This window comes from Lentzea sp. NPDC055074, assembly GCF_053608005.1.
The window spans coordinates 420,963-532,285 of record NZ_JBSGUQ010000001.1 but is presented as its reverse complement, the minus strand read 5'-3'; the positions used below and the strand labels follow the sequence as shown (position 1 = coordinate 532,285).

116 protein-coding genes (2 of these 116 cut by a window edge) are annotated in these 111,323 nt (G+C 70.0%); 72 read left to right on the top strand and 44 right to left on the bottom strand.

The window, feature by feature from the left end; translation table 11 throughout:
• The 4 genes in view from ACWF7A_RS02640 to ACWF7A_RS02625 are tightly spaced (at most 18 nt apart) and all read right to left on the bottom strand, a layout consistent with a single transcriptional unit that may run on beyond the window.
• Positions 1-383, bottom strand: partial view of a carbohydrate ABC transporter permease gene (locus ACWF7A_RS02640; RefSeq protein WP_452248642.1) — the beginning only. It extends 505 nt beyond the left edge of the window; only the first 383 of its 888 coding nucleotides appear in the window; the start codon lies at positions 381-383; its stop codon lies off the left edge, out of view.
• Entirely contained in the window at positions 380-1,573 is a 1,194-nt protein-coding gene (locus ACWF7A_RS02635) for an ABC transporter substrate-binding protein (protein WP_452248641.1), read from the bottom strand. The genes ACWF7A_RS02640 and ACWF7A_RS02635 overlap by 4 nt, the downstream gene beginning before the upstream one ends.
• Positions 1,574-1,591: 18 nt before the next feature.
• Complete coding sequence (locus ACWF7A_RS02630) at positions 1,592-3,187, bottom strand: FAD-dependent oxidoreductase (protein ID WP_452248640.1); 1,596 nt, start codon at positions 3,185-3,187, stop codon at positions 1,592-1,594.
• A gap of 14 nt (positions 3,188-3,201) precedes the next feature.
• Entirely contained in the window at positions 3,202-4,191 is a 990-nt protein-coding gene (locus ACWF7A_RS02625; RefSeq protein WP_452248639.1) for a LacI family DNA-binding transcriptional regulator, read from the bottom strand.
• Between the two features lie 135 nt (positions 4,192-4,326).
• Between ACWF7A_RS02625 and ACWF7A_RS02620 the strand changes: the two genes are divergently transcribed.
• The 3 genes from ACWF7A_RS02620 to ACWF7A_RS02610 all read left to right on the top strand — a co-directional run bounded on the left by ACWF7A_RS02620 (position 4,327) and on the right by ACWF7A_RS02610 (position 7,305).
• Complete coding sequence (locus tag ACWF7A_RS02620; protein WP_452248638.1) at positions 4,327-6,105, top strand: hypothetical protein; 1,779 nt, start codon at positions 4,327-4,329, stop codon at positions 6,103-6,105.
• 124 nt (positions 6,106-6,229) lie between these two features.
• Positions 6,230-6,406: a hypothetical protein gene (locus tag ACWF7A_RS02615; protein WP_452248637.1), complete on the top strand. Its 177-nt coding sequence runs from the start codon at positions 6,230-6,232 to the stop codon at positions 6,404-6,406.
• Positions 6,407-6,486: 80 nt separating this feature from the next.
• Positions 6,487-7,305 carry a membrane protein gene (locus ACWF7A_RS02610; RefSeq protein WP_452248636.1) on the top strand — a complete coding sequence of 273 codons (819 nt, stop codon included), beginning with the start codon at positions 6,487-6,489 and terminating at the stop codon, positions 7,303-7,305.
• A 47-nt stretch (positions 7,306-7,352) separates the two neighbouring features.
• On the opposite strand, the gene ACWF7A_RS02605 is transcribed toward ACWF7A_RS02610, so the two are convergent.
• Positions 7,353-7,709, bottom strand: a complete 357-nt coding sequence (locus ACWF7A_RS02605) for a DUF6401 family natural product biosynthesis protein (protein ID WP_452248635.1) — start codon at positions 7,707-7,709, stop codon at positions 7,353-7,355.
• A 114-nt stretch (positions 7,710-7,823) separates the two neighbouring features.
• Here ACWF7A_RS02605 and ACWF7A_RS02600 point away from each other — a divergent pair, with 114 nt between their 5' ends.
• Genes ACWF7A_RS02600 through ACWF7A_RS02585 form a run of 4 tightly spaced genes read left to right on the top strand, consistent with a single transcriptional unit; the run spans position 7,824 to position 9,407 of the window.
• Positions 7,824-8,162: a hypothetical protein gene (locus ACWF7A_RS02600; RefSeq protein WP_452248634.1), complete on the top strand. Its 339-nt coding sequence runs from the start codon at positions 7,824-7,826 to the stop codon at positions 8,160-8,162.
• A gap of 58 nt (positions 8,163-8,220) precedes the next feature.
• Positions 8,221-8,409, top strand: coding sequence for a DUF3072 domain-containing protein (locus ACWF7A_RS02595; protein WP_452248633.1), 189 nt, complete (start codon positions 8,221-8,223; stop codon positions 8,407-8,409).
• 55 nt (positions 8,410-8,464) lie between these two features.
• On the top strand, positions 8,465-8,902 hold the full coding sequence (locus tag ACWF7A_RS02590; protein ID WP_452248632.1) for a general stress protein: 438 nt from the start codon (positions 8,465-8,467) through the stop codon (positions 8,900-8,902).
• Positions 8,903-8,906: 4 nt separating this feature from the next.
• Positions 8,907-9,407, top strand: a complete 501-nt coding sequence (locus ACWF7A_RS02585; protein WP_452248631.1) for an MSMEG_6728 family protein — start codon at positions 8,907-8,909, stop codon at positions 9,405-9,407.
• Here the strand turns inward: ACWF7A_RS02585 and ACWF7A_RS02580 are convergent.
• On the bottom strand, positions 9,341-10,258 hold the full coding sequence (locus ACWF7A_RS02580; RefSeq protein ID WP_452248630.1) for an anti-sigma factor RsbA family regulatory protein: 918 nt from the start codon (positions 10,256-10,258) through the stop codon (positions 9,341-9,343). The genes ACWF7A_RS02585 and ACWF7A_RS02580 overlap by 67 nt on opposite strands.
• Positions 10,259-10,419: 161 nt before the next feature.
• Between ACWF7A_RS02580 and ACWF7A_RS02575 the strand changes: the two genes are divergently transcribed.
• Complete coding sequence (locus ACWF7A_RS02575) at positions 10,420-10,794, top strand: STAS domain-containing protein (protein ID WP_452248629.1); 375 nt, start codon at positions 10,420-10,422, stop codon at positions 10,792-10,794.
• Here ACWF7A_RS02575 and ACWF7A_RS02570 read toward each other — a convergent pair.
• From ACWF7A_RS02570 to ACWF7A_RS02555, 4 genes are all read right to left on the bottom strand, one after another.
• Complete coding sequence (locus ACWF7A_RS02570) at positions 10,791-11,162, bottom strand: VOC family protein (RefSeq protein ID WP_452248628.1); 372 nt, start codon at positions 11,160-11,162, stop codon at positions 10,791-10,793. The two genes, ACWF7A_RS02575 and ACWF7A_RS02570, sit on opposite strands and share 4 nt — an antisense overlap.
• 184 nt (positions 11,163-11,346) lie before the next feature.
• Complete coding sequence (locus tag ACWF7A_RS02565; protein WP_452248627.1) at positions 11,347-11,742, bottom strand: PRC-barrel domain containing protein; 396 nt, start codon at positions 11,740-11,742, stop codon at positions 11,347-11,349.
• A gap of 34 nt (positions 11,743-11,776) precedes the next feature.
• Positions 11,777-12,325, bottom strand: a complete 549-nt coding sequence (locus ACWF7A_RS02560; RefSeq protein ID WP_452248626.1) for a DUF305 domain-containing protein — start codon at positions 12,323-12,325, stop codon at positions 11,777-11,779.
• Entirely contained in the window at positions 12,310-13,164 is an 855-nt protein-coding gene (locus ACWF7A_RS02555; protein WP_452248625.1) for a lytic polysaccharide monooxygenase auxiliary activity family 9 protein, read from the bottom strand. The genes ACWF7A_RS02560 and ACWF7A_RS02555 overlap by 16 nt, the downstream gene beginning before the upstream one ends.
• Positions 13,165-13,365: 201 nt before the next feature.
• Between ACWF7A_RS02555 and ACWF7A_RS02550 the strand changes: the two genes are divergently transcribed.
• Both ACWF7A_RS02550 and ACWF7A_RS02545 read left to right on the top strand, forming a co-directional pair.
• A complete protein-coding gene (locus tag ACWF7A_RS02550) occupies positions 13,366-13,722 on the top strand; it encodes a VOC family protein (protein ID WP_452248624.1) in 357 nt (118 codons plus the stop codon).
• Between the two features lie 10 nt (positions 13,723-13,732).
• Positions 13,733-13,978 carry a DUF2630 family protein gene (locus ACWF7A_RS02545; protein WP_452248623.1) on the top strand — a complete coding sequence of 82 codons (246 nt, stop codon included), beginning with the start codon at positions 13,733-13,735 and terminating at the stop codon, positions 13,976-13,978.
• 1 nt (position 13,979) lies between these two features.
• Here ACWF7A_RS02545 and ACWF7A_RS02540 read toward each other — a convergent pair whose 3' ends face one another.
• Together ACWF7A_RS02540 and ACWF7A_RS02535 are read right to left on the bottom strand one after the other, a co-directional pair.
• Entirely contained in the window at positions 13,980-14,465 is a 486-nt protein-coding gene (locus ACWF7A_RS02540; RefSeq protein WP_452248622.1) for a GtrA family protein, read from the bottom strand.
• Between the two features lie 74 nt (positions 14,466-14,539).
• Positions 14,540-15,460: a helix-turn-helix transcriptional regulator gene (locus ACWF7A_RS02535; protein WP_452248621.1), complete on the bottom strand. Its 921-nt coding sequence runs from the start codon at positions 15,458-15,460 to the stop codon at positions 14,540-14,542.
• Between the two features lie 70 nt (positions 15,461-15,530).
• Here ACWF7A_RS02535 and ACWF7A_RS02530 point away from each other — a divergent pair, with 70 nt between their 5' ends.
• Positions 15,531-16,121: a class I SAM-dependent methyltransferase gene (locus ACWF7A_RS02530; RefSeq protein WP_452248620.1), complete on the top strand. Its 591-nt coding sequence runs from the start codon at positions 15,531-15,533 to the stop codon at positions 16,119-16,121.
• 123 nt (positions 16,122-16,244) lie between these two features.
• Entirely contained in the window at positions 16,245-18,212 is a 1,968-nt protein-coding gene (locus tag ACWF7A_RS02525; RefSeq protein ID WP_452248619.1) for a WD40 repeat domain-containing serine/threonine protein kinase, read from the top strand.
• A gap of 72 nt (positions 18,213-18,284) precedes the next feature.
• On the opposite strand, the gene ACWF7A_RS02520 is transcribed toward ACWF7A_RS02525, so the two are convergent.
• Positions 18,285-18,752 (bottom strand): hypothetical protein, encoded by a 468-nt coding sequence (locus ACWF7A_RS02520; RefSeq protein WP_452248618.1) that lies wholly within the window; start codon positions 18,750-18,752, stop codon positions 18,285-18,287.
• Positions 18,753-18,830: 78 nt separating this feature from the next.
• Between ACWF7A_RS02520 and ACWF7A_RS02515 the strand changes: the two genes are divergently transcribed.
• Positions 18,831-20,444, top strand: coding sequence for a purine-cytosine permease family protein (locus ACWF7A_RS02515; RefSeq protein WP_452248617.1), 1,614 nt, complete (start codon positions 18,831-18,833; stop codon positions 20,442-20,444).
• Positions 20,445-20,495: 51 nt separating this feature from the next.
• Entirely contained in the window at positions 20,496-22,193 is a 1,698-nt protein-coding gene (locus tag ACWF7A_RS02510) for a cation:proton antiporter (RefSeq protein ID WP_452248616.1), read from the top strand.
• On the opposite strand, the gene ACWF7A_RS02505 is transcribed toward ACWF7A_RS02510, so the two are convergent.
• On the bottom strand, positions 22,194-22,955 hold the full coding sequence (locus ACWF7A_RS02505; RefSeq protein ID WP_452248615.1) for a GntR family transcriptional regulator: 762 nt from the start codon (positions 22,953-22,955) through the stop codon (positions 22,194-22,196).
• A 178-nt stretch (positions 22,956-23,133) separates the two neighbouring features.
• Between ACWF7A_RS02505 and ACWF7A_RS02500 the strand changes: the two genes are divergently transcribed.
• From ACWF7A_RS02500 to ACWF7A_RS02475, 6 genes are all read left to right on the top strand, one after another.
• Positions 23,134-24,372 carry an extracellular solute-binding protein gene (locus tag ACWF7A_RS02500; RefSeq protein ID WP_452248614.1) on the top strand — a complete coding sequence of 413 codons (1,239 nt, stop codon included), beginning with the start codon at positions 23,134-23,136 and terminating at the stop codon, positions 24,370-24,372.
• Positions 24,369-25,313, top strand: a complete 945-nt coding sequence (locus ACWF7A_RS02495) for a carbohydrate ABC transporter permease (RefSeq protein ID WP_452248613.1) — start codon at positions 24,369-24,371, stop codon at positions 25,311-25,313. Before ACWF7A_RS02500 ends, ACWF7A_RS02495 begins: the two co-directional genes overlap by 4 nt.
• Complete coding sequence (locus tag ACWF7A_RS02490) at positions 25,310-26,131, top strand: carbohydrate ABC transporter permease (RefSeq protein ID WP_452248612.1); 822 nt, start codon at positions 25,310-25,312, stop codon at positions 26,129-26,131. The genes ACWF7A_RS02495 and ACWF7A_RS02490 overlap by 4 nt, the downstream gene beginning before the upstream one ends.
• Positions 26,128-27,531: a beta-N-acetylhexosaminidase gene (locus ACWF7A_RS02485; protein ID WP_452248611.1), complete on the top strand. Its 1,404-nt coding sequence runs from the start codon at positions 26,128-26,130 to the stop codon at positions 27,529-27,531. The genes ACWF7A_RS02490 and ACWF7A_RS02485 overlap by 4 nt, the downstream gene beginning before the upstream one ends.
• On the top strand, positions 27,516-28,883 hold the full coding sequence (locus tag ACWF7A_RS02480; RefSeq protein WP_452248610.1) for a cellulose binding domain-containing protein: 1,368 nt from the start codon (positions 27,516-27,518) through the stop codon (positions 28,881-28,883). The genes ACWF7A_RS02485 and ACWF7A_RS02480 overlap by 16 nt, the downstream gene beginning before the upstream one ends.
• A 187-nt stretch (positions 28,884-29,070) precedes the next feature.
• Positions 29,071-29,250: a hypothetical protein gene (locus ACWF7A_RS02475; protein WP_452248609.1), complete on the top strand. Its 180-nt coding sequence runs from the start codon at positions 29,071-29,073 to the stop codon at positions 29,248-29,250.
• Here ACWF7A_RS02475 and ACWF7A_RS02470 read toward each other — a convergent pair.
• Both ACWF7A_RS02470 and kstR read right to left on the bottom strand, forming a co-directional pair.
• Positions 29,222-29,623 carry a hypothetical protein gene (locus tag ACWF7A_RS02470; RefSeq protein ID WP_452248608.1) on the bottom strand — a complete coding sequence of 134 codons (402 nt, stop codon included), beginning with the start codon at positions 29,621-29,623 and terminating at the stop codon, positions 29,222-29,224. The genes ACWF7A_RS02475 and ACWF7A_RS02470 overlap by 29 nt on opposite strands.
• A 77-nt stretch (positions 29,624-29,700) precedes the next feature.
• Positions 29,701-30,276 carry a cholesterol catabolism transcriptional regulator KstR gene (gene kstR / locus ACWF7A_RS02465; protein WP_452248903.1) on the bottom strand — a complete coding sequence of 192 codons (576 nt, stop codon included), beginning with the start codon at positions 30,274-30,276 and terminating at the stop codon, positions 29,701-29,703.
• 160 nt (positions 30,277-30,436) lie between these two features.
• Between kstR and ACWF7A_RS02460 the strand changes: the two genes are divergently transcribed.
• Genes ACWF7A_RS02460 through ACWF7A_RS02435 form a run of 6 tightly spaced genes read left to right on the top strand, consistent with a single transcriptional unit; the run spans position 30,437 to position 36,813 of the window.
• Positions 30,437-32,338: an acyl-CoA dehydrogenase family protein gene (locus tag ACWF7A_RS02460; protein ID WP_452248607.1), complete on the top strand. Its 1,902-nt coding sequence runs from the start codon at positions 30,437-30,439 to the stop codon at positions 32,336-32,338.
• A gap of 2 nt (positions 32,339-32,340) precedes the next feature.
• Positions 32,341-33,303: an acyl-CoA dehydrogenase family protein gene (locus ACWF7A_RS02455; protein WP_452248606.1), complete on the top strand. Its 963-nt coding sequence runs from the start codon at positions 32,341-32,343 to the stop codon at positions 33,301-33,303.
• Positions 33,293-34,420, top strand: a complete 1,128-nt coding sequence (locus tag ACWF7A_RS02450; RefSeq protein ID WP_452248605.1) for an acyl-CoA dehydrogenase family protein — start codon at positions 33,293-33,295, stop codon at positions 34,418-34,420. The genes ACWF7A_RS02455 and ACWF7A_RS02450 overlap by 11 nt, the downstream gene beginning before the upstream one ends.
• A complete protein-coding gene (locus tag ACWF7A_RS02445) occupies positions 34,417-35,304 on the top strand; it encodes a Zn-ribbon domain-containing OB-fold protein (protein ID WP_452248604.1) in 888 nt (295 codons plus the stop codon). Before ACWF7A_RS02450 ends, ACWF7A_RS02445 begins: the two co-directional genes overlap by 4 nt.
• Positions 35,291-35,674, top strand: a complete 384-nt coding sequence (locus ACWF7A_RS02440) for a MaoC family dehydratase (RefSeq protein WP_452248603.1) — start codon at positions 35,291-35,293, stop codon at positions 35,672-35,674. The genes ACWF7A_RS02445 and ACWF7A_RS02440 overlap by 14 nt, the downstream gene beginning before the upstream one ends.
• A complete protein-coding gene (locus ACWF7A_RS02435) occupies positions 35,671-36,813 on the top strand; it encodes a lipid-transfer protein (RefSeq protein ID WP_452248602.1) in 1,143 nt (380 codons plus the stop codon). Before ACWF7A_RS02440 ends, ACWF7A_RS02435 begins: the two co-directional genes overlap by 4 nt.
• Here ACWF7A_RS02435 and ACWF7A_RS02430 read toward each other — a convergent pair.
• The 5 genes from ACWF7A_RS02430 to ACWF7A_RS02410 are packed head-to-tail and all read right to left on the bottom strand — an operon-like array spanning position 36,793 to position 41,523.
• Positions 36,793-37,626, bottom strand: a complete 834-nt coding sequence (locus tag ACWF7A_RS02430; protein WP_452248601.1) for a MaoC/PaaZ C-terminal domain-containing protein — start codon at positions 37,624-37,626, stop codon at positions 36,793-36,795. The genes ACWF7A_RS02435 and ACWF7A_RS02430 overlap by 21 nt on opposite strands.
• A gap of 10 nt (positions 37,627-37,636) precedes the next feature.
• Complete coding sequence (locus tag ACWF7A_RS02425; RefSeq protein WP_452248600.1) at positions 37,637-38,599, bottom strand: 2Fe-2S iron-sulfur cluster-binding protein; 963 nt, start codon at positions 38,597-38,599, stop codon at positions 37,637-37,639.
• On the bottom strand, positions 38,592-38,831 hold the full coding sequence (locus ACWF7A_RS02420; RefSeq protein WP_452248599.1) for a hypothetical protein: 240 nt from the start codon (positions 38,829-38,831) through the stop codon (positions 38,592-38,594). Before ACWF7A_RS02420 ends, ACWF7A_RS02425 begins: the two co-directional genes overlap by 8 nt.
• Positions 38,828-39,955: a Rieske 2Fe-2S domain-containing protein gene (locus tag ACWF7A_RS02415; RefSeq protein ID WP_452248598.1), complete on the bottom strand. Its 1,128-nt coding sequence runs from the start codon at positions 39,953-39,955 to the stop codon at positions 38,828-38,830. The genes ACWF7A_RS02420 and ACWF7A_RS02415 overlap by 4 nt, the downstream gene beginning before the upstream one ends.
• Positions 39,952-41,523: an FAD-dependent oxidoreductase gene (locus ACWF7A_RS02410; RefSeq protein ID WP_452248597.1), complete on the bottom strand. Its 1,572-nt coding sequence runs from the start codon at positions 41,521-41,523 to the stop codon at positions 39,952-39,954. Before ACWF7A_RS02410 ends, ACWF7A_RS02415 begins: the two co-directional genes overlap by 4 nt.
• A gap of 132 nt (positions 41,524-41,655) precedes the next feature.
• Here ACWF7A_RS02410 and ACWF7A_RS02405 point away from each other — a divergent pair, with 132 nt between their 5' ends.
• The 8 genes from ACWF7A_RS02405 to hsaB are packed head-to-tail and all read left to right on the top strand — an operon-like array spanning position 41,656 to position 49,177.
• Complete coding sequence (locus ACWF7A_RS02405) at positions 41,656-43,113, top strand: FAD-binding protein (protein WP_452248596.1); 1,458 nt, start codon at positions 41,656-41,658, stop codon at positions 43,111-43,113.
• On the top strand, positions 43,107-43,877 hold the full coding sequence (locus ACWF7A_RS02400; protein WP_452248595.1) for a 2-keto-4-pentenoate hydratase: 771 nt from the start codon (positions 43,107-43,109) through the stop codon (positions 43,875-43,877). The genes ACWF7A_RS02405 and ACWF7A_RS02400 overlap by 7 nt, the downstream gene beginning before the upstream one ends.
• 9 nt (positions 43,878-43,886) lie before the next feature.
• Complete coding sequence (locus tag ACWF7A_RS02395) at positions 43,887-44,765, top strand: acetaldehyde dehydrogenase (acetylating) (protein ID WP_452248594.1); 879 nt, start codon at positions 43,887-43,889, stop codon at positions 44,763-44,765.
• Positions 44,731-45,741 (top strand): 4-hydroxy-2-oxovalerate aldolase, encoded by a 1,011-nt coding sequence (gene dmpG / locus ACWF7A_RS02390; protein WP_452248593.1) that lies wholly within the window; start codon positions 44,731-44,733, stop codon positions 45,739-45,741. The genes ACWF7A_RS02395 and dmpG overlap by 35 nt, the downstream gene beginning before the upstream one ends.
• Positions 45,738-46,904: a 3-hydroxy-9,10-secoandrosta-1,3,5(10)-triene-9,17-dione monooxygenase oxygenase subunit gene (gene hsaA / locus ACWF7A_RS02385; protein ID WP_452248592.1), complete on the top strand. Its 1,167-nt coding sequence runs from the start codon at positions 45,738-45,740 to the stop codon at positions 46,902-46,904. Before dmpG ends, hsaA begins: the two co-directional genes overlap by 4 nt.
• A 10-nt stretch (positions 46,905-46,914) precedes the next feature.
• The gene (hsaD, locus tag ACWF7A_RS02380) at positions 46,915-47,727 is read left to right on the top strand and encodes a 4,5:9,10-diseco-3-hydroxy-5,9,17-trioxoandrosta-1(10),2-diene-4-oate hydrolase (protein WP_452248591.1); all 813 of its coding nucleotides are present in this window, start codon (positions 46,915-46,917) and stop codon (positions 47,725-47,727) included.
• Positions 47,724-48,626 carry an iron-dependent extradiol dioxygenase HsaC gene (hsaC, locus tag ACWF7A_RS02375; RefSeq protein WP_452248590.1) on the top strand — a complete coding sequence of 301 codons (903 nt, stop codon included), beginning with the start codon at positions 47,724-47,726 and terminating at the stop codon, positions 48,624-48,626. The genes hsaD and hsaC overlap by 4 nt, the downstream gene beginning before the upstream one ends.
• On the top strand, positions 48,626-49,177 hold the full coding sequence (gene hsaB, locus ACWF7A_RS02370; RefSeq protein ID WP_452248589.1) for a 3-hydroxy-9,10-secoandrosta-1,3,5(10)-triene-9,17-dione monooxygenase reductase subunit: 552 nt from the start codon (positions 48,626-48,628) through the stop codon (positions 49,175-49,177). Before hsaC ends, hsaB begins: the two co-directional genes overlap by 1 nt.
• On the opposite strand, the gene ACWF7A_RS02365 is transcribed toward hsaB, so the two are convergent.
• The gene (locus tag ACWF7A_RS02365) at positions 49,163-49,978 is read right to left on the bottom strand and encodes a class I SAM-dependent methyltransferase (RefSeq protein WP_452248588.1); all 816 of its coding nucleotides are present in this window, start codon (positions 49,976-49,978) and stop codon (positions 49,163-49,165) included. The genes hsaB and ACWF7A_RS02365 overlap by 15 nt on opposite strands.
• 42 nt (positions 49,979-50,020) lie before the next feature.
• Between ACWF7A_RS02365 and ACWF7A_RS02360 the strand changes: the two genes are divergently transcribed.
• The gene (locus ACWF7A_RS02360) at positions 50,021-50,410 is read left to right on the top strand and encodes a helix-turn-helix domain-containing protein (RefSeq protein ID WP_452248587.1); all 390 of its coding nucleotides are present in this window, start codon (positions 50,021-50,023) and stop codon (positions 50,408-50,410) included.
• Here the strand turns inward: ACWF7A_RS02360 and ACWF7A_RS02355 are convergent.
• The 5 genes from ACWF7A_RS02355 to ACWF7A_RS02335 form a co-directional block, all read right to left on the bottom strand.
• Positions 50,407-51,369, bottom strand: coding sequence for an acyl-CoA dehydrogenase family protein (locus ACWF7A_RS02355; protein WP_452248586.1), 963 nt, complete (start codon positions 51,367-51,369; stop codon positions 50,407-50,409). The two genes, ACWF7A_RS02360 and ACWF7A_RS02355, sit on opposite strands and share 4 nt — an antisense overlap.
• A complete protein-coding gene (locus ACWF7A_RS02350) occupies positions 51,366-51,950 on the bottom strand; it encodes an acyl-CoA dehydrogenase family protein (protein ID WP_452248585.1) in 585 nt (194 codons plus the stop codon). Before ACWF7A_RS02350 ends, ACWF7A_RS02355 begins: the two co-directional genes overlap by 4 nt.
• Before the next feature lie 347 nt (positions 51,951-52,297).
• Entirely contained in the window at positions 52,298-53,389 is a 1,092-nt protein-coding gene (locus ACWF7A_RS02345) for an acyl-CoA dehydrogenase family protein (protein WP_452248584.1), read from the bottom strand.
• Positions 53,389-54,219, bottom strand: coding sequence for an enoyl-CoA hydratase (locus ACWF7A_RS02340; RefSeq protein ID WP_452248583.1), 831 nt, complete (start codon positions 54,217-54,219; stop codon positions 53,389-53,391). Before ACWF7A_RS02340 ends, ACWF7A_RS02345 begins: the two co-directional genes overlap by 1 nt.
• Positions 54,216-55,691: a FadD3 family acyl-CoA ligase gene (locus tag ACWF7A_RS02335; RefSeq protein ID WP_452248582.1), complete on the bottom strand. Its 1,476-nt coding sequence runs from the start codon at positions 55,689-55,691 to the stop codon at positions 54,216-54,218. Before ACWF7A_RS02335 ends, ACWF7A_RS02340 begins: the two co-directional genes overlap by 4 nt.
• 43 nt (positions 55,692-55,734) lie before the next feature.
• On the opposite strand from ACWF7A_RS02335, the gene ACWF7A_RS02330 reads away from it, so the two are divergent.
• From ACWF7A_RS02330 to ACWF7A_RS02315, 4 genes are read left to right on the top strand one after another with little or no spacing between them, the layout of a single operon-like run.
• Positions 55,735-56,805, top strand: a complete 1,071-nt coding sequence (locus tag ACWF7A_RS02330) for an acyl-CoA dehydrogenase family protein (RefSeq protein ID WP_452248581.1) — start codon at positions 55,735-55,737, stop codon at positions 56,803-56,805.
• Positions 56,802-57,545, top strand: coding sequence for an SDR family oxidoreductase (locus ACWF7A_RS02325; protein WP_452248580.1), 744 nt, complete (start codon positions 56,802-56,804; stop codon positions 57,543-57,545). The genes ACWF7A_RS02330 and ACWF7A_RS02325 overlap by 4 nt, the downstream gene beginning before the upstream one ends.
• 14 nt (positions 57,546-57,559) lie before the next feature.
• Complete coding sequence (locus tag ACWF7A_RS02320; protein ID WP_452248579.1) at positions 57,560-58,156, top strand: TetR/AcrR family transcriptional regulator; 597 nt, start codon at positions 57,560-57,562, stop codon at positions 58,154-58,156.
• Between the two features lie 24 nt (positions 58,157-58,180).
• On the top strand, positions 58,181-59,311 hold the full coding sequence (locus tag ACWF7A_RS02315) for an acetyl-CoA C-acetyltransferase (RefSeq protein ID WP_452248578.1): 1,131 nt from the start codon (positions 58,181-58,183) through the stop codon (positions 59,309-59,311).
• Here ACWF7A_RS02315 and ACWF7A_RS02310 read toward each other — a convergent pair.
• From ACWF7A_RS02310 to ACWF7A_RS02295, 4 genes are read right to left on the bottom strand one after another with little or no spacing between them, the layout of a single operon-like run.
• Positions 59,295-60,344, bottom strand: a complete 1,050-nt coding sequence (locus ACWF7A_RS02310) for an NAD(P)H-dependent flavin oxidoreductase (protein ID WP_452248577.1) — start codon at positions 60,342-60,344, stop codon at positions 59,295-59,297. The genes ACWF7A_RS02315 and ACWF7A_RS02310 overlap by 17 nt on opposite strands.
• Entirely contained in the window at positions 60,341-61,054 is a 714-nt protein-coding gene (locus tag ACWF7A_RS02305) for a CoA-transferase subunit beta (protein WP_452248576.1), read from the bottom strand. Before ACWF7A_RS02305 ends, ACWF7A_RS02310 begins: the two co-directional genes overlap by 4 nt.
• Positions 61,051-61,848 carry a CoA transferase subunit A gene (locus tag ACWF7A_RS02300; RefSeq protein WP_452248575.1) on the bottom strand — a complete coding sequence of 266 codons (798 nt, stop codon included), beginning with the start codon at positions 61,846-61,848 and terminating at the stop codon, positions 61,051-61,053. The genes ACWF7A_RS02305 and ACWF7A_RS02300 overlap by 4 nt, the downstream gene beginning before the upstream one ends.
• Positions 61,823-62,590 carry an enoyl-CoA hydratase family protein gene (locus tag ACWF7A_RS02295; RefSeq protein ID WP_452248574.1) on the bottom strand — a complete coding sequence of 256 codons (768 nt, stop codon included), beginning with the start codon at positions 62,588-62,590 and terminating at the stop codon, positions 61,823-61,825. Before ACWF7A_RS02295 ends, ACWF7A_RS02300 begins: the two co-directional genes overlap by 26 nt.
• Positions 62,591-62,653: 63 nt before the next feature.
• On the opposite strand from ACWF7A_RS02295, the gene ACWF7A_RS02290 reads away from it, so the two are divergent.
• Genes ACWF7A_RS02290 through ACWF7A_RS02280 form a run of 3 tightly spaced genes read left to right on the top strand, consistent with a single transcriptional unit; the run spans position 62,654 to position 65,218 of the window.
• A complete protein-coding gene (locus ACWF7A_RS02290) occupies positions 62,654-63,415 on the top strand; it encodes an SDR family oxidoreductase (RefSeq protein WP_452248573.1) in 762 nt (253 codons plus the stop codon).
• Positions 63,412-64,266 carry an SDR family oxidoreductase gene (locus ACWF7A_RS02285; protein ID WP_452248572.1) on the top strand — a complete coding sequence of 285 codons (855 nt, stop codon included), beginning with the start codon at positions 63,412-63,414 and terminating at the stop codon, positions 64,264-64,266. The genes ACWF7A_RS02290 and ACWF7A_RS02285 overlap by 4 nt, the downstream gene beginning before the upstream one ends.
• A 10-nt stretch (positions 64,267-64,276) precedes the next feature.
• The gene (locus ACWF7A_RS02280) at positions 64,277-65,218 is read left to right on the top strand and encodes a hypothetical protein (protein WP_452248571.1); all 942 of its coding nucleotides are present in this window, start codon (positions 64,277-64,279) and stop codon (positions 65,216-65,218) included.
• Here the strand turns inward: ACWF7A_RS02280 and ACWF7A_RS02275 are convergent.
• Positions 65,202-66,329: a steroid 3-ketoacyl-CoA thiolase gene (locus ACWF7A_RS02275; RefSeq protein WP_452248570.1), complete on the bottom strand. Its 1,128-nt coding sequence runs from the start codon at positions 66,327-66,329 to the stop codon at positions 65,202-65,204. The genes ACWF7A_RS02280 and ACWF7A_RS02275 overlap by 17 nt on opposite strands.
• Positions 66,330-66,573: 244 nt before the next feature.
• Between ACWF7A_RS02275 and ACWF7A_RS02270 the strand changes: the two genes are divergently transcribed.
• A complete protein-coding gene (locus ACWF7A_RS02270) occupies positions 66,574-67,800 on the top strand; it encodes a cytochrome P450 (RefSeq protein ID WP_452248569.1) in 1,227 nt (408 codons plus the stop codon).
• 55 nt (positions 67,801-67,855) lie between these two features.
• Here ACWF7A_RS02270 and ACWF7A_RS02265 read toward each other — a convergent pair whose 3' ends face one another.
• From ACWF7A_RS02265 to ACWF7A_RS02245, 5 genes are read right to left on the bottom strand one after another with little or no spacing between them, the layout of a single operon-like run.
• Positions 67,856-68,296, bottom strand: coding sequence for a nuclear transport factor 2 family protein (locus ACWF7A_RS02265; protein ID WP_452248568.1), 441 nt, complete (start codon positions 68,294-68,296; stop codon positions 67,856-67,858).
• Positions 68,293-69,153, bottom strand: a complete 861-nt coding sequence (locus ACWF7A_RS02260; protein ID WP_452248567.1) for a TIGR03619 family F420-dependent LLM class oxidoreductase — start codon at positions 69,151-69,153, stop codon at positions 68,293-68,295. The genes ACWF7A_RS02265 and ACWF7A_RS02260 overlap by 4 nt, the downstream gene beginning before the upstream one ends.
• The gene (locus tag ACWF7A_RS02255; RefSeq protein ID WP_452248566.1) at positions 69,150-70,292 is read right to left on the bottom strand and encodes a thiolase domain-containing protein; all 1,143 of its coding nucleotides are present in this window, start codon (positions 70,290-70,292) and stop codon (positions 69,150-69,152) included. Before ACWF7A_RS02255 ends, ACWF7A_RS02260 begins: the two co-directional genes overlap by 4 nt.
• Complete coding sequence (locus ACWF7A_RS02250) at positions 70,292-71,347, bottom strand: thiolase domain-containing protein (RefSeq protein ID WP_452248565.1); 1,056 nt, start codon at positions 71,345-71,347, stop codon at positions 70,292-70,294. Before ACWF7A_RS02250 ends, ACWF7A_RS02255 begins: the two co-directional genes overlap by 1 nt.
• A 7-nt stretch (positions 71,348-71,354) precedes the next feature.
• Complete coding sequence (locus ACWF7A_RS02245) at positions 71,355-72,299, bottom strand: Zn-ribbon domain-containing OB-fold protein (protein ID WP_452248564.1); 945 nt, start codon at positions 72,297-72,299, stop codon at positions 71,355-71,357.
• Positions 72,300-72,345: 46 nt separating this feature from the next.
• Between ACWF7A_RS02245 and ACWF7A_RS02240 the strand changes: the two genes are divergently transcribed.
• Genes ACWF7A_RS02240 through kstD form a run of 4 tightly spaced genes read left to right on the top strand, consistent with a single transcriptional unit; the run spans position 72,346 to position 77,062 of the window.
• Positions 72,346-73,374 carry an LLM class F420-dependent oxidoreductase gene (locus ACWF7A_RS02240; RefSeq protein ID WP_452248563.1) on the top strand — a complete coding sequence of 343 codons (1,029 nt, stop codon included), beginning with the start codon at positions 72,346-72,348 and terminating at the stop codon, positions 73,372-73,374.
• A gap of 25 nt (positions 73,375-73,399) precedes the next feature.
• A complete protein-coding gene (locus ACWF7A_RS02235; RefSeq protein WP_452248562.1) occupies positions 73,400-74,914 on the top strand; it encodes an acyl-CoA synthetase in 1,515 nt (504 codons plus the stop codon).
• The gene (locus ACWF7A_RS02230) at positions 74,907-75,359 is read left to right on the top strand and encodes a pyridoxamine 5'-phosphate oxidase family protein (RefSeq protein WP_452248561.1); all 453 of its coding nucleotides are present in this window, start codon (positions 74,907-74,909) and stop codon (positions 75,357-75,359) included. Before ACWF7A_RS02235 ends, ACWF7A_RS02230 begins: the two co-directional genes overlap by 8 nt.
• Positions 75,356-77,062 (top strand): 3-oxosteroid 1-dehydrogenase, encoded by a 1,707-nt coding sequence (gene kstD, locus ACWF7A_RS02225; protein ID WP_452248560.1) that lies wholly within the window; start codon positions 75,356-75,358, stop codon positions 77,060-77,062. The genes ACWF7A_RS02230 and kstD overlap by 4 nt, the downstream gene beginning before the upstream one ends.
• On the opposite strand, the gene ACWF7A_RS02220 is transcribed toward kstD, so the two are convergent.
• From ACWF7A_RS02220 to ACWF7A_RS02210, 3 genes are all read right to left on the bottom strand, one after another.
• A complete protein-coding gene (locus ACWF7A_RS02220; protein WP_452248559.1) occupies positions 77,059-77,793 on the bottom strand; it encodes an HAD family hydrolase in 735 nt (244 codons plus the stop codon). The genes kstD and ACWF7A_RS02220 overlap by 4 nt on opposite strands.
• A gap of 46 nt (positions 77,794-77,839) precedes the next feature.
• Positions 77,840-78,598, bottom strand: a complete 759-nt coding sequence (locus ACWF7A_RS02215) for a hypothetical protein (RefSeq protein ID WP_452248558.1) — start codon at positions 78,596-78,598, stop codon at positions 77,840-77,842.
• A gap of 96 nt (positions 78,599-78,694) precedes the next feature.
• Positions 78,695-79,489 (bottom strand): crotonase/enoyl-CoA hydratase family protein, encoded by a 795-nt coding sequence (locus tag ACWF7A_RS02210; protein ID WP_452248557.1) that lies wholly within the window; start codon positions 79,487-79,489, stop codon positions 78,695-78,697.
• A 74-nt stretch (positions 79,490-79,563) separates the two neighbouring features.
• Between ACWF7A_RS02210 and ACWF7A_RS02205 the strand changes: the two genes are divergently transcribed.
• Genes ACWF7A_RS02205 through ACWF7A_RS02195 form a run of 3 tightly spaced genes read left to right on the top strand, consistent with a single transcriptional unit; the run spans position 79,564 to position 83,253 of the window.
• The gene (locus tag ACWF7A_RS02205; RefSeq protein ID WP_452248556.1) at positions 79,564-81,150 is read left to right on the top strand and encodes an acyl-CoA synthetase; all 1,587 of its coding nucleotides are present in this window, start codon (positions 79,564-79,566) and stop codon (positions 81,148-81,150) included.
• The gene (locus ACWF7A_RS02200; RefSeq protein ID WP_452248555.1) at positions 81,131-82,222 is read left to right on the top strand and encodes an NAD(P)H-dependent flavin oxidoreductase; all 1,092 of its coding nucleotides are present in this window, start codon (positions 81,131-81,133) and stop codon (positions 82,220-82,222) included. Before ACWF7A_RS02205 ends, ACWF7A_RS02200 begins: the two co-directional genes overlap by 20 nt.
• A gap of 44 nt (positions 82,223-82,266) precedes the next feature.
• Positions 82,267-83,253: a hypothetical protein gene (locus ACWF7A_RS02195; RefSeq protein WP_452248554.1), complete on the top strand. Its 987-nt coding sequence runs from the start codon at positions 82,267-82,269 to the stop codon at positions 83,251-83,253.
• Here ACWF7A_RS02195 and ACWF7A_RS02190 read toward each other — a convergent pair whose 3' ends face one another.
• Together ACWF7A_RS02190 and ACWF7A_RS02185 are read right to left on the bottom strand one after the other, a co-directional pair.
• Positions 83,254-84,165 carry an acyl-CoA dehydrogenase family protein gene (locus ACWF7A_RS02190; protein ID WP_452248553.1) on the bottom strand — a complete coding sequence of 304 codons (912 nt, stop codon included), beginning with the start codon at positions 84,163-84,165 and terminating at the stop codon, positions 83,254-83,256. It lies immediately after the preceding gene.
• A gap of 8 nt (positions 84,166-84,173) precedes the next feature.
• The gene (locus ACWF7A_RS02185; protein WP_452248552.1) at positions 84,174-85,334 is read right to left on the bottom strand and encodes an acyl-CoA dehydrogenase family protein; all 1,161 of its coding nucleotides are present in this window, start codon (positions 85,332-85,334) and stop codon (positions 84,174-84,176) included.
• 45 nt (positions 85,335-85,379) lie between these two features.
• On the opposite strand from ACWF7A_RS02185, the gene ACWF7A_RS02180 reads away from it, so the two are divergent.
• From ACWF7A_RS02180 to ACWF7A_RS02155, 6 genes are all read left to right on the top strand, one after another.
• Positions 85,380-85,571, top strand: coding sequence for a ferredoxin (locus ACWF7A_RS02180; protein ID WP_452248551.1), 192 nt, complete (start codon positions 85,380-85,382; stop codon positions 85,569-85,571).
• A gap of 78 nt (positions 85,572-85,649) precedes the next feature.
• Complete coding sequence (locus tag ACWF7A_RS02175; RefSeq protein ID WP_452248550.1) at positions 85,650-86,735, top strand: Zn-dependent alcohol dehydrogenase; 1,086 nt, start codon at positions 85,650-85,652, stop codon at positions 86,733-86,735.
• A gap of 26 nt (positions 86,736-86,761) precedes the next feature.
• Positions 86,762-87,610 carry an SDR family NAD(P)-dependent oxidoreductase gene (locus ACWF7A_RS02170; RefSeq protein ID WP_452248549.1) on the top strand — a complete coding sequence of 283 codons (849 nt, stop codon included), beginning with the start codon at positions 86,762-86,764 and terminating at the stop codon, positions 87,608-87,610.
• Positions 87,611-87,618: 8 nt separating this feature from the next.
• Positions 87,619-89,124, top strand: coding sequence for an aldehyde dehydrogenase family protein (locus ACWF7A_RS02165; protein ID WP_452248548.1), 1,506 nt, complete (start codon positions 87,619-87,621; stop codon positions 89,122-89,124).
• Positions 89,125-89,874, top strand: a complete 750-nt coding sequence (locus ACWF7A_RS02160; protein ID WP_452248547.1) for a glucose 1-dehydrogenase — start codon at positions 89,125-89,127, stop codon at positions 89,872-89,874.
• A 184-nt stretch (positions 89,875-90,058) separates the two neighbouring features.
• Complete coding sequence (locus ACWF7A_RS02155) at positions 90,059-91,546, top strand: alpha/beta hydrolase (RefSeq protein WP_452248546.1); 1,488 nt, start codon at positions 90,059-90,061, stop codon at positions 91,544-91,546.
• Positions 91,547-91,548: 2 nt separating this feature from the next.
• Here the strand turns inward: ACWF7A_RS02155 and ACWF7A_RS02150 are convergent, their stop codons facing one another.
• Positions 91,549-92,301: a hypothetical protein gene (locus tag ACWF7A_RS02150; RefSeq protein ID WP_452248545.1), complete on the bottom strand. Its 753-nt coding sequence runs from the start codon at positions 92,299-92,301 to the stop codon at positions 91,549-91,551.
• A gap of 151 nt (positions 92,302-92,452) precedes the next feature.
• Here ACWF7A_RS02150 and ACWF7A_RS02145 point away from each other — a divergent pair, with 151 nt between their 5' ends.
• From ACWF7A_RS02145 to ACWF7A_RS02120, 6 genes are all read left to right on the top strand, one after another.
• Positions 92,453-93,541, top strand: a complete 1,089-nt coding sequence (locus ACWF7A_RS02145) for an acyl-CoA dehydrogenase family protein (protein ID WP_452248544.1) — start codon at positions 92,453-92,455, stop codon at positions 93,539-93,541.
• Positions 93,538-94,467 (top strand): LLM class F420-dependent oxidoreductase, encoded by a 930-nt coding sequence (locus tag ACWF7A_RS02140; protein ID WP_452248543.1) that lies wholly within the window; start codon positions 93,538-93,540, stop codon positions 94,465-94,467. The genes ACWF7A_RS02145 and ACWF7A_RS02140 overlap by 4 nt, the downstream gene beginning before the upstream one ends.
• Positions 94,464-94,907 carry a winged helix-turn-helix transcriptional regulator gene (locus ACWF7A_RS02135; RefSeq protein WP_452248542.1) on the top strand — a complete coding sequence of 148 codons (444 nt, stop codon included), beginning with the start codon at positions 94,464-94,466 and terminating at the stop codon, positions 94,905-94,907. Before ACWF7A_RS02140 ends, ACWF7A_RS02135 begins: the two co-directional genes overlap by 4 nt.
• A 69-nt stretch (positions 94,908-94,976) precedes the next feature.
• The gene (locus ACWF7A_RS02130; RefSeq protein WP_452248541.1) at positions 94,977-96,035 is read left to right on the top strand and encodes a MalY/PatB family protein; all 1,059 of its coding nucleotides are present in this window, start codon (positions 94,977-94,979) and stop codon (positions 96,033-96,035) included.
• 66 nt (positions 96,036-96,101) lie between these two features.
• Positions 96,102-97,052, top strand: a complete 951-nt coding sequence (locus ACWF7A_RS02125) for an ATP-binding cassette domain-containing protein (protein ID WP_452248540.1) — start codon at positions 96,102-96,104, stop codon at positions 97,050-97,052.
• Complete coding sequence (locus ACWF7A_RS02120) at positions 97,049-97,822, top strand: ABC transporter permease (protein ID WP_452248539.1); 774 nt, start codon at positions 97,049-97,051, stop codon at positions 97,820-97,822. Before ACWF7A_RS02125 ends, ACWF7A_RS02120 begins: the two co-directional genes overlap by 4 nt.
• Positions 97,823-97,846: 24 nt before the next feature.
• On the opposite strand, the gene ACWF7A_RS02115 is transcribed toward ACWF7A_RS02120, so the two are convergent.
• Complete coding sequence (locus ACWF7A_RS02115; protein ID WP_452248538.1) at positions 97,847-100,873, bottom strand: BTAD domain-containing putative transcriptional regulator; 3,027 nt, start codon at positions 100,871-100,873, stop codon at positions 97,847-97,849.
• Positions 100,874-101,495: 622 nt separating this feature from the next.
• Here ACWF7A_RS02115 and ACWF7A_RS02110 point away from each other — a divergent pair.
• The 10 genes in view from ACWF7A_RS02110 to ACWF7A_RS02065 are tightly spaced (at most 46 nt apart) and all read left to right on the top strand, a layout consistent with a single transcriptional unit that may run on beyond the window.
• Positions 101,496-104,222, top strand: a complete 2,727-nt coding sequence (locus ACWF7A_RS02110; RefSeq protein ID WP_452248537.1) for a hypothetical protein — start codon at positions 101,496-101,498, stop codon at positions 104,220-104,222.
• Between the two features lie 14 nt (positions 104,223-104,236).
• The gene (locus ACWF7A_RS02105) at positions 104,237-104,638 is read left to right on the top strand and encodes a hypothetical protein (protein ID WP_452248536.1); all 402 of its coding nucleotides are present in this window, start codon (positions 104,237-104,239) and stop codon (positions 104,636-104,638) included.
• 13 nt (positions 104,639-104,651) lie between these two features.
• Positions 104,652-105,146 (top strand): hypothetical protein, encoded by a 495-nt coding sequence (locus ACWF7A_RS02100; RefSeq protein WP_452248535.1) that lies wholly within the window; start codon positions 104,652-104,654, stop codon positions 105,144-105,146.
• Positions 105,143-106,852, top strand: a complete 1,710-nt coding sequence (locus ACWF7A_RS02095) for an Hsp70 family protein (protein WP_452248534.1) — start codon at positions 105,143-105,145, stop codon at positions 106,850-106,852. Before ACWF7A_RS02100 ends, ACWF7A_RS02095 begins: the two co-directional genes overlap by 4 nt.
• A 13-nt stretch (positions 106,853-106,865) precedes the next feature.
• Positions 106,866-107,507, top strand: a complete 642-nt coding sequence (locus tag ACWF7A_RS02090; RefSeq protein ID WP_452248533.1) for a vWA domain-containing protein — start codon at positions 106,866-106,868, stop codon at positions 107,505-107,507.
• A complete protein-coding gene (locus ACWF7A_RS02085) occupies positions 107,504-108,397 on the top strand; it encodes a hypothetical protein (protein ID WP_452248532.1) in 894 nt (297 codons plus the stop codon). Before ACWF7A_RS02090 ends, ACWF7A_RS02085 begins: the two co-directional genes overlap by 4 nt.
• A complete protein-coding gene (locus ACWF7A_RS02080; protein ID WP_452248531.1) occupies positions 108,394-109,134 on the top strand; it encodes a vWA domain-containing protein in 741 nt (246 codons plus the stop codon). The genes ACWF7A_RS02085 and ACWF7A_RS02080 overlap by 4 nt, the downstream gene beginning before the upstream one ends.
• A 32-nt stretch (positions 109,135-109,166) precedes the next feature.
• Positions 109,167-110,129 (top strand): protein phosphatase 2C domain-containing protein, encoded by a 963-nt coding sequence (locus ACWF7A_RS02075; RefSeq protein WP_452248530.1) that lies wholly within the window; start codon positions 109,167-109,169, stop codon positions 110,127-110,129.
• Positions 110,126-111,100 carry a hypothetical protein gene (locus tag ACWF7A_RS02070; protein WP_452248529.1) on the top strand — a complete coding sequence of 325 codons (975 nt, stop codon included), beginning with the start codon at positions 110,126-110,128 and terminating at the stop codon, positions 111,098-111,100. Before ACWF7A_RS02075 ends, ACWF7A_RS02070 begins: the two co-directional genes overlap by 4 nt.
• Before the next feature lie 46 nt (positions 111,101-111,146).
• Positions 111,147-111,323: the beginning of a hypothetical protein gene (locus ACWF7A_RS02065; protein ID WP_452248528.1), read on the top strand. It continues 858 nt past the right edge of the window; the window shows 177 of its 1,035 coding nt (coding positions 1-177); the start codon lies at positions 111,147-111,149; the stop codon falls past the right edge of the window.

Below are 111,323 nucleotides of genomic sequence, written 5' to 3'. Positions count from 1 at the left end.
AGCTGCCACACCAGCGTCCACGCCACCAGCGACACCAGCACGGGGGAGAAGAACAGCGTGCGGAACACCGTGGTGCCGCGCAGCTTCTGGTTGAGCAGCACCGCGAGCAGCAACGCCAGCGACAGGTTCAGCACCACCAGCCCGGCGGCGAACCAGGCCGTGGCGACGAGCGAGTCGCGCAGCTTCTCGTCGGCGAGCAGCCTCGCGTAGTTCTCGCCACCGATGAACTCGAACGTCCCGCCGAGCACGTTCCACTCGTTGAGGCTGTACCAGCCGACCATCCCCAACGGAACCAGCACGAACACGAGGCTGCCGAGCAGGGCAGGCGCGACGAACAGGTAGCCGACCAGGTTGTCGCGCCTGCGATACGTCCAGAACGTCACGGGCGCTCCAGCAACGGCTTGATCTTCGCGCACACCCCGTCGAGCACCTGCGACACGTCGGCGTCCGGCTTCCACAACGGGTCGAGCGCCGCGCGGATCGTCTGGTTCAGCTCCTCCTGGCCCTGGTGGCTCGGCTTCACCACACCCTTCGAGATCCCGTCGATCACGACCGACTGCAGCTGCTCCGGCTTGATCAGCGGGTTGCTCTTGGCGAGGGTGTCCGCGTTGAGCAGCGACTGCCGCACCGGCGGGAAGAACCGGGCGAGCTTCGCCGAGTTGGCCGCGTTCGTGAAGAAGCCCAGGAAGTCCGCGGCGGCCTCGGCGTTCTTCGAGCGCTTCAGGACGCCGACACCGGCCTGGCCGATCACCGCGTACTCACCCTTCGGGCCCTGCGGCAGCGGCAGCAGCGTCCAACCGAACTTGGCGTCCTTCAACGCACCCGCTCGCGAGATCTGGCTGACGGCCATGGCCGCGTTGCCCGCGAAGAAGTCCACGGTCGTGCCGGGACCGGGGATCGCCTTGTCCGTGAAGATCGCCTTGTGGACGAACGTCATGGCGTCCTTCATCTCGGGGCTCGCGAACCCGCACTGCCTGCCGTCCTCGCTCCACGCGGTGGCGCCCCAGCCGCGCCAGATGGCCGAGAGCACCGCCCAGTTCTGGTACTTGAAGTCCGGCAGCACGAGGTTCTTGCCCGCCGACGCGGCGACCGCCTGCTCCCAGGTCTTCGGCAGCTCCTTCACCAGGTCGGTGTTGACGAAGAGCCCGAACGGCGAGGTGGAGAACGGGTACGCGTACAGCTCGCCGTCCTTCTCCCACAGCTTGGTGGCGGACGGCACGAGCTCGTCGGCCTTCTCGACCTTCGCCCTGATGGGGGCGAGTGCGCCGGACGAGACGAAGTCCGGTGCCGACTCCTCCAGGATCCACGCCAGGTCGGGTGCGTTGCCGCCGGCGATCTGGGTGGTGAGGGTGGTGGTGTAGCCGTCGGCCGGGATCGTGTCGAACTTGATCTCGGTGACGTCCGGGTGCGCCGCCTTGTACTCGGACGCGATCTCGTTGAGCAGCTCGAGATGCGCCTCGTTCGCGGTCCACACGGTCATGCGCAGCGTCTTGGGACCGGACTGCGCCGAAGAGCCGCTGCACGCCGTGAGGGCGATCAGGGCTGTGCAGATGAGTGCTAGAAGCCTGGACATCGTTGTCTCCCTGGGCAGCTAGTAACCGGACACGTCCGGCCAGCGGAGCTCGACCCCGTCGCGTTCCAGCCGGTGCTGGAAGTCCGCGAGCAGGCCGGGGGTGTTGCGCACCGCGCGAGGGGTGACTCGGTGCGCCAGGCAGAAGTCCGCGAGCGCGCCCGCGACCTCGCCGACGTTCCACTCGACCGGGTGCAGCCGGTGGGAACCGTTGGTGATGTGGGTGGTGCCGATGTTCTTGCCCGCCGGTAGCAGGTTCTCGACGCGCTGGGGGATGAGCGCGCCGAGCGGGATCTCGAACGGGCAGCTGGCGACGTCGAGGTAGTTGTCGCCGCCGGTCGAGGGGTGCAGGTCGATGCGGTACATGCCGACACCCACGGCATCGGCGTGCTGCACCGCGCCCTTGTCGCCGCGCACGGCGAGCGAGAGGTCCTGTTCGACGATCGTGTACTCGGTCCGCATCCGCCGCGACTCGCGGATGTACGGCGCCTGGGCCAGGCCGTCCGCGCTGCCCGTGACGTCGCCGCGCAGCCGCAGGCCGGGGAACCCGGTGCCGCCGTCCTGCCGCGGTGCCTCGGTCTGCAGCCAGTACAGGACCGACCTCGACAGCTCCCGGGCCGCGGCGACGTGCGCGTCCGCGTCCGGGACGTCGATCACCGGCGACTCGAAGTAGTCGATCATCGGCCAGTTGACCAGGCAGATGTCGCTGTCGTAGGCGCCGTCGACGAAGTTGCGGCGGGCGGCGATGCGGCGGAACGTCCACAGGTTGCTGTCGCCGGCGCTCAGCCGCTGGTCGGACAGGACGCTCATCGGGTCGTCGTCCGGGTTCGGGGTGAACGTGCGTTCGGCGATGCTCAGCGTGCGCGGGTCGGGGGAGCGGAACGACAGCATCCGGTCGCCCCAGTAGTCCGGCTGGTAGGTCCGCCAGAACTCGTAGCGCTCGGGCCGGTCGATGGTGTGGTCGCCGTCGACGTGGTCGATCGCGAAGCACACCGACATCGCCTGCATGTTCGCCGGCTGCGCGGTCTCCGGTGCGCTGGGCTCACCGGTGTCCAGTGTGGACTCGAAGCCCGTCACGTACTCGGCGCCGGACAACGGGAGCAGCTCGCCGGTCTCGGTCGCGTCGAGGATGTACGGCGCCGTCAGTTCGATCTCGTCGCCGTGGTGCTCGACGGTGACCGACACGACCCGGTCGCCGTCGGTGCGCGCGGAGACCGGCCGGGCGGGCTGCAGGACGGTGAGCCTGCCGCTGCCCCGGTAGGGCGCCAGCATCTCGTCGATCACGGCGACGGCGACGCGGGGCTCGTGGCAGAGGCGGCTGACGTTGCCCGCGCCGGGGTTGAGCTCGCGCCACGCCCGCGCCTGCGGCGTCAGGGGGTAGTGGCGGCGGTAGTAGTCGCGGATGCCGTCGCGCAACGAGCGGTACGAGGCGGTGACGCCGAAGCGCTCGACCCAGCTGTGCTCGTCCGGCGGCACGGCCTGGCTCGTGAGCTGCCCGCCGAGCCACTCGAACTCCTCGGTGAGCACCACCCGGCGACCGGCGCGCAGCAGCGCGAGAGCGGCGGCGACCCCGCCGAGCCCGCCACCCACGACGACGACATCAGTGTTGTGCTGCAACAGATTCCTCCAGATCAACCGAGCGTGGTGCCTTCGACGAACTCGCAGGCCAGCAGCTCCTGCGGGGTGGTGCCGTGTTCGAGCACCTCGGTCAGCGCCTGCACCGCCCGCCGTCCCATCTCGCGCCGCGGGATGTGGAACCCGGTGAGCGCGACGTCGTCGGGCGCGGGCCGGGTGGCGGCGCCGAGCGTGAGCACCGACAGGTCGCCGGGGACCGACAGGCCGCGCTCGCGGGCGGCGAGCACGAGCGCGGCACCGTCGGAGACCTCCTCGGCGAGCACGCACGTGATCCCCGCGGCGAGAAGCTGGTCGAGCCCGGCGAGCTGGACGTGCGTGCCCTCGACCCCGTGCGCGGCAACGGCTTTCTTGAACCCGCGCAGCCTGTCGGCCGACGACTCCGCACCCGTCCCGGCCCCGACGTACGCGAACTCGCGGTGCCCGAGGGCGACCGCGCGGTCCACCAGGTCTCGCACGGCGGCCGCGTAGTCGGCGCCGACGTGCGGCACCGGCCCGCCCGCGTCGTCGCGCCGGCCGATCGAGACGAACGGGACGGCCTCCGCCACGAGCTGCGCGAGGTCGTCGCGGTCGATCGAACGACCGAGCAGCACGCAGCCGTCCGCGAGCCGGATCCTGCTGTCGTCGCTGAAGATCCGCCGCTTCCCGTCCGTCGCCCTGGCGCTGGTGAACAGCAGCAGGTCGCAGCCCACCTCCTCCGCCTGTTCCTCGATGCCCTCGAGGAACGGCTGGTAGAAGTCCGAGCGGGTGCTCGGGAAGACGGCCTCGTAGGTGAAGACGCCGAGGATGCGGTTGCGCTGGTCGTGCAGCCGGCGCGCGATCGGGTTCGCGACGTAGCCGGTCCGCCGGATCACCTCCAGCACCCGGGCCCGCGTGTCCTCCGCGATCCGGACGCCGCTGTCGGTGCGGTTGTTGAGCACCAGCGACACCGTGGCCTGGCTGACGCCTGCCATCCGGGCGATGTCCTGCTGGGTGAGCCTCTTGGCCATGAGCACCTGCCAATTCGAATTGGCACGGAGTCTGCGTCAGCACCCGCGCCGCCGTCAACCCTGTAATAATTCGAATTAGCATCTTGACGGGCACGACTCGGCCGGGTGAAGGTCCTCGGCCAAGGAGGTAGGCCCGTGAACGCATTCAGCCGTCGCAGCCTGATCACCGGTGCGACCGCCGCCGGACTGCTCGCCGCTCTGCCCGGTCAGGCGCACGCCTTGCCCGCACCCCCGACCGTCACCCCGGACCGTCGTGCCTTCGCGCCGGACGAACAGCGGTTCGCGCCGTACCTGATGGCGGTCTCGCCGATGGTCGCCGACATGAACGCGGCCGGGTTCTTCGGCGGCGGCTGGTGGCGCAGCCCGAACGTTTCGTACAACGCCCGCGTCCAGGAGCACGTCCACACCCTTGCCTGGTTCGCGACGCAGTCCCGTTCGTGGAACCCCTATCGCGGTGACACCCACGTGATCGCGGCTCTGGACGCCGGTCTCGGTCACTACCTCGGGCTCCAGCACGCCGACGGCTCGTGGCCCGAGTACTCGCGCGACCAGCACTCGCTGGCGGCGACCGGGTTCGCCCTGGGCTACCTGAGCAAGACGAACGCGCTGCTCGCCCGCGCCCGGCTGCTGCCGTCCCGGCAGGCCCAGCTCAGCGCGTCCCTGCACCGGGCCATGACCTGGTTCCTCGACCCGTCGAACGACGTCGTCTGGCAGTCGCCGCTCACCTGGGCCAACCAGACGACCTCCGGCCTCGCCGGCTCCGCGCTCGCGTTGAGGCAGAACCCGGACGCCGTGCTGCGGCAGCGGCTCACCGAGGCGTTCCGGCGGCTGCCGTCGGCCGGTCAGAGCCTCGCCGGGTTCTTCTACGAGGAGTCCGGTGCGGACACCAACTACAACTTCGAGGTCATGCTGCCCGAGCTCGCCGACGCGTGGCGGCAGTCCGGCGACCGGAACCTGGTCACGATGACGCGGAAGTACACGGACTGGCTCGGCTACAACCTGCTGCGCGAACCGGACGGGTCCGGCTGGTTCGCGAACATCGCCACGAACTCCCGCACGTCCTCGAGGTTCTACGCCGACGTCCGGCCCGACCCCGAGCGGACCGCGTTGAACGCCCAGTTCGTGCCGGAGGTGCCGGGCCTCGCCGCGTTCGTGTCCAGCCGCGAGGACCTGGCCTCCGCGCGGTCGGCCTGGGCCGCCTCGACGGAGCCGGTGCCCGCGTTGGTCAAGCCGGACACGTCACCGCGCATCCTCACGCACGCGATGTACGACGAGCGCTACCCGAGCCGTGCCCAACGAAGGGCGGCCATCGCCCGCTTGCCCTACCAACGCGCACACTTCACCGAACGGCGCAGCGATCAGGGACAGGACTTCCTGTTCGTGCGACGGCCACAGTGGTACGTCGGCGGGTACTTCGGCACGCGCCGCGCAACGTCGTTGGCGCGCACCGGTTTGACGTTCCTGTGGCATCCCGTCGCCGGCACGCTGGTGCAGTCGATGAACAACAACAACCACGCGTGCTGGGCGACCGTGTTCCCCGGCCAGGTACCGGACTCGAACGGAGTGCAGGAGGCGGAGTTCCTCGGCGGTGTGCCGTACCGGTTCCGCTACCGCACGCCGTCCGGCTCGGTCGTGACCGAGGTGACCGTGGGGGACCGGATCGTGCGCTCGGTGCGGGCCACGAGTGCGGCGAGCGAGCAGATCCCCTTGGTGGTGAAGGACTCCGACACGGTGGCGCTCGACTCGCGCGGCCTCACGCTCACCCGCGGCCGCACGGTGGTCCGGTTCGACTGGGCGCGGAACCTGGAGCCACAGCTGCGCACGGCGTCCACGATCACCTATCCAGACCGGACGATGCGGATCCTCACCGTCCCGCACGACGGCACGTTCTCCCTGACCGTCACGGCGCGTTAGTCCACAGAGGACAGATGCTTTCACTCTTATGTCGCAACGGCGACACGCATGTCCGTGCAGCTCACGGGGTATTCGATGTTCCCAAACCCCCTGGGTCCGCGGTTCACGCGAAGGAGTGGTCGTGATGGCACACGTGCGTCGTCTGGTCGACGTCCACACCGGAGACGAGTTCGATCAACCGGTTCCCTTCGGCCTCATCTACCCGATCTGCACGGCGGACGGCGACGCACCGCCGAGCCAGCGCGGCAGAACGTGGGAACACCTGACCGCCTGCGACCGCGAGCTACGTCAGGTGTCGTGAAGTCCGTGTGAAGTGAGTCCACGCCGGGTACTGCCTGATCGGGTGACCCGGCTCGGGCGCCCGTGCGAAGGGAGCTCGACATGGACTTCGGACAAGGGCTGACCGACGCCTGGCGCGCGGTCGCCACGTTCGTGCCCAAGCTCGCGGCGTTCCTGCTGATCCTGCTGGTCGGCTGGTTCGTCGCGAAGGCGGTGGCGAAGCTCGTCGACAAGGTCCTCGAGCGGGTCGGGTTCGACAAGCTCGTGGAGCGCGGCGGCATCCGCAGGATGCTCGCGAACAGCAAGTACGACGCCTCCGACCTGCTCGCGAAGCTGGTCTACTACGCCCTGCTGCTCATCACGCTGCAGATCGCGTTCGGCGTGTGGGGCCCGAACCCCGTCTCGGAGCTGCTGACCGGCATCGTGTCGTGGCTGCCCAAGGCCGCTGTCGCGATCATCATCGTCGTGGTGGCCGGTGCGGTCGCCAGCGCGGTCAAGGACTTCATCGGCGGTGCGCTCGGCGGCCTGTCCTACGGCCGGGTGCTCGCGAACATCGCGTCGATCTTCATCTGGGCGCTGGGCATCATCGCGGCCCTGAACCAGATCGGCGTCGCCACCACGGTCACCACGCCGGTCCTGATCGCGGTGCTCGCCACCGTCGGCGGCATCCTCGTCGTCGGTGTGGGCGGTGGCCTCGTGCGTCCGATGCAGCAGCGCTGGGAAGGCTGGCTGGGGCGTGCGGAGCAGGAGCTCCCGCAGGCGCAGGCCCAGGCGGAGGCGTACCAGCGCGGACGTGAGGACGCCGTGCGCGCCCCGGCCGCCGCTCCTGCCCCCGCTCCCGCCGAGCCCGGCATCGCGCCGGTCCCCGCCGCCACGCGGCAGGACCCGGCACTCGGCGAGCGGAGGCCGGAAGAACGCTGACCGAGGGATTCACGACGAGGCGCACTCACCTGAGTGCGCCTCGTTCGTCATGAGAGCTTCGGAAGCGCGTGCACGTCGTCGGTCAGCGGCTTCACGTCGTGCAGGTGCGCAAGCTGACAGACGGCCATGAGGCGGACGCCGAGCCACGACGTGTGCGTCCACTCCGATTCCAGCGCGTGGTCCAGCAGCCCGCGCCCGTAGGCGGCGAGGAGCACGACCGCGCCCACCGTGCCGGCGCCCTCGACGCCGAGCAGGAGGATGTCGCGCACGGCGGCACCGTGCTGGTCGACCTCGGCGGCCAGGGCGGGGGTGAGGGCGAGTGCCGTCCACCCGGCCACACCGATCCGGTCGGACAGGCCGCTGATCCACTGTCGCGCGTTCTTCTCGCGCCAGGTCGCACGCATCCCGACACCGTAGCCGCGTTCGCTGAAGAGCTGGTTTGAGGCTGCTCGAACCGGGTACTCACGCGCGGGCGCGTCAAGCAGTCGGCGCGAGGATTCCGACTGTGAAGGCGGGCGATGACCGTGACCACCGAACTCGACCAACCGTCCTCGCGTCAGCAGCGGGCGACCGCGCTGGAGAAGCTGGACAACGCCGTCTGCATCGCGCTGGCCAACGTCGAGGGGGACGACGCCCGCAAAGGGCTCGAGGAAGCACTCACCGTGTGCGCGGAGGCCGGCGCCGCTGTCGCGCCGAGCGTCCTGGGCTGCGTCGAAGCCGCGGGCGAGCACCTGCGCTACCGGGAACGGATGGAGGCGCGGATGCTCCTGACGGTCGCCCACCGGCTCCTCTCCCGCCGGCCGTCGGTGGTCGTGCCCGGACCGTCCGCTCCCGGAGACACGATCATCCGCCGGTGATTGAGCCGCGCCGACCCTGGGTATCTCGAACGCACGTTCGAGCGAAAGGGGAGTGCTGGTGAACCGCACGCCGGAGAAAGACCCTGAGGACTGGACGACCGGAGACGAGCCGATGACCGGCCCGCAGGAGTCGTACCTGCACACACTCGCCCAGGAGGCGGGGGAGGACGTGCCGGCCGAGCTGTCCAAGGTGGAGGCGTCCCAGCTCATCGACCGCCTCCAGGAGAAGACGGGCCGCGGCGCATGATCGTGTGGGACGCGGTGTTCGCGGGTAACCCGCTGAAGTGGACATCAAGCACGAAGTGACGCAGACGGAATCGTCCCTGCTGGCGACCTTCCCGGACTACCTCGACGCACAGCGCCTCGTCGACCGGATGTCCGACGACGGGTTCCCGGTCGAGAGCGTGCGGATCATCGGTGACGGTGTCCGGACGGTCGAGCAGGTCACCGGGCGCATGACGCGGGCCCGCGCCGCGGCGGCGGGCGCGGCCAGCGGTGCCTGGTTCGGTGTGTTCATCGGCCTGTTGTTCGGGCTGTTCACCGCCGGCCAGACCTGGGCGTGGTTCGTGTTCATCAGCCTCGCCGTCGGTGCGTTCTGGGGCGCGGTCTTCGGGTTCGTCGCGCACTGGAGCACGCGTGGCCGTCGCGACTTCGCGAGCGTCATGACGCTGCAGGCACGCCGGTACGAGGTCCACGTCGACAGGGAACGCGCGGCCGAGGCCGCGAAGTACGTGCTCTGAGCTGATGCAAACCTTCTTGCCGTACCCGGACTTCGCCGCCACGGCTCGTGTGCTGGACCGAGCCCGGCTCGGCAAGCAGCGGGTCGAGACGATCCAGGTACACCGCGGACTGGTGGTGCCCGGCTACGGCTGGCGCCACCACCCCGCGGTGAAGATGTGGGCCGGCTACGAGGAAGCACTCGTGCGGTACGGCCTGGACATCTGCGTGGAGTGGCGGGCGCGGGGGTTCCAGGACACGCGCGAGGAGACGTTGAGGTCGGACCTGGTGAACGCCAAGGGCATCATGATCGTGCGCACCCAGGAGGAGCTGGCCGCCGCCGGGGACCTCCCCGCCTGGCTCGGTGACCGCGAGGTGCACCTGAGCCACCAGTCCGCCTTGGTGCGCAAGGACCCCGTCCACTACCGCGGGTACTTCCCGCACGTGCCGGACGACCTGCCCTACGTCTGGCCGCCGATGCTGACCCGCACGGTGAACCCGTCCGCGTCACGGCCCATGGAGACGTAGTCGCACGTGCGGTGCAGGATCCACAGCCCGAGTCCGGCCGACAGCGTCTCGGTCGTCGGCACGAGGCCCGCCATCGGATCGGACGGCCCAGGGCCGTGGTCCGTCACCGCCACCACCACGCGTGACTCGTCCGCCCACAGCCGGAACCGCACGGGTGCGATGCCGTGCGTCAGACCGTTCGTGACGACCTCGCTGGCCGCGTAGACGACGTCGTGCGCCCCGTCCTCGCTCAGGCTGATCCCGCCGATCGCCGTGGACACCACCTCCCGCACGGCGCTCGCGGACGGCGCGACCAGGTCCACCACCGGAACGCCTCGTTCGAGCGCGTCCGGGACCGGCGGCGTCGCGGCGAGTCCTTCGCGGTAGCCGGGGTTCACCTCGTGCGTGCCGGGGGCCGTCGCGATGTTCGGGTGCGTGCGCACCACGTCGGCCAGCACCTCGGCGGGCGTCGTCCTGGTGTCGTACGGGCACAGGCCCCACACCGGGAACTCCGCGTAGGCCAGGTTCGCGGCGGCCTCGTACCGCGCCCACCAGTCCCACGGCGCGCCCATGCCGGGATGCGGCACGTCGCCGACCACGCGCATCTGCCGCGCGCCGTCCGCCGTGTGCTCGCGGAACAGGTCCCGGTAGCTCGAGATGGCCTCGGACGGGCGGGAGTACTGGTCGGCGCCCGGCCGGTAGATCACGCCGGCGCTGCCGAGCGCGGCGCGCACCAGTGCGGTGTTCTGCTCGGAGCACGCCACCACCGACGGCTCGCCCGCGCGCAGACCGTTCTCGAGGAACGGCACGGCGTGCGCGAGGAAGTCGTCGTCAGTGCCGTAGAAGGCGGTCTCGTGGAAGAAACCGGTCACGAGGACCGATGCTACGCCGCCATCCGAGGGAATCAGGCCTCCGACCGGAAGTAAGAGGACCGCCGAACCGCGCCCACACGCCTGCTGCGCTACGGTCATGTCGGGTTGAGCAGCCAGCCCTTGACGCCGGCCGTGCGTGCCGCGTCACTGGAGGTTGCACTGTGCTCACCGACGGTCAAGTCCCCTTCCGCACCGCCCGCGAGAGCGTGGGCGCCGCCGTCCTCGTGCACGTGGCAGGCGAGATCGACTACACCACCGCCCCTGAGCTGGCCGAACGCCTCGCTGAGGCGGTCCGGTCGGTCAACCCGCCTGCTCCCGTCATCGCCGATCTGAGCGGGGTCCGGTTCCTCGGTGCCCAGGGCATCGGCCTGCTGCTCGAACACCAGGACCTCTGCCTGCGCCGGGGCAGCGCGCTCATCGTCGTCGCGAACACCGCGGCCGTGCTGCGGCCGTTGCGGGCGCTGGAGCTGATGAGCGTGCTGGGCGTGCGCACGTCCGTGCTGGACGCGCTGACTCCGCCCGAGGTGCCCGCCTAGGAGCGTTCGGACGCGCCCCGCAGCACGCAGAACTCGTTGCCCTCGGGATCGGCCAGGATCGCCCAGCCGGTCCCGTCGGGGTTGCGGTGGTCGCCGACGAACGACGCGCCGAGCCCTAGCAGCCGCTCGACCTCCTCGTCCCGCGTCGTGTCGGGACGCAGGCACAGGTGCAGGCGGTTCTTGACGACCTTCGGCTCCGGCACCTCGTTGAAGAAGAGCGCCGGGCCCTCGGCCATCAGCACCTCGGTCTCCCGGTCGCCCGGCTTGTCGTCGGGGTGCATCGGGCGACCGGTGACCTTGCTCCAGAACAAAGCCAGCTCATAGGCGTTCGCGCAGTCGATCGCGACGTTCTGCAGCACCGATGCCATGCGCGCCAGCCTAGGACGAACTAGGCGCTGTCCTGCAAGTCTCGTTGGGCGGCAGTAGCGGCCGAGGGACCCGGAGGCGGCACCGCCGCAACGCCCGGATACGTCCGGTATGAGGGCGTCGCGGCGGCACCGCCTCCGGGTCTCTCACCCGCGCCTGTCACCGAACGAACTTGCAGGACAGCGCCTAGAGCATCGGCGGCATCAGCCGATAGCTCTCGGCGTAGTACTCGTCGGTGCGGCGCCGGTAGTCCTCGTGGTCGTCCGCGTCGTACTGCGGCGCGTCCTTGATCTGCTCCTTGGTGCGGTCGACGTGGACCTTGCGCGCCTCGTGGTCCACGTGCCGCACGGTGCCGACCGGGAGCACGACCTTGTGGCCGAAGATCCACGGTCCGGTGTCGACCATCAGGCAGTCGTGCGGCACCTTGGCGTTGTCCTCGTCGATCTTGCCGATGCCGCCGTCGGTGGCCTCGACGTCGTACCCGATCAGGCCGGTGTCGGGGCGGTCCGCGAGGTCCTGCGCCGGCTCACCGGTCCACGACGGGTCGCGCCACGCCCAGGGGAGGAACGGGATGGGTTGCATGTCGGCCTCCTTCAGTCCGACACGGGGTACCCCGCTACACCTTGTCGAGGAACGTCTTCATCATCCCGATCTGCGCGGTGCGGGACCTGTCGATCCGTTCCGCGAGATCCTTCACCTCCCGGTTGGCCCCGCTGCCGGACTCCCACCGCGCCATCTGCACGGCGTCGTCCTGGTGGGCGATCATCACGTTGAGCAGGCGCCGGTCGAACTCGGCACCGCGCAGCGCGGCCAACCTCCCGACCTCCTCGGGATCGGACTCGCGCATGCCGCCGTGGCCCGTGTGCGAGTCCGGCGGTGCCGTCAGCGGTTCACCCCACGACGTCAGCCAGCCCCTCATCGTGTCGGCCTCGGTCGCCTGGGTCTGCTCGATCGCGGCCGCGAGCATGCGCAGGTCCTCGTTCTGCGCCCGCTCCTTCGCGAGGGCGACCATCTCCACTCCCTGCTGGTGATGGGGAAGCATCATCTGCAGGAACATCACGTCCAGCGGATCGCCGCGCAACACGGTGTCCGGCTGCGTGGTCGCGCAGCCGGACACCACGAAGGCGAGCACCAGCAGGAGGAACCGCATCAGAGGCGTCGCCACAGGGCGGGCGTGTTCGGCGGCTCCCAGCCGGCGAGGGCGGTGTGCGCGAGCTGGCACTCGTAGTTCACGCCGCCGTAGGTGACGCGGTTGCCGATCGAGTACGTCGTGCCCGCGGCCCACGTGCCCCCGGCGGGCGGCTGCGTCGTGGTGGTCGTGGTTGTGGGCGGCTGAGTCGTCGTGGTGGTCGTCGGCGGGGTGGTGGTGCCGCCGCCGAAGTCGACGTCCGAGCACGTGTAGAACGCCTCGTTGCTGCCGACCACGCGCTGCCAGATCGAGTAGAGGACGTGGCGGCCGGAGCGGTTGGGCAGGTTCAGCGTCCAGTTCGTGAACGTGCTGGGGTTCTGGCCGTTGAACGTCTGGATGTGCACGAGGTCGGACCAGCGCAGCGGCTGCGTCGGGTTCCAGCCGTCCCTCGTGATGTAGAACTCGAAGTTGCTGTTCGAGTGCGGTGCAGACGCGTGGTAGGTCACGGTCAGCGAGCCGGGGGAGACCCGCTTGGCGGGCCAGTCGGCGCGTTGCAGGTCGAGCCCGCGGTACTTGTCGCGGCCCGCGCTGCAGAGCTTGCCGTCCGGGATGAGCTGGCGGTGGCGCCCGCCGGCCTCGAGCAGCGAGACCTCGTTCCAGTCGTAGTAGGCCTGCGTGCCGCCGGCGGCCACGGCCGCCTTGCACGCGTCGGACTTCGGGGTCTCCGGGCCTTCGTTCTTGCACGTGTAGACGCGGCTGGCCGGATCGGACATCGTGCCGTGGGCGATCGCGGGCGTCGTGGGGACGATGAACGCGAAGACCACCGCGGAAGTGGCGGAGAGGCTCGCCAGAGCAAGCCGAGTGCGTGACTTCACAACGCCTCCTGGCAGGCGGAGGTGGCGAAACACTTCCACGCGGGAGGTGGTTCGCGTGACGGGTCGGCGGCCCTGGTTCACAAGTGTAAACAATTGGTTGAACCAGTTGCTTGGACCGATCAGACGAATCGCCCGTCGAAGCGATGAGTTCCGCTCGTGTCGCCGGTCTGTCCTTCGAGACGGCTGGGAAGGGTGGACGACATGGATCTGCACAGCGTGATGTGCGTGAGCGACCTGGCGAGGTCGCTGGAGTGGTACGGGGTGTTCTTCGGCCGTGCCGCCGACGAGGTCATCGGCGAGGAGCACCTCTGGCAGGTGGGCGAGAACGCCTACGTCGTGCTCGACGCCCGTGACGTGCGGTCCGCGCGCGTGGGCGGCTCGATGGTCACGTTCGGGGTGACGCCGAGCGAGTTCGAAGGGGCCCTGGAACGGGCCGTCGCGCACGGGATCCGGCACGAGCCCGCCGAGACGTACTCCAACGGCGTCCGGCACGTCGAGGTGCTGGACCCGGACGGCAACAGCCTGTCGCTCGCGGCGCTGCCGGACGGTCCGCCGTAGAGTCGGGCAAATGAGCGACGAGAACGTGCTGGGCCGCATCAACGAGCTGGTCGACGAGGAGCACAAGCTGCGGCAGCAGCTCGCCTCCGGTGAGATCTCGACGGACGAGGAGCACGCACGGCTGCGGTCGCTCGAAGAAGCCCTGGACCAGTGCTGGGACCTGCTGCGGCGCCGCCGGTCGGCGCGTGCGCAGGGCGAGAACGCCGAGGACGTCCCCGCCCGTTCGGTCGGCGAGGTCGAGGGCTACCTGCAGTAGGTCAGCCCCTGGTGTCGCGGAAGATCACCCAGCGCATCACGCTGTACATGAACGCGGCCTCGCACGCGCCGGCGACGATCCGCGAGAGGTGGTACTGCAGGCCGAGCTCGGTCAGCGCGCTGCCGACGCCGAGGACGAACGCCAGGTAGTTGATCGCGATCGCGACGGCGTACAGGCCCGCCTGCGGCCCGACCGGCGCGTGCGAGCGGAAGTTCAGCGCCCGGTTGAGCGCGAAGCTCAGGCCGAACGCGAGCACGTAGGCGATCGTGAACGCGAGCGGCACCGGCAGGCCGAGGCCGCTCCGGAACAGTGTGAGCAGCAGCAGGTCGACGCCGAACGTGAACCCGTTGATCAGGGCGAAACCGAGGAAGCTCGGCGCGACGACGCGGGACAGGCCGAACGGCAGCCACCTCACCACGACTGCCATCAGGTCGTGGAACCTCGTGCCGAGGTCTCGGTCGTTCAGGGTGGGCGTCCCGCCGGTCATGGCACGACAGTGCCACGGTCGAGAGGGACGAAAGCGGCGAAACCGTCCTTGATCGACAGGGCGTCCGCAGGTGTTCAGCCGGTGTTCAGGTGGTTGAACCGCCGCCAACGCGTGGGGCTCATCCCGTGCAGCTTGCCGAACGTGCGCGCGAAGTACCCCGCGTCCGGGATGCCCACCTGGCGCCCGATGTCGCCGACCGGCAGGTCGGTGACGGCCAGCAGCCGCCTTGCCTGGACCATGCGGCGTTCGGTGATCCACTCCTGCACCGTGCGGCCGGTCCGCCTGCGCACCGTCGAGGTCAGGTGGCCGGGGGAGATGCTGACCGCGGTGGCGACCTCGCGCAGGGACAGCGGTTCCGGGTAGCGCCGTTCGATCACGTCGAACACCTCGGCCAGCAGCGGTTCGGCGTTCTCGCGGAGGTCGCCGACGACGTCCGCGGCCAGTCTCGACACCCCGACCAGCAGCAGCGTCAGGTGGGCCGGCACGGCCTCGCGGTAGCCGTCGCGGCGCTGATGGAGCTCGTCGTGCAGCGCTTCGACACGAGCGGTCCACTCGGCTCGTTGCCCGTCGGGGACCTTGAGCCGCAACGCGCCGGTCGCGCCGCCGTGGACGAACGGGAACAGCAGCGGGTGCGTGCGCCACGCCAGGTGCGCGCCGGGAGTCTCGGGGCCGAGCGCGTCGGCGGTGAAGAAGACGCCCCAGCCCCGCGCGCCGAGGAGGTCGCCGCTGCGGGCCTGGCCCATGACGTCGCCGGGCGCGATGACGAACAGGTCGCCTGCCTCCACCTCCCGCACGTGCTTGCCGTGGCGGACCACGCCGCCGGAGGTCTCGAAGTAGGCGAGGCCGGGGAAGTCGTGGGAGTGCGCCTCGTGCGCCCCGTCGAAGTCCGCGCCGTGCCCGAGCGGAACGGCCGCCACGGACAGCTCGCCGGGGTCGGGCCGCCACGCGTACCGGGCGGGCTCTTCGCCCTTCAGGGGTGTTCGTCTGGTGCGCACCGTCAAATCATCCCATTCAAACCGTGGATCGGCACAGAAAGCCTGCCCTGTATAGGACCAGAATCAGTGCATGGCCGAAATATCGTCCCAAGAGCGTGACTACCTGCCCGGTGTGGGCAAGCACTACCTGCTGCCGTTCTACGACGTGCTCCACCTGGTGTCCGGGCTGGGCGCGATCCACCGCGAGATGGTCGAGGTGGCCGGGCTGACCGCGGGACACCGCGTGCTCGACGTCGGGTGCGGCACCGGAAACCTGTTGCGTTCCAGCGGAAAGCGCCACCGGGACGTCGAGCTCTTCGGCGTCGACCCCGACCTGAAGATGCTCGCGCGGGCCGAGGGCAAGCTGCGGCGGGCCGGGCTGAAGGCGACGCTGGACCGCGGGTTCGCGCAGGAGCTGGAGTTCCCCGACGCGTCGTTCGACCGCGTCTTCTCCAGCCTGATGCTGCACCACCTCGACGGTCCGTCGAAGGTCGAGATGCTCGCCGAGGTGCGCAGGGTGCTGAAGCCGGGCGGTCTGCTCGTGCTCTCCGACATCGCGCACCACGGTCACGGCCACGCGGCCAAGGGGATCGCCGAGTCCGGGTTCACCGTCGAGCCGACCCGCACGCGGAAGCTGAGGATGTTCGGGGAGATCGGGATCGAGGTCGCGAAGGTCCACTAGGGACAGGTCCATTGTCGACCTATTGAACGTGCACGATGTTGCTTTGCTCCCAACAGATTCAATAGACAGCGAACTTGCCGGTTACCGTCGTGGGAGCGCGATCTCCCATCTAAGCTGCCCGCCGTGACAGATGCGACGGGAAGTCTGGTGGCGCAGCGCTACCGGCTCGTTCAGGTGATCGGCGCCGGCGGCATGGGCCGGGTGTGGCTCGGTCGTGACGAGGTCATCGGCCGTGAGGTGGCCATCAAGGAGCTGCTGCTGCCCGCCGGGCTCGACGCGCAACAGCGGGCGTTGCTGTGCCAGCGCGCCATGCGTGAGGCACAGCTCGCCGGTCAGCTCAACCACCCCGGCATCGTCACCGTGCACGACGTGGTCGAGTACAACGGCACCCCGATGATCGTGATGGAGTTCGTCCGCGGCGGGTCGCTGTCCGACGCCATCAAGACCCAGGGGTCGCTGCCGCCGGACCAGGTCGCCTACATCGCGACGTCGATGCTCAGCGCGTTGCGGGTGGCGCACCAGGCCGGGATCGTGCACCGCGATCTCAAGCCCGCCAACGTGTTGCTGTCGGGCGACCGGATCGTGATCACCGACTTCGGCATCGCCCGGCTCACCGGCGACGTCCCGCTGACCACCGACGGCTCGATCGTCGGCACGCCCGCGTACATGGCACCCGAGCAGGGCACCGGCGCGCCGATCACCCCGGCCACGGACCTGTGGTCGCTCGGCGCCACCCTCTACGCCGCCGTCGAGGGCCGGCCGCCGTACCAGGGCCAGGACTTCATGACGACCCTGTCGATGCTGCTCACCCAGGACCCGCCGCCCCCGCAACGCGCCGGGCACCTCTCGTCACTGCTGGGCGGCCTGCTGCGCAAGAACCCGGCCGAACGCGCCACGGTCGACCAGGCCCTCGCGATGCTGGCCGGTGCGCCCGTCGTGCTGCCGGTGGTCTCGAAGCCCGGTGTCAGCAGGCGCACGGCACTGCTGGCGGGTGTCGGCGCGGTCGTCGCGATCGGCGGCGGCACCGCGTGGTGGCTGAGCTCCCAGGAGAAGAAGGGCGACGCGGCACAGCTGCCGTCCACCGGTGACAACAAGGCGGCCTCCGACAAGGAGGGCGGCTCCGAGCAGACGACGACCTCGCAGAACGCCCAGCCGGGCCGTCCGCAGGAGTTCGCCGAGCACGTCCAGCTGGTCGACCACAAGGCGGCGGTCTCGTCCCTCGCGTGGAGCCCGGACGGCAAGATCCTCGCCAGCGCCGAGGACGGCCTGGGCACCGGCGGCGCCGTCGTCCGCATCTGGGACACCACCACGAACAAGCTGATCGGCACCGTCCAGAACCCGGACGGACCTGGAGGCGCGTCGGCGTGCGCGGTCGCGATCAGCCCGGACGGCACGATCCTCGCGGCGGGCGGCAACCGCACCGGCGACCTCACCACGTACCTGTGGAGGATGTCCGACCGCACGATGATCGGCGGCCTGGCCGAGAGCCGGTCGATCATGAAGACCCTGCGCTTCCACCCCGACGGCAAGACCCTGGTCGGCATCACCCACACCGGCCGCCTGCAGGTCTGGGACGTCGCGACCCGCGCGGTCAAGATCGGCCTGACCGAGGCGCAGGGCAGCAGCGCGCTCTCGTACAGCCCGGACGGCAAGATGCTGTGCTACGCGGGCACCAAGTACCAGGAGATCAAGGTCGTCGACCCGGCCACCGGCAAGACCGTTCAGACCATCACCGACTCGACCGGCCACGGCGGCTCGTTCTCGCCCGACGGCAAGTCGCTGGCCGTCATCGACGCCGACGGCAAGAACAGCATGCAGCTCTGGGACGTGGCGTCGGGCAAGAGCAAGGCGGTGTTCCTGCGCGCCGACGACGACCTCACGCTCTCGGCCGCGCTGTTCCACCCGGACGGCGACACCATCGCGGCCTGGGGGCAGGGCAACTTCATCCAGCTGTGGGACGTGGAGACGAAGAAGATCCGCGCGACCGTGATCGGGTCCGGCGGCGAGATCGAGGCCGTGGCGTTCTCGCCGGACGGCAAGCGGATCGCGGCCGGTGGTGACGACAAGACCGTCCGGATCTGGAACCTCTAGCGTCCGGGGACGAGCTCGTACCCCGGCTCGTGCTCGATCACGAAGTCGGGACAGGACGGCGGCGGTCGCGGGCTAGAGGCCTTCCAGCTCGAACACGTCGATCCCGTGCCGCTCCAACGTGTCCGCGAACGCCTCGATCACGTTGTCGAGGATCCACTCGCAGCGGGCCCGCAACACCGCCCCCTCCGAGGAGCGGAACGCGGGAATCGTCGCGGTCAGGCGCGCGGCCACCGGCCACTCGTTGTCGTACTGCCACAGCTCACCGGCCGGGGTCAGCAGGATCCCGGCCTCCTTGAACACCCCGGGCAGGCTCGTGCTCGGGGTCCTGGTGATCAGCACCAGCCAGCCGGACGCGATCCGCACCTTCTGGTCGCCGACCCTGTCGTGCAGCGTGTGCTCGGCGGGGATCTGGTGGTTCGTCAGCAGGACCACGACCTTGCGCGCCCACTCCGAGATGGTCGCCGCGCGCGTCGCCCACTCCTCGGCGGCCGCCTCGTCGGCGAGCCTGCGCTGCTTCATGAACGTCACGAGATCATCCATGGGCGGTGAACATAGCGTCATCGGCCCGTCACAAATGGTGCGGTCCCAGGAAATGCGGGCTTCCTAGCGTCGAGGTCCATGACCGTTGACGAGGTTGTGGAGCGGGCTCCGGCTCCGGCGGCGTCCAAAGAGACGCTCGAGGACTACACCCTTCGGTTCGCGCCCAGGACGTACCGGCGCTGGACGCCCGCCGTCGTCGGGGCGTCCGCGCTGGGCGGCATCGCCTACATGGCGGACTTCTCGATCGGCGCGGGCATCGGGCTCGCGCACGGCACGGGGAACGCGTTGCTGGCCATCGGGTTCGCGGCGATCGTCATCTTCGTGACCGGCTTCCCGCTCGCGTACTACGCGGCGCGGTACAACATCGACCTCGACCTGGTCACCCGTGGATCGGGCTTCGGCTACTACGGCTCGGTGATCACCAGCGTGATCTTCGCGAGCTTCACGTTCATCTTCTTCGCGCTCGAGGGCTCGATCATGGCGCAGGGCCTGCGGTACGCGCTGGGCCTGCCGTTGTGGCTCGGGTACCTCGTGTCGACACTGGTGATCATCCCGCTGGTGATCTACGGGATGAAGGTGCTCGCGAAGCTGCAGAGCTGGACGAACCCGTTGTGGCTGCTGCTGATGGTGGCGCCGCTGCTCTACCTGGTGATCGCCGATCCGTCGTCGGTGAGCCGCTGGCTCTCCTACGGCGACACCGGCGTGAACACCGCGGCCGTGATGCTCGGCGCCGGCGTGTGCCTGTCGTTGATGGGGCAGATCGGCGAGCAGATCGACTACCTGAGGTTCATGCCGCCGCGCACCGACGCGAACCGCCGCGCGTGGTGGACGGCGGTGGTCATGGCCGGGCCCGGCTGGGTCGTGTTCGGCGCCCTGAAGCAGGCGATCGGCGCGTTCATGGCGATCTACGTGCTGGACGCGGTCGGCAAGGTCGCCGCGGTGGAGCCGATCGAGCAGTTCACCGGCGTGTTCAAGCAGTTCATGCCGCCGTGGCTGGTCGTGCCGCTGGCCCTGGTGCTCGTGGTGCTGAGCCAGGTGAAGATCAACGTCACCAACGCCTACTCGGGATCGCTGGCGTGGACGAACTCCTTCACGCGCGTGACGAAGCGCTATCCGGGGCGGCTGGTGTTCGTGCTGGTCAACCTCGTGATCGCGCTCGTGTTGATGGAGGCGGACATGTTCAGCTTCCTCAACAACCTGCTGAGCTTCTACTCGAACTGCGCGATGGCCTGGGTCGTCACGGTCGCGGCGGACATCGCGATCAACAAGTACCTGCTGAAGCTGTCGCCGAAGCAGCCGGAGTTCCGCCGCGGCATGCTGTTCGCGGTGAACCCGGTGGGTGTCGGCTCGTTCCTGGCGTCGTCCGTCCTGTCCATCTCGGTCTACTTCGGACTGTTCGGCGCGGCGATCCAGCCGTACTCGCCCCTGGTCGCGGTCGGCATCCCGATCGTGCTGACGCCGTTGCTCGCGGTCGTCACGCGCGGCCGCTTCTACCTGCGCCGCACCGACGACGGCATCGCGGAGCCGCTGCTCGACGAGGACGGCAACCCGAGCGGCACGCGGTACGACTGCGTGGTGTGCGGGGAGTCGTACGAGCGGCCGGACATGACGGCCAGCGCGGTGGGAGGTGAGATCTGCTCGCTGTGCCTGAGCACCGACCGTGACGGGCGCCACGTGCTCCCGGCGTCCTGACCGGCGTGGCTCCACGGGCGAGGTCCGTTCCGATCGAGCAAACTGCACGTCATGCAGGAATGGGCCTTGCTCGCCGTCGCGGCCGTGCTGATCATCGTGGCGGTGTCGTACTTCGCGCCGAAGCTCGGCGTGGCGGCACCCGTGCTGCTCGTGCTGGTCGGCATGGCCTGCAGCCAGCTGCCCGGCGCGCCGCACCTGTTCGTGGAACCCGAGTGGATCCTCGTGATCGTGCTGCCGCCGATCCTGTACTCGGCCGCGGTGAACGTGCCGGTCGTGGACTTCCGGCGGAACTTCGCGACCATCGGCTCGCTGTCGGTGCTGCTCGTGGTCGTGTCCGCGTTCGGCACCGGCCTGCTGATCTGGTGGCTGCTTCCGGAGATCGGGTTCGCGGCCGCGCTGGCCCTGGGCGCGGTGATCAGCCCGCCGGACGCGGTCGCCGCCACGTCGATCGGCAAGAAGCTCGGCCTGCCACCTCGCCTGGTCACGATCCTCGAGGGCGAAGGGCTGGTCAACGACGCGACCGCGCTCGTGCTGCTGCGCACGGCCATCGTCGCGATCACGGCCAGCGTGTCGTTCGGCAGCGCGCTGGGCGACTTCGCGTACGCCGTGTCCGTGGGCGTGGCGGTCGGCGCCGCGGTCGGCATCGTGTCGGTGTGGACGCGGTCGAGGATCCAGGGTCAGCCGGTGCTGACGACCGCGATCTCGTACGTGGTGCCGTTCCTGGCGTTCATCCCGGCCGAGGAGGTGCACGCGTCCGGCGTGATCGCCGTCGTCGTCGCCGGCCTGATCACCGGCCACCAGAGCGCGCGCAGGTTCACCGCGCACGACCGCATCTCCGAACGCACCAACTGGCGCACGATCCAGCTGATCCTGGAGAACGGCGTCTTCCTGCTGATGGGCTTCGAGCTCACCTCGGTCGTCGGTGCCGTGGCGGACGACGGGCTGGCGCGCACGCTGGTGATCGGCGTCCTGGCCACGGTGGCACTGGTCGTGCTGCGCGTGGCGTTCATCATCCCGGTGATCGCCCTGCTGCGCCGCCAGCAACGCCGCGCGGACGCGTTCACCGGCAGGCTGGAAGCCTTCGTGGACAGGTTCACCGCGCGCGGCCCGAAGCCGGGCGAGGAGAAGCGCTACGACCGCGGAATCCGGATGCTGCAACGCAAACAGGCCGACGTCGCCTTCTACGCCACCGAGGGCCTGAGCTGGCGGGGCGGCGCGGTGCTCGCGTGGTCGGGAATGCGCGGGGTGGTGACGGTGGCCGCCGCCCAGACGCTGCCCGAGGACCTGCCGTACCGCAACGAGCTGATCCTGATCGCCTTCTCCGTCGCGATCCTCACCCTGGTCGTGCAGGGCGGTTCGCTGCCGCTGGTGATCAGGTGGCTGGGCATCAGGGGCAACGACGACGACCACGAACGCCGGGAGTACGCCAGGCTGGCGGGCGAACTCGTGACGGCGAGCCGGTCGCTGCTGGAGAGCGACACGCTCTGCCGGGAGAACGGGGAGCCGTTCGACGAGCACCTGCTGGAGCAGACGCTGGAACGGACGATCGCGATGAGCGAGGGCATCGAGAAGAAGTTCCTCGAACAGGCCCCGGACAAGTCGGTGCACCAACGCCTCGAGCTGCAACGGATGATGACGGACGCGCAGCAGAACGCCCTGCTGGACGCGCGTGCGGGTGGGACCTACGCCTCGCACACCTTGGAGCGGGCGCAGAGCTTCATCGACGGCCAGAGCACGCGGTTCATGTGATCAGAACGGGTCGCCGCTGACCCGGGCCCGCACATCGACCTCGTTGCGCGGCGAGGCCCCGAGCGTCAACCGCGAGACGATCTTGTACCGGTCCCCGCGGTAGATCGAGTGCACGTACTCGACCTGCCGCCCCTCCGCGTCCGTCGTCAGCCGTTCGAACAGCAGAGCCGGTGCCAGCACGGGAACTTCGAGCAGTGACGCCTCGGAGTCGTTGACGACCGTGGGCTCGATCGACTGCACCGCCTCGGAAACGTGGACCCCGTGCTCGCGCAGCCGCTCGTAGAAGTCGCCGGACTCCATGTCGTGCAACGTGAGCGCGGGCGCCACCGCGGCCGGCACGTGCAGGTGCTCCAGCGCCATCGGCTCGCCGTCGACCAGGCGCAGGCGGGCGATGTAGTGGATCTCGGCCGCGGGGGAGAGGCGCAGCCGGCGACCCACCCGTGCCCCGGCCGGGATGCGGGCGTGCTCGAGAACCCGCGACGACCACGTGCCGCCCGCCTGGGGCAGCGACATGGAACCGGTGTCGGAGACCATCTCCTGGGTGATCTTGGCGCGGGCCACGAACGTGCCGCGGCCGTGCTGGCGGACGAGCAGGCCGGTGTTGACCAGTTCCTCGACCGCCGAGCGGACGGTGGGGCGCGAGACCGAGAGCTGCTGGCACAGAACGCGTTCGGCGGGGATCGGGGCGCCCGCCGGGTGGGTCTCGATGAGTTCGAGCAGGTAGTCGCGGACCTGCTCGCGCTTGAGGATCGCCTCGGCCATGCCCCTCCGCTTCGTCGGCGGCCAGTATGGCATACCACTGGTAAGTAACCAGTCTGTTGACGAGCGGGAGCGATCTCACGCGTCCAAGCAGGGGATTGACCTGAGAAGTGGTCTATGCCACTTTCTACCCACTCCATTGGACCTGACCAATTGGTCACATCCCAGCGAGAGGTGAGTCGTGTCGCGCTCCGCTGCCTTACTCGTCCTGGCGCTCACGCTGTCCGCCTGTGGTTCGACCGCCGGCGGCGGGGGTGAGAAGCAGGAGATCACCGTGTGGCTCATGAAGGACACGGCCACCGAGGAGTTCGTGTCAAAGTTCGAGACCGAGTTCGAACGTGAGCACTCGAACCTCGACCTGAAGATCCAGATTCAGGAGTGGAACGGCATCACGCAGAAGGTGACCAGTGCTCTGGCCAGCACCGATCCGCCCGACGTGATCGAGGTCGGCAACACCCAGGTCGCGCAGTACGTGGCCAGCAAGGGCGTCACCGACCTGTCCGGCCGCAAGTCCGAGCTGCAGGGCGACGACTGGATCCCGGGCCTGAGCGAGCCGGGCGCGGTCGACGGCAAGCAGTTCGGCATCCCGTTCTACGCGGCCAACCGGGTGGTCATCTACCGCAAGGACCTGTTCGAGGCCGCGCAGGTCACGCCGCCCAAGACGCGCGCGGAGTGGCTCACCGCCACCGCCAAGCTCGACCAGGGTGACCAGCAGGGCATCTACCTGCCCGGCCAGAACTGGTACACGCTCTCCGGGTTCGTCTGGGACGAGGGCGGCGACCTCGCCGAGCAGGACGGCGACAAGTGGAAGGGCTCGCTGAACACGCCGGAGGCGTTGGCGGGCATGGACTTCTACAAGCAGCTGCAGGCGCTCGGCGACGGTCCGAAGGACTCCGACGAGGCCAAGCCGCAGCAGACGGACGTCGTCGCGGGCGGCAAGGTCGCGCAGTTCATCGCGGTGCCCGGCGCGGCGAAGCTCGTCGAGAAGGCCAACCCCGCGCTCGCGGGCAAGATCGGCTTCTTCCCGATCCCCGGCAAGACCGCGGACAAGCCCGGCGCCGTGTTCACCGGCGGCTCCGACCTGATCGTCCCGCTGGCCTCCTCGCGCCAGGACGGCGCCTACGAGGTCGTCAAGGCGCTCGCAGGCGAGAAGTGGCAGGTGGAGCTCGCGAAGGCGATGAACTACGTGCCGAACCGCAAGTCGCTCGCGTCCTCGGTGGACGGTGACCCCGGCACGGCGGCGATGGCGGCCGGTGCGGCCAACGGGTTCGCCACCCCGAACTCGCCGAACTGGGCGGCGGTCGAGGCCCGCAACCCGATCAAGGAGTTCCAGACCGCGGTCCTCACGGGTGCCGATCCGAAGTCGGCGGCGGCGAAGGCCGACGAAGTGATCACCACGGCGCTCAACTCCGGCAAATGACCCTCCTCGCCGAGAGGCCGGTGCGGGAGACCGCACCGGCCCCGCCGAAGCGCCGCACACGGTCGATCCTGCCGTACGTCCTGATCGCGCCCACGCTGCTCACCACCGCGTACCTGCTGCTGTATCCGCTGGTGCGCAACGTGATCATCTCGGTGCAGGAGTTCGGGCTGCCGCAGCTCGTGCGCGGCGACGCGAAGTTCGTCGGGCTCGCGAACTACGCGAAGGTGCTGTCCGACCCCGAGTTCTGGGCCGTGGTCCGGCGGACGCTGCTGTTCACCGCGATCAACGTCGTGCTGATCATGGTGCTGTCGACCCTGGTCGCGCTGCTGCTCGTCCGGCTCGGCAAGGGGCTGCGGTTCCTCGTGATGGGCGGGCTCGTGCTCACCTGGGCGACGCCGATCATCGCGGCGACCACCGTGTTCCAGTGGCTCTTCCAGTCCCGGCTCGGCGTCGTGAACTGGGCACTGGTGGCGCTCGGGTTCGAGGAGTACCGCGACTACACGTGGTTCGCGGACGGCGAGGCGACGTTCGGCATCCTCGTGACGCTGATCGTCTGGCAGTCGATCCCGTTCGCCGCGTTGTCGCTGTACGCGGCGATGATCACCGTGCCGCAGGAGCTGTACGAGGCCGCGCGCATCGACGGCGCCGGCGCGTGGCGGGTCTTCACGACCATCACGTTCCCCGTGCTGCGTGCCATGTTCGGGCTCATCACGTGCCTGGAGGTGATCTGGGTCGTCAAGGCGTTCGTGCAGATCTGGGTGATCAGCCAGGGCGGTCCCGGGCAGGCCACGACGACGTTGCCGGTCTACGCCTTCCAGGTCGCGCAGTCGTTGCAGCGCTACGACCTCGGCGCGGCCGTGTCGATGCTCATGGTCGTGCTGCTCGTGCTCGCACTGCTGGCGTACTTCCGCCAGCTCTACCGGCAGGAGCGGGAAGCATGATCGGCCGGATCTCGCGCACCACGGCGGCCCTCGTCGTCTTCGTCCTGTCCGTGTTCCCCGTCTACTGGATGGTGCTCACGGCGTTCAAGCCCACCAAGGACATCCAGAGCGCCACACCGACGTTCCTGCCGATCCCGGTCACGTTCGACCACTTCGGCACGGCGATCGCCGCGAAGGGGTTCTTCTCGTTCTGGCGCAACAGTCTTCTCGTGGCGGGAGGAGCGGTCGTCCTCGCACTGCTCGTCGCGCTGCTCGCGGCGTTCGCGATCGCGCGGCTGCGGTGGAAGGGCCGCAGGGCGTTCGTGCTGATGGTGTTCGTGGCGCAGATGACGCCGTGGGAGGCGTTGCTGATCCCGATCTACGTCATCGCCCGCGACACCGGCATGCTCGACACGCTCTGGATCCTCACGCTGGTCTACTTCATGATGACGCTGCCGTTCACGATCGTGACGCTGCGCGGGTTCCTCGCGGCCATCCCGGTCGACCTGGAGGAGGCGGCGCAGGTCGACGGCTGCACGCGCGGCCAGGCGTTCCGCAAGGTCGTGTTCCCGCTGCTCGCACCGGGCCTGCTGGCGACCTCGCTGTTCGGGTTCATCACCGCGTGGAACGAGTTCGCCTTCGCCAACGTGCTGATCATCAAGGACCAGGACGACCGCACGCTGCCGGTCTGGCTGTCCTCGTTCAACAACACCTTCGGCACCGACTGGGGGGCCACCATGGCCGCGTCGACGCTGTTCATGCTGCCCGTGCTGCTGATCTTCATCGTGCTGCAGGGCCGGGTCACCACCGGCATCGTCGGAGGGGCGGTGAAGGGATGATCGTCCCGCTCCCGACCAGGATCGTCCGGCGCAGCAGGGGGTTCACGCTCGACGCCGGCACGGGCGTCCGGGTCACGCCCGGCGCCGAACCTGCGGCCAGGCTCCTGCGCACGCTGCTGCGGCCGGCCACAGGACTCCCGTTGCCGATCACGGACCACGGCCAGATCCTGCTCGCCCTGGACGCCAAGCTCGTCGGTCTCGGCGAGGAGGGGTACGCGCTGACCGTCAACGAGCACGGCGTGATGTTGCGGGCGGCGACCAAGAACGGTCTCACGCACGGCATCCAGACCATCCGGCAGCTGCTCCCGGCCGAGGCACTGCGGTCCTCACGGGTGTCCGATGTGGACTGGACGCTGCCCGGCGTGGACATCCGCGACCTGCCCAGGCTGCCGTGGCGCGGGTTCATGCTCGACGTCGCCCGGCACTTCCAGCCGGTGCACGTGATCCGCCGGTTCATCGACCTGATGGCGTTCCACAAGCTCAACGTCCTGCACCTGCACCTGACCGACGACCAGGGCTGGCGCATGCCCGTCCCGGCGCACCCGCTGCTGACCTCGGTCGGAGGCTGGCGCGCCGAGACCAACGGTGACGGCGTCCCGCACGGCGGCACCTACACGCGAGGCGAGCTGGAAGGGCTCGTCGCACACGCCGCCGAGCGCGGCGTCCGGATCATGCCGGAGATCGAGATGCCCGGCCACGCCCGCGCCGCGCTCGCCGCGTACCCCGACCTGGGCGTCGCGCCGAAACCGTTGCCCGTCTGGACCCGTTGGGGCATCAGCGACGCCGCGTTCGGCCTGCACGCCATGGGGTTCGTGCGCGAGGTGCTGGACGAGGTGCTGGAGGTGTTCCCCGGCGAGCACGTGCACCTCGGTGGCGACGAATGCCTGCTGCCCGAGGACGTGCACGGCCAGTTCCTCCGCCAGGCGAGCAGGTACCTGCTCGACCACGACCGCGTCCCGGCCGCCTGGGAACCGACCGGAGACACCCGCGCCGTCGTCATGCCGTGGAAGGACGAGACCCAGGCGGCCAAGGCACTCGAGCGCGGTCAGCCGGTCGTGATGACCCCGCACACCTCCACCTACCTCGACTACCCGCAGTCGGACGGCCCGCACGAACCACCCGGCCAGCCCGGGTACGTCGTCACCACCCGCGACGTCTACCACGTGCCGCTGCCCGACGGCGTGCTCGGCGCCCAGTGCCAGCTGTGGACCGAGCACGTCCGTTCGAAGGACCACCTGGAATACCTGGCATTTCCCCGTCTTGCCGCGCTGGCCGACACCCTCTGGTCCCAGCGCCCCGAGTGGGAGGGCTTCACCACCAGGATGCGCCTCCACTCGTCAAGGCTCGCCGCCCTGTCCGTCCCTGCCGAAATGAGGAGAGAACGTTGCGAGCACTCCTAGCCGCGTCCTGCGCGGCCCTGGCGGTGGCCGCACTGGCCGTCGCACCGAACGCGTTCGCCGCCGACGCGATCACCGCCCAGTACCGGACCAGCGCGTCCGGTGCGACCACCGACCAGGCCGAACCGTGGTTCAAGCTGGTCAACTCCGGCACCACCAGCGTGCCGCTGTCCGACCTGAAGATCCGCTACTACTTCAAGAGCGACACACCGGACGTGGGCTACCGGTTCGCCTGCTCGTGGGCCGTGCGCGGCTGCGGCAACGTGACCGGCCAGTTCGGCACCCTCACCGGCGGCCCGGCCGACCGCTACCTGGAGGTCGGTTTCACCTCCGGTGCGGGCACGCTCAACCCCGGCGCGGACTCCGGTGACCTGCAACTCCGCTTCTACCGCACCAACTGGGGCCCCATCACCCAGACCGACGACTACTCGTTCCGCGCCGACAGCAGCTACTCGGCGTCGAACAAGGTGACCGTCCACCGCGGCAGCACGCTGCTGTGGGGCACCCCGCCCGGCGGCACCCCGCCCACCACCACGACGACCAGCTCCACGCCGCCGAACCCCAACGGCCCCAAGCTGTTCGACGACTTCGCCTACACCAGCTCGAGTGACTCGCGCATCAGCCAGCGAGGCTGGACCGTGCGCTCGGGCGCGGGCGGCCCCGGCGTTCCCGGCGCCGAGTGGGACGCGTCGCGCGTGACGTTCCCGACCGTCGACGGCCAGAAGGTCATGCGCCTCGACTCGTGGAACAACGGCAGCGCCGCCAAGCAGACCGAGATGTTCCACCAGCGCAAGTTCTTCGAGGGCACCTACGCCTCCCGGGTGAAGTTCAGCGACGCCCCCGTGTTCGGCCCGGACGGCGACCACGTCGTGCAGACGTTCTTCACCATCACCCCGCTCGACGCCCCGATGGCGCCGAACTACGGCGAGATCGACTTCGAGTACCTCCCGAACGGCGGCTGGGGCGAGCAGGGCAACATCATGTACGAGACCACCTGGGAGACCTACCAGAACGAGCCCTGGGTGGCCGACAACATCCACAACGAGCAGCGCCAGAGCTACAACGGCTGGCACGACCTGGTCTTCCAGGTGGCCAACGGCCGCGTGAAGTACTACATCGACGGTGCACTGGTCGCCGACCACGGCGACAAGTACTACCCGGAGACGCCGATGTCGATCAACTTCAACCTGTGGTTCATCTCGGGCGGCCTGCAGGGCAGCTCGGCCGAGCGCGCGTACCAGCAGGAGGTCGACTACGTGTACTTCGCCAAGGACCAGGTGCTGAGCCCGGCCCAGGTGAAGACGGCGGTGCAGGACTACCGCACCGCGGGAGTGACGCACACCGACAACGTGTGACCTTGCGGGCGCCCCGGATGGTTCGGGGCGCCCGTCTCACTCGACGAGCAGTTCGTCCACCAGCCGAACCGGCCGCGCCGCGGGTCGCAGGCCTGCCGGACGATGTTTGATCTGGGTGCGGCGTGCCGATCCCGAAGCCAGGTCGCCGGGCCGTGGGGGGCCTGGCGCTGGGGGAAGGGCGGGCCTCGTGGGGCGACGCTGGAAGTTCGTGCTGACCGTGTTCGGTCTGGTGCTGCTCGGGTTCGCGGCGGGTGCCGTCGTCGGGGCGCTCGGGATCAACCGGTGGTGGGTCTACCCGATCATCGCGGTCCTGACGATCATCGCGGTCCCGCCGCTGGTCAGGTGGCGGTCACGGTCTCGCAGCTGACCTTCTCACCGGGCTTCCCGGTCGAGGTCGCGAGCTCCTTGACCCCGTCGAGCAGGATGCGGCACCTCAGCACCTCATCGCCCTTGGGCGTGGCGGAGACCTGCGCCTTCTCGCCGGCGTTGACCACGACCTCGATCTGCCACGGCAGCGGCTTCTCCGTGGTGACGGTCTGCGGCGTCTGCTTGCGGTAACGGGTCGGCGAGTCCGCGTACGTCACCTCGACGAGCGACTTGGCGGGCTCGGCCGACACCTCGTAGGTGATGGCCCAGGCCTTGCCGGTCAGCGTCGTCCAGCCGCCGTAGTGGTTCACCAGGGCGACGGTGCCACCGCCCACCACGGCCAGTACGGCGAGGACGACCAGAAGCGTCTTCATAGGACAGACGGTAGGCGTGAACGGCGTGCACCGGCATCGTTCGGCGGTGTGACTCGCGGGTCATCCCGCGGGACCACTCACTTGAGCAGCAGGCGGACCGTCAGTTCGAGGCGGTTCGCGACGTCCGTCGCGGTGGCGCGGCGGGTGACCCAGGCGACCAGGTTCGACAGCCACACGTCGCCGATCACGCGGGCGATGGCCTTCTGCTCCTCGGTCGGCGCGTCGTCGCTCATCGCCTTGGTGAACATGCTCTCCATGAGCAACGAGACTCGGTCGATCTCGGCGCCCGCGGAGGCGTCGGCGAACGTGAACGCGCGCGTCATCGCCTCGGTGAGGTGCGGGTTGCGCTGCAGGCCCCTGGTGATGCGGCCGAGCACGAACAGCACGCGCTCGTAGGCGCTGTCGCCGGGGACGGTGGTGCGGTCCATCTTCTCCTGGGCGCGCTCCAGCTCCACCGCGAGGCTCGACACGAGCAGGTGGACCTTCGAGGGGAAGTAGCGGTACAACGTGCCCAGCGCGACGTCCGCCCTGTCCGCCACCGCGCGCATCTGGACGGCGTCGAACCCGCCCTTGGACGCCAGCGCGATGGTCGCGTCGACGATCCGCTTGCGACGCTCGCGCTGGGCGGCCGAGCTGAGCTCGTCGCCCGCCATGAGCGCGTCCGTGCGGGACTTGGAAGGTGACACGGAGATGATCCTCCTGGAACGTGTTGCAGCTGCCGTCGCATCATACTCGATCGGTTTGGCAGCCATGATCTGTTGTCAGAAATAGAACACGTTCTATAAACTTCTTCACGTCCTGTGAGGAGGCCGCATGCCGATCGCCACGACCGGGGAGCACCGCGCGCTGCGTGACAGCGTGGACGCCGCCAAGGGGGAGTGGGGCGACCTCGTCGAAGTCGGGTTCTTCGAGGTGACGCGGGAGGGCGGCACGGTCGCCGATCTCGCGGTGATGCTGGAGCGGGCGGCTGAGAACCTGGTGCCGGGGCCGTTGCTGCCCACGGCGCTGGTGTCGGTGCTGCGGCCCGGTTTCGACGGGGTCGCCGGGTTCGGGTTCTCGTCCCGGCACGTGGTCGGTGCGGCCGAGGCGACGCACGTGTTGCTCAAGACGGACGGCTGGATGCTCGTGCCGGTCGACCAGGTCTCGGTGGCACCACTGGAATCCGTGGACCACTCACGTTCGCTGGGTGCGGTCGAGGTGACGGCGCCGGGCGAGGCCGTGGACGACCCGACCGACCTCGCGGTGACGCTGATGGCCGCCGAGGCCAGCGGGGTGGCGGCGTGGTGCCTGAACACCGCTGTGGAGTACGCGGGACAGCGTCAGCAGTTCGGGCGCGTCATCGGGTCCTTCCAGGCCGTGAAGCACCTCTGCGTGGAGATGCTGTGCCGCGCGGAGCAGGCGTCGTCGGTCGCGTGGGACGCGGCGCGGACGGTCGGCGAGGACGACCACCCGCTGGCGGCGGCGGTCGCGGCGGCGGTGGCGTTCGACGCGGCCGTGCGCAACGCCAAGGACTGCATCCAGGTGCTCGGCGGCATCGGCTTCACCTGGGAGCACGACGCCCACCGCTATCTGCGCCGGGCGTTGGCGCTGCAGCAGCTCGCGGGCGGTGTCGCGTTCTGGCGCCGGCGGGTCGCCGAACTGGCGCTGGCCGGGGCCCGCCGGTCCTACGACGTCGAGATCGAACGGGACCCCGAGGTGCAGGCGTTCGCGGAGGAGATCGCCGGGCTCGATCCCGCCGATCAGCGGGAACGGCTGGCGCGCAGCGGGTTCCTCGTGCCGCACTGGCCCAAGCCGTACGGGCAGGACGCCGACCAGGCGCGGCAGATGGTCATCGACGGCGAGCTCGCCCGCGCCGGGGTGCGCCGGCCGGATCTGATCATCGGCGGCTGGGCGGGGCCGACGATCCTCCGCCACGGCACGCCGGAGCAGCGGGAACGGTTCGTGCCGCCGACGTTGAGCGGCGAGCTGACCTGGTGCCAGCTGTTCAGCGAACCCGAGGCGGGCTCGGACCTGGCCTCGTTGCGCACCAAAGCGCACAAGGTCGACGGCGGCTGGAGGCTGAGCGGGCAGAAGGTGTGGACGTCGCTCGCGCACCAGGCCGACTGGGCAATCTGCCTGGCCCGCACGGACTCGAGCGTCCCGAAGCACAAGGGCATCACGTACTTCCTGGTCGACATGCGGTCGGCGGGCGTCGAGGTGCGGCCGTTGCGCGAGATCACCGGCGACGCGCGGTTCAACGAGGTCTTCCTCGACGACGTGTTCGTGCCGGACGACTGCGTGGTCGGCGCGGTGAACGACGGCTGGCGCCTGGCTCGCACGACGCTGGCCAACGAACGCGTCGCGATGGGCTCGGCTCTCGGTGAGCCGCTGGAACAGGTCCTGAGGTCTCCTGCCGCCCCCGGCCACGCGGAACGGCTGGGGGCCCTGGTGGCGCAGGGTTTGGCGGTGTCCGTGCTGGACCTGCGGGCGAGCCTGCGGGCGCTCAGCGGGCAGGAGCCGGGTGCGGAGTCCAGCGTGCGCAAGCTCGCCGGGGTGCGGCAGCGGCAGGACGTCGCCGAGTTCGCGGTCGAGCTGCTCGGCCCGGACGCCGCCGTCGAAGGTGAGCTGATCCACGAGTTCCTGCTGACCCGGTGCCTGAGCATCGCGGGCGGCACGACCCAAGTCCTGATGAACCTGGCAGGCGAGCGGATTCTCGGTCTACCGAGGGAGCCCTAGAGATGGATTTCCAGCTCGACGAGACCCAGCGCGAGATCGCCACCCTGGCGGCCGACGTGCTGGGCAGGGAGAGCGACACCCCCTGGAAGGCGTTGGGGGAGGCGGGGTTGCTGGCCCTGGCCGTTCCGGAACGGCTCGGAGGCGACGGGCTCGGCGTGCTGGAGACCGCGGTGCTGCTCACCGAGGTAGGCCGGCGGGCAGTGGACGTCCCGGCGCTGGCCACGCTCGCACTGGGCGTGCTGCCGATCGTTCGCTACGGCACGGACGAGCAGCAGGACGCGCTACTGCCGTTGGTGACCGAGCAGCACGGGGTGTTCACGGCGGCGCTGAGCGAACCATCAAGACCCCTGCCCGCCAAGCCGGTCACCACGGCCGGACCCGACGGCATCTTCGGGGTGAAGATCAACGTGCCGAACGCCGCCGAGGCGCAACGAATCCTCGTCAGCACGAGCGCGGGCGTCTTCGTCGTCGATCCTTCGCAACCCGGTGTGTCCACAACGGACGGAACCGTGACCCTGGAGGGCGCGCGAGGCGAACTGCTGGAGGGCGCCGAGGAGGGCATCCGCCGGTTCGCCCTGGCCGGGGCCTGCGCGGTCGCGGACGGCGTCCTCGCCGGAGCCCTCGACCTCACCGTGAAGCACGTCGGCACCCGACACCAGTTCGGCAAGCCGCTGGCCACGTTCCAAGCGGCGGCATGCCTGGTCGCGGACGTCTACATCGCCTCCCGCACCCTGCACCTGGCCGCGCTCACCGCGGCCTGGAGCCTCGACGACGCCGACCTCGCCACCGCGGCCTACTGGCTCGCGGCGGAGGCCCTGCCTGCCGTGCACACCTGCCACCACCTGCACGGCGGCCTCGGGCTCGACATCACGTACCCCATGCACCGCTACTACGGCATGGCCAAGGAGCTGACGCGGTTCGTCGGCGGAGTGGAGCACCGCTTGGGGGCCATCGATGTTCATTGACCTCACCGCGGAGCAGCTCGAGCTGCGCGACGAGCTCCGCGAGTACTTCGCGACCGTCATGTCCGACGCCGAACGCGAGGCGATGCTCACCGAACGGCACGGCGCCACCTACCGCGAGCTGGTCAGACGGCTCGGCCGTGACGGACGGCTCGGCGTCGGCTGGCCGAAGGAGTACGGCGGGCTCGGGTTCGGGCCGGTCGAGCAGCAGATCTTCGTCAACGAGGCCGCCCGCGCGGACGTCCCGCTGCCGTACGTGACGCTGCAGACCGTCGGCCCGACCCTGCAGACGTACGGGACGCAGGAGCAGAAGGACTTCTTCCTGCCGAAGATCCTCAGCGGCGACCTGCACTTCGCCATCGGCTACACCGAACCCGACGCCGGCACGGACCTGGCCGCGTTGCGCACCAAGGCCGTTCGCGAGGGCGACCACTACGTCGTCAACGGCCAGAAGACGTTCACCACGGGCGGCCACGACGCGGACTACGTGTGGCTCGCCTGCCGCACGGGAGCGCCGGACTCGCGGCACAAGGGAATCACGATCCTGATCGTCGACACCACCGATCCCGGCTACTCGTGGACGCCGATCATCACGTGCGACGGCGCCCACCACGTGAACGCCACGTACTACAACGACGTCCGCGTGCCCGAGGCCCGCCGGGTGGGCGAGGAGAACAAGGGCTGGCGGCTCATCACCACCCAGCTCAACCACGAACGCGTGATGCTCGGCCCGTCCGGCCGGCTCGGCGCCCTGGTCGAACGAGTCCACGGCTGGGCGGCGGAACGGCAGCTCCTCGACGAACCGGACGTGCGCCGGGCGCTGGCTGAGGCACGGGCCGTCCACCGCGTGAACGAGCTGCTGAACTGGCAGGTCGCGAGTGGTGAGGTCGAGGTCGCGGACGCCAGTGCCACCAAGGTGTTCGCCGCCGACCGCACCCAGCACGTCGGCCGGTTGCTGGAGGAGCTGGTGGGACGGCACGGCGCGCCCCAGGAGCTGGTGAAGTGGCTGGACGTGCAGGCGCGTCGCAACCTCGTGCTGACGTTCGGCGGGGGAGTGCAGGAGATCCAGCGCGAGCTGATCGCGAACATCGGGCTCGGCCTGCCGAGGGTGGTGCGATGACCGACATCGAGAAGGAGGCCGCCCGCATCGCCGAGCAGGGCGAGTGCGCACCGCGGCTGGCACGGGACCCGGTCAACCTGCCGATGATCAACAACTGGCTGGAGGCCATCGGCGACGAGCACCCCGGCTACACCGAGGTCGCGCCTCCCGCGATGGTCCAGGTGTGGACGATGGCGGGGCTGCGCGGCCAGCGCACCCTCGACGACCCGCTCGGCCAGATGATGACGGTCCTCGACGAGGCCGGGTACACGTCGGTGGTCGCGACCAACAGCGACCAGACCTACCACCGGTACCTGAAGCTCGGCGAACAGCTCTCGGTGACGACGAGCCTGGAGGACGTCACCGGGCCGAAGAGGACGGGGCTCGGCGAGGGGTGGTTCGTCACGACCCGCAGCACGTGGTGGGTCGGGGACGAGGCCGTCGCCGAGATGCGGTTCCGGGTGCTGAAGTACAAGCCCGCCCAGAAACCCGAACCGCGGGAGGAAGCGCCGAAAGCACAGGCGATCCGGCCGTCCGTCAACCGCGACACCGAGTACTTCTGGGAGGGCACCCGGCAGGGTGAGCTGCGGATCCAGCGCTGCGGCGGCTGCGGTCTGCTCCGGCACCCGCCGGGCCCGATGTGCCCGGAATGCGGTGCCACCACACCGAAGTACCTCGTCTCCGAGGGGTACGGCGTGATCTACAGCTACGTCGTGCACCACCACCCGCAGGTGCCGGGCAAGCAGACCCCGTTCGTCATCGCCCTGGTCGAGCTGGACGAGGGCGTGCGGATGCTGGGCGAGCTCGACGGCGAGCCCTCGGTGGGGCAACGGGTCGAGGTCGTGTTCACCAAGGTCGACGACGAGCTGACGATGCCGAGCTGGAGGCCCCGTGCGGATCGGTGATTCCCTGCCGGAGTGGCACGTGGAGGCCACCCCGACGTTCGTGATCAGCACCGCGCTGGCCACCCGGGACTTCCAGGACGTCCACCACGACCGCGATCTGGCGGTCCAGCGCGGCTCGAAGGACATCTTCGTCAACATCCTCACCACGACCGGCCTGGTGCAGCGCTACGTCACCGACTGGGCGGGCCCGGAGGCGTTGGTGCGGCAGGTGAACATCAAGCTCGGCGCACCCTGCTTCGCCTACGACACGCTGAAGTTCTTCGGCCAGGTCGTCGAACGCGAGGAGCAGGACCTGACGGTCGAGGTCGTCGGACGGACCGCGCACGGGGACCACGTCACCGGCACCGTGAAGATCGAGGTGCCCGCGTGAGCGCCGCGATCGCCGGGATCGGCGCGACCGACTTCTCCAAGGACTCGGGCCGCAGCGAGCTCCAGCTCGCCGCCGAGGCCGTCCGGGCCGCGTTGCAGGACGCCGGCCTCGGACCGTCCGATGTGGACGGCCTCGTCAGCTTCACCATGGACACCAACGCCGAGATCGCGGTCGCCCGTGAGCTGGGCATCCCGGAGCTGACGTTCTTCAGCCGCGTCCACTACGGCGGCGGGGCGGCGTGCGCGACCGTGCAGCAGGCCGCGATGGCCGTCGAGACCGGCGCGGCGAAGGTCGTCGTCTGCTACCGGGCCTTCAACGAACGGTCCGGGCACCGGTTCGGGCAGGTCCAGACGGCTGCCGCGGCCAACATCGACAACAGCTGGTCCTACCCGATGGGCCTCGGCACGCCGGCCGCGATGGTCGCCATGTTCGCCCGCCGGTACATGCACGAGTACGGCGCCACGAGCGAGGACTTCGGCCGGATCGCGGTGATCGACCGCAAGCACGCCGCCACGAACCCGCACGCGTGGTTCCACGACCGGCCGATCACCCTGGACGACCACCAGTCGTCGCGCTGGATCGCCGAACCGCTCCGGCTCCTCGACTGCTGCCAGGAGAGCGACGGCGGTGTCGCGCTCGTGGTCACGTCCGCCGAACGCGCGCGTGACCTGCCGAACAAGCCCGCGCACGTCAAGGCGGCGACCCAGGGCAGCGGCGCCGACCAGTTCACGATGACGAGCTACTACCGCGACGACCTGACCCGCCTCCCCGAGATGGGCGTGGTGGCGCGAGGTCTGTGGGAGAGGTCGGGCATCGGTCCGTCCGATGTGGACGTGGCCGTGCTCTACGACCACTTCACCCCGTTCGTCCTGGTGCAGCTCGAGGAGCTGGGCTTCTGCGGCAGGGGCGAGGCCAAGGACTTCGTCGCGTCCGGCGCGCTCGAACTCGACGGGACGCTCCCGCTCAACCCGCACGGCGGCCAGCTCGGCGAGGCCTACCTGCACGGCATGAACGGCATCGCCGAGGGAGTGCGCCAGGTCCGCGGCACCGCGGTGAACCAGGTCGGCGGCGTCGAGCACGTCCTGGTCACCGCCGGTACCGGCGTGCCGACCAGCGGGCTAGTCCTCGGCCAGGCCTAGGACGGCGTCAGCGAGAACGGGACGGTCCCCGGCGACCGTGGTCAGCACGAGCCGGGGCCCGTCCCGCCACACGCGCGTCGTCAGCGTCTCACCGGGGAACACCACGCCCGCGAACTTCGCCCCGAACGACGCCACCTGCTCCGGCCCGTCGAGCACGGCGTCGATCACCGCCCGGCACACCACCCCGTACGTGCAGAGCCCGTGCAGGATCGGAGCGTCGAACCCGGCACGCTGAGCGAACTCGGGATCGGCGTGCAACGGGTTGCGGTCACCGCAGAGCCGATAGAGATGGGCCTGCTGCGGCAGCGTCGGCGTCTCGATCACGAAGTCCGGCTCCCGTGGCGGCACCTCGACTCTGCCCGAAGGCCCGCGATCACCACCGAACCCGCCCTCGCCACGGGCGAAGATGCTCGACCGGGTCGTGTACAGCGCGGTCCCGTCCGGGGTCACGGCCGTCGACTCCTGCACGATCACCGCGGCCTTGCCCTTGTCCCACACGTCCGCGATCCGCGTCCGCAACACGGCTTCACCCGCGGTCGGCAGAGGCGCGTGCACGGCGATCTCCTGCGTGCCGTGCAGCACCCGCGCCAGGTCGATGTCGACACCGGGGAACGACACGACAGGAGCGGCGGTCTCGTGGAACCGGGGCGCGACGACACCGAACGTCGGCAGCACCCGCAGGCCCTGCTCGTAGACGTACCGGAGCTCGGTCGCCCCCAGCGCCAGGTGGTAGAGCAGCACGTCGGACTCGGTCCAGGAGAACTCGATCTCGGGAAGCTCCGCCCCGACGGCGACGGAAGGATCGATCGGCATCAGGCGCCCCTCACTCGTAGCTGATCTTCACGGTGTCGGTGACCGGAACCGACTGGCACGCCAGCACGATGCCCTCGGCGATGTCCTCGGAGTCGAGCACGTCGTTGTTGAGCATCTTGACCTCGCCCTCGACCAACCGGCACGCGCACGCGCTGCAGGCACCCTCGCGGCACGAGTAGGGCGCGTCGAGTCCTTTCTCCAGCAACAGGTCGAGCAGCTTCGTGCGCGCGGGCCACGGGAACCGGTGCTGTTCCCCGTCCAGCGAGACCTCGACCACCGCGTCCGGCCGGTCGTCGACGACAGGTACCTCAGCGGTGAACGGATCACTCGACAGCGACACGAACTTCTCGACGTGCACGACCGGAACGTCGTGCAAAGCCTTGCGGGCCGCCTCCATGAACGGTGCCGGCCCGCACACGAACGCCTCGTCGCACTCCCGCACGAACGCCCGCAGGCCGTGCGGCAGGCCCTGCACCGACTCCAGCCAGTGCACGACCGTCAGCCGGTCCGGACACGAACGAGCCAGCTGGTCCAGCTCGCGCGCGAAGATCACGGAGGACTCGTCCCGGTTGGCGTAGAAGAGGAACACCTGCCCGGACCCGCCAGACAGCACGGCCCTGATGATCGACATGACCGGCGTGATCCCGCTACCCGCGGCGAAGGCGAGCAGTGATCCGTCCAGCGACGACGGGGTGAAGACCCCGGCCGGTGCCAGCACGTCCAGGTCCATGCCGGCCCGCAGCTCGGAACACATCCACAGCGACCCGTACCCGTCGGGCGTGCGCTTGACGGTGATCTTCAACGGCTCGCCCGGCGCGCTGGACAGCGAGTAGCAGCGGGCCACCTCGCCCGCCCGCACGGTCAGGAACTGGCCCGGCCGTGGCGAGAAGTCCGCCCCCGACAGCACGAACGAGCGCGCGTCGGCGGTCTCCTCGATCACGGCGTCGACCCGCAGCCGGTGCACCTCAGCCATCGGCGACCTCCAGCACTCCCTCGCGCACGGCCTTCTCGATGCTGTCGCGCAACCGCAGGCACGTCGGCACCAGCGCGGCCCGAGCCCCGCACAGCTCAGGGCAGTCGCGGGTGTCCGAGAGCCACTGCACCGAGGTGTGCTGCGGGCTGTTCTTCTTCACCAGCACCCGGTTCCCGCAGTCGCAGCCCACGGGAACCATGCCGCCCACGAGGAACTCGTCGCGCTCGCTCACGTCGCCGACTCCTGACGGGCGAGATTCTCGGCGACCTCCTTCTCCCAGACCTCGATCGCCCGGCTCGTGTCGACCTCGAACTCGAAGCGCCGCACCATGTCGTCGGACACGTCCTCGACGTCCACGTAGAACTGCTCGTACCAGCGCCGCAGCTGGTAGACCGGCCCGTCCTCCTCGCACAGCAACGGGTTGTCGACGCGCGACTTGTTCTGCCAGATCTCCACGTCCTGCAGGAACCCGACGCCGATGCCGCGCGCGAACTTCGCCGCGATCTTGTCGGCGTGGACGTCGTCGACACCGGGCAGCTTCTTCACGATCGCGCCCCACTGGAGCTTGAACGACGTCGGCGAGATCGGGTAGTGGCAGTTGATCAGCACGGTCTCGATCTCGAGGCCCTTGTAGTCGTTCCACAGGTAGTCGATCATGTACGACGGCCCGTAGTACGCGGCCTCGGAACGAACCTCGACGTCACCGGTGTAGTTCGAGCCCATCGCCACGTCCGGGCGGCCGCGCGTCGTCAGGTACTGCGAGGCGACGTGGCCCTCCATCACGTTCTTGAAGTACGTCGGGAACGCGAAGTGGATGTAGAAGAAGTGGGCCATGTCGACGACGTTGTCGATGATCTCGCGGCAGTTCGCGTTGTCGATCACCACCGAGTCCCAGGTCCAGTTGCTCCACTCGTCGCTGAACGCCGACTCGATGCGCGGGATGGTGACGTGCTCGGGCGGCGGGTTGCCCTGGGGGTCGTTCCACACGAAGAGCTGCTTGTTCTCCTCCATCGTGATCCACGACCGGGTGCGCGCCCGCAGCGGGACCCGCTTGGCATAGGGGATGTCGACGCACTTGCCGTTGCCCGCCCAGCGCCAGTCGTGGAACGGGCAGGCGATGGTGTCGCCCTTGATCGTGCCCTGGGTGAGGTCGCCGCCCATGTGCCGGCAGTACCCGTCCAGGACGTTGATCTTGCCGTCCTCCGAGGCGAACACCACGAGCTTCGTGCCGAACGCCTCGATGGCGTGGGGCTTGCCGTCGTGGAAGCTGCTCGCGAGCCCGAGGCAGTGCCAGCCGCGCGCGAACCTCGCTGGAGGCGCGCCGGCGTCGATCGTCCGCACGCTGTCCTGCGTCATCGCTTTCCTCCAGAGATGTCGAGGCCGGCGAGGTATCCGAACGTCATCGCCGGTCCGAGGGTGGCGCCCGCGCCCGCGTAGGTGTGGCCCATGACGGACGCACTGGTGTTGCCCGCCGCGTAGAGGCCCTCGATCACCGAACCGTCCTCGCGCAGCACACGCGCGGCGGTGTCGGTGCGCAGGCCGCCCTTGGTGCCGAGATCGCCGGGCACGATCCTGACCGCGTAGAACGGGCCGGTGGTCAGTGGCGCGAGGTTGGGGTTGGGCTTGGTGCGCGGATCGCCGTAGTAGCGGTCGTAGGCGCTGTCGCCGCGCTGGAAGTCGGTGTCCCTGCCGTCGATCGCGAGCGTGTTGAACCGCCGGACGGTGTCGACCAGCTCCGGCAGGTCGGCCTCCTGGGCGAGCTCCTCCAGGCTGGGTGCGGTGAGGATCGAGTCCTTCCAGCGCCGGGGGAGCGGGCGGCGCGGCGGGATGCCGCAGAACGGGTAGCGGCCGCGATAGGAGTGGTCGAAGACGAGCCAGGTGTCGCCGGTCATCGCGTTGACCACGTCGATGTAGGGCGCGGCCTCGTTCACGAACCGGCGCCCGGTCTTGTCGACCAGCACGCAGCCGGGCAGTGACCGTTCGGCGAGCAGGAAGAACGGTCCGCGCGGCAGCGGGACCGAGGGGCCCCACCAGGCGTCGTCCATCAGCCCGACCGCGGCGCCGGCCCGTTGGCCGGCCTCGATGCCGTCACCGGTGTTGGCCTTCGCGCCGACTGTCCACTCCGTACCGATGTTCTGGTGTTGCTTGCGCATCTGCTCGTTGTTCTCGAACCCGCCGGACGCCAGCACGACGTGCTTCGCCAGGATGAGCTTCTCTCCGACGAGCACCCCGGCGACGCGGCCGTTCTCGTGGTGCAGGTCGGTCATCGCGGTGTTGAGCCTGATCTCGACGTTCAGCGCTTTGAGGCCTGCTCGGAGCCCGGCGGTCAGGGCCTGGCCCATGGTCAGGCGGCGGCCCGGCAGGAACCGGCGGGCGAAGACCTTGGCGGCGGTGACGATGCCGCGCGGGTGGCGTCCGATCAGCGTCAGCCACCTGTAGTCGGTCTGGGTGATCACGATGCCCGCGGGCGTCGGCACGTACGGCGGTTCGAGGTCCACGACCTCCTCGCCGAGCAGCTTCGTGTTGAACGGCAACGGCTCGACCGAGCGGCCGCGCGGCTGCCCGCCGGGCGCCTCCGGGTAGTAGTCGGAGTAGTCGCGGACCCAGCGGAACCTCAGCGGCGTGTGCGCGACCACGAACGCCAGCATCGCCGGTCCTGCGTCGAGGAACGCCTCCCGCAGCTCGGCCGGGACCTCCGGCGCGATGTGCGCGAGGTACTCGCTGGCGCGGTCCGGCGAGTCGGCCACGCCGCTGGCCGCGACGACGGCGTTGTTCGGCACCCAGATGCCGCCGCCCGACCGCGCGGTGGAGCCGCCGTAGTGCGCGGCCTTCTCGATGATCAGGGTCCGCAGGCCGTTTTGAGCGGTGCAGAGCGCGGCTGTCATACCCGCCGCACCGCTGCCGACGACGATCACGTCGTACATCGCACCTCCCCGGAGCTAAGACTAGAACAGGTTATAGTTCTGAGGCGGTTTGGCGCTATGGTGTAGGAGTTCCAGGCAAGTCGACTCACCAAGAACCTGTTTCTGGCCAAGAACGTGTTCCAGGAGGGTTGCGTGGAAGTCACCGCTGACGTGGTCGTCATCGGCTTCGGCGCGGCCGGCGCGTGCGCCGCCGTCGAGGCCGCGACGGCCGGTGCGTCCGTGGTGGTGCTGGACCGGTTCACCGGCGGTGGCGCGACCGCGTTGTCCGGCGGCGTCGTCTACGCGGGCGGCGGGACGAGGCAGCAGGCCGAGGCCGGTGTGTCCGACTCCGTCGACGCGATGTACTCCTACCTGCGGCACGAGGTGCGCGACGCGGTGTCGCCCGCGACCCTGCGGCGGTTCTGCGAGGACAGCGCCGGGATGCTGGCGTGGCTGGAGGACCAGGGCGTCCCGTTCGACGCCCGCGTGTCGCCGTTCAAGACCTCGTACCCGACCGACGACTACTACCTGTACCTGTCCGGCAGCGAGGACGCCTGGCCCGACCCGGCCCCGCGCGGGCACCGGACCAGGGCGAAAGGCACGTCGGGCAAGGCTTTCTTCACTCGTCTGGCCGAGGCCGCCCGGCGCGCGGGCGTGCGGGTCATGCCGCAGACCCGCGCGGTGGAGCTGGTGAGGGAGAACGGCAGGGTCACCGGCGTGCGGTGCCAGACGCTCACCGGGCTCCCGAGGGTGCTGCACGCGGCGTTGACCAAGGCGGGCGCCAAACCGTGGCTCTACTACCCGCCGCTGGGGAAGAGGCTGTTCGGGATGGCGGCGCGGCTCGAACGGTTCGGCCGGCCGCTGGTGGTCACCGCCGGGCAGGGCGTGATCATCGCGGCCGGCGGCTTCATCGCCGACCGGGCGCTGGTCCACGAGCACGCGCCGGCCCACCGCGGCGGCCTCGCGCTGGGCACCCCCGGCGACGACGGCGGCGGGATCAGGCTCGGCGTCGCCGCGGGCGGCAAGACCGCGCGGATGGACAGGATCTCGGTGTGGCGGTTCGTCACGCCGCCCAGCGCGTTGCAACGCGGGGTGCTGGTCGACTCGGCCGGGCAGCGGTTCGGCGACGCGACGCTGTACGGCGCGGCCAACGGCAGCGAGATCGTCCAGCGCGGCGGCAAGGCCTGGCTGCTGATCGACGACGAGATCCTCCGGCTCGCGCGTGCCCAGGTGAAGACGCAGACCGCGCCGTTCCAGCGCTGGCAGGTCCGCTACCTGCTCGGCCGCGGCCTGGTCACGGCCCCGACGATCGAGGAAGTGGCTGCCAAGGCGGGAATTCAGGCTCCCGAACCGTTCGGGACGCCGCCCTACTCGTTGATCAACGTGTCGGTGCGCGCGGGGTTCGGCTACCCGTGCCCGATGCTCACGCTCGGCGGACTCGTCGTGGACGAGGACACCGGTCAGGTGCAAGGAGTTCCCGGCCTGTACGCGGCCGGCCGGTCGGCGGTCGGGGTGTGCTCGGAGTCCTACGTCAGCGGCCTCGCGCTCGCCGACTGCGTCTTCTCGGGCCGTCGCGCGGGGCACCACGTCGTGAAGGAGGCCAGGTGCTGACGATCCAGAACAGGGAGGCGGCCGCCGCGCTGCTGCGCACGGCGGAACACGACCGCGTGCCGATCAAACCGCTGGTGGAGCTGTATCCCGAGATCGACGTGGTCGACGCCTACGAGATCCAGCTGCTCAACATCCGTCACCGCAACCGGGACGTCATCGGCCACAAGGTCGGGCTCTCGTCGCTCGCGATGCAGCAGATGATGGGCGTCGACGAACCCGACTACGGCCACCTGCTCGACGACATGCAGCTGGCCGGGACCGCGGACGCGTCGGCCTACCTGTACCCGCGCGTCGAGGTGGAGATCGCGTTCCTGCTGGCCCACGACCTGCCCGGCGAGGGCTGCACGGTCGAGGACGTGCTGGAGGCCACCGAGTTCGTCGCGCCCGCCATCGAGCTGATCGACAGCCGGATCGAGAACTGGCGGATCGGCCTGCAGGACACCATCGCGGACAACGCGTCGTCGGCCGGGTTCATGCTCGGCTCCGAGCGCGTGCGTCCGTCCGAACTGGACATCGGCGCCGTCGCGGCCACGTTGCGGCGCAACGGTGAGCTGGTCGCCGAAGGACGCGGTGACGCCGTGCTGGGTGATCCGGCGATCGCCGTGGCGTGGCTCGCGGCCAAGGTCGCGGGCTTCGGCGTGCGGCTGCTGGCGGGCGACATCGTGCTGCCCGGGTCGTGCACGCGCGCCATCGACGCCAGGCCTGGCGACGAGTTCCACGCCGAGTTCGCCGGACTCGGCTCCGTTGACCTGAAATTCGAATGAGGTGACTGGGTGAAGGCGGCCATTGTCGGCTCCGGCAACATCGGCACCGACCTGCTCTACAAGCTCCTGCGCTCGCAGGCGCTCGAACCGCGCTGGATGGTGGGCATCGACCCGGCCAGCGAGGGGCTGAAGCGCGCGGCCTCGCTGGGCCTGGAGGTCTCGGTCGACGGCGCGGAGTGGTTGCTGCGTCAGGACGAGCTGCCGGACATCGTCTTCGAGGCGACGTCCGCGGCGGTGCACCGGGCCAACGCCCCGCGCTACGCCGAGGCGGGGATCCGGGCGATCGACCTGACACCGGCCGCGGTCGGCCCGTACGTCGTGCCGCCGGTGAACCTCGGTGAGCACGCCGACGCGCCCAACATCAACCTGATCACGTGCGGCGGCCAGGCCACGATCCCCGTGGTGCACGCGGTGTCCCGGATCGTGCCGGTGTCGTACGCGGAGATCGTCGCGAGTGTCGCGTCGGTGTCGGCGGGACCGGGCACGCGCGCCAACATCGACGAGTTCACCCGCACGACCAGCCGTGGCATCGAGGAGATCGGGGGAGCCTCGAAGGGCAAGGCGATCATCGTGCTGAACCCGGCGGACCCGCCGATGATCATGCGCGACACGATCTTCTGCGCGATCCCCGAGGACGTCGACCCCGACCCGATCACCGACTCGATCGCCCGGATGGAGACCGACATCCGTTCGTACGTCCCGGGGTTCCGGCTGCTGCGCGAGCCGCAGTACGACGCCGGCCGGGTGGCGATCTTCGTGGAGGTCGCGGGCGCGGGCGACTTCCTGCCGGAGTACGCGGGGAACCTCGACATCATGACGGCCGCCGCGACCAAGGTGGGGGAGGAGATCGCTCATGCAGCTGCGGCTCACCGACACGTCACTGCGTGACGGCTCGCATCACAAGCGGCACCAGTTCACGACCGAGGACGTCCGCTCGATCGTCGCGGCACTCGATGGCGCCGGGGTGCCGGTGATCGAGGTGACGCACGGCGACGGGCTGGGCGGGTCGTCGTTCAACTACGGCTTCAGCCACACCCCTGAGCAGGAGCTGATCAAGGTCGCGGTGGAGACGGCGACACGGGCGAAGATCGCCGTGCTGATGCTGCCGGGCGTCGGGGTGAAGGACGACATCCTCGTGTCGCAGGACAACGGCGCCTCGATCGTCCGGATCGCCACGCACTGCACCGAGGCCGACGTCTCCGTGCAGCACTTCCAGCTGGCTCGCGAACGCGGGCTGGAGACCGTCGGGTTCCTGATGATGGCCCACTCGCAGCCGCCGGAGGCGTTGGCGAAGCAGGCCCGCATCATGGCGGACGCCGGGTGCCAGTGCGTCTACGTGGTCGACTCGGCCGGAGCCCTTGTCCTGGAACAGGTGTCCGAACGCGTCGAGGCGCTGGTCGCCGAGCTCGGGGACGATGCCCAGGTCGGCTTCCACGGGCACGAGAACCTCGGGCTGAGCGTCGCGAACTCCGTCGCCGCGGCACGGGCCGGGGCGAGGCAGATCGACGGCAGCGTGCGCGGATTCGGTGCGGGCGCGGGGAACACGCCGCTCGAAGCGTTCGTCGGTGTCTGCGACAAGCTCGGCTTCTCCACCGGCGTCGACTTCTTCAAGATCGTGGACGCGGCCGAGGACGTCGTCCGGCCCGTCATGCCCGACGAGTGCCTGCTCGACCGGATGGCGCTGATGATGGGGTACGCGGGCGTCTACTCCAGCTTCCTCAAACACGCGTACACGCAGGCCGAGCGCTACGGCGTGTCCGGCGCGCGGATCCTCGTCCGGGCGGGCGAACGCAAGCTCGTCGGCGGGCAAGAGGACCAGCTGATCGACATCGCACTGGAGCTGAGCAGGGAGGAAGTCCGATGAGCGAGGAGATCCTCGGCAAGGTGCGCGAACTGCTGCCGTCGCTCGCCGAACGCGCGGCCGAGGCGGAGGAGCTGCGCAGGGTGCCGCCGGAGTCGGTGAAGGCGTTGCAGGAGGCCGGGTTCTTCCGGATGTTGCAACCCGCGCGGTACGGCGGCTTCGAGTCGCACCCGCTCGACTTCTACAGCGCGGTGCGGATGATCGGCAGCGCCTGCGGCTCCACGGGCTGGGTCGCGTCCGTGCTGGGCGTGCACCCGTGGCACGTCGGGCTCTTCGACGACCGGGCGCAGCAGGAGGTGTTCGGCGAGGACCAGGACACCCGGATCTCGTCCTCCTACGCGCCGACGGGCCGGGCGACGGCGGTCGAGGGCGGGTTCCGGTTCAGCGGCAAGTGGAGCTTCTCGTCCGGCTGCGACCACGCGACGTGGGTATTGCTCGGTGGCCTCGTGATGAACGACGAGGGCAAGCCGATCGACTTCCGCACGTTCCTGCTGCCGATCGCGGACTACACGATCAACGACGTGTGGGACACGGTCGGCCTGCGCGGCACGGGCAGCAACGACATCGTGGTGAACGACGTGTTCGTGCCGGAGTACCGGGCGCTGAGCATGGCGAACACGGCGCGCTGCAAGTGCCCCGGGCAGGAGGTCAACCCCGGACCGCTGTTCCGCATGCCGTACGGGACGATCCACCCGTACGCGGTGACGGCGCCGATCATCGGCATGGCGACCGGGGCGTACGCGCTGCACGTCGACGCGACCCGGGAACGCGTCCGGGCGGCGTACCTGGGCGAGAAGTCGGTCGACGACCCGTTCGCGCAGGTCAGGATCGCGACCGCGGCGGCGGACGTCGACATCGCGTGGTGGACGCTGGAGAAGGACATCAACGACGAGTGGGCGCACGCCGTCGCCGACACGAAGATCCCGATCGACCTTCGCCTGAGGGCCCGGCGCGACCAGGTGCTCGGCAGCGGGCGGGCGCTCTCCGCGATCGACCTGCTCTTCGAGAGCGCGGGCGGCAAGGCGATCAACGCCGGTTTGCCGTTGCCCCGCTTCTGGCGCGACGCGCACGCCGCACGGGTGCACGCGGGCAACGACCCGGAACGTGTGCTCGTGCTGTACGGCAAGAACGAGCTCGGCATCCAGGTCCGCGACGGGCTGTTCTGAGGGGGCGTTGATGAGCGTGCGGTTGCACTACCACGAGGCGGGGGCGGACAACGCCGAGACGCTGGTCCTGCTGCACGGCGGCGGGCCCGGCGCGTCGGCGCTGTCGAACTTCCGCGCGAACATCCCGGTGTTCGCGAAGTCGTTCCGGGTGTTGGCCGTCGACATGCCGGGCTACGGCCAGTCGGACAAGCCCGCCGAGCACGACCAGTACTTCACCTTCGCCGCCAGGGCGCTGAAGGACCTGCTGGACGACCTGGGGGTCGCGCGGGCGCACATCCTCGGCAACTCGCTCGGCGGCGGCACGGCGGTCCGGTTCGCCCTGGAGTACGGGAAGCGCGCCGGGCGGCTCGTGCTGATGGGGCCGGGCGGGTTGTCGCTCAACGTCTTCTCGCCCGACCCGACCGAGGGCGTGCGCAAGCTCAGCGCGTTCGCCAGGACGCCGACGCGGGAGAAGATCGAGGAGTTCCTGCGGATCATGGTGTTCGACCAGTCGCTGATCACCGAGGAGCTGATCGACGAACGGTTCGAGGCCGCGTCGAACCCGGAGTCGTTGCGCGCCATGGCCGCGCTGGGCCGGTCGTTCTCCGGCCCGGACTTCGAACAGGGCATGCTCTGGCGCGAGGCCTACAAGCTGCGCCAGCGAGTTCTGCTCGTCTGGGGCCGGGAGGACCGGGTCAACCCGCTGGACGGCGCGTTGCTCGCGACGAAGCTCATCCCGCGCGCGCAGCTGCACGTGTTCGGCGGGTGCGGGCACTGGGCACAGCTCGAGAAGTTCGACGAGTTCAACAGGCTCGCCCTCGACTTCCTTACGGAGGCGTCATGAGCATCCGGTCGCTGGGCTATCTCCGCATCGAGGCCACCGACATGGGCCGGTGGCGGGAGTTCGCGCTCAAGGTCCTCGGCATGGTCGAGGGCAAGGGTTCGACGCCCGGTGCTCTCTACCTGCGGATGGACGACTTCCCGGCGCGGCTCGTCATCGTGCCGGGGGAGAAGGACCGCCTGCAGGCCTCCGGCTGGGAGGCCGCCACCGAGGCCGAGCTCGACGAGGTCGCGAAACGCCTGGCGTCGGCCGGTGTCGCGTACGTCGAGGGCTCAGCCGAGGACCTGGCGGAACGGCGGGTCACCGGGCTGATCAGGTTCGAGGACCCGTCCGGGAACACGTTGGAGGTCTTCCACGGCGCGGCCTTGGAACACCGGCGGGTGGTCTCGCCCTACGGGCACCGGTTCGTGACGGAGGAGCAGGGGCTCGGGCACGTCGTGCTGTCCACATCGGACGACGAGGCCGCGCTGCACTTCTACCGCGACGTGCTGGGGTTCCGGCTGCGCGACTCGATGCGCCTGCCACCGCAGTTCGTCGGCAGGCCGGAGGACGGGCCTCCCGCGTGGCTGCGGTTCTTCGGCTGCAACCCGCGCCACCACAGCCTCGCGTTCCTGCCGATGCCGACGCCGAGCGGGATCGTGCACCTGATGGTCGAGGTCGAGAACACCGACGACGTCGGCCTGACGCTGGACCGGGCGTTGCGGCGCAAGGTGCCGATGTCGGCGACGCTGGGCCGGCACGTCAACGACCTGATGCTGTCGTTCTACATGAAGACACCCGGCGGGTTCGACGTCGAGTTCGGCTGCGAGGGACGGCAGGTGTCCGATGAGGACTGGATCGCACGCGAGAGCACGGCGGTGAGCCTGTGGGGACACGACTTCAGCGTTGGCCACCAGAAGTAATGCGGTCAGAAGTAGCTGCCCGCTACCGATCCGTTCTCGGCCACTTCTGCACCGGGGTGACCGTGGTGACCGGCATGTCCGCCGACGGCCCGGTCGGGTTCGCCTGCCAGGCGTTCGCGGCCCTGTCGCTGGACCCTCCGCTGGTCGTGTTCTGTCCACAACGGACCTCGCGCAGCTGGGCCGCGATGGCGTCCGCCGGCTCGTTCTGCGTGAACGTGCTGGCGGAGGACCAGCGGGAGATCTCCACGGTGTTCGGGAGGGCGGGCGCGGACAAGTTCTCCGGGATCTCGTGGACGCCCTCCCCGACCGGTTCCCCGGTGCTCGACGGCGCGCTGACGTGGGTCGACTGCCAGGTCTCCGTCGTGCACGACGCCGGCGACCACCACATGGTCGTCGGCGCCGTCGTCGAGCTCGGCCCGGTGCGCGAGGCGCAGCCGCTGCTGTTCTACCGCGGCCGCTACGCCTCGCACGCCGAGCTGGACAGCCGCGGCTGGTCCGGTGAGGTCCTCGACACCCTGCTGACCTGGCAGCGCCAGTCAGAGTGGAGCTGACGCGGTGACGAGCCAGCAGCCTGCCGGAGCCCGCACCTCGTCCCCGTGCACGAAACCGTCGAACGCGCTCCGGACCTGGTGGAGCATTCCTTCCCGGTCCTGCTCCGGTGCCTCGTTCAGCGCGCGGGCGACCGGGCCGAGGTTGCTCAGGTACGGGACGAGCAGGGACTCGGGGATGGTGCAGGTCCGGTCGAGCGGCGTGATGCCGATCCCCGTCCAGCCGGCCCGGCCGAGCATCGCGCGGGTCTCGTCCGGGTCCGCGAGCGCGTGCGGCCCCGGCCCGTTCGGATCAGGGCCGGGCGCGTCCGGTGCCAGCTTCGCGGCGACCGCGGACGCCGTGGTCATGAACGGGTTCTCGTCCCTGGTCCGCCAGGTGACGAAGCAGAGCTCACCGCCCTCGACCGTGGCGTCGAGCAGGTTCCGGAACGCGGCGGTCGTGTCGTCGAAGAACATGACCCCGAACCGGCTCACCACCAGGTCGAAGGCCTTGTCGAACTCGTGCACCTGCGCGTCGGCCCTCAGGAACTCCGCCTGGCCGCGTGCGCGTGCCGCCTCGAGCATCGACTCGGCGATGTCGACGCCGACGCAGTCCGCGCCGGTGGCCTCCGCGATCGCCCTGGTGACCGCGCCCGTGCCGCAGCCGACGTCGAGAACCCTGGTGCGCGGCCGTTCCCGGGCGGCCTCCACCAGCACGTCCTGGAAGGGCTCGAGCATCAGGCCCACGATGTCCTGCGCCTGCGCCCAGCCCTGCCCGGCGGAGTTCCACCAGGCGGCCTGCGCGCTGTTCGCCTCAGATGTCATGCTCCTACCGTCCTACTTCAAGTCGGCTTGAGGTCAAGTGTCGTGGACTCTCCCGAGATCGGCATCGGCGAGGTGGTCCGCCGTTCGGGCGTACCCGCCTCCACCCTGCGCTACTACGAGGAGCGCGGCCTGATCGCGTCCGTGCGGCGGCAGGGCCTGACCCGCGTGTTCTCCCCGGCAGTGCTGGAACAGCTGGCGTTGATCGCCGTCTGCCGCACGGCCGGGTTCTCCCTCGACGAGATCACGCTGATGTTCTCGCCGGACGGCCGCCCGTCGCCGAACCGCGAGATGCTCGCCGCCAAGGCCGACGAGCTGGACGTGACGATCCGCAAGCTCGCCGTGATGCGCGACGACCTGCGGCACGCGGCGGCGTGCCCGGCGCCGACGCACCTGGAGTGCCCGACGTTCCGCCGCGTGCTGGGGCAGGCCTAGGCGATCTTGGCTCGCAGCCGTTCGAGGTGCACGGCCGGACTGCCGAACAGCTGCCCGCTGCCGTGCGCCCGCTTGAGGTACAGATGTGCGTCGTGCTCCCAGGTGATCGCGATGCCGCCGTGCAGCTGGACCATCTCGGCGGCGACCTTGAAGAGCGCCTCCGAGCAGTAGACCTTCGCCACCGCCGCCGAGATCTCGTCGGTGACGGCTCCTGCCGCCGACCTGGCCGTCTCGACGAGCACGTGCAGGTCGGCCATGCGGTGCTTCAGGGCCTGGAACGAGCCGATGGGCTTGCCGAACTGGACCCTGGTCTTCGTGTGCTCCACGGTGAGTTCGAGGGCTCGCGCGGCGGTGCCGACCTGTTCCGCCGCCAGCGCGGCCAGCGCGACGTCACGCACCTCCGGCGCCCAACGGCCCAGACGGGTGACTTCCGCTCGGCCGAGGTCGATCGTGGCGAGACGGCGGGTCTGATCCATCGTCGGGGTGTGCTCGCGGGGCACGCCCGGCCCGACCTCGTACAGGTCGTTGCCGTCGGAAGCCAGGAGGATCTCGGCGTGGTCGCCGTCGAGGACGTACCGCGCTGGAGCGTCGAGGCTGGTCCGGCCGTTGTCCCACGGCCAGATCAGCGTGGCGACGGTTCCTTCCGCGATCCGCGGTAGCAACCGCTCGCACGCCTCCTCGTTCCCCGTGGCCAGGAGCGCTTGGGCTGCCAGCGTCGAGGCCAGCAGCGGTGACGGGGTGAGGCTGCGGCCGAGTTCTTCCAGCGCGATGTGGGTTTCCGCGAGGGTCGCGCCCGATCCGCCGTACTGCTCGGGGATCGGGAGCACGCCGATGTCGGTGAGGCGGGCCCACACGTCCTTGTCGTAGCCGTGCGGGGTCTCGATGGCCGCGCGGACGTCCGAGTGCCTGTCGAGCAGGCTGCGGACGGCGTCCCTGAGCGCGAGTCGTTCCGGTGTCACAACGCCTCCAGCACACGTGCGCGGTGCATCGACGGACTGCCCCACGCCGTGCGCAGGGCTCGGGTCTGCAACAGGAACCGGCCTAGCTCGTGCTCGGCGGTATAACCGATGGCGCCGTGCACCTGCAACGCGGCACGCGCGGCCTGCCAGGCGGCGTCCGAGGTGGCGACCTTGGCGGCCGAGACGTCCCTCGGGCTCATCGTGACCGCCGCGCCGAAGACCAGCGGGCGGGCGAGTTCGAGTCCTATCAGGACGTTCGCGAGGTGGTGCTTGACCGCCTGGAACTGGCCGACGGGCTGGCCGAACTGGGCGCGGGCCTTGGCGTGGGCGGTGGTCAGTTCGAGCATCGCCCGGCCCAGGCCGAGGAGTTGGGCCGAGCAGGTGAGGACGCCGAGGTCGAACGCTCGGGCGGCCGGGACGCCGGTGGCGATGACCTGGCCGGCGGAGAGGTCGACGAGGCGGCGGGACGGGTCCACGGACTCGAGCTCGGTGGTGGGAGTGGCCTCGCGGAGGATGTCGCCCTCGACGAGGAGGTAGCGGTCGGCCGCGGCGGCGTGGGGGACGAGGGGTGGGAAGGCCACGGAGCAGGTCGCCCCGCCAGCCCCAGCCCCAGCTCCGGTCCCAGCTCCGGTCCCAGCCCCAGCTCCGGCCCCAGCTCCCGTCCCAGCTCCGGCTCTAACTCCGGCTCCAGCTCCGGTCCCAGCTCCGGCCCCAACTCCCGCTCCACCCATCAGCGCCGGCACCACAGCCAGCGACTCGATCAGCGGTCCCGCCACCGCGTGGTGCCCCACCTCCTCGAACACCACCACGAGGTCGACGGGGTCCGTCACCTCGTCCACCCCGAGCGAGGCCAGGTCCGTCTTCCCCGCCCCCAGGAAGTCGTGCAGCACCGAGGCGAAGTCCGTCTGCTCCGACGACAGCGTGAACATCATCGCGGCAGCCCCAGGAGTCGTTCGGCGATCACGTTGCGCTGGATCTCGTTGGTACCGGCGTAGATCGGCCCGGACAGCGAGAACAGGAACCCGTCCCGCCACCTCGGCGCGACCTCGCCGAGCAGGTCCAGTGCGGTCTCGTGGATCGCGACGTCCAGCTCGGACCAGAACACCTTCGTGACGCTGGCGGCAGGCCCGCTCAACGGCTGCGCGAGCGCGCCGAACGTGTGCAGCCGATAGGCCTGCGCGCCGATCCACGCGTCCACGACGCGGTCGCGCAGCGCCGGGTCCGGGTTCTTGCGGTACAGCTCGACCAGCCGGGCCGCCGCGGCGGTGAAACGGCCTGGGCTGCGCAGGGTCAGGCCGCGCTCGTTGCCCGCCGTGCTCATGGCCACTCGCCAGCCGTCGCCCACCTCGCCCACGACGTCGTGGTCCGGCACGAAAACGTCGTCGAGGAAGATCTCCGCGAAGCCCGGTTCGCCGTCGAGCTGGTCGATCGGGCGGACGGTGACCCCGTCGGCCCGCAGGTCGAAGAGCAGGTAGGTCAGGCCCTTGTGGCGTTCGCCGGGGCCGGTGCGGAACAGGCCGAACGCCCGGTCCGCGAACGTCGCGCGCGAGCTCCAGGTCTTCTGGCCGCGCAGCAGCCAGCCGCCGTCGCACCGGACCGCCGTGCTGCGCAACGAGGCGAGGTCGGAGCCGGCCTCCGGTTCGGACCAGGCCTGGGCCCACACCACGTCGGCGCGCGCCATCGAGGGCAGGATGCGGGCGCGTTGCTCGTCGGTGCCGTGCGCGAACAACGTCGGTGCCAGCAGGAAGATGCCGTTCTGCGAGACGCGGCCGGGTGCGCCCGAGGCGTGGTACTCCTCCTCGAACACCAGCCACTGCAGCAACGAGGCCTCCCGGCCGCCGAAAGCGCTGGGCCAGGAGACCACCGACAGTCGTTCGGCGGCCAGCAGCCGTTCCCACTCCCGGTGCTCCGCGAAACCCTCGGCGGTGTCCATCGAGGACAGCGGACGGACGTGCGCGGCCAGCCAGTCCCGCACCTCGGCCTGGAACTCCAGCGTCGGGGCGTCCAGCGCGAGGTCCATCAGCCGGAGGCCTTCTTCATCGCACGGGCGTCCATGCCGGCCAGCGCGTCGGAGCTCACCTCGGCGTTGTGCGCGTGCGCGAAGTGGTGCAGTCCGAACACCGAGTCCATCCCGGCGCGCATGCCCATCAGGTCCTCGGACTGGTTGACCGCCTTCTTCGCCAGCGCCAGGCCGAACCGCGGCATCGCCGTGATGCGCGAGGCCAACTGGAAGGTGGACTCCTCCAGCTCCGGCCGCGGCACGACGCGCGAGACCATGCCCCACTCGTACGCGCGCTGCGCCGAGAACCGGTCGCCGGTGAACAACACCTCCTTGGCGGCACGGGGACCCAGCATCCACGGGTGCGCGAAGTACTCGACGCCGGGAATCCCCATGCGCACAACGGGATCGGCGAAGAACGCGTCCTCGGCGGCCACGATCAGGTCGCACACCCAGGCGAGCATCAGGCCACCGGCGACGCACGCGCCCTGCACCATCGCGATCGTCGGCTTCGGGATCTCCCGCCACCGCCGGCACATGCCGAGGTAGACCTCCATCTCGCGGGCGAACCGGAGGTCACCGCCCTCGCGGCCGACGTGGTCCCACCACATCACGGCCCTGCGCTCGAAGGACCTGTCGACGTCACGCCCGGGAGAGCCGATGTCGTGGCCCGCGGAGAAGTGGTCGCCGGCGCCCGCCAGGACGATCACCTTGACCTCGTCGTCGTCCACCGCGCGGGTGAAGGCCTCGTCCAACGCGTAGGTCATCGCCGAGTTCTGCGCGTTGCGGTACTCCGGGCGGTTCATGGTCACGACGGCGACCGCGTCCCGCCGCTCATACGAGACTGTCACGCGTTCTCCTTGCGCAGTTGGATTTTGAGGACCTTGCCCATGGCGTTGCGGGGGAGCGCGGGATGGAACTCGACGGCGCGCGGCACCTTGTAGTTCGCGAGCCGCTCCTTGCAGAACGCGATCACCTCGTCCGCCGACAGCGAGGAGCCGGGCGCCGTGACGACGTGCGCCACCCCGACCTCGCCGAGCCGTGCGTCGGCCGTCCCGACGACGGCCGACTCCGCGACTCCCGGCAGCCGGGCCAGCGCCTGCTCGATCTCGGCGGGGTAGACGTTGAACCCGCCGCAGATGTACATGTCCTTGAGCCGGTCGGTGATCGAGAGGTAGCCGCGTTCGTCGATCCTCCCGACGTCCCCGGTGTGCAGCCAGTCGTCGGCGTCGATCGCGGCGGCGGTGGCCTCCGGGTCGTCGAGGTAGCCGAGCATCACGTTCGGGCCGCGCAACAGCACCTCGTCCTGCACGCCCAGCCTCAGTTCGAACCCGGCCATCGGCGCGCCGCACGTGTGCGCGACGGTCTCCGGTGAGTCACCGGGCCGGCACATGGTGGCGACGACGGCCTCGGTCAGCCCGTACGCGGTCAGCACGGTCAGCGAGAGCTCCGCCCGCATCCGTTCGATCAGCACCACGGGCACGACCGCCGCGCCGGTGACCGCCAGCCGCAGGCTCGACAGGTCGAACGAGGCGCGCTCGGGGTGGTCGAGCAGCGCCTGGAAGATCGTCGGCGGCCCGGGCAGCACGGTGATCCGTTCCCGTTCGATCAGCCGCATGGTCTCGACGACGTCGAACACCGGCTGCGGCACGATCGCCGCGCCCGTCAGCAGGCAGGCCAAGATGCCTGCCTTGTAACCGAAGGTGTGGAAGAAGGGGTTGACGATCAGGTAGCGGTCCGCGGCCGTCAGCTCACCGCAGGACGCCCAGGCCTCGGCGACCCCGAGCGACTGCCTGTGCGCGCTCATCGCGCCCTTGCTGCGTCCGGTGGTGCCCGACGTGTACATGACGTCGCACAGCTGATCCTCCGACAGCGCGGGAAGATCGACCTCGGACGCGACCCACGACGCCGGTAACCGCACCACGGCCGGGAGGTCCGGCGACAACGCCCGCAGCTCATCCTCGCGGTCACGCCCGAGGAACTCGCCCTCCACGACCAGCACGCGCGCGGCACTGCGCCGCACCACGTCCAGCGTCTCGGTCGCGGTGAACCGCGTGTTGATCGGCACCAGCGCGGCGCCCGCGTGCAACGCACCGAGCGCCGCGACCACCCACTGCGCCGAGTTGGGCGCGCACAACGCCACCCGGTCGCCGGGCCGCACGCCCATCCCCGCGAGCGCGCGGGCGGCGTCCCGCACCGCCGAGCGCAGCTCCAGCCAGCTGAGGCGAACCTCCCCGTCCACCAACGCCTCCGCGTCGATGTACGAAGCAGCGGCGCGGTCGAGCGCGGCTGAAACCGTTTGCCTGCTTGGAACGTTCGACACGACGCCCTCCAAAGCAAGTGCTTGGTAGGTTAGAGTATGGCCCATGGAGTCCTTCCGGCGCGAGGTGCGGGAATGGTTGTCCGCCAACCTCGTCGGTGAGTTCGCTGAGCTGCGCGGCCTGGGTGGACCGGGGCGCGAGCACGAGGCGTTCGAGGGGCGGCTGCGGTGGCACCGGCATCTCGCACGGAGCGGGTGGACGTGCCTCGGCTGGCCCGGCGAGCGCAGCGTGGAGGAGCAGGTCGTCTTCCACGAGGAGTACGCGGAGGCCGACGCCCCGGCGAAGGTCGACATCGTCGGCGAGGGTCTGCTCGGGCCGACGCTCGTCGCGTTCGGCACGCCGGAGCAGAAGGCGCGCTTCCTGCCGAAGATCCGCTCGCTCGACGAGCTGTGGTGCCAGGGCTACTCGGAACCGGGCGCGGGCTCAGACCTCGCGTCGGTGCGGACGAGAGCCACCCTCGAAGGCGACCGGTGGGTGATCAACGGTCAGAAGATCTGGACGTCGAACGCGCACTACTCCGACTGGATCTTCGTGCTGTGCCGCACCGAACCGGGCTCCCAGCGGCACAAGGGCCTGTCGTACCTGTTGGTGCCCATGGACCAGCCGGGCGTCGAGGTGCGGCCGATCCGCCAGCTCACCGGCACGTCCGAGTTCAACGAGGTCTTCTTCGACGGCGCCGTGACGGCACGCGAGAACGTCGTCGGCGAGCCCGGCGAGGGCTGGAAGATCGCCATGGCCACCCTGGGCTTCGAACGCGGCACCGCGATGCTCGGCCACCAGGTGAGCTTCCGCCGCCAGCTCGACGCGATCATGGCGAACAGCGACGACGAGCGGCTCACCAGGGCGTGGCTCGAACTGCACGTCATGCGCTCGCACACGATGAGGACCCTGAACGACGAACCGGGCCCGGAGGCGTCCGTGCTGAAGCTGTTCTGGGGGAGCTGGCACCGCAGGCTCGGCGAGCTCGCGATGGACTCCCTCGGCCCCGAGTCGATGATCGACGACAACGAGTGGCAGCGGCTGTTCCTGTTCAGCCGCGCGGAGACGATCTACGGCGGCTCCGACGAGATCCAGCGCGAGATCATCGCCCACCGCGTCCTGGGCCTGCCCCGATGACCGGCCACGACCTGCTCCGGGACAAGATCGTGGTGGTCACGGCCGCGGCGGGCACCGGCATCGGGAGCGCGACCGCGAAGCGCTGCCTCGAAGAGGGCGCCACCGTGATCATCAGCGACTGGCACGAGCGCCGCCTCGAGGAGACCCACGAGGCCCTCGGCACCGCGCACGCCATCCCGTGCGACGTCACGAACGAAGAGCAGGTGCAGCGGCTCGTCGACGAGACGGTCGAGCGCTACGGCCGCATCGACGTGATGGTCAACAACGCCGGCCTCGGCGGCGAGAAGTCCGTGCTGGACATGGCCGACGACGAGTGGGCGCGCGTCCTCGACGTCACGTTGAACGGCACGTTCCGCTGCACCAGGGCCGCACTACGCCAAATGGTCGTCCAACGAAGCGGTGTCGTCGTTAACAACTCCAGTGTGATCGGCTGGCGCGCTCAGAGGGGTCAAGCCCATTACGCCGCAGCGAAAGCGGGAGTCATGGCGCTGACCAGGTGCGCGGCGATGGACGTCGCCGAGCACGGCATCCGGGTGAACGCGGTCGCCCCGAGCTTGGCGGCGCACCCGTTCCTGGCCAAGGTCACCAGTGAGGAGTTGCTGACGGAACTGGCGTCCCGAGAGGCTTTCGGGCGCGCCGCCGAGCCCTGGGAGGTCGCGAATGTGATCGTGTTCCTCGCCAGCGACTACTCGTCCTACCTGACGGGCGAGGTCGTCTCGGTGAGCAGTCAGCACCCGTGAGGAAAGTAGGACCGGTGAGCACGAGAAGGCAGGAACTGCTCGCGTTGGCGGCGAAGATGTTCGCCGAACGCGGGTACGGGCAGACGACCGTGCGCGACATCGCGGACGCGGCGGGCATCCTGTCCGGCAGCCTGTACCACCACTTCGACTCGAAGGAGTCGATGGTGGACGAGATCCTGCGGACCTTCCTGGACGAGCTGTTCACGCGGTACCGCGAGGTCGTCGAGGCGGGCGTGGGCCCGAAGCAGACGCTGAAAGCGCTGGTGGTGGCGTCGTTCGAGGCGATCGACACCCGCCACGCCGCCGTCGCGATCTACCAGAACGAGGCCAAGCACCTCACCGGGCTGGAGCGGTTCTCCTACATCGACGACCGCAGCGTGGAGTTCCGCAAGCTGTGGACGGTGCTGCTGGAGGAGGGCATGAGCGCGGGCGTGTTCCGCGCCGACCTCGACGTCGACGTGGCGTACCGGTTCATCCGCGACACGGTGTGGGTGGCCGTGCGGTGGTACCGGCCGGACGGCGGGCTGTCGGCGGAGGCGGTCGCCGACCAGTACCTCGCGATCCTGCTCGACGGCATCGCCACGGGCCGCCGGAAGAACTCCAAGACGTAGCAAGGACGTAGAAGGAGGGCCCTCGTGGCCGAGGCGTACATCATCGAGGCTGTGCGGACCCCGGCGGGCAGGCGTGGTGGCGAGCTGAGCCACGTGCACCCCGCGGATCTCGGCGCGCACGTGATCACGGCGCTGCTCAACCGTGTCGACGTCGATCCCACCGACGTGGACGACGTGATCTTCGGCTGCGTGGACACGGTCGGCCCGCAGGCCGGCGACATCGCGCGCACGTCCTGGCTGGCCGCGGGGTTCCCGGAGCAGGTGCCGGGCGTGACGGTCGACCGGCAGTGCGGGTCGAGCCAGCAGGCGCTGCACTTCGCGGCGCAGGCGGTGATGAGCGGCACGGCCGACGTCGTCGTCGCGGGCGGCGTGCAGAACATGTCGCAGGTGCCGATCGGCTCGGCCATGACCGTGAGCCCGTTCGAGGGCTGCGAGGGCTGGCAGCACCGCTACGGCGACGAGGAGGTCAGCCAGTTCCGCGCGGCCGACCTGATCGCCGTGCGGTGGGACCTGTCGCGCCGGGAGATGGAGGAGTTCGCGCTGCAGAGCCATCTGCGGGCGATCACCGCTATCAAGGAGGGCCGGTTCGACCGCGAGATCGCGCCGGTGAACGGGGTCGCGGCCGACGAGTGCCCGCGCCCGGACACCAGCGCGGAGAAGATGGCGAAGCTCCAGCCGTTGCGGCCCGGCGGACGGACGACGGCGGCGTTGTCGTCGCAGATCTCCGACGGCGCCTCGGCGGTGCTGGTGGTGTCGGAACAGGCGGTGCGCGAGCACAAGCTCACCCCGCGGGCCCGTGTGCACCACATGTCCGCCCGCGGCTCCGACCCGATCTACATGCTGACCGCGCCGATCCGGGCGACGAAGTACGCGCTGGAACGGGCCGGTATGTCCATTGCGGACATCGACCTGTTCGAGATCAACGAGGCGTTCGCGTCGGTGGCGCTGGCGTGGGCCAAGGAGCTGAAGATCGACCTGGGCCGCGTGAACGTCAACGGGGGAGCGCTCGCCCTGGGGCACCCGATCGGCGCGACCGGTACGAAGCTCTTCACGACGTTGCTGCACGAGCTGGAGCGGACGGGCGGCCGGTACGGGCTGCAGACCATGTGCGAGGGCGGCGGTCAGGCGAACGTGACGATCATCGAACGTCTCTGAGCCGGTCGATCGCCGCCTCGGCGTCCTTCACGATCGTCTCGATCAGGTCCGCGCACGTCGGCAGGTCGCCGAGCAGTCCGGCGACCTGGCCCGACGCGAGCACACCCGCGTCGGTGCGGCCCTCGACCAGGCCGGCGCGCAGCAGCATCGGCGTGTTCGCGGCCATGATCACCTGCGACCACGTGAGGTCCTTGCCGTGCTTCATCGCGAGGCCCTCGCGGATCATCGCGCGCCAGCTCAGCCCGGTGTGCTGCCGGAACCTGGCCGCGTTCGTCACGGCCCGCGCGAGGCCGCTGACGCGTCCGGACTGCTCGAGGTGCTCGACCAGATCGCTGCGCAGGACCCGGTGCGGCAGGCCGTCGACGCGCGTGGTGACGACCGTGCCGTTCAGATCCCTTTGCAGGTAAGCCTGTTTCACCGCGTCCGGGACCGTGCTCTCCTGGGTGAGCAGGAACCGGGTGCCCATCGCGATGCCCGCCGCGCCGTACGCCAGCGCGGCGGCCAGGCCCCGTCCGTCGAAGAAGCCCCCTGCCGCGACCACCGGGATGTCCACGGCGTCCAGCACGCTCGGGAGCAGCAGGGTCGTCGCGACGCCGCCCGTGTGACCGCCGCCCTCACCGCCCTGGACGATCACCGCGTGGGCGCCCCACTTCGCGACCTTCTCGGCGTGCCGGGCCGCGCCGATCGACGGGATGACGACCACCCCGGCGTCGTCGAGCTTCGCGATCATGTCCGGTTTCGGGGCCAGCGCGAAGGAAGCGACCTTCACCTGTTCGCGGATCAGCAGGTCGATGCGCTCCGGTGCGTCGTGCGCGTCGGCCCTGAGGTTCACGCCGAACGGCGCGGTCGTGCGGGAGCGGGTCTCCTTGATCGCGGCTTCCAGCTCCGGGTAGGTCATGGTGGCCGAGGCGAGGATGCCGAGCCCGCCCGCCTCGGCGGTCGCGGACACCAGCCGTGGCCCCGCGACCCAGCCCATCCCGGTCTGCACGACCGGGTGCCGCACGCCGACCAGATCCGTCAGCGCGGTCCTCACGACGGAACCTCCTTGTCCCGCTTGCCACCCGGATCGAGCTTCGTCCTGATCAGCTCGAGCTCCTCGTCGGTCGGGAGCCGGGTCTCGACCACGTCCTCGGCCACGAGCGGGAACGACGTCTGCTTCCGCACCTCGTCGACCGACACCCCGGGGTGCACGGAGAGGATGCGCATCGAGTGGTCCGGGGTGTCGAAGCCGAGCACGGCCAGGTTCGTGACGACGCGGTGGACGTCGTGGAACGGCCCGGCGGCCCTGTCGTAGCCGACGCCGGACACCACGTCCACGGCCTCGACGAGAACGCGCGTGCTGTGCCGCGGCACCCAGTAGCTGGTGCGGTGGTTGACGGTGTTGCCCGGCGCGCCCCGGAAGCCGAGGAGCTGGCGGGTGGGCCGCGCGTGGTCGCCGATCGCGGAGATGTTCTGGTTGCCGAACCTGTCGACCTGGTTCGCGCCCATCACCACGTGCCGGCGGCCGTGCGCGACGACGTCGAACACCTTCCGGTACGGCAGCCAGCCCTCGACGGCGGACTCGGGCGTGAGCAGGAACGCCTCGCCGTCGCTCAGCAGCAGGTCCGGTTCGGTGGTGAGGCGGGCGAGTTTGGCGCCTAGTGATGGGATGAGGCCCATCGGGCTGGCGAGCGTCTCCCCGGCACCGAGGAACAGGTCGGCGCAGGCCGCGACGCAGACTTCGGCTCGCGTGATGTCGCTCATCCCAGGAACCTCTCGTAGAACTCCGGCCAGGCCTCCAGGTCGGACGCGGCGGTGGCGTACTCGCGTTGGAGGGCCTCGTCACGGCCGTAGTCGGGCACGCAACTCGTGAACCCCGCACCGCCCGGCGCCTCCACCACGCCGTCGACCATCATCCGGTTGAGCAGCAACGTCTGCGGCGGTCCGTCGAACGTCTCCACGATCTGCTCGCACGAGACGTAACGCCGGTCCGCGGCCAGGCAGAACAGGTCGTCGAAGTACGGGTCGGGCCCGAGGTACTGGGCGTTGCCGTGCTTGTCCGCGCGGTTGAGGTGCACCAACGCGACGTCGAGCTTCAACGCCGGCATGGCGACGAGCTCCTCACCGTCGTCGTACGGCGATCGCACTGTCTTGAGCTCCGGCGCGTACTTCAGCACGTCCGACCCGAGTCCCGCCCTGATCGGCAGGAACGGCAGCCGGTGGCCCGCCGCCCGCAACCCGGTCTGGAACATGCCCTCGTCCAGCTCCAGCACCTCGATCGCGCCGGTCTCGCGCGCCCGTTTGAACCACGGGTCGTACGGGATCGAGTCGAGTGAGACGAAGCCGTAGACGAGCTTGCGGACCTTGCCCGCCGCGCACAGCAGACCGGCGTCCGCGCCGCCGTACGTGACGACCGTCAGGTCCTTCACCGGCGACCGCAGCAGGGCTTTGACCAGGGTCATCGGCTTGCGCCGCGAGCCCCAACCGCCGATGCCGACGGTCATCCCGTCCTTGATGCCGCCGACGACCTCGTCAGCTGTCATTCGCTTGTCGCGCATGGTTTCCGTCCAGGAAGGTCTGCCGGGCGTGGTCCGACACACCGGTGAGGTTCAGCTCGAAGGTGAAGCCCTGCTCGAAGCGGTAGCTCTGGTGCACGCGCTGCGGGTCGATGCCGTTGATGGCCTCCTTGGCCGCGCGGATCACCGACGTGTCCTTCTTCGCGATCTCCTCGGCGATCTCGCGGGCCGCGTCGTCGAGCCGCGCGCGGGGCACGACCTCGACCACACTGCCGTGGTGGTGCAGGGTTTGCGCGCTGACGTTGCGCGCCGTGTAGTACAGGGTCCGCATGAGGTGTTGCGGGACGAGCCGGGTGAGGTGCGTGGCCGCGCCCAACGCCCCTCGGTCGACCTCGGGCAGCCCGAACGTGGCGTCGTCGGACGCGACGATGATGTCCGCGTTGCCCACCAGTCCCACGCCGCCACCGAGGCAGAAGCCGTTCACCGCGGCGATCACAGGGACCTCGCAGTCGTACACGGCCGCGAAAGCCTTGGCGCACCCCCGATTGGCCGCCACGAGCGCGTTGTAGCCCTCGGCGCGCTGGATCTCCTTGAGGTCGACGCCCGCGCAGAAGCCGCGGTTCTCGGCCCTCAGGATCACCACCCGCGCCTCCGGGTCCTCACCCGCGGCCGTGACGGCCTTGGCCAGCTCGAACCAGCCCTGCGACGGGATGGCGTTGACCGGGGGATAGTCGACGGTGACCTCGATGATGCCGTTTTCGGTGTGGCTGCTGGAGATTCCCATGGAGCCGCCTTCCGAACCAAGCGATTGCTTGGTAACTTAGCAGTGCCGGAGCGACCGGGGTAGGTGCTTGTGGAACTGGACCTCGACGGAGCAGTGGTCCTCGTGACGGGCGGCGTTCGGGGTGTCGGTCTCGGCATCACCCGTGCGTTCCTCGCCGCCGGGGCGGTCGTCGTGACGTGTGCGCGCCGGCCCGCTGAGGTCGAGGGCGCGTCGTTCGTGCCGTGTGACGTGCGGGACACCGAGCAGGTGGACGCGCTGGTGTCCGGGATCGTCGCCTCTCACGGCCGTCTCGACGTCGTGGTGAACAACGCGGGTGGAGCGCCGTTCGCGTTGGCGGACAAGGCTTCGCCGCGGTTCCACTCCAAGATCGTCGAGCTGAACCTGCTGGCGCCGTTGCTGGTGTCCCAGGCGGCGAACGCCGTGATGCAGGCGCAGGCGTCCGGCGGGTCGATCGTGAACGTGAGCAGCGTGAGCGGACGCCGTCCGTCGCCCGGGACCGCCGCTTACGGTGCCGCCAAGGCCGGTCTCGACAACCTGACGTCGTCGCTGGCCGTGGAGTGGGCGCCGAAGGTGCGGGTCAACGCACTGGCCGTGGGCATGGTGCGGACCGAACAGTCGCATCTGCACTACGGCTCCGAAGCCGGGATCGAGGCCGTGGCGAAGACGGTGCCCTTGGGGCGTCTCGCGTCACCGGACGAGGTCGGCGCGTGTGCCGTGTTCCTGGCTTCACCGCTGGCGTCCTACGTGAGCGGCGCGACCTTGGTCGTCCATGGCGGGGGAGAGAAGCCCGCGTTCCTGACCGCAGCCGATGGGGGATCTTCATGAGCCGGGTCGTGATCGTGACGGGGGCGGGGCGGGGGATCGGCCGGGCCCACGCGCTGGCGTTCGGCGCTACCGGGGCGAGGGTCGTGGTGAACGACCTGTCGGCGGCGGTCGCGGGCGAGGTCGCGGAGCTGATCGGGCCGCGGGCCGTCGTCAACACCGACGACGTCGGCACCTGGGCGGGCGCGCGACGGCTGGTCGAGACCGCCGTGTCGGAGTTCGGCGGGCTGGACGTGCTCGTCAACAACGCCGGCATCGTGCGGGACCGCATGGTCGTCGGGTGCAGCGAGGACGAGTGGGACGAGGTCGTCCGCGTCCACCTCAAAGGCCACTTCGCGACGCTGCACCACGCAGCCGCGCACTGGCGGTCCGTGCACAAGGCCGGGGGTGCCGTCAGCGGCCGGGTGATCAACACGTCGTCCGGCGCGGGGCTCTTCGGCAGCGTCGGGCAGGCGAACTACTCGGCGGCCAAGGCGGGCATCGCGTCGCTGACGCTGGTCGCGGCCGCCGAACTGGCCCGGTACGGGGTCACCGTCAACGCGATCGCCCCCGCCGCGCGCACCCGGATGACCGAGGCGACGTTCGCGGACATGATGGCGGTGCCGGAGGACGGCTTCGACGCGATGGCCCCGGAGAACGTCTCGCCGCTGGTCGTGTGGCTCGGCAGCGAGGAGGCCGGGGACGTGACCGGCCGGATGTTCGAGGTCGACGGCGGGCGCGTCTGCGTCGTGCACGGGTGGCGGCGCGGGCCGGAGGTCGACAAGGGTGCGCGGTGGTCGCCTGAAGAGCTGGGCGATGTCGTGCGCAAGCTGGTGGCGGACGACCACCCGACGCCGGTCTACGGAGCAGAGTAACTTCGATCATGTGACCCGTCTGGACTCCCACAGGACCGTCTCGGCCGCGTTGTCGCTGCTCAGCGACCGCGAACTCGCCGAGCTGGTGGACCGTGCCGAGCCGAGAGGGTCGGGAATCGGAGGGCCGACGGCGTTGGCGGACGTCGGCGGGATCCCGGTCTTCGTGAAGCGGCTGCCGCTGACCGACCTGGAGCTGCGGCACGCCGGATCGACGGCGAACCTCTACGACCTGCCCGTGCACGCCCACTACGGCGTCGGGCTGGTCGGGTCGGCGGGCTTCGGCGCCTGGCGTGAGCTGGCCGTGCACACCATGACGACGGACTGGGTGCTGACGGGTGAGCACGAGGGCTTTCCGCTGACGTACCACTGGCGGGTCCTGCCCTCAGCCCAGGAGCTGCCCGAGGAACTGGACAGGGCTGTCGGCTACTGGGGACCGGAGGTGCGGCCCCGCATCGAGGCGTTGCGGGAGTCCACCGCGAGCATCGCTCTGTTCCTGGAGTGCTTCCCGCACAACCTGCACGACTGGCTGAACAGCCATGACGACCTCGAAAGCGCTTGCGAGATGGTCGAACGCGAGATGGCGGCCGGGGTGGAGTTCATGAACTCCCGCGGCCTGCTGCACTTCGACGGCCACTTCCAGAACATCCTGACCGACGGCGAGCGCCTGTACTTCGCGGACTACGGCCTCGCGATCTCCTCCCGGTTCGACCTGTCCGAGGAGGAGATCGCGTTCCTCGCCGAGAACCAGGACTACGACCGCTACTACACCGTCACGCACCTGGTGATGTGGTTCGCGTACCAACTGCGCCGGCAGGGAGTTCCACCACGGGTCGCCGCGATCCTGAACCGCCACAACGACGTCGCCGCGATCATGAAGGACTTCTACCGCCGGTTCCAGCACGAGAGCAGGCGGACCCCGTACCCGGCGGCGGACCTCAGATCCGTTCGATGATCGTGCCGGTGGCCATGGCCCCGCCCGCGCACATGGTGATCAACGCCGTGGACGCGTCCCGCCGCTCCAACTCGTGCAGCGCGGTCGTGATCAACCGTGTGCCGCTGCTGCCCACGGGGTGACCGATCGCGATGGCGCCGCCGTTGACGTTGACCCGGTCCAGGTTGGGCCGGTGCACCGCCGCCCACGACAGCACGACGGACGCGAACGCCTCGTTGACCTCGAACAGGTCGATGTCGGCCATCTTCATTCCGCTGCGCTGCAACAACCGCGCGGTGGCGTCGACCGGCCCGTCCAGGTGGTAGTACGGGTCCGACCCGACGAGGCACTGCGTGACGATCCGGGCCCGTGGTGTCAGCCCGTGCGCCCGCGCGAACTCCTCGTCGACGACCATCACGGCCGACGCGCCGTCCGAGATCTGCGACGACGTCCCGGCGGTGTGCACGCCGTCCGGCACGACGGGCTTCAACGCCGCCAACGCCTCCAGTGACGTCTCCCGCAGCCCCTGGTCGGTGTCCACCAGATCCTCGCCGACCTTCACCGGCACGACCTCGGTGGTGAACCGCCCCGCCGCCCACGCGGCCCGCGCCCGGTTCTGCGACTGGACTCCGAACCGGTCGACCTCCTCGCGCCCGATCCCGCGCCGGGCCGCGACCCGTTCCGCCGCCACGAACTGGTTGGGCAGGTCGATCGCCCACGAGTCGGGGCGCGGCATCCCGGTCTCGCCGATGTTGCTGCGCAACGGCACCCGGCTCATGGCCTCGACCCCGCACGCGATGCCGGCGTCGATGGCGCCCGCCGCGATGAGCCCGGCGATGAGGTGCGTGGACTGCTGGGCCGAGCCGCACTGGGCGTCGACCGTGGTGCAGCCGGTGGTCTGCGGCAGGCCCGCGTGCAGCCAGGCGGTCCTGGTGATGTTGTTCGACTGCTCGCCCGCCTGCGTGACGGTGCCGCCGATGACCTGTTCGACGGTGGACGGATCGAGCCCGGTCCTGTCAAGAAGACCTCGTTGTGCCGCACCGAGGAGCTCGGCCGCGTGCAGGCCGGACAACCAGCCGTTCCGCCTGCCGATGGGCGTGCGCACCGCTCCCACGATCACCGGACTGCCCACGCGAGCCTCCTTGGCTTGGAAACCAGTGGTGTGACGCGGAACGCGGGCGGCGTGTCCGCGCTCGGCAGGCCGGCTCGCGGCACCGCCCCGATCCGCCCGTCTGACCCCGAACACACCGGCCACGTTCCGCGCCACACCACTAGAACACGTTCCTGTAAGACTCCAGATTGGCCGTGTGGGGGCTTCAACACAAGCCGCAACCGTGTTTGAATCGGATAGAACGCGTTCCACCTAGGAGGTGCCTGTGAGCAAGCCGCGCATCCCGGAAGGCTTCGACTTCACCGACCCCGACATGTACGCGAGCCGGCTGCCGTTCGAGGAGTTCGCCGAACTGCGCCAGACCGCGCCGATCTGGTGGAACTCGATCCCGCAGGGATCGGCCGGGTTCCCCGACGACGGCTTCTGGGTGGTGACGAAGCACCACGACGTCAAGGAGGTCTCGCGCAACAGCGATCTGTTCTCCAGTCGCGAGAACACGGCGATCATCCGGTTCAAGGAGGACATGCCGCGCGACAACATCGAGATGCAGCGGCTGTTGTTGCTGAACATGGACCCGCCGACGCACACCAAACAGCGCGCGATCGTCTCGCGCGGCTTCACGCCCCGCGCGGTGAACAGCCTGCGGGAGGCGCTCGCCTCCCGTGCCGAACGGATCGTGGCCGAGGCGCTGGAGAAGGGCAGCGGCGACTTCGTCTCCGACGTCGCGTGCGAGCTGCCGTTGCAGGCCATCGCGGAGCTGATCGGCATCCCGCAGGACGACCGCCGCAAGATCTTCGACTGGTCGAACCAGATGATCGCCTACGACGACCCCGAGTTCGAGATCGAACCGCTGACCGCCGCCACGGAGCTGCTCGGCTACTCGTGGACGATGGCCGAGGACCGCCGCAAGTGCCCGCGCCAGGACATCGTCACCAAGCTCGTCCAGGCCGACGTGGACGGCGCCGGGCTCGCGTCGGAGGAGTTCGGGTTCTTCGTGCTGCTGCTCGCCGTAGCGGGCAACGAGACCACGCGCAACGCCATCACGCACGGCATGAAGGCGTTCTTCGACCACCCCGAGCAGTGGGAACTCTACAAGGACCAGCGCCCCACCACGACCGGTGACGAGATCGTCCGGTGGGCCACGCCGGTCGTGTCGTTCCAGCGCACCGCGATGGCCGACACCGAACTGAGCGGCGTCGAGATCAAGCAGGGGCAACGGGTCGGGATGTTCTACTCGTCGGCGAACTTCGACGAGGAGGTCTTCGAGGCGCCGGAGACCTTCGACATCACCCGCGACCCCAACCCGCACCTCGGGTTCGGCGGCAGCGGCGCGCACTTCTGCATCGGCGCGAACCTCGCCCGCCTGGAGATCGACCTGATCTTCAACGCGATCGCGGACGCCATGCCGAACATCAAGCAGGTCGCGGAACCGCGGCGGCTGCGGTCCGGCTGGCTCAACGGCATCAAGGAGTTCCGCGTCCAGTACTCCTAGAAGACGACTGAGGCCCCTCCACCTGCGGATGGAGGGGCCTCATGCTGTGTGCGGGTCAGGCCTCGACGCGCAAGGTCGCCAGCGCGCGTTCGGTCTCCCAGAACGCCCGCATCGACTTGATCAGGCCGTCCTCGCCGACGTTGTAGACGAACACGCCCTCGGTGTCCACACGCGCGCCACCGGGCAGGAACGCGCTGATCGTGCCGACGTTCGCGCACTCCGAGCCCGCCGCGAACGAGTCGTGCATCGCGAACTCGAAGCGCTCCACGTTCGCGATCGCCAGGTCCCAGAACGCGGCGATCGCCTCCTTGCCGTGGTGGCCCTTGCCCTCGCTGTCGAACATCGACGGGCCCACCGGGTCCTCGACCACCGCGTCCTCGGCGAACAGGGCGAGCCACTCGTCCTTCCTGCCGCCCGACACGGCCTCCATGGAGCGCCAGGACGCCACGCGGGCCGGGGTCTCGGTCTTGGACGCCGTCCAGGTCACTGCTGTCACGCGAACTCTCCGATCACCTCGTCGGCGAAGCGCCGAAGTCCGTCCTTCTTGGCCTGCAGGCTGCCGTCGAACCCGACGCCGTAGAACAGCCACGGCACCACGATCGTGTCCGTCACGCCGGCCTCGGCCAGCTGCTTGTACCCGTCGAGACCGAACCGGTCGATGCACACGGCCTGGATCTCGAACGGCCGCTCGAACGCGCCCAGGTCGTCGAGCGTCGCGACGACGGACTTCAGCTCGTCGAACTTGATCATCGCCGACGTCCACCCGTCCCCGACGCGGGCGGCGCGCTTCAACGCCGCGGGGGAGTGGCCACCGACGTAGAACGGCACCGGCGACGTGGGCGCCGGCGACATCTGCAGCCGGTCGAAGTCGAAGTAGTCGCCGTGGTACTCGACCATCCCGCCGCCCAGCACCAGCTTCAGCACGTCGATCATCTCGTCCACGCGCGCGCCGCGGTTCTTGAACGGCACACCGCACCACTCGAACTCCTCCGGCGACCAGCCGAGGCCGACGCCGAAGCCGAACCGGTTGCCGGTCATGTGCGCGACCGACCCGACCTGGCGGGCGAGCAGCAACGGGTTGCGGGAGCCCAGTTTCAGCACCTGCGTGTAGAAGTTGATCCTCGACGTCACCGCGCCCATCGCGGCGGCGGCGACGAACGGGTCCACCCACGGCGTCTCGGCGTTCCACATCCGGGAGCCGTCGGGGGTGTACGGGTAGTCGGCGGAGACCTTCTCCGAGAAGAAGAGGGAGTCCGGCAGCGCGATCGAGGCGTAGCCGCACTCCTCGGCGCACTTCGCCAGCTCGGTCAGCTGGTCGAGCGGGCTCATGGCGATGCCCACGGTGAACTTCACGGCTTCTCCGATCCGACGACCCACATGGCGAAGAACTGCGACCCACCGCCGTACGCGTGACCCAGCGCCACCCGCGCGCCGTCCACCTGGTGCTCTCCCGCGGTCCCCATGACCTGCATCGCTGCTTCGGCGAAGCGCAGCAGACCGGAGGCGCCGATCGGGTTGGACGACAGCACGCCGCCGCTCGGGTTCACCGGGAGACGGCCGCCGATCTCGGTCTCGCCCGCCTCGGTGAGCTTCCAGCCCTGGCCGATGTCGGTGAACCCCAGGTTCTCGAGCCACATCGGCTCGAACCACGAGAACGGCACGTAGATCTCGGCGGCGTCCACTTCGGACAGCGGGTCGGTGATGCCCGCCTGCCTCCACAACGCCCTGGCGGCGTCCTGGCCCGCCTGCGGGTTGACCTGGTCGCGTCCGGCGAACGTCGTCGGCTCGGTGCGCATCGCGGTCGCGCGGATCCAGGCGGCCTGGCCCGACGTGGGTTCCGCACTGATCACCACCGCACAGGCGCCGTCCGAGGAGGGACACGTCTCGTCGTACCGGATCGGGTCCCACAGCATCGTGGAGGCCTGCACCGACTCGACGGTGATGTCCGGCTGCTTGAGATGCGCGTAGGGATTGCGAGCGCCGTTGCGGCGGTCCTTGGCGGCGACCATCGCGCCGATGTGCTCGGGAGCGCTCGCCCGGCGGATGTAGGACCGCACGTGCGGCGCGAAGTAGCCGCCCGCGCCCGCGTGCACCGGCATGGTGAACGGGGTCGGCACGGACAGCGCCCACATCGCGTTCGACTCGGACTGCTTCTCGAACGCCACGGCCAGCACGCGGTCGTGGACGCCGGACTGGACGAGCGACGCGGCCACGTTGCCCGTGCTGCCGCCGACCGAACCGGCTGTGTGCACGCGCAGCAACGGTTTCCCGACCGCGCCCAGGGCGTCGGCCAGGAACAGCTCGGGCATCATCACGCCCTCGAACAGGTCCGGTGCCTTGCCGAGGACGACGGCGTCGATGTCGGACCAGTCCACGCCGGCGTCAGCCATCGCGCGGTCGATCGCCTCGCGGCACAGGCCCGCCATCGAGACGTCGAGCCGTTTCGCGGCGTGGTGCGTCTGGCCGGTGCCGACCACTGCTGCCGGTCGCATCACTCACGCCCTTCCATGACGCAGACGAGGTTCTGCTGGAGCAAGGGCCCGCTGGTGGCGTGCCCGAGGACCTTCTGAGCCGAGCCGTCGTGGATCCTGCGGGCCGCCTCACCGATGCGCGCCAGACCCGCGGCGAACATCGGGTTGCCGGCCAGCACTCCGCCGGACGGGTTGACGGTCACGTCGTCGCCGAGTCCGAGCGCCTGGCGCAGCAGGAGTTCCTGGTGGGTGAACGGCGCGTGCAACTCGGCCACCTGGACGCCGTCCGCGCCCGCCGCCTTGCCCGCGGCCACGGCCGACGGCGAGGTCGTCAGGTCGCGCGTGCCGAACGACGGCGAGTCGGTGCGGTGCTCGAAGCCGGTGATCCACGCCGGACGTTCGCACAGCTCGCGCGCACGATCCCCGGCGGCGAGCACGATCGTGGCCGCGCCGTCCGTGATCGGGGCGCAGTCGTGGCGCCGCAACGGGTCCGCGACGTACGGCAAGGACAACAGGTCGTCCGCGTCGACCTCACCGGAGAGCTGGGCGAGGGGGTTCGACAGCGCGTGGGAACGGCTCTGCGCGGCCACGGCGGCCATCGCGCGTTCGTCCCACAGGCCGTTCTCGATGCCCATCCGCGCCTGGATCCCGGCGAGGCCGAGCGAGTCCGGCCACAGTGGAGTGACGAGGTAGGGGTCGAGCTGCATCGCCATGACCCGGCGCAGCTGGCCGGCGGACGACTTGCCGAAGCCGTAGACGAGCGCGGTGTCGATCTCGCCGCAGAGCAGCTTCACCCACGCCTCGTAGAGCGCCCACGCGGCGTCCATCTCGACGTGCGACTCGACGATCGGCGGGAAGGCGCCGATCGCGTCGACCGCCGAGACGAACGAGAACGCGCGTCCCGCCAGGTAGTCCGAGGAGCCCGAGCACCAGAAACCGATGTCGGTCTTGGTGAGCCCGAGGCCGCCGAGCACCTCGTGGAAGATCGGCACCAGCATCTCGACACCGTTGGTGGTGCCGTCGGTCTCGCGCACGCAGGGCGTCTGCGCGAAGCCGACTACCGCAATGTCACGCACGCGAGCCTCACAGGTGCTGGGAGTAGGAGTCGAACGGCGCGTCCGGCTCGTCGGACGGCCTGAAGTGGTCGATGTTCTGCATCGTCGGGCCCCACTCCTCGCGCGGCTTCCAGACCGCCTCCACGCGCATGCCCATCCGGACGTCCTCGGGCGCCACGCCGAGCAGCAGGTGCAGGAACGGGATGTCCGCGCCGTCCAGCAGGACGTACGCCGAGACGTACGGCGGTGGGATGCGCTGGCCGAGGAACGGCACGTTGACCACGCAGTACGTCGTGATCGTGCCGCGGTCGCCGAGCTCGATCTGCTCTGTTGTCGGCACACCGTCCACAGGGCACGCCGGGCGTGGCGGGAAGTAGACCTTCTCGCACACCGGGCAACGCTGGCCGAGCAGCCTGCCCTCCATGAGACCGCGGAGGAACGGGTCCTCCGTCGGCGACGCCGAGTGCGTGTAGTGCAGGTTCACCGGCGTCGTCACCATCGTGACGGCCTCCGCGTCGACCGGGTCGTCGGCGGGCTCGTCGGAGATCTCGAAGCACTCGATGTCGGTGATGGCCCCGACCCGTTCGCCGCGCCATCGCACCCGCACGCGCGCGCCGGTCGAGATCTGGTCCGGCGACCCGGCGTCGACGGCGTGCAGCAGCGAGGTGTCCGCGCCGTCGAGCTGGATCAGCGCCCACGCGAACGGCCGGTCGAGCGGCTGTCCCTCGAGGGGCTCGGGAATCCACGACCACCCGCGCACGACACCGGTGGCCGTCACGTCCACGAACTCGTGGAGCCGTTCGGCGGTCACGGGGTCGTACTCGAGCGGCGGCACGTGCACGCGCCCGTCGCTGCCGCGGATCCCGGTCACCTTGCGGCGGCGGAGATCCGAGAGGAACCGGCCCAGCGTCGGGCCGAGGGAGCGCGTGTAGTCGAAGCCAACGTCGAGCGGAGCACTCAGCGGCCGAGTCACAGATCAAAGTGAAACAGGTTCTCGAAATGGTGGCAAGATGAGGGGCATGAAGCTCGGTCTGCAGCTCGGGTACTGGGGTGCTCAGCCGCCCCTGAACGCCGCCGAACTCGTGGCGGCGGCGGAGGAGTTCGGCTTCGACGCGGTGTTCGCCGCGGAGGCGTGGGGATCGGACGCGTTCACCCCGTTGGCGTGGTGGGGATCCGAGACCTCGAGGGTGCGGCTCGGCACGTCCGTCGTGCAGATGTCGGCGCGGACGCCGGCCGCCTGCGCGATGCACGCGCTGACACTGGACCACCTCTCCGGCGGGCGGTTCGTCCTCGGGCTCGGGGTGTCCGGACCGCAGGTCGTGGAGGGCTGGTACGGGCGGCCGTTCGCGAAACCCCTGGCCAGGACCAGGGAGTACGTGTCGATCCTGCGTCAGGTGATGGCCCGCGAGGCGCCGGTGCGCAACGACGGCCCGCACTACCCGTTGCCGTATCAGGGGCCCGGTGCGCTGGGGCTCGGCAAACCGTTGAGGCCCATCACCCATCCGTTGCGCGCTGACCTGCCCATCTGGCTCGGCGCGGAGGGTCCGAAGAACGTCGCGCTGACGTCGGAGATCGCGGACGGGTGGCTCGCGATCTACTACGCGCCGCGGCTCGCGGACATGTACAACGAGTGGCTTGACCAGGGTTTCGCGAAGTCGGGCCGCAGCAGGGAGAACTTCGAGGTCGCGGCCACCTGCCAGGTCGTCGTCACGGACGATCCGGCGTCGGTGCGGGCCATGCTGAAGCCGTTCGTCGCTTTGTACATCGGCGGAATGGGCGCGCCCGGCATGAACTTCCACGCCGAGGTGTTCACGCGCATGGGCTACGGCGAGGTCGTCGAGGACATCGGCAGGCTCTTCCAGGCCGGGCGCAAGGACGAGGCGGCGCAGGTGGTCCCGGACGAGCTCGTGGCCGAGATCAGCATCGTCGGGAACGCCGAGCACGTGCGCGAGGAGGTCCGCCGGTGGGAGAAGGCGGGCGTCACGACGCTGCTCGTGGGGTGCCGCGACGTTGCCTCGATCAAGGCCTTGTCGGAGGCTTGTCAGTAGGTGAAACGCGTTCTACTTTGGGGGTGTGGTCACAGGACTCTGGAACATCGCTGCCGATCAGCCGGACCTGACCGCGCTGGTCGATCCGAGTGGTCGCGAGATCACCTACGCCGGGCTCGCGGCCGACGCGAACCGCTACGGACGCGGGTTCCGGGCCTTGGGCCTGAAACCCGGTGACAGCATCGTGCTGATGCTGCCCAACAGCGCCGACCTGGTGGCGGTGTACTTCGCCGCCTACCAGACCGGCCTCTACGTCGTGATGGCCAACTGGCACCTGACCGGCGCCGAGGTCGGGTACCTCGTGCAGGACAGCGGTGCCAAGGCTTTCGTCGCCCACGAACGGTTCGCGGCCGCCGCTGCCGAGGCCGCGGCGAGCCTGCCGGCCGACGCTCGGTTCGCGGTCGGCGAGATCCCGGAGTTCGTGCCGCTGGCGAAGCTCGGCGAGGGCGAGGAGGGCAGGCCCGACGGCCGCACCACCGGCTCGCCGATGCTGTACACCTCCGGCACGACCGGACGTCCCAAGGGCGTGCGCCGGCCGTTGACCGGCGCCGACCCCGACGCCGTGCCACCGAGCGCCGCCTGGTTCTTCGGCATCTTCGGCATCAAGCCGCACGACGGTCACGTGCACCTGTGCGGGTCTCCGCTCTACCACACGGCCGTGCTGAACTTCGTGACCATCTCGATCCAGCTGGGCCACACCGCGGTGCTCATGGACCACTGGGCACCGGAGGAGATGTTGCGGCTGATCGAGCGGTACAAGGTCACCCACAGCCACATGGTGCCGACCCAGTTCCACCGGTTGCTGGCGCTGCCGGACGAGGTGAAGGCCAAGTACGACATGGGTTCGCTGCGGTCGATGATCCACGGTGCCGCGCCCTGCCCGCTCGAGGTCAAGCGCCGCATGCTCGACTGGTGGGGACCGGTCGTGATCGAGTACTACGCGGCCACCGAGGGCGGTGGCACGGCGATCAGCGCCACCGAATGGCTGCGGAAGCCGGGTTCGGTCGGGCTGCCGTGGCCGACGTCCGAGATCAAGATCCTGGGCGAGGACGGGACCGAGCTTCCCGTGGGCGAGCAGGGCCTGGTCTACATGCGGATGGGCGACTCGACGTTCGAGTACCACAAGGACTCCGAGAAGACCCGGGCCGCGCGGGTGGGCAAGCTGTTCACGTTGCAGGACATCGGGTACCTGGACGACGACGGCTACCTGTTCCTGTGCGACCGCAAGAACGACATGATCATCTCGGGCGGCGTGAACATCTACCCGGCGGAGATCGAGGGTGAGCTGATCTGCCATCCGAAGGTCGCGGACGTGGCCGTGTTCGGTGTGCCGCACGAGGACTGGGGCGAGGCGATCAAGGCCGTCGTGCAGCCCGTGGACGGTGTCGAGGCTTCCGAGGCCCTGACCGAGGAACTGCTGGAGTTCGCGCGCACGCGGCTCGCGAAGTTCAAGCTGCCGCGCACCGTCGAGTACGTGGCCGAGCTACCGCGCGACCCGAACGGCAAGCTCTACAAGCGAAAGCTGCGCGACCGTGCGTGACGCCATCAAGATGACGGCCGAGGAGATCGAGGCGTTCCTGGCCGGGCAGAAGACGTTGATCGTGGCCACCATCGGCCGCAACGGGCTGCCGCACCTCGCGCCGATGTGGTTCGCGTGGGTGGACGGCGACCTGGTCTTCTGCACCGACCGCAAGTCGCAGAAGATCGTGAACCTGCAACGCGATCCGCGCTGCAGCGTGCTGGCTGAGGCGGGGGAGTCCTACGACCAGCTCCGGGGCGTGCACATGGAGGGCGTCACCGAGTTCACGGACCTCGGCCCGGTCGTGGACGCCGTGGTGGAGCGCAACTTCGGCGAGGTCGGCGACGACCCCCAGGCCCGTGAGGCCCTGCGCAAGGCGATGACGAGGCGCGTCGCCGTGATCTTCCGTCCGACCAAGACCGCCAGCTGGGACCACCGGAAGACGATGTCTGGAGCGAACCCGTGAACCTGAACCGCCGTCAGGTGCTCGCCGGAGCCGGTCTCGCGCTGGCCTCCGGACTGGTCGAACCCGCTTCCGCCGCAGCCGACCTCGGCGAGTTCGACGTGGTGGTCGTCGGTGCCGGCGCCGCCGGCATGACCGCCGCGCTCACCGCCGCCAAACGCGGCCTGAGCTGCGTGGTCGTGGAGAAGGCGCCGACGTACGGCGGTTCGGCCGCCCGGTCCGGTGCCGGGATCTGGATCCCCAACAACGAGATCATCCTCGCCGCGGGCGTGCCGGACACGCCCGCGAAGGCCGCGCAGTACATGGCGGCGGTCGTCGGCGACATCCCGCTGGTGCGGCAGCGGGCCTACCTGACGTACGGGCCGCAGATGATCTCGTTCGTCATGCGCAACAGCCCGTTGCGCTTCCGGCACATGGACGGCTACAGCGACTACTACCCGGAGTACCCCGGCGGCATCGCGAAGGGGCGTTCGATCGAGCCCGAGGTGCTCGACGGCCGCGTCCTCGGAGCGGAGTTGGCCAACCTCAACGCGCCCTATCTGACCCCGCCCGCCGGCATGGTCATCTACGGCGCGGACTACAAGTGGCTCGCGCTGGCCCTGGTCAACGCGAAGGGCGCGGCCACCGCGGCGGCCGCTCTGGCGCGAGGCACGGCCGCCGCTCTGGCGGGCCAGAAGCCGTTGACGATGGGCCAGGCGCTCGCGGGCGGACTCCGTGCGGGCCTGCTGCAGTCGGGCGTCCCGGTCTGGCTGAACACCGGGCTGCAGGACCTGATCATCGAGAACGGCGCGGTCAAGGGAGTGCTGACCTCCCGGGGTGCCGTGCGCGCCCGCCGCGGCGTGATCATGGGCTCCGGTGGCTTCGAGCACAACGCGGCCATGCGCGCCCAGTACCAGCGCCAGCCGATCGGTACTCAGTGGACGGTCGGCGCGAAGGAGAACACCGGCGAAGGCCACCGGGCGGGCCTGCGCGCGGGCGCCGCTGTCGACCTGATGGACGACGCCTGGTGGGGTCCCGCGATCCCGGTGCCCGGCACGCCGTACTTCTGCCTCGCCGAACGCACGCTCCCCGGCGGCCTGATGATCAACGCCGCCGGGCGCCGGTTCGTCAACGAGGCCGCGCCCTACAGCGACGTCGTGCACGTCATGTACGACAAGAACCCGACCGACCCGTGCATCCCGGCGTGGCTCGTCGTCGACCAGAACTACCGCAACAGGTACCTGTTCGCCGACGTGGCGCCGACGCTGCCGCTGCCCGACGGCTGGTACTCCTCCGGCGCGGTCGTGAAGAACTGGTCGCTCGACGGCCTCGCCTCGGCCATCGGCGTGCCGGGCGCGAACCTGAAGGCGACCGTCAGCCGGTTCAACGGTCAGGCCATGACCGGACGGGACTCCGACTTCCAGCGCGGCGACAGCGCCTACGACCACTACTACACCGACCCGGCGGTCTTCCCGAACTCGTGCCTCGCACCGCTGTGGGCGCCGCCGTTCTACGCGTTCAAGATCGTGCCCGGCGACCTCGGCACCAAGGGCGGCCTGGTCACCGACGCACGGGCCCGCGTGCTGCGCCCGGACGGCTCGGTGATCCCCGGCCTGTACGCGGCGGGCAACGTGAGCTCGGCCGTGATGGGCAACAGCTACGCCGGGGCGGGGTCGACGATCGGGCCCGCCATGACGTTCGGGTACATCGCGGCCAACGACGTCTAGGACAGGGCCTGGGAGCAGCGGCAGAGCGCCGGCACGTCGACGAACCTGAGCTCGTCGGTGATCCGGACGAACGGCCAGCCACCGGTCTCCGCGAGCAGGAGATCGGTGGTCGTGCTGTCGCCGGCGACGAGACACACCGTGCGGCCGTCGGTCAGGGCTTCGCGGACCGCCGCGGTGAACCCGGCGGTGCCCTTGGGATGCCCGACCTCGCCCGACACGAACACCCGCTCGAACCGGTCGGCGAGGCCGGACAGCCGGATCTTCGCGCGCTGCAACGACCGGCACCCGTCCGTCGCCAGCCACAGTTCGTGACGTTCCCGCAGTGAGTCCAAAGCGGACTCCACTCCGGGGAACGGCCGCACCAAGGCTTGGCGGGCGACCCGGAACGCCAGGGCGGCCGCTTCGGCGTCGGCGGTGCTGCCCAGATCGGTCAGGGCCAGCCGCCACGCCCGCACGTCGTTGCCGACCAACGCCTTCACGGTCTCGGGAGGCATCGGGAGCTCGTGGAAGTCGGCCCAGAGCGCCTCCCACGACGCGACGCGCTCGACCTCCCTGTGCGTGACGAGCCTGTTCTCGCGCCACTCGCGGCGGGCGGCGGCCAGCACGGTGTCGACGGCCTGGTCGTCCGGCGGCAGCGAGAGTCCGGCCAGCACGACGGCGATCGCGGCACGGGCCGCGCTGCCGTCCGGGATCAGGCAGTCGTCGAGATCGATGATGACAACAGGGCTCACGGACCGATGCTAGCGATCAGGCCGCCTCCCGGACCGATGCTCACGATCAGGCCGCCTCCCAGACCGTGACCTGGCCGGTGATCGCGCCGCCGTCCAGCGCGGTCACGTCGATGCGGAAGATCCGGCTCTCCGGCGTTCTCCCGCAGACCCGGCTGCCCACGACGACGTTGTCGGCGTCGAGCGTCGCGTTCGTGGCGAGGTGTGCCTGGCAGTCGTCCCGTCCCGGCACGCCCTCGGTGAACCACTCGGCCAGCCAGTAGCCGGGATCGCCGTGCAGGCGCGTCGGGGTGAGCGCCCAGACGTTCGACTCCGGCACGTCGCGCGGAGGGACGGGATCCAGGTGGAAGCTCGCGAACCGCAGCGCGCCGCTGAACCGCACGCCGTCGCCCGCTGGTGCCAGTGCGGACGGCTTGGGGACAGTGGTGGTGGCGAGCGGGATGGTGGTGGTCGTGGCGCCCGCGGGTGCGCGCGGCACCGCAGCCGCCTGCGTCGGACGTGCGGCTTGAGCGTGGGGAACCGGGACGGGCGCAGGGGGTGCACTGGTGGTGGTCCCGGCCGGGACCGAGCTGGTCGCGGCGATCGGCGCCTCCTCCACGGGGTCGCTCGGGGACGCCGACCTGACGGCCGTGACCGTGACGGCGGTGACGGCGACGGCGACCGGAACCGCCGCGTACTGCAACACCTTGAGCCACCGGGGCTTGGCCGACTCTCCCATGTAGACGTTGTTCACCGACGTGGCCTGCAGCGACGTGCCGACGACATCGCAGCTGATGTCGTTGTCGGACGACTGGTCGGAGTATGTCAAGACTGGCCCCTGCCCCCGGACTGCGGATGTTTGATACGCAGATCGGGGCGCCGTCACGAAGTGTTACGGGCACGAACGAATTCGTTCGGCAGCTATCTACCGGCCCTTGAACTCCGGCTTGCGCTTCTCCGCGAACGCCCGGGGGCCCTCCTTGGCGTCTTCGCTGGAGAACACCTCCATGCCCAGGCGAGCGTCCACTGTGAACGCCTCGTTCTCGTGCATCACCTCGGTCTCCCGCATGGTCTGCAGGATCTTCCGCACCGCGATGGGCCCGTTGGCCGTGATCAGCGCGGCGAGTTCGAGGGCCTTGTCCAGCGCCTGGCCGTCCGGCACCACGTGTCCGATCAGCCCGATCTCCTTGGCCTCCGCGGCCCGGATGTGCCGCCCGGTCAGCAGGAGGTCGGCCGCGACCGTGTAGGCGATCTGGCGCGGCAGCCTCACCGCCGAGCCGCCCATCGGGAACAGGCCCCACCGGGCCTCGGAGACGCCGAACCGTGCGCTCTCGCCGGCCACCCGGATGTCCGTCGCCTGCAGGATCTCCGTGCCGCCCGCGACCGCGGGTCCTTCCACCGCGGCGATGAGCGGTTTCGTCAATCGACGACCTTTGAGGAGTGATTCGATGACGGAGAAGTCGAACCTGCCGGCGTTCTCGCTGGGGTGGTGGGACGTCATGGCCTTCAGGTCCGCGCCCGCGCAGAACGAGCCGCCCGCTCCGGTGAGGACGCAGACGCGGACGTCCGGATCGGAGTCCACCCGGTCCCACGCGTCCTTCATGATGGCCAGCATGGGGCCGGACAAGGCGTTGCGGACCTCTGGGCGGTTCATCGTGACGACCAGGACGTTGTTGTCCACCAAGTCCACCAACGCGTGTGGTTCTGTCGTGGTCGTCATTCGCGCGCCTCCTGGATCGAGTCTGACCGCACGGGGGATTGTCGAGAACAGTAACACGTTCTACTTTGCCTACCATGGCCCTCAACGTCGCAGACCTCGTTGAACACGCCGCCGACACCGTGCCCGACAGGACCGCGCTCATCTGCGGCCCCAAGCGGGTCACCTACGCCGAGCTGGAGTCGCGAGCCAACAAACTGGCTCACCACCTGGCAAAGAACGGCGTGACGCAAGGTGCGCACGTGGGGCTCTACGCGCGCAACTCGATCGAGTTGGTCGAGGCCATGCTCGCGGTCTACAAGCTGCGTGCCGTGGCGATCAACGTGAACTACCGCTACACCAAGAACGAGTTGCAATACCTCTTCGGTGAAGCGGACCTGACCGCTCTCGTACACGAACGGCGGTACGCGCCGTTGGTCGCGGAGGTCGGCGCGCCCGGTCACACGGTCGTCATCGACGACGAGACCGAGGAACCTTTCGAGGGCGCGGACTACGAGACGGCGCTGGCGGAGGAGTCCGGCGAACGGGACTTCGGGCCGCGCAGCCCCGACGACCTCTACATCCTGTTCACCGGCGGCACGACCGGCATGCCCAAGGGCGTGATGTGGCGGCACGAGGACGTCTGGCGCACGCTCGGCGGCGGCATTGACTTCGTCACCGGCGAACGGCTGACCGACGAGTGGCACCAGGCCAACTCCGGCAAGGACTACGGGCTCATCAGGCTGTGCCTGCCGCCGCTGATCCACGGCGCGGCGCAGTGGGCGGTGCTCGGCGCGTTGTTCAGCGGCAGCACGGTGGTGCTGGTGCCCAAGTTCGACCCCGCCGAGATCTGGCAGGTGATCGAAAGGGAAAAGGTCCAGGTCGCCGTCATCACCGGTGACGCCATGGGCCGGCCGCTGATCGAGGAGTTCCAGCGCGGCACGTACGACGCCTCGTCGCTCTACATCCTCAACAGCAGCGCGGCGTTGTTCTCGTTCACGGTGAAGAAGCAGTACCACGAGCACCTGCCGCACACGACGCTGCTGGAGTCGATCGGGTCGAGCGAGACCGGGTCCACGGGCATCGGCGCGGTGCCCAAGGAGATGGTGAAGACCGACGGCACCAAGGTGAAGCTCAACGAGGACACCATCGTCATCGACGAGGACGGCAACAAGCTCGAGCCGTCGCCCGGGGTGATCGGCAAGCTGGCGCGCGGCGGGCACATCCCGCTCGGCTACTACAAGGACCCCGAGAAGACCGCGCGGATGTTCGTCGAGGTCGACGGCAAGCGCTTCACCGTGCCCGGCGACTTCGCCCGGTTCGAGGAGGACGGCGACATCACGTTGCTGGGGCGGGGCAACACCTGCGTCAACACCGGCGGCGAGAAGGTCTTCCCGGAGGAGGTCGAAGGGGTGCTGAAGTCGCACCCGGACGTCTTCGACGCGCTCGTGATCGGCATTGCCGACGACCTGCTCGGCCAGCGCGTCGGCGCGATCGTCCAGCCGCGCGACGGTGCCACGCCGACACTGTCCGAACTGGACGCTCATGTCCGCGAGTCGCTCGCGGGCTACAAGGTGCCGCGGTCGTTGTGGCTCGTCGGCGAGATCGGCCGCACCCCCAGCGGCAAACCCGACTACCAGTGGGCGAAGCGCCACGTGGAGGACCATGCGCACCAGCCTGTGTGACGAGCTCGGCATCGAGCACCCCGTCTTCGGCTTCACGCCGTCCGAGCACGTGGCGGCGGCGATCAGCAGAGCGGGCGGACTCGGTGTCCTCGGGTGCGTGCGGTTCAACGACGCGGAGGACCTCGACCGCGCGTTGACGTGGATGGACGAGAACACCGACGGCAAGCCGTACGGCGTCGACATCGTCATGCCCGCCACCGTGCCGAAGGAAGGCACGCAGATCGACCTGGCCGGGCTCATCCCGCAGAGCCACAAGGAGTTCGTGCAGCAGACGTTGCTGAAGCTCGGCGTGCCACCGCTGCCGGACGGCGAGGGCGGCGAGGGCGTGCTCGGCTGGCTGCACTCCGTCGCGCGCTCGCACGTCGACGTGGCGCTGGAACACCCGATCCGCCTGATCGCGAACGCACTGGGCTCACCGCCCGCGGACATCATCGAACGCGTGCACGCCGCCGGAGTCCCGGTGGCGGCATTGGCGGGCAAGGCCGAACACGCGCGACGGCACGTGGCCAACGGCGTCGACATCGTGGTGGCACAGGGCTACGAGGCCGGTGGTCACACCGGCGAGGTCGCGACCATGGTGCTCGTGCCGGAGATCGTCGACTCGGTGGACGTCCCGGTGCTCGCCGCCGGCGGCATCGGCTCGGGACGCCAGGCCGCCGCGGCGATGGCGCTGGGCGCGTCCGGCGTGTGGATGGGCTCGTACTGGCTCACCACCGCCGAGTACGCCCTGGGCAACTCGAGCACGCAGCAGGCGTTGCTGGCGGCGGGTTCCAGCGACACCGTGCGCACCCGCATCTACACGGGCAAACCCGCGCGGCTGCTGAAGACGCGGTGGACCGAGGCGTGGACGTCCGCGGAGGCGCCGGAGCCGTTGCCGATGCCGTTGCAGAACCTGCTGGTCAGCGAGGCGCACCAGCGCATAGCCCGGTCGGACGACCCGTCCGTGGTCTCGATGCCGGTCGGGCAGATCGTCGGGAGGATGAACGAGGTGCGGCCTGTGGCGGAGGTGATGGCCGATCTGCTCGCGGAGTTCGACGAGACGGTGAAGAGGCTGGCGTCGCTGGGCCGCTGAGGTGTGGGTTAGGGTGTGCGGAGATCCGTTCTGGGGGGAACACCTTGAAGCGCACCCGTGCTCTTTTGTCGTGCCTGCTCGTCGTCGCGTCGGGGCTCGCCACGCCGCAGACCGCGGCGGCGGCCGTGTGCCAGTACGAGCGGCGTGACCTGCCTGTTCCGGCTGAGTCGGGGAGCGTCGTCACCCTGGGCGGCAGCGCCGACGACAGCCGAGTCGTCGGCCTCGTCGACAAGCAGGGGTACGGCCGCGGAGCGCTGTGGGTGAACGGTGCCCTGAGCGAGTTGCCGCCGCCCGCGTCACCCGTCGACCACATCATTCCGCAGAGCGTCAACAACTCCGGCGTCGTCGTCGGATTCGAACAGCGCGACAACGGCCTGGACGGCGTCGAGTACCGCGCTTTCCGGTACGAGAACGGCGCCTACACCTTCCTGCCGGGTCCGCGGTCGAAGGCGATCTCCGTCAACGCCGCGGGCGACGTCCTGGTCGCCATGTGGGAACGGGGCGACTCGTCGGACAGTGCCAGCGTCGTGCTGTGGCAGGCCGACGGAACCACCACCAGGTCCCTCGGCCGGGGCAAGGCCATCGGGGTCAACGACCAGCGCAAGGTCGTGATCCAGGGGATCTGGGAGACGTCGCTGATCGACGCGACCACCGGGACGACCAGGACGATCCCCGGCCAGCCCGCGCACGTGCGGCTCGACGGCGACCGCGTGTTCCTCGGTGAGGTCGGCCCGGACTGGAAGAGCACCATCACCGAGTGGACTCTCAGGGGCGTGAAGGTCGCCACTTACCCCGGCGGCACTGTTCCGTTCGGCCGCAACAGTCACGGCATCTTCTTCGGCACCTACCGCCCGAACAGCTCCTCCACCGAGATGCCCAGCGTGTGGAGCGGCGCCGAGCGCACCGAGGTGGCGGCTGACCAGCTGCCGTTCTCGACCGCCTACGGAGATGTCATGGACGACGGCACCTTGATCGGCACCTACGGCGGCGCGGACTCCAACGGCCGCCCCGCCCTGTGGGTCTGCGGCTGATCACAGCACGGCGCTGAGCTTCAGCAGCTGGGCGGTCGCCCCGCCCAGCTCGAACTCGTTGCGCTTCGCCGCCGTGAAGTAGCGGTGCACCCCGTGGCTCATGTCGATGCCGGTACCGCCGTGGACGTGCACGGCGGTGTGCGCGACGCGGTGGCCGGCGTCGGCGGCCCAGAACTTCGCCGTGGCGACCTCGGCCGCCGCGTCCAGGCCTTCGGAGAGGCGCCAGGCGGCCTGCCAGAGGGTCAGGCGGATGGCCGCGACGTCGATGTACGCATCTGCCAGACGTTGTGCCACGGCCTGGAAGCTGCCGATGGGCCGGTCGAACTGCACACGCGTGCGGGCGTACTCGGCCGTCAGTTCCAGGGCGCGTTCGGTCACGCCGAGCTGCAGCGCGCACAGGCCCAGCGTGTACCGGGTGACGAGCCAGTCGGGGGAGAGGCCGGGCACGAGGTCGCCACCGGAGAACTCGAAGCATCCCGCGTCGGTGCCGTCGACGAGCTCCTGCGGGGTGATCTCCACCTGGCCGGCGTCGACGACGAACACCTCGTCACCCTGCGCCACCAGAAAAGCGGCGGCGGTGCGCGCGAACGGCACCGCGGTCTTCACGCCGTCGGCCTCGGAGAGCGCCACGGACAGCACGGTTCCCGGCGTCAGCCAGCGGGCACGCTGCTCAGGCGTGCCGAACTCGGCGAGCGCGGTCGCCGCGACCGTCGTGGCCAGGTAGGGCACGTCGGCGACCGCGCGGCCCAGTTCCACGAGCACCGCGCACTGTTCCAGGACGCCGAACTCGTCCGGCTGCTCCGGCACCACGCCGGACTTGACCAGGTCGAGCCACGGCGAGTCCGACGAGTCGAGGATCTTGCGGGTCAGCGCCGCGAGCTCGCGTTGCGCCTCGGTCAGCGTGAAGTCCATGGCATCTCCTACCGAGGTACGGCGGGCAACCCGAGGCCCACGCGCGCGATGATGTCCCGCTGGATCTCGTTGGTGCCGCCGCCGAACGTCAGGATCAACGACGACCGGTGCATCCGTTCCACCCGGCCCTGCAGCAACGCTCCGGGGGAGCCCGCGCGCACGATCCCGTTGGCGCCCAGCACCTCCATCAGCAGCCGGTAGCCCTCGGTCGCGAACTCGGTGCCGAACACCTTGGTCGCGGAGGCCTCGGCCGGGGAGGGGGCCTCGTCGGCACCGGAGGCGATGCGCCAGTTCACGAGCTTGAGGAACTCGGTCTTCGCGTGCACGCGGGCGAGGTGCAGGCGCACCCACTCGTGTTCCGCGGCACCGGTTTCGTCCGCCCATCGACGAACTTCGCGCAACGCGGTCTGCAGCGGCGCGGCCGAGCACAGGGCGACGCGTTCGTGGTTGAGCTGGTTGGTGATGAGCTTCCAGCCCTTGTGCTCCTCGCCGATGAGGTTCGCGGCGGGCACCCGCACGTTGTCGTAGAAGGTGGCGCTGGTCGTGGGACCGGACATGGTCGGCACGGGCGTCCAGGAGAAGCCGGGGTCGGTGGTCGGCACCATGAGGATGCTCAGCCCCCTGTGCCGCTGCGACTCCTGGTCGGTGCGGCACGCGAGCCACACGTAGTCGGCGTACTGGACGAGGCTGGTCCACATCTTCTGGCCGTTGATCACGTACTCGTCGCCGTCGCGGACCGCGCGCGTGCGCAGGGCGGCGAGGTCGGTGCCCGCCTCCGGTTCGGAGTAGCCGATGGCGAAGTGCAGCTCACCGGACGCGATCCTCGGCAGGTAGAAGGCCTTCTGCTCGGGCGTTCCCAGCGACATGATCGTCGGCCCGATGGAGTTCAGCGTCAGGAACGGCACCGGCGCGCCCGCGGCGGACGCCTCGTCCAGGAAGATCAGCTGCTCGATCATCGGACGGTTCCGGCCGCCGTACTCCTCGGGCCAGCCGATGGTCAGCCAGCCGTCGCGGCCCATCTGGCGGACGGTGTCCTTGTAGACGTCGGCGTCCCCGTAGTCACTTCCCCCGGCGAGCCCGGCCCGCCGTTCGGGCGTCATGAGCGCGGCGAAGTACGCCCGCAACTCCTGGCGCAGCCGCTCCTGTTCGGGCGTGAAACCGATGCGCATGACCGCTACTCTAGAACAAGTTCTACTTGATGTCAGGAGGCCGCGATGAAGGTCGGAGTCGACCCTTCGCTGTGCGAGGCGCACGGGGAGTGCATGTCAATCCTGCCCGAGGTGTTTGACCTTGACGACGATGAGGTTCTGCAGATCCGGGACGGTGAGCTGGCCTCCGGTGAGGAAGCGCCGGCGGAACGCGCCGTGGCGGCGTGCCCGAAGGGCGCACTGCGGCTCTCACGCTGATGGGCCTTGTCATGAACAAGAACAGATTCTAGTGTGCGACGGGTACTTCGACCGTGAGCTCAGCGAGGAGTGATACCGGTGAAGGCTGCCGTGCTCAACCAGGTAGGCGACGACAAGCTCGAGCTCCGGGACGACGTGACCACCACTCCGGTGGGTCCGCAGGAGATCCGCATCAGGATCAAGGCGTGCGGGGTGTGCCACAGCGATCTGTCCGCAATGGACGGAACGCTGCCCGCCCTGGCGCCGGGCGTCGTCGGTCACGAGGGCGCCGGTGAGGTCGCCGAGATCGGGAGCGCCGTGACGTCGCTCGCGGTCGGCGACCACGTGGCGATCACCTTCGTGCCGCCGTGCGGGAAGTGCGCCCAATGCGTGACGGGCCAGTCACATCTGTGCCTCGTGCACACCATCTCCGCGTTCACGTCGCCGAGGTTCCTCGTCGACGGCAACCCGGCCTTCGGGTACGCCGGGCTCGGCGCGTTCGCCGAGGAGATGGTGGTGCCGGCCGACGCCGCGGTGAAGATCGACGACGACGTGCCGTGGGACGTCGCCGCGCTGCTGTCGTGCGGCATCCTGACCGGCGTCGGGGCGGTGCTCAACACCGCGAAGGTCGAAGCGGGCTCCAGCGTCGCCGTGATCGGCTGCGGTGGCGTCGGTGTCGCGGTGATCCAGGGAGCCCGGCTCGCCGCCGCGGCGCGGATCGTCGCGGTCGACCCGGTGCTCGAGAAGCACGAGGTGGCGCAGAAGTTCGGCGCGACGCACGCCACGACACCCGACGGCATCGTGGATCTCAACAACCAGCTGAACTCCGGCATGGGCTTCGACTACGTGTTCGACGTCGTCGGACTGCCCGCCACGATCCGCCAGGCGTGGGACCTCACCCGCCGCGGTGGCCACACGGTCGTCGTCGGCGCGGGCCGGGCGGACGCGATGGTGTCGTTCAGCGCCCAGGAACTCTTCCTGCACGACAAGACGTTGCACGGCTCGTTCTACGGGACGGCGAACTTCCGCCGCGACATCCCGCGCATGATCGCGCTCTGGCGGCAGGGCCGTCTCGACCTCGAGGGCATGATCAGCAAGCGGATCAGGCTGGAGGACGTGAACGAGGGACTGCAGGCGCTCAAGGGCGGTGGATCGCTGATCCGCCAGGTCATTCTGTTCGACTGACACATCTCTTCTTGGGAGAGTCTCCTGTGGACCTTGCGGGGAAGGTCGCCGTGGTCACCGGCGCCGGTGCCGGGCTCGGCCGCGCGGAAGCGCTCGAGCTCGCACGGGCCGGTGCGTCGATCGTGCTCAACGACCTGCCGGGATCGGCCGACGCCGCCGCGGCCGAGATCGAGCAGCTGGGCGCGAAGTGCGTCGTGGTCGAGGGTGACGTGGGCGAGCGGGCCACCGCCGACGCCCTCGTCACCGCCGCGATGGAGCAGTTCGGCGGGCTGCACGTCCTCGTGAACAACGCGGGCGTGCTGCGCGACCGGATGCTGTTCAACATGACCGACGAGGAGTGGGACCTGGTCGTGCGGGTGCACCTGCGCGGCCACTTCCTGTTGTCGCGCAACGCCGTCGCGCTGTGGAAGCAGCAGTCGAAGGCCGCGGGCGAACCGGTCTACGCGCGGATCGTGAACACCTCTTCGGAGGCGTTCCTGCTCGGTTCGGAAGGCCAGGCCAACTACGCGGCGGCCAAGGCGGGCATCGCCGCGCTCACCGTGGCGACCGCGAGGGGCACGAGCCGGTACGGCGTGCGTGCCAACGCGATCTGCCCGCGCGCCCGCACCCAGATGACGGCGCACGTGTTCGGCGACGCTCCCGAGGGCGACGACTCGCTGGCGCCCGAGCACGTCGCGAAGTTCGTGGCGCACCTGGCCGGGCCGTCCGGGGAGAAGATCAACGGACAGGTCTTCGTCGTCCACGGCGGCATGGTCGCGTTGATGGCACCACCGACGGTCGAGCGGAAGTTCGCCGCGTTCACCGATCTCGACGGCCACTTCGCCGACCGGGATCCACAAAGGACCTTCGCCTGTACGGAAACGATTTCTCTGTAGGAGGAGCTGTGACGCTCACCGTCCAACCGCACCGCGAGACGCTGGGCCTCAAGGACGGCCGGCTCCTCATCGGGGGCGAGTTCCGCGAGGCGGACGAGACCTGGACCCACCACCACCCCGCGACCGGCGAGGAGATCGGCAGCTTCGCCGTCGCGTCGGCCAAGGACGTGGACGCGGCGGTCCTGGCCGCCCGCAAGGCCTTCGACGAGGGCACCTGGCCCCGCAGCCGGGCGGGCGAGCGCATCAAGGTCCTGCGCAGGTACGGCGACCTGCTGCGCGAGCACTCCGACGAGCTGCGCGGCCTGCAGGCGCTGGACAACGGCGTGCCGCTGTCGTTCGGCCAGATCTACGCCACCTCGGTCGGCATCGCGGCGGACATCTTCGACCACCACGCGGGCTGGATCGACAAGGTCGGCGGCCAGACCCTGCCGCCGTACCAGGGCGGTGACCACCTCGCGATGACGTTCCGCGAACCCGTCGGCGTCGTCGCGGCGATCCTGCCGTGGAACGCGCCGTTCGTGCTGTTCGCCCAGAAACTCGCGCCCGCACTGGCCGCGGGCTGCACGGTCGTGGTGAAGCCGTCGGAGTACGCGTCGTTCTGCGTGATCCGCATGGTCGAGCTGCTGATCGAGGCGGGTCTGCCCGAGGGCGTCGTCAACCTCGTCACCGGCCCCGGGAACCCGACCGGCGAGGCGCTGATCACGCACCCCGGCATCGACAAGATCAGCTTCACCGGCAGCCGCACCGTCGGCCGCCGGATCGTGGAGGCCTCGGCCGGGACGATGAAGCGCGTCTCCCTGGAGCTGGGCGGGAAGTCGCCCGCGATCGTGTTCGCGGACGCCCCGAACGTCGGCCTCGCCGCGATGACCTGCATGGGCATGGTCACGATGGGGCTGTCCGGGCAGGCGTGCGTCGCGCACACCAGGGCGTTGGTGCAGCGGGAGGCGCAGGAGGAGTTCCTCTCGATGGCGCAGATGCTCGCGACCGCGGTGACGTTCGGCGACCCGTTCGACCCGGCCGTGCTCGCCAGCCCGCTGATCAACGCGAAGCAGCTCGACCGCGTGCTCGGCTACATCGAACGAGGCCAGCAGGACGGCGCGCGTCTCGTCACCGGCGGCACGCGGCTCGACGGCGACTACTCGTCCGGGAACTTCGTCGCGCCGACGATCTTCGCGGACGCCACCAACGACATGGAGATCGCCCGTGACGAGATCTTCGGCCCCGTGCTGACGGTCGTGCCGTTCGACACCGAGGAAGAGGCCGTCCGCATCGCGAACGACACCGAGTACGGACTGGGAGCGGGCGTCTACACCAACGACGTGCGCCGCGCGTTCCGCGTCTCGAAGGCGTTGCGCGTCGGGATGGTCGGCATCAACGGCTTCCAGCTCGAACCGCACATCCCGTTCGGCGGCTACAAGCAGTCGGGCCTCGGCCGCGAGGGCGGGCAGAGCGCCTACGAGGCCTACACCGAGCTCAAGACCGTGATGATGCCGCTGACCGACGAGATGATGTAGATGCGGCTGGACGGAAAGGTCGCCCTGATCACCGGCGCCGCCCGGGGTCAGGGCGCGGCCGCGGCACGCCGGTTCGTCGCCGAGGGCGCGCGGGTGATGATCACCGACGTCCTCGACGACCAGGGCAAGGACCTCGCGGCCGAGATCGGTGCGGAGTACTGCCACCTCGACGTGTCGTCGGAGGACGAGTGGGCCGAGGCCGTCGCGTTCACCGTGCAGACGTTCGGTGACATAACGGTTCTCGTGAACAACGCGGGCATCCTGCACTTCTCCGCGCTGGCCGACACGAAGCTCGCCGACTACCAGCGGGTGATCGGCATCAACCAGGTCGGCACGTTCCTCGGCATGCGGTCGGTGGTCGAGACGATGACGCGGGCGGGCGTCGGGTCGATCGTGAACGTGTCGTCCGTCGAGGGCCTGGGCGGCATGCCGTACCTGACGGCGTACACGGCGTCGAAGTTCGCGATCCGCGGCATGACCAAGGTCGCCGCGATGGAGCTGGGCCAGCACGGGATCCGCGTCAACTCCGTGCACCCCGGCGCCATCGACACGCCCATGGTCAGCACGGCGCTGGGGCGGCCGATCGACGTGTCGCCGATCGGCAGGAAGCTGGCGTTGCGGCGGATCGGTCAGCCGGAGGACGTCGCGAACGTCGTGCTGTTCCTCGCCAGTGACGACAGCGCGTACTGCACGGGCGGGGAGTTCGTGGTCGACGGAGGGGCGACGGCGACCCACGCGTTGAACGGGTGACGCACATGCGCACAACAGCGGCAGTCGGTGCCATCGTGGTCTTTCCTCATCGCGTGCCCTGCATCCCGATCGACTGACCGACGCGGGGTTCCCGGACCGCCGGGAACCCCGTTCGTCTCCAAAGCAACCCGCGGCCCGGTTCTGGCGTCTTGATGATCGAGAGGTCTGAACTGGGGAGCACTATTTGAGATCACTACTGTTGACGGCCGCGCTGCTCGTCGGGCTGGCGCCGGCCGCGCTGGCCGCCGAAGAGGCGCAGACGCCCGCACTGGCCTGGCAGGACTGCCAGGACGGGTTCCAGTGCTCGACGGCGAAGGTGCCGCTGGACTACGACCAGCCCTACGGCACGAAGATCGACCTGGCGCTGATCAGGTTGCCCGCGACCGACCCGGCGAAGCGGATCGGCTCGCTGTTCGTGAACTTCGGCGGTCCCGGTGCGTCCGGTGTGGACAGACTGCGGGCGCGTGGCAAGTGGGAGTGGCTGTTCTCGTCCGAGCTGCGGTCGCGGTTCGACGTGGTGTCGTGGGACCAGCGCGGCATCGGCCGTTCGGCGACGGTGCGCTGTTTCGACAGCGTCGAGGAGCAGCAGACGTTCCTCAACTCCATCCCGGTCTACCCGGACACCGCGGCGCAGGAGCCCGCCTTCTACGACAGCTACCGCGAGTTCGTCCAGAGGTGCGAGGCGAAGTCCGGCGACCTGCTGGACCACGTCTCGTCCGCCAACACGGCCCGCGATCTGGACCTGCTGCGCAAGGCCGTGGGCGACAAGAAGCTGACGTACCACGGCATCTCGTACGGCACGCACCTCGGCGCGATCTACGCGAACATGTTCCCGGACAAGGTCCGCGCGCTCGCGTTCGACGGCTCGCTCGACTTCATCGGCAACGCCACCGGGCACGGTGACCAGGGCGCGACCGTGCCGCTGGACACCCGCCAGGACGTGCCGCGTGGTGTCGCCGAGACGTTCGACCAGTTCCTGAAGCTGTGCGCGGCACCGGGCGCCCGGTGCGCGTTCGCCGGGGGAGACCTGAAGCAGAAGTGGGCGGACCTCGTCGCCAAGGTGACGGCGTCGCCCGTCACCACGCCGGACGGCCGGTTCGACCGCGTCTCGCTGATCACCACCGTGTGGGACTCGCTGGCGCAGCCGGACACCTGGCAGGGCCTGGCCGGCGTGCTGCAGGGCGTCTGGGAGGCACCGGCGTCGCTGACGACGACGGCGGCGGCCGACTACACCTCGAACCGGTTCGAGGCGTTCAACGCCGTGCAGTGCTCGGACAGCGACTTCCCGCGCGACGCCGCCACGTACACGAAGTACGGCAGGAGCGAAGACCAGCGCGTGCCCTACTGGGGCCGTGCCGTGGTGTTCGACATGATGGCCTGCGCGTTCTGGCAGGGCCGTGACGACGACCGCTACACCGGTCCGTGGAACCGCTGGACGTCGGCGCCGATCCTGTTCATCAACAGCAGGTTCGACCCGTCGACGCCGTTGCACGGTGCTCGCGACGGTGCCGCCGAGATGGCCCGCACGGGGTTCCTGACCGTCGAGGGGTACGGGCACACCTCCATGTACGTGCGCAGCACGTGCGCGGAGAAGGTGAAGCGGGACTACCTCTTCACCGGTGTGCTGCCGGCTCAGAAGACCTGCGGCATCGACAGCTCGCCGTTCGCCTGACGTCAGGCGAACGTCCAGCGGGACGAGCGCCCGTCCTCGTCCCGCTGGATCCACGTGCCGTCGCCGGGCAGCTCGACGTTCTCCGCTTCTCCGGGAACGTCGAGCTGCCCGAGCACGGCGCCGGACTCCAGGTCCACCACGTGGAAGACGTGGTGCATCTCCTCGTCGTCGCCCTCCCACTCGACGATGACGACGGCCCTGGTGGCGTCGAGGTACCCGCCGCCCCAGCCGACCACGACGAGGGTCTCCTCACCCACCTCTGGCTGCGGCAGGTCGGAGAGCCCGACCGTGCGGGTGCGCTCGCCGGACGGGAACGCGTGGAACGCCACGTCCTCCTGGTCGTGGTCGACCGTCATGAACCCGGTGCCGCCGGGCGCGAAGCCCAGCGCGATGCGGTTGTCCCACGGGTAGGCGCGGACCACGAGCTCCGTTCCGTCGAGATGCCCGAGGAACTGGTAGCTCCCGTCCTGCCCCTCGCCGACGTCGAGCAGCACGTGCACGCCGTCCGGATGCCGGTGGTGGATCGCGCCCTGGCCCTCCGTCGGCAGGGTGGCCTCGGCGACGACCCGCCCGTCGGCCGCGGCGAGCACGAGCCAGCCGTCCCCCTCTCCTTGCCCGAGCATCGAGTCCGGGCGGAAGACCCACACGTGTTCCCCGTCCACGTAGGCGTCACCGCGGGCGATCGACCTCGCGGTGGGAGGGGCGAACGTGTGCTGCCACCGGTCGTACGTCACTTCGGTCTGGGTGACCTCCACGGACGGTCCGTGCTCACGTTCAGGCAGGTCAACGGGTCGCGCTCGCAGAGTTCCCACACGCGGATGCTAAAGGCGCCCCTTGCTCCGCCCGCTCGCGCCTGGCTATGGTAAGAAAACTGAACCGGTAAGAATTCTGAACCAGGAGGCGCCCGTGTCCGCTGTCGCCGCTCTCGCCCGTGAGCTCGCATCCGAGACCGAGGCGTCCCGGGCACTGGCTCCCGCACTGGTCGAGGCGATCCGCGCGGAAGGCCTGTTCCGGCTCGGAGTCCCCGAGGCGCTCGGGGGACCGGAGCGTCCGCCGGCCGAGACGCTGGCCCTCGCCGAGGCCGTCGCCCGTGGTGACGCGTCCGCCGGTTGGTGCGTGTCGATCGCGGCGACCTCCAGCCTGCTCGCCGCCTACCTGCCCGCCGAAGGCGCCGAGGAGGTGTTCGGGGATCCGCGGACGGTCGCCTCCGGGGTGTGGGCGCCGAAAGGCCGCGGTGTCACGGCCGACGGTGGCGTGGTGCTCTCCGGGCAGTGGTCGTTCTGCTCCGGGATCGGGCACGCCGACTGGTTGTTCGCCGGGTTCGTGCACTCCGGCGCGCTGAAGGTGGCCGCGCTGCCCAAGTCGTCGCTGGAGGTGCTCGACACCTGGCACACGACGGGCCTGCGCGGCACCGGGAGCCACGACTGCGTGGCACGAGAGGTGTTCGTGCCCGCGTCGCGGATACTGTCCGTTGTGGACGGTCCGCTGCGGGACGGTGCGCTGTACCGCTTCCCGGTGTTCGGGTTCTTCGCGCTGTCGGTCGCTGCGGCCGCCCTGGGCAACGCCTTCGGTGCGGTGGACGACTTCGTGGCCCTCGCCGGGCGCAAGCCGCTCGGGTCGAGCCGCACGCTGGCCGAACGCGGGTCCACCCAGGCCGCGGTGGCCTCGGCGTCGGCATCGCTGCGGGCCGCGCGGGCTTTCTTCTACGAAGCGGTCGCGGAGGCGTGGGAGGCGGCGCAGGGGAGTGACCCGGTGCCGGTCGAGGCACGGGCCGGAGCGCGGCTCGCGGCCACGCACGCGACCCGGACGGCTCGTGAAGCCGTCTCCGCGCTCTACGACCTCGCCGGTGGCGGCGCGATCTACGACGGGGCGGCGATCCAGCGGCGTTTCCGGGACGCCCACACGGCTTCCGCGCACTTCCAGGTCAACGCCGCCTCGTTCGAACTGCCCGGTAAGGTGCTGCTCGGCGTTGCCGCCCAGACGGAGCAGCTGTGACGTCGGTCGGCGTGGTGACGCCGTTCTGGCTCGACCGGCCGCCTTCGGAGGCGGTGGACGTCGCCGTCGCGGCCGACGAGACCGGGTTCGAGACGTTGTGGATCGGGGAGATGGCGACGTTCGACGCTTTCGCCCTGGCCGCGGCGGTGGGCCTGCGGACGTCTCGCATCTCCTTGAAGATCGGGCCGCTCGCCGCCGGCGTGAGGAGCCCGGTCGCGCTGGCGCTCGGACTGTCCACTGTGGTCGCGATGACCGGGCGGCAGGCCGGGCTGGCGCTGGGCGCTTCGAGTCCGCGGATCGTGAGCGGGTGGCACGGCCGGGAGTGGGAACCGGTCCGGCGCATGCGGGAGACGGTCGCGGCCACGAGGGCGCTCCTGAACGGGGACCGGGTGGCGGGCTTCCGGTTGCAGCAACCCGTTCCGGGGACGCCGATCTCGGTGGCGGCCTTCGGGCCCGCGATGACGCGGGTGGCGGCGGAGGCGGGGGACGAGGTGGTGCTCAACCTGGTCAGCGCCGATCACGTGGCCGACGTCCGTCAGCGCGTCGGCGACACTCCGCCCCTGGCCGTCTGGATCCCGGCGGCCCTCGACCCCGGCGCCGACACCCTGCGGCAACTCCGTTCCCAGCTCAGCGTCTACCTCTCCCCACCGGGCTACGGCGAGATGTTCACCGCGCTGGGCCATGGCGACCTCGTCGACCAGGCGAGAGCGGGCAGGCCCCGCGCCGAGCTGGCCCGGGCCATCCCGCTCGACCTGATCGAGGCCGTCGGCGCCATCGGGTCGGCCGGCGCCATTGCCCGCCGCGTCGAGGAGTACTTCGCGGCGGGAGCCGGGCACGTCGGCCTGGTCCCCGCGACGGCCGAGGACCCGGCGGGCCGCAGAATGCTCACCACGCTCTCCCCGCTGCTGACGAAGGACCGCCGATGATCGACTCCGACGCCCACGACCGCCGGTTCCGCGGCGAGTCCGTCGGGCGCGCGCTCGACCTCGTGGGGGAGAAGTGGACCCTGCTGATCCTGCGCGAGGCGTTCTTCGGCGTGAAGCGGTACGGGCAGTTCGTGCGCAACCTCAACGTTCCCAGACCGACGTTGTCCGCGCGGCTCAAGACGCTGGTCGAGGCCGGGCTGCTGCAGCGCGTGCCGTACGCGGAGGACCGCGACGAGTACCGGCTCACCGAGGTGGGGCTGGAGTTGTTCCCCGCCATCGTGATCCTCATGAAGTGGGGCGACGCGCACGTCCCCGACCCGGACGGGCCGCCGGTCAGGCTCGACCACAACACCTGCGGCAACCCCGCCGACGCGTTCCTCGCGTGCCGCTGCTGCGGTGAGGAGATCACCGCGCACAACGTGACGGCCCATCCCGGGTGACCTACGTTGGGGTTCATGCGCAACCCGCTGAGTCAGGCGTCGCTTCCACGGTTACGGCGACGCACGAGCGTGAAGTGGCGGGAGTTCCCCGAGGACGTGCTCCCGCTGTGGGTGGCCGAGATGGACGTCGACCCGGCTGAGCCGATCAAGCGGGCCCTCGTCGACGCCCTGGAGCTGGGCGACACCGGCTACCCGGCCGGGACCGCCTGCCAGGAGGCGCTCGCGGCGTTCGCGGAACGGCGCTGGGGCTGGAAGCTCCCGCTGGACCGGACGGCGCTGGTGTCCGACGTGATGCTCGGCGTCGTGGAGCTGATCAAGCTGGTCTCCGGGCCCGGCGACCCGGTGATCGTCAGCCCGCCGGTGTACCCGCCGTTCTACCTGTTCGTCCGCAGCACGGGCCGCGCGGTGATCGAGGCACCCCTGACGAACGGGCGCCTCGACCTCGGCGCGATCGAGCGGACGTTCCAGCACGTCAAGGCCGACCGGCCCGTCTACCTGCTGTGCAACCCGCAGAACCCGACCGGCGCCGTCCACACCGCCGAGGAGCTCACGGCGCTCGCCCGGCTGGCCCGGACGTACGGCGCGCGAGTGATCGCCGACGAGATCCACGCGCCGCTCGTCGCCAAGAGCGCGCGGTTCGTGCCGTACCTGAGCGTCGACGACCAGGGCATGTGCCTCATGTCCGCGTCGAAGGGCTGGAACCTGGCGGCCGTGCGCGCGGCGGTCGCCATCTCGAACACCGACGAGCTGTCGAGGCTGCCCGAGGAGGTCAGCCACGGCCCGAGCCACTTCGGCACGATCGCGCACGCGGCCGCGTTCCGGGAGGGCGGCGAGTGGCTCGACGCGCTGCTCGACGGCCTCGACGAGAACCGGAAGCTGCTCGCGAACCTGCTCGCCGAACACCTGCCCGAGGTCGGCTACGAACCCTCCGAAGCGACCTTTCTCGCGTGGCTCGACTGCCGGGCGATCAGCGACGACCCGGCCGCCTTCTTCCTCGACCGCGGCAGGGTCGCCCTGATGTCGGGCACCGGGTTCGGCAGCGGGGGAGAGGGCCACGTCCGGTTCAACCTCGGCACGTCGCCGGAGATCATCACGGAGGCCGTGCGCAGGATGGCTGCCAGCCGCTGACAGCGCGCTGCCAGCGGCCTGCCAGCGCGCGGGCGCACAGTTCACCCTGAACCACAGGGAGGAACGATGGCACTCGCGATCAGGGCTGAAGGCCTGGTCAAGCACTACGGGGAGACCAAGGCGCTGGACGGCGTCGACCTCGAGGTGCCGGAGGGGAAGGTCGTGGGTGTGCTCGGGCCGAACGGCGCGGGCAAGACCACGGCGGTGCGGGTGCTGGCCACGTTGCTGCGCCCGGACGCGGGGCACGCCACGGTCCACGGGCACGACGTGCTCAAGGATCCGAGGGCGGTCCGGTCGCTGATCGGCCTGACCGGCCAGTACGCGTCGGTGGACGAGGACCTCTCCGGCACGGAGAACCTCGTGCTGCTGGCCCGCCTGCTGGACTTCTCCCGTGCGGGGGCACGGGCGAAGGCGGCGGAGCTGCTGGAGCGGTTCGAGCTCACCGACGCCGCCGGACGGGCCGCCAAGACGTACTCGGGAGGCATGCGCCGCCGGCTCGACCTCGCGGCCAGCCTCGTCGGCAACCCGTCCGTGCTGTACCTGGACGAGCCGACGACCGGGCTCGACCCGCACGCCCGCAACGAGGTGTGGGCGGTGGTGCGCAAGCTCGTCGCGAACGGCGTGACGGTCCTGCTCACCACGCAGTACCTGGAGGAGGCCGACCAGCTCGCCGACTCGATCACGGTGTTCGACCACGGCCGCGTCGTGGCCGAGGGCCGGCCGGACGAGCTGAAGCGCCGCGTGGGCGGGCAGACGCTGCAGGTGCGGCCGACGTCGATGCGCGACCTCGACGTGGTCCACCGGATCCTCGGTGACCTGACCGGGGCGCGGCCGACCCGCGACGACGACACGGGGTTGCTGACGGCACCTGTGAACGACCCGGTGCTGCTGTCCACTCTGGTCCGCAAGCTCGACGAGGCCGGCATCACCGCGGACGAGCTGGCGCTGCGGCTGCCCTCGCTCGACGAGGTCTTCCTCGCGCTCACCGGCAAGCAGACCGAAGGGAGCCTGGCATGAGCACCATCGCGTTGGACAGGGGCATGCGCCACGGCTTCTCGCTGGCCTGGCGGGGAATCCTCAAGATCCGCAAGAACCCCGAGCAGCTGATGGACGTCACGCTCGCGCCGATCATCTTCCTGGTGATGTTCACGTACCTGTTCGGCGGCGCGCTCGCCGGCAGCACGGACAGCTACCTGCAGATGCTCGTGCCCGGCATCATGGTGATGAACATCCTGCAGGCCAGCATGACCGCGGGCGTGCAGATGAACACGGACGTCTCCAAAGGCGTGTTCGACCGGTTCCGCTCGATGCCCATCGCGCGCTCGGCGCCGTTGGTCGGGGCGGTGCTCGCGGACATCGTGCGGTACGTGGTGTGCATCGTCGTGCTGCTGGTGGTCGCCACGATCATGGGCTTCCGCATCCAGACCGGACCGGTCGAGCTGCTGATCGCGTCCGGGCTCACGATCGCGTTCGGGCTGTGCTTCTGCTGGGCGTCGGTGTTCGTCGGCATGCTGCTCAAGACGCCGCAGGCCGTGCAGGGCATGATGTTCGTGCTGATCATGCCGCTGACGTTCGGCAGCAACGTGTTCGTCGGCACCTCGACGATGCCGGGCTGGCTCAAGGCGTGGGCGGACATCAGCCCCGTCAGCCTGCTCTCGGACGCGCTGCGCGGACTGCTCAACGGCGGCGCGATCGCCGGGCCGCTCACCGGCTCGGTGATCTGGATGGCCGGCGCGGTCGCGGTGTTCTTCCCACTGGCGATGTGGGCGTACCGCAAGCGCGTCTGATCTCCTCGCGGACCGGGGCGGGCCTCAGCTGTCGAGGCCCGCCTCGTCGCGTATCCGGTGCAGCGCCTCGGCTTTGGTGATCGTCAGCCGGTCCGGCTCACCGAGCTCGGCGACGAGGCTCCGCACGTCCGGGTCGCCCATGTCGAGACGGCCGCGGATGACCTGGGCCAGCGCCAGCAGCCGCACGGTCGCGTCGGCGCGGCCCTGCGCGTGCCGGACCAGGGCGAGCAGTTCGGTGACCGTCGCGAGGTCCGGCATGTCGGCGCGTTCCGACGTCGTCCGGACGGCCACGCAGGCGAAGGCCGCGGCGTCGTCGAACCTGCCGTCGGCGAGCGCGATGCGCGTGTCGAGCATGGCGATCCACTCCGCGACGAACGACCCGAGCACGGACGACGTGGTGGCGCGCCGCTTGAACGACGCGCTCAGCGCACGTGCCTCCTCGACCCTGCCCGCGCGCAGCTCGACCTCGGCCTTCGCGTAGTCGAGCATCGTCGACAGCTGGTCGTTGCCGACGTCCCGGACGAACGACTCCGCGGCGGCCACCTCGCGCGCCGCCGCGGCGTGGTCGCCCATCCGCGCGTACTCCACCGCGAGCCGCCAGCGCTGCTGCACCGCGTCGTCCTGGGACCTCAGCTCCGTCGCCACCGCCAGACCGCGCTCGTACAGGTCGATCGCAGCCTGGTTGTCCCCGGTGTGCGAGACGAACGCGGCCTTCATGCCGAGCGTCATCGCCGAACCCCACCGGTCACCGATGGCCGTGAACTGGTCGTACGCGCGGTCGCGGGCCCGTTCGGCTCCGTCGAGGTCACCCTCGTCGACCAGCATGAAGCTCAGCGCCCACTCCGCGCCCGCCCGGGACCACGGGTCCTCGCTCGCGGCCGCCCGCTGCACCTCGCGCCGCGCGAGCTCGAAGTTCTGGCTCAGGAACGCGAGCATCGGCAGTGCGATCGCGAGCGACGGGTACTTCTGGACGGCACCGCTGTCGACGCAGCTGTCGATGACGGCCGCGGCCTCCACGGCGTCCGTCACGCCGGGCACCGCGGCCATGATGAGCTGCATCGCCCGGAACGTCGCGTACCGGTCCGCCGGCAGCAGGTCGCCGAGCGCGAGCACGTCGCGCACCGACATCTCGGCGCGTTCGTTGTCGCCCTTGACGAGCCAGTACCAGAACGTGGCACCGAGCAGGTCCGCCGCCAGCTCGACCTCGCGGTCGTCGATCGCCCCGCGCAACGCGGCCACGACGTTGTCCTGCTCCGCCTCGTAGACGTCGATCGCCTCGAGCTGGCGGGCGGTGCGGGTGAGCGGCTCCCACCGTTCGGTCAGCTCGCGGTAGTAGTGCCGGAACCGGCCGACGACCTCCCGCTTCTCCTCGGACGCGACGAGCTGCTCGTCCGCGTAGACCCTGATCGTCTCCAGCATCCGGTAGCGCGGTTCGCCGTCGAGCTCGACGACGTCCACGATGGACTTCTCGACCAGGGACGTGAGCACGTAGAACGGGTCCGGCAGGCAGACCGCCTCGATCGCGGCGAGGTCGGCGCCCGCGGGGAACACCGCGAGCCGCCGGGCGAGCCGCAGCTCCTCCTCCGTCAGCAGGTCCCAGCTCCACTCGACGACCGCGCGCAACGTGCGCTGGCGCGGCAACGCGGTGCGGCTGCCCGAGGTGAGCAGCCGGAACCGGTCGTCGAGGCGCTGGGTGATCTGCCTGACCGTCATCGACCGCAACCGCGCCGCCGCCAGCTCCAGCGCGAGCGGCATGCCGTCGAGCCTGCGGCAGATCAGCCGGACGTCGTCCACAGTGGACTCGTCGAGCCGGAAGCCGGGCTTCACGGCGCCGGCCCGGTCGAGGAACAACCGCACGGCGCCGAACCCGGACACGTCCGCCTGCCCGTTCGGCACGGCGAGAGGACCGATGGGGCACAACGACTCGCCGTCGATCGCGAGCGGTTCCCTGCTGGTCGCGAGCACGCGGAGGTTCGGCACCCGCCGCAGCAGCTCGGTGGTGAACTCGGCCGCCGCGCTGATGAGGTGCTCGCAGTTGTCCAGCACCAGCAACGACTCCCCGGCGCCGAGCACCTCGGCGATCCGGTTCATGCCCTCGCTGGCCCGCCGCCGCGGGTCCCCGGCGAACGTCACCTCGAACGCGCTGAGCACCGCACCGGCCAGGTCCTCCGCCGCCCGGATGCCGGCGAGCGCCGCGAACCACACGCGTCCCTTGCCGTGCAACGGATGCCGAGCCGCGACCTCGGTCGCCAGCCGCGTCTTGCCCGCACCACCGGGCCCGACCAGCGTCACCAGCCGGGCCTGCCCGAGCAGCCCGGAGATCTCCGCGAGCTCGTCCTCCCGCCCCACGAAGCTGGTGAGCCGCACCGGCAACCGGTCGACCACGGCACGAGGTCCCAGCTCCCCGCGCAACGCCGCCACGTGCACGTCCTGCAGCTCCTGCGACGGATCGACACCCAGCTCGTCGGCCAGCCTGCCGCGCACCTCGGCGTAGACGTGCAACGCGTCGGACTGCCGTCCCTGCGCGCACAACGCCCGCATCAGCGACCCGGCCAGCCGCTCCCGCAACGGATGCTTCTCGTACAACGCCGTCAGTGCGGCGACGTCCAGCTCGCCACGATCCTCCTCGACGGACAGACGCGCCTCGTCGAGCCGCGCGGCCGTGGGCCCGGCGAACGGCGCCTCCCGCACGTCGGCCAGCGCCTCACCACGCCACAACGCGAGCGCCTCGTCCAGCCTGCCTGCCGCGCGGAGCCGTTCGAACCGGAAGACGTCGACGTCGTCGGTCGCCACACCCAGCCGGTAACCACCCGGCTCCAGTGCGACAGGACAGACCTTGCGCAGCCGCGACACGAGCGACTGCAGCGCGTTCACGGCGTCGGCCGGCGGCTGCTCACCCCACAGGTCGTCGATCAGCGTCGTCGTCGGCACCGGGCGGCCGGGGTCGAGCGCGAGGCGGGCGACGAGCATGCGGACGCGGGCACCACCGATGTCGACCGGTGTGCCGTCCTCGGTCTCGACGGTCGTCGGGCCCAGCAATGCCACGCGCACAGGCACAAGCTTTCCAGACGGCGCCGCGGCGGTGGGCCGAACCGCCCGCCCGGCCATGCCAGCCGATCAAGGAATTCGATTCGTTTTCCTGATTCGAGCGATCTGAAGCGGGGCCGAACGGGTGATGAAGGACATTCGCCATTGCCTGGAGTAACGCTGGGCGACGACCGCTCGATCACATTGGCGCCTGGATGTGGTGAAAAGCGATCGAGCGCTGCCGGGGCGTTCGTTCGTGGTCTGCTTAAAAGGACAAGAGAATGCGTGGAGGCTGTCTTCCATTCATTCTGAACTGCTGTTATGTCGAAAAGTGGACATCTGGGCGAGACTTTCTGGACAGAAGAAGGACAAAGTCCTCGATGCTGTCGTCCACCCGTGCCGCCGTGCTGAGCGGAGAGGATGAACCGTGCCCGGAGAAAGCTTGGACGTTCTGACGGGATCAGCTGTCCCTGGGCAGCGAGGTCTTAGTTGTCGCGGATGTTCCGCGCCGCGGGAAATCGGCGACAGGTTCTGCGGAGGCTGCGGGCTGCCGGCCGACGCCGTCGTGGTGGCGAGCACGCCCGCCCCACCTGTCTCCGCACCACCGCCGCGGCGGGAACAGCGACCCGGCCCGGACATCGGTGAGGTGACTCGGCTGAGCGGCACGGCGAGGCAGACGGCCCTCGTGTCGTTGCTGGCCACGTCGGCACGCATGTGCGTGGCGTGTGGCGCAGACCTGGCCGCGGACCGGCCGTGCACGGAGTGCGGAACTCCGCCCGACTTCCTGGCCGTTCCACCGCAGGACGCGCTGGGAGGCGTGTTCGAGTACCGCAAGATGCTGCGGAAGCGGCGTGCCATGCGCATCGGCACGAGCGAGGACGGCCCGCTCTTCCTCCTGCACGACGGCACCGTCGAGCCCCGTGATCCGGCCACGCTGAAGCCGGCCCCGTTCCCGTTGCCGGTGGCAGAACACGACTTGCTGAGTCCCGCGGGCGCAGTGTTGCGCATCGCGCTCGCCTCGGAGTCGTCGTGGCAGGTCAGCCTGCCGTGGACGTCCAGCGTGCTGCTCGACCACGCCTTCGCACACGCTCGGTCCCACTCCGGGCTCGGCCGACGTCTCGCGCTGGACGCGATGAACCTCGGCCACGTCGAACTCGCGGCCCACTGCGGGCTCGGCGAATCGGAACAGGCCTGGCTGCGGCTGGTCTCGGCGGCACGGCGCGGCGACGTCGCCGACCTGGTCGAGGCGGCCGCCGCGCTGCCATCGGACAGGTACCGGCACAAGATCGCGGCTCTCGCGCCGTTCTCGGGCGCGTTGCGCGGTGTTCGCGGTGCGGCGGAACGACTCGCACCGTCACTGGCGGCGTTCGCGGAGACCGAACCACTCGCGGGCCTCCTGCAGCGTGCGCTCGGCATCACCGCCACCACGCCTGGCCGGCGGCGTGGGGACGTCGCGTTGCTGGCAGGGCTGGTCAACGCGCCCGCGCCGGTTCTCGCGCTCGCCAGCGCGCCGTTGACCGAGATCGGTCCGGAGGACGCACGGTTGCTCGGCGCCAGAGGCAAGGTCGCGGCACTGCACGGTACGCCTGCCACGGCCCTCGTCTCCGTGAGTGACCTGGATGCCGCTCCACTGTCCGTCGTGGATGGCCTGGTCGACGCGGGAGTCCTGACCGCGCACCAGGTTCAGAACCTGCGCCGTACACCGGACGAGATCGCCTACCTGCTGGCGAGGACCAGCCCGCAGGACCTCACCGACGAGCAGGTGGTCCAGGCGGGCCACGTGGACGAGCAGGTGCGGCGCGCCTACGAACGCGGGGTCGCCGACGCGGGGGAGAAGGCTCCGGACAGCGTGATAGGCCGGCACCTGCTCGCTCTGGACGCGTTGTCCCGCAACAGGCTCGACGACGTGCGGACCGACGAGACGCTGCCCGAGCACGCCGAGACCGTCGGCCGGCTGGCCACCGGCCTGCGGCGAGCCGCGGAGTCGGGGAACGCGACCGCCGCGCTGGACGAGGTCGTCCTGGCCGATCGCACCACGTGGCAGCCCCTCGCCACCGCGCTGGGCGCCGGCGCGTTGTTGCACGGAGAGGTCGTACGGCACCGATTCCCGGCCTTCGCCGACTGGCTTTCCCTGGTGGCGGCGCGGGAACGGCTGTTCGTCGCCGACTGGTCCGGTGCCGCGCAGGAGGCGAGGAACTGCCTCGCGCACGCCTCCGACGAGGCCGTGCGCGACGAAGCGCACAACCTGCTCGCCTGCGCTCTGCACCACCTGGCGCAGCACGGAGCGGCGCTGGCCGAGTTGGAGGCGGCGATCGAGGGCGAGTACTCGGTCGCCTTGCTCGCCAACATCGCGGTCGTCGCTATGCACCTCGACCGCGAACTCGGCGCCCGGCACCTCGCGAGGGTTGTGCGCGAAGCGCCGTCACAGGCGATGCGGGTCAACGCCGCGTTGCGCGCACTGCGCATGTGGCGCAGCGACGGCTCGAAGATCTGGGAGGGTGAGGACCGCGCGGCCGACAAACTGCCCGCGATGCTGCGCGAACCGTTGCGCACGGTCGTCACGCAGCCGATCGGTCTCGACGAGTTCCGTGAGGTCGCGGACGTGCTCGCCCGGTTCGACTCGGAGTGGATGCGCGCGCCGCGCAGCCTCGCCGGTTCCCCGCACCACGCGACGCTCGAAGCGTCGTTCTACCGCGCGCGGGCGAGCGAGGACACGTACACGGCGGTCGTGAACGTGCTCGCCACGATCACCGACTGGGCCGGTGCGCCCGACTGGATCCGCGAGGAACGCGACGACCTGGTGCAGCAGACGAAGGAGTACCTGTTCGAGCACATCGACGACCCGGACAACGTCGCCGGGATCGTGGCGCTCGCGATCGCCCGCCAGGTCACCGGCCTCACGCGGTACGACCAGGTCTGCCTGCTGTTGCTCGGGGTCGCGACGCTGACCTACCACGTGACGACTCGTGAGGAGGAGATCGCGGACTCGCTCGTCGACTCCTACCTGACGGCCCGGCGGACGGCCGCGACCCTCGAGGAGGACGACCAGGACAGGCTCGGCTCCCTGCTGAATCTCACGCAGCGCCGCATCGGGCTCAACCTCTACAAGTCGCGGGCGCGCGAGGTCGAGGCGCGCATCGACACCTACAACTCCGCGCTCGGTCTGCTCAACCAGGCGCAGACGGGCAGCCCCGCCTGGTTCGCCGGACGGCAGGAGGTCGCCGAGACCGTCGACATGTGCACGCGGGTCCGCGAGCAGTTGACCCCGTGGCTGCGCGGAGCCGACAGCGAGGACCTGCGCTCGTTGCTCATGGACCTCCTCGACCACGTCCGCGAGCTGGAGACCAAGGCCCGCCGCGTGCTGGGCAACTGAAAGGAGGCAGGAGAATGGACAACCGCAACCCGTACCTGTTGCTGGGCGTGGACTACGGCGCCGACGCCGCGACGGCCCGCCGGTCGTTCGCCCGCGCCGCCAGGAGGATGCGCCGCGCGGGCGGGGACGCGTCGATCTCGATCGAGGACCTCAACCGGGCCCTGCACGAGATCCAGCAACGCGACCACGACCCGGCCGACGCCGTGGACCAGTTCCGCGTGCCGGCCAACCCCGAGGTGTTCCGGCCGGGCCGCACCGGCGCGTTCGCTCCCGGCCCGCTGCCGCTGGCCCGCGCGACCGCCGTCAGCGAGTCCGATGTGGACGTCCTGGAGGACTGGCTCGCGGACGACCTCTGGGAACTGCTGGGCGCCGTCGCACCCCGCCTCACCCAGTTCGACGACGGATACCCCCGGTAGGAGAGGACAGTCGATGACGCGCAGGACCAGGGAAGCCGCAGCCAGGCTGGAGCGGCTCGAGCAGATGGTCGACGGCATCAGCCGGTCGATCGAGAAGATCGAGGTCGCCACGATCGTGCGCGACCCGTCCTCCGGCCTGGCGGCCGAGGCGTACGAGGGACTGCGCAAGCAGGTGATCGCGGCGGCGGGTGACCGGATGAGACACCTGCACCAACTCGCGCGCTTCGCCGAGGCGGTCGACTCGGGGCACGTCGCGGCGTTGCCCGACCTCGTCCGCGAGTGGACGGCGCAGGCAGGTCTGCTCAAGATCCACGACCCGGCTGACGTGCGCTGTTACGAGGTGCTCGGCGGCGAGGGAGACCAGTTGCGGGTGCTGAAGTTCGCCTACGCCGACGAGATCACCGGCCGGGTCATCGTCATGGGCCAGGCAGAGCGGGTGCGGTCCACAGAGGACTCGGGTGCGCACCGGCGGCTGGACGTCGGAGACCAGGAAGAGGTGCGTTCGTGAACCCGTTCGGGATCGACTTCGGCACGACGAACTCCGTGCTGGCCCAGTGGAACGGCAGATCGGTGGACGTGCTGCCGATCGACCGCCCCGCCGACGAGGACTGGGTCGCGATGGGCTTCGACAAGATCATGCCGTCCGTGCTCGGGATCGAGGACTCCGGGGAGACCAGGTTCGGCTGGGCGGCCAAGAAGATGCACAGCGGCAAGCTGGAGGCGGTGAAGCGGCTGTTCGCGACCGAGGAGTTCGTCGACATCGGCGGGCACTCCACGTCCGTCGAGGAGGCTGCCGCGCTGCTGTTCGGTCACCTCCGCAGCGCCTCACCCGGTCTCACCGTGGACCGGGCCGTCGTGACCATCCCGGCGAACAGCCGCGGGCTCGCGCGGTTCCGCACGAAGCTCTGCGCCGGTCTCTCCGGGATCGAGGTGCAGGCGCTGCTGAACGAACCCACCGCCGCGGCGATGGCGTACTCGGTCGACGCGACCCGCGACCAGAACGTGCTGGTCTTCGACTGGGGTGGTGGCACGCTCGACGTGACGGTGCTGGAGACCATCGAGGGCGTGTTCATCGAGCGCGCGTCGAAGGGCATCTCCCGTAGCGGTGGGATCGACCTCGATGCCGCGTTCGGGCAGGCGGTGCTCGACGCGCTGCCCGTGCGGCCCTCGTGGAGTCCGCCCCAGCAAGCGTCGTTCCGGCTGGAAGTGGAACGTGCGAAGATCCTGCTGTCCACTCAGGACGAAGTGAACATGCGACTCCCGGACGGCAGGTACTTCCCCGTCACGCGTGCGATGTTCGTCAAGTCGATCCGGTCGTACCTGGACGAGGCCCGCCGGCCGATCGAGCAGTGCCTCGCCGACCTGTCGATCAGCCCGGACTCGATCGACCAGCTCGTGATGGTGGGCGGCAGCAGCAAGATCCCCGCCGCGCGCACGATGGTGTCGGAGATGCTCGGCCGCGAGCCCGCCGGGGGCTGCGACCCGATGACCGCGGTCGCGCAGGGCGCCGCCATCGCGTCGGCGATCCTGCTGGGGCAGCTGGACAAGGACTTCTTCGTCGCGACCGAGCACGCGCTCGGCACCGTGATCCACGACGACCACCAGCGGGCGAGCTTCAGCGTGCTGATCCCGCGCAACCACCAGTTGCCCGCCAAGGCGACCGACACCTACCACCCGGCGGTGCAGGGACAGAAGGAAGTGCGCATCCGGGTCATCGAGGGCGATCCCGACAAGGGCGTCGACCACGAGGACAACGTGATCCTGCGCGAGTGGAACATCTCGGTCGACCCGGACCTGAGCATCATGGAGAACGCCTTCACGATCACCTACGAGTACAACGTCGACGGCATCCTGCACATCGTCGTGACCGAGATCAGGACCGGCAAGCTGTTGCTGCGCGACGACGTCTCGTGGGGCGTCACGAAGGACAGGTCGAAGCTCGTCGAGCTCGCCAAGCGGGTCAGCACCACGATCGACAACGGCTCGGTGAACGGCTCCGGTCCCCGGCACGCGGCCGTGCGCTCCTCCGATCCCGAGGTCGCGGCGCTGACCACCAAAGCGCGGTCGAAGGTCGTGCCGTTCGTCGACGACGAGGAGGCGTCGCGGATCGAGGCGATCTGCGCGGACCTGGAGAGCGCCACGGGCGCGGGGGTCGACGAGTGCAAGGAGGCGCTCTCCAGTGCGTTGCGCCCGTACGCCTATCTCCTCGTCTGACAGCGCCCGGATCGTGCCGATCTACCTGGTGTGCGACCTGTCCTCCTCGATGGCGGCCGGCGACCGCACCAGGGCCCTGCACGACTCCGTCACCGCGTTGCGCGACGCGATCTGGGCGAACCCGGTCGTGAGCGACACCGCGCGGGTGGCTGTGCTCGGCTTCGCGACCTCCGCGTGGGTGGTGCTCCCGTTGTGCGACATCGCGACGATCGACGAGATCCCGCCGCTCGCCCCGGCGGGACTCACCAGCTACACCGCCGCGTTCCGGCTCGTCGCCGCGACGATCGAGGCGGACGTCGCGCAACTCGCCGCCGACGAGTTCGGCGTCTGGCGTCCGCTCGTCTTCTTCATCAGCGACGGCGAACCGACCGACAACCGCTCCGAGTGGCAGGCGGAGCACCGGAGGTTGCTCGATCCCTCCCTGCCCTGGCGGCCCGAGATCGTGTCGTTCGCGATCGGGGACGCCAATGCCGCGACGCTCGCTCGGGTGGCGACGACGAGGTGTTTCGCCGCACGGTCCGGGGAGGTCGTGGAGAACGCGATCGCGGGCATCGCGGACATCGTGATCCGCAGCGTGGTCGCCTCGGGCACGGCAGGCGCCCCGGTGCTGCCCAGGAGCGTGCCCGCCGGATTCGACGAGGTGGACGTCCTGTGAGGGCCGCTGTGGTGCACGTTGCCGACGTGACCGAGGGCGAGGTGCTCGGCGAGGGCGGCCAGGGCAGGGTCACTGAGGTGCTCGCACTCGGTGGAACGCCGGTGCGCGACCTCGTGGTCAAGCGGTACCACGACGACATCGTGATCAACCCGGCCGCGCTCACCCGGCTCGTCGCGGTGCGCAGGTCGATGTCCGCCGAGGACGCCGCGGCGCTGGACACGGTGGCGTGCTGGCCACACGCGGTGCTGGTCGACGGTGACCGGGCGGTCGGCGCGGTGCTGCCGCGGGTTCCCGCAGGGTTCTCGTTCGGCCTGCGCATGCCGGCCGGTGGCAGCGCGGTCGTGTTGCGGGAACTGCAGTTTCTCATCGCGGACGCGGTGTCGTTGCGGCGCAGGGGGATCGAGGACCCCGACGACGCGACCCGCCTGCGGGTGCTCGCGAACTGCACCGAGGTCGCGGCGATGCTGCACCGGCACGGTGTCGTGCTGGGCGACCTGTCGGTGAAGAACGTGTTGTGGCGCGTCGATCCCCGGCCCGCCGTGTACCTCGTCGACTGCGACGGCGTCCGGCTGGGTGGCGCCGATCCGGTGTCACCACAGCCCAACTCGCCGGGGTGGGACGACCCGTTGTTCCCCGGCACGCAGAACCAGCAGTCCGATGTGTACAAAGTCGCCCTCGTCGTGCTGCGCGCCGCGGCGAGGAACTTCCACACCAGGGATCCGGAACTCGCGGCGGACGTGCTGGGCCGCGGGCTCCTGCCGTTGCTGCGGGCCTCGTTGCGCGCCGAGCCGGGCAGCAGACCCCCGCTCTCGGCCTGGCACGAGCCGTTGCTCGGCCGGGCGGCCGAACTCAGCACATCCACCAGACCGGAAGGCGTGACCAGCCGATGAGTGAGGACAAGGCCAAACTGCTGCCGTTCTACGTGGTCATCGACGTCTCGTACTCGATGGACGGCGAGAACATCGTGGCGGCCAACGACATCATGCCCGCGCTGCTCGACGCGCTCGGGCAGAACCCGATCCTGAGCGACAAGGTGAGGTTCTGCCTCATCGACTTCTCCGACGACGCGCAGGTCCTGCTGCCGTTGTGCGACATCCTCGACCCGTCGATGACGGTGCCCGGCCTCGCGGTGCGGGGTGGCACGTCGTACGCGGCCGCGTTCCGGATGCTGCGCAAGACGATCGAGAACGACGTCGCCCAGCTCAAGGGCGACCACTACAGCGTGCACCGGCCGGCCGTGTTCTTCCTGAGCGACGGCGAGACGACCGACGAGGACCACGAGTGGCGCGCGGCGTTCCGGGACCTCACCGAGTACGACCGGCAGACCGGCACCGGGTTCGCGATGTACCCGAACGTCATCCCGTTCGGCGTGGCGCAGGCGGACCCGTCGGTGATGCAGCAGCTGATCCACCCGTCGACCGGCGGCAAGCAGATGCGCATGTTCATGATGGACAAGGGCAACTCGGCGGCCGAGGCGATCAGGGCGATGGCCGAGATCCTGGTCTCCAGCGTGGTGAACTCGGGCAACGTCATGGCGGGCGGTTCGTCCGGCATCGTGCTGCCGAACACCAGCCAGCTCCCGGTGGGCATCAGCTCCTACGGCGCCGATGACGACGATTTCCTGTGACCGGCCGAACGACGCGCGACGAGGAGACACCGATGTCCCGTGGCAAGCACGCGGCAGGAACCGAGCTCGGCGAGGAGCCGGTGACGTGGGAGGAGGGCGCACGGCCGTGCGCCGTCGGCGATCCCGGCAGGGCGGCGAGCACCGTGCTGACCCAACGGGACGGCAGGTTCCTGTTCCGCAGCGACTTCCTGGTCGACGGTGCCCGGCTGCCCAGACCCGACGCCCCGGTGGCCGACCTGCGCGCCGCGTGCGTGCGCGGCCTGAAGAACCGCTACTACGGCAGGGTGTGCCAGGACGACTACGGGTTCCTGGTCACGAAGGACGAGCGGTGGCTCGTGCTCGCGGTGGCCGACGGCGTCGCCCAGGGCTCGCACTCGCACATCGCCGCCGAGATCGTCGCGCGTGGAGGCTGCGAGGCACTCGCGGACGAGCTCACCCGCGAACACCCGGCGCGGATCGACTGGACGGGGGTGCTGCACCACCTCGCCGGTGAGGTCGTCCGTCACGGGCAGCGGAACCTCGGCCTCAGGGACAGGGTCGACGTCTCGGGCACTCTGGCGACCACGGCGTTGTTCGCGGTGGTCGGACTGCACCCCGACGAGGACGGGTTCCTGCCCGCGTACGTGCTGCCGTTCGGCGACTCGTCGGCGTGGCTGCTGCGCCCGCGGGCCGACCAGAAGTGGATCCCGTTGCAGCCGGTGAAGAACGAGGGCAACGTGATCGCCTCGTCCGCCACCGACGCGATTCCGCTGGTACCGCACGAACTCCCACCTGTCCTGGAGACGAGCTTCGCGCCGGGCGAGGCGCTCGTGCTGATGACCGACGGCGTGGGCGACCCGCTCGGCACGGGTGACGGAGAGGTCGGCCGGTTCCTCGCAGAGGCGTGGACTTCGCCGCCCGAAGCGCTCACGTTCGCGTCGCAGGCGAACTTCGCCCGGCGCAGCTTCGACGACGACCGCACCGTCGTGGCGGTGTGGCCGGTGCCCCGGCCGTGACCGACGAGGTGGACCTCGCGGAGCTGGGCGAGGTCGGCCGGCAGATCGGCAAGGGCGGCCAGGCGATCGTGTACCTGGCGCCCGGCCTCACCCTGCCCGACGTGTCAGGACCACTGGTGTACAAGGCGTACCTGGGCCAGCAGTCGGCACCGCACGGCCTGCGCGCGATCGTCCGCGTGCGCAGCGCGATGGACGCCCGCGACCGGCAACGCCTCGACACCATCGCGGCCTGGCCGGTCCGGGTGGTGCGGTGCGAGGGGCGCGTCGTCGGGGTGCTGATGCCGTTGATCCCGGACTCCTTCTTCCAGGAGCGCTTTCTGCCCACCGGTCGGCCCAGCCGCGATCCGCGCGAGGCGCAGAACCTGTTCGTGGCACCGGAACTGGCGGCGCGCCTCGGGATGCCGTCGCTGACCGGGGCGGACCGGCTGGCGGTGTGCCGGGACCTGGCCGGGGCGCTGTCGTTCCTGCACGACAAGGGAATTGTGTACGGCGATGTCAACGCCAAGAACGAACTCTTCCGGCTCGCCCCGGAGCCGACGGTGATGCTGGTGGACTGCGACGCGGTCCGGATTCGGGGGAGCGCCGCCGTTGTGCGGCAGCTGAGCGCACCCGACTGGGATCCGCCGGAGGGAGCGGTCCTCACGCAGGCCACCGATGTCTACAAGCTGGCGTTGTTCGTGCTGCGGGTGCTCACGCCCGGTCCGCAGGCCTCTACCGCGCGGGATCCGGAGCGGGTGCGGCGGATGCTCGACGGTGCCGGGTGGGATCTGTTGTCGCGGTCGTTGTCGGTGCGGGCGAAGGACCGTCCGCTGGCTTCGGCCTGGTACGCGTATCTCGCTCGGCGCACGCCCCGTCGCGGGTCGACGGCGGTCGACGTGGCTCCGGCTCAGCTGGCCGAGCCGCGGGCTCCGATGGTGACGAGCGGGTGGCGGCGGGATCCGGCGACCGGCAGGTGGGTGCCGGCGAAGTGAGCCGCAGGAGTTGGTTTCACACGAGCGTCCGGACGGAGGTGAGGTCGTGAGCGGGCAACGGAACGTAGGACCGGACGACGTCCGCCTGGCCGCCAGACGCCTGCGCGAGGTGATCCGCCTGATGCCATTGAGCGTGCGTGTCGAATCGGCGGACGACCTGGGTGTGCTCGCGGGTGTCTTCGAAGGACTGGGCGTGCTCACGCTGCGATCGTTGGTTCCTCCC

Coding starts and splice junctions, on each gene's coding strand:
- ACWF7A_RS02635 (WP_452248641.1), bottom strand. CDS start 1,573: ATGTCCAGGCTTCTAGCACTCATCTGCACAGCCCTGATCGCCCTCACG.
- ACWF7A_RS02625 (WP_452248639.1), bottom strand. CDS start 4,191: ATGGCCAAGAGGCTCACCCAGCAGGACATCGCCCGGATGGCAGGCGTC.
- ACWF7A_RS02615 (WP_452248637.1), top strand. CDS start 6,230: ATGGCACACGTGCGTCGTCTGGTCGACGTCCACACCGGAGACGAGTTC.
- ACWF7A_RS02610 (WP_452248636.1), top strand. CDS start 6,487: ATGGACTTCGGACAAGGGCTGACCGACGCCTGGCGCGCGGTCGCCACG.
- ACWF7A_RS02605 (WP_452248635.1), bottom strand. CDS start 7,709: ATGCGTGCGACCTGGCGCGAGAAGAACGCGCGACAGTGGATCAGCGGC.
- ACWF7A_RS02600 (WP_452248634.1), top strand. CDS start 7,824: ATGACCGTGACCACCGAACTCGACCAACCGTCCTCGCGTCAGCAGCGG.
- ACWF7A_RS02585 (WP_452248631.1), top strand. CDS start 8,907: ATGCAAACCTTCTTGCCGTACCCGGACTTCGCCGCCACGGCTCGTGTG.
- ACWF7A_RS02570 (WP_452248628.1), bottom strand. CDS start 11,162: ATGGCATCGGTGCTGCAGAACGTCGCGATCGACTGCGCGAACGCCTAT.
- ACWF7A_RS02565 (WP_452248627.1), bottom strand. CDS start 11,742: ATGCAACCCATCCCGTTCCTCCCCTGGGCGTGGCGCGACCCGTCGTGG.
- ACWF7A_RS02550 (WP_452248624.1), top strand. CDS start 13,366: ATGGATCTGCACAGCGTGATGTGCGTGAGCGACCTGGCGAGGTCGCTG.
- ACWF7A_RS02545 (WP_452248623.1), top strand. CDS start 13,733: ATGAGCGACGAGAACGTGCTGGGCCGCATCAACGAGCTGGTCGACGAG.
- ACWF7A_RS02540 (WP_452248622.1), bottom strand. CDS start 14,465: ATGACCGGCGGGACGCCCACCCTGAACGACCGAGACCTCGGCACGAGG.
- ACWF7A_RS02530 (WP_452248620.1), top strand. CDS start 15,531: ATGGCCGAAATATCGTCCCAAGAGCGTGACTACCTGCCCGGTGTGGGC.
- ACWF7A_RS02520 (WP_452248618.1), bottom strand. CDS start 18,752: ATGGATGATCTCGTGACGTTCATGAAGCAGCGCAGGCTCGCCGACGAG.
- ACWF7A_RS02515 (WP_452248617.1), top strand. CDS start 18,831: ATGACCGTTGACGAGGTTGTGGAGCGGGCTCCGGCTCCGGCGGCGTCC.
- ACWF7A_RS02510 (WP_452248616.1), top strand. CDS start 20,496: ATGCAGGAATGGGCCTTGCTCGCCGTCGCGGCCGTGCTGATCATCGTG.
- ACWF7A_RS02505 (WP_452248615.1), bottom strand. CDS start 22,955: ATGGCCGAGGCGATCCTCAAGCGCGAGCAGGTCCGCGACTACCTGCTC.
- ACWF7A_RS02495 (WP_452248613.1), top strand. CDS start 24,369: ATGACCCTCCTCGCCGAGAGGCCGGTGCGGGAGACCGCACCGGCCCCG.
- ACWF7A_RS02490 (WP_452248612.1), top strand. CDS start 25,310: ATGATCGGCCGGATCTCGCGCACCACGGCGGCCCTCGTCGTCTTCGTC.
- ACWF7A_RS02485 (WP_452248611.1), top strand. CDS start 26,128: ATGATCGTCCCGCTCCCGACCAGGATCGTCCGGCGCAGCAGGGGGTTC.
- ACWF7A_RS02470 (WP_452248608.1), bottom strand. CDS start 29,623: ATGAAGACGCTTCTGGTCGTCCTCGCCGTACTGGCCGTGGTGGGCGGT.
- kstR (WP_452248903.1), bottom strand. CDS start 30,276: ATGGCGGGCGACGAGCTCAGCTCGGCCGCCCAGCGCGAGCGTCGCAAG.
- ACWF7A_RS02460 (WP_452248607.1), top strand. CDS start 30,437: ATGCCGATCGCCACGACCGGGGAGCACCGCGCGCTGCGTGACAGCGTG.
- ACWF7A_RS02455 (WP_452248606.1), top strand. CDS start 32,341: ATGGATTTCCAGCTCGACGAGACCCAGCGCGAGATCGCCACCCTGGCG.
- ACWF7A_RS02450 (WP_452248605.1), top strand. CDS start 33,293: ATGTTCATTGACCTCACCGCGGAGCAGCTCGAGCTGCGCGACGAGCTC.
- ACWF7A_RS02445 (WP_452248604.1), top strand. CDS start 34,417: ATGACCGACATCGAGAAGGAGGCCGCCCGCATCGCCGAGCAGGGCGAG.
- ACWF7A_RS02430 (WP_452248601.1), bottom strand. CDS start 37,626: ATGCCGATCGATCCTTCCGTCGCCGTCGGGGCGGAGCTTCCCGAGATC.
- ACWF7A_RS02425 (WP_452248600.1), bottom strand. CDS start 38,599: ATGGCTGAGGTGCACCGGCTGCGGGTCGACGCCGTGATCGAGGAGACC.
- ACWF7A_RS02415 (WP_452248598.1), bottom strand. CDS start 39,955: ATGACGCAGGACAGCGTGCGGACGATCGACGCCGGCGCGCCTCCAGCG.
- ACWF7A_RS02410 (WP_452248597.1), bottom strand. CDS start 41,523: ATGTACGACGTGATCGTCGTCGGCAGCGGTGCGGCGGGTATGACAGCC.
- dmpG (WP_452248593.1), top strand. CDS start 44,731: ATGCAGCTGCGGCTCACCGACACGTCACTGCGTGACGGCTCGCATCAC.
- hsaA (WP_452248592.1), top strand. CDS start 45,738: ATGAGCGAGGAGATCCTCGGCAAGGTGCGCGAACTGCTGCCGTCGCTC.
- hsaD (WP_452248591.1), top strand. CDS start 46,915: ATGAGCGTGCGGTTGCACTACCACGAGGCGGGGGCGGACAACGCCGAG.
- hsaC (WP_452248590.1), top strand. CDS start 47,724: ATGAGCATCCGGTCGCTGGGCTATCTCCGCATCGAGGCCACCGACATG.
- hsaB (WP_452248589.1), top strand. CDS start 48,626: ATGCGGTCAGAAGTAGCTGCCCGCTACCGATCCGTTCTCGGCCACTTC.
- ACWF7A_RS02365 (WP_452248588.1), bottom strand. CDS start 49,978: ATGACATCTGAGGCGAACAGCGCGCAGGCCGCCTGGTGGAACTCCGCC.
- ACWF7A_RS02345 (WP_452248584.1), bottom strand. CDS start 53,389: ATGGACCTCGCGCTGGACGCCCCGACGCTGGAGTTCCAGGCCGAGGTG.
- ACWF7A_RS02330 (WP_452248581.1), top strand. CDS start 55,735: ATGGAGTCCTTCCGGCGCGAGGTGCGGGAATGGTTGTCCGCCAACCTC.
- ACWF7A_RS02325 (WP_452248580.1), top strand. CDS start 56,802: ATGACCGGCCACGACCTGCTCCGGGACAAGATCGTGGTGGTCACGGCC.
- ACWF7A_RS02305 (WP_452248576.1), bottom strand. CDS start 61,054: ATGAGCGACATCACGCGAGCCGAAGTCTGCGTCGCGGCCTGCGCCGAC.
- ACWF7A_RS02300 (WP_452248575.1), bottom strand. CDS start 61,848: ATGCGCGACAAGCGAATGACAGCTGACGAGGTCGTCGGCGGCATCAAG.
- ACWF7A_RS02295 (WP_452248574.1), bottom strand. CDS start 62,590: ATGGGAATCTCCAGCAGCCACACCGAAAACGGCATCATCGAGGTCACC.
- ACWF7A_RS02285 (WP_452248572.1), top strand. CDS start 63,412: ATGAGCCGGGTCGTGATCGTGACGGGGGCGGGGCGGGGGATCGGCCGG.
- ACWF7A_RS02255 (WP_452248566.1), bottom strand. CDS start 70,292: ATGCGACCGGCAGCAGTGGTCGGCACCGGCCAGACGCACCACGCCGCG.
- ACWF7A_RS02240 (WP_452248563.1), top strand. CDS start 72,346: ATGAAGCTCGGTCTGCAGCTCGGGTACTGGGGTGCTCAGCCGCCCCTG.
- ACWF7A_RS02210 (WP_452248557.1), bottom strand. CDS start 79,489: ATGACGACCACGACAGAACCACACGCGTTGGTGGACTTGGTGGACAAC.
- ACWF7A_RS02205 (WP_452248556.1), top strand. CDS start 79,564: ATGGCCCTCAACGTCGCAGACCTCGTTGAACACGCCGCCGACACCGTG.
- ACWF7A_RS02200 (WP_452248555.1), top strand. CDS start 81,131: ATGCGCACCAGCCTGTGTGACGAGCTCGGCATCGAGCACCCCGTCTTC.
- ACWF7A_RS02190 (WP_452248553.1), bottom strand. CDS start 84,165: ATGGACTTCACGCTGACCGAGGCGCAACGCGAGCTCGCGGCGCTGACC.
- ACWF7A_RS02185 (WP_452248552.1), bottom strand. CDS start 85,334: ATGCGCATCGGTTTCACGCCCGAACAGGAGCGGCTGCGCCAGGAGTTG.
- ACWF7A_RS02180 (WP_452248551.1), top strand. CDS start 85,380: ATGAAGGTCGGAGTCGACCCTTCGCTGTGCGAGGCGCACGGGGAGTGC.
- ACWF7A_RS02160 (WP_452248547.1), top strand. CDS start 89,125: ATGCGGCTGGACGGAAAGGTCGCCCTGATCACCGGCGCCGCCCGGGGT.
- ACWF7A_RS02135 (WP_452248542.1), top strand. CDS start 94,464: ATGATCGACTCCGACGCCCACGACCGCCGGTTCCGCGGCGAGTCCGTC.
- ACWF7A_RS02125 (WP_452248540.1), top strand. CDS start 96,102: ATGGCACTCGCGATCAGGGCTGAAGGCCTGGTCAAGCACTACGGGGAG.
- ACWF7A_RS02120 (WP_452248539.1), top strand. CDS start 97,049: ATGAGCACCATCGCGTTGGACAGGGGCATGCGCCACGGCTTCTCGCTG.
- ACWF7A_RS02105 (WP_452248536.1), top strand. CDS start 104,237: ATGGACAACCGCAACCCGTACCTGTTGCTGGGCGTGGACTACGGCGCC.
- ACWF7A_RS02100 (WP_452248535.1), top strand. CDS start 104,652: ATGACGCGCAGGACCAGGGAAGCCGCAGCCAGGCTGGAGCGGCTCGAG.
- ACWF7A_RS02080 (WP_452248531.1), top strand. CDS start 108,394: ATGAGTGAGGACAAGGCCAAACTGCTGCCGTTCTACGTGGTCATCGAC.
- ACWF7A_RS02075 (WP_452248530.1), top strand. CDS start 109,167: ATGTCCCGTGGCAAGCACGCGGCAGGAACCGAGCTCGGCGAGGAGCCG.